The sequence below is a fragment of the Phaeobacter sp. QD34_24 genome (assembly GCF_028890115.1).
GTDB lineage: Bacteria > Pseudomonadota > Alphaproteobacteria > Rhodobacterales > Rhodobacteraceae > Phycobacter.
The window spans coordinates 1-111,633 of sequence record NZ_JARCJD010000005.1 but is presented as its reverse complement, the minus strand read 5'-3'; the positions used below and the strand labels follow the sequence as shown (position 1 = coordinate 111,633).

Below are 111,633 nucleotides of genomic sequence, written 5' to 3'. Positions count from 1 at the left end.
TGCCCCTGGCCGCGTATTCAGGCCGCGATGATGGATGAGGACACGCTGACCGTCGGTTACCGCGAATGGCGCGGAGAGCCGCGCGGCAAGCACCGCAAATCCGCCGAGGCCGAGCAGTTGGGCGATTGCATCGATTGCATGGCCTGCGTCAACGTCTGCCCCGTGGGGATCGACATCCGCGACGGGCAGCAGCTGGAATGCATCACCTGCGCCCTGTGTATCGATGCCTGCGATGACATGATGGCCAAGATCGGCAAGCCGCGCGGGCTGATCGATTACATGGCCCTGTCGGACGAGGCGGGCGAACGTGCGGGGCAACCGCCGCGCAGCGTCTGGAAACACATCCTGCGGCCGCGCACCATCATGTATACCGCGCTGTGGTCGGTGGTCGGCATTGCGCTGGTCTTTGCGCTGTTCATCCGCCCCGACATCGACCTGACGGTGGCGCCGGTGCGCAACCCGACCTTTGTCACCCTGTCGGACGGGTCGGTCCGCAATACCTATGATGTGCGTCTGCGCAACAAACACGGTGAGCCGCGCCAATTCCAGCTGTCGATCAAGGGCGAGCCGGAAATGCGCATCCAGCTGGAAGGCACACCCTATGCCTCGGTCGAGGTGCCTGCGGATACCGCCTTCCTGCAGCGGGTCTATATCGTTACGCCGAAAGGCGCGCCGTCCTCCCTAGCCGAATCCACCCCGGTCCGGATCTGGGTCGAAGACCTGGGCAACGGCGAGCGCGCCTATAAGGACACCACCTTCAACGGGAAAGGAAACTGAACCATGGCCCCGGATAAACCCCAGCGTGAGTTCACAGGCCGCCATGCGTTGATGGTCTTCGTCGGCGCCTTTGCGGTGATCATCAGCGTCAATATCGCGCTGGCGGTGAATGCGGTAAAAACCTTTCCGGGGCTGGAGGTGAAGAACTCCTATGTTGCCAGCCAGGAGTTCGACATTCGCCGGGCCGCGCAAGAGGCCCTGGGCTGGTCGGTCTATGCCTCTGCCCAAGAGGGGGTGGTGAAGCTCGAGATCACCGACCGGGAGGGCAAGCCCGTGGAGGTCGCCAAGCTGACCGCGACCCTGGGGCGCGCAACCCATGTGAAGGACGATCAGAAACCCGATTTCCAGTTCGACGGGCAAGCCTATGTGGCACCTGCCGATCTGGGGGCGGGTAACTGGAATATCCGCATGGTGGCGCGGGCCAAGAACGGCACCGAGTTCACCCAGCGGGTCCTGCTGCATGTAACCAAGGGGTAAGAGGCGATGACCGCTCAGATGCGCCCTCAGATGGCGGTATGCCCGGGCTGTGTCGCCGCCCCATCCGAGGCTGTGGAACAGGCCCCGACAGAGGCGCGTCTGGCGCTGTCCCTGCCCACGATCCACTGTCAGGCCTGCATTTCGGCGGTGGAACGGGCGCTCAATGCCTATCCCGGAATCCACTCGGCGCGGGTGAACCTGACGCTGAAACGGGCGTTGATCGAGGCCGAGCCGGATCTGCGTGCCGCCGATCTGATCCCGGTACTTGAAGGCCTTGGCTATGAGGCCCATGAGCTGGACCTGACAGCCTTGGCGGCCACCCATAACGACAAGGCGGGGCGGGACCTGTTGATGCGGCTGGCGGTTGCCGGATTTGCCTCGATGAATGTGATGCTCTTGTCGATCTCGGTCTGGTCCGGGGCGTCGGATGCGACGCGGGACATGTTCCACTGGATCTCGGCGGCGATCACCTTCCCGGCGATCATCTTTTCCGCGCAACCGTTCTTCAAGAACGCCTGGAGCGCCTTGAAGGTCGGGCGGCTCAACATGGACGTGCCGATCGTGCTGGCGCTGGTTCTGGCGCTGGTGACCTCCCTGTGGGAGACGTCATTGTCGGGCGAGCACGCCTATTTCGATGCGGCGCTGACGCTGACCTTCTTTCTTCTGGCCGGGCGCTACCTTGATTACCGCACCCGCGCGGTGGCGCGCTCTGCGGCGCAGGAACTGGCCGCGTTGGAAGTCCCCCGCGCCACGCGCCTGCTGGATGGGCAGGAATATGAGGTGCCGGTGGCAGATCTGGCAATTGGCGATCTGATCCTGGTGCGCCCCGGCGGGCGCATGCCGATGGATGGCGAGGTCACCGAGGGGCATTCCGAGCTCGACCGTTCCCTTTTGACCGGTGAGACCCTGCCGGTATTCGCAGCCCCCGGTACGGCGGTGTCTGCAGGTGAGGTGAACCTGACCGGCCCTCTGACCATCCGCGCCACAGCGGTAGGAGAGGAAACCTCGCTGCACCGTATGGCCGATCTGGTGGCCATCGCGGAATCGGGCCGCTCACGTTATACCTCGCTGGCTGACAGCGCCGCGAAGCTTTATGCGCCGGGGGTGCATATCCTGTCGGCACTCGCCTTTGTGGGCTGGTATCTCTACACCTTCGATGTGCGCACCGCGCTCAATATCGCGGCGGCGGTGCTGATCATCACCTGCCCCTGTGCACTGGGCCTGGCTGTGCCGGCGGTGACCACGGCGGCTTCGGGACGGTTGTTCAAGAAGGGCATGTTGATCAAGCATTCCACGGCGCTGGAGCGCCTGGCCGGTGTCGATACCGTGGTCTTTGACAAGACCGGGACGCTGACTGCCGGAACGCCACAGCTGGTCAGCCTGGATGAGATGGCCCGCAGCGATCTGGAGATCGCCCTGGCCCTGGCGACGCCGTCGTCGCACCCCTTGTCGGTCGCGCTGGTGCGTGCCGCCCGCGAGGCGGGGATTTCGCCCGCTGATGTCACAGACCTGCGCGAGGTTCCGGGCTATGGCACCGAAGGTCTGTATCAGGGCCGCCGGGTGCGCCTGGGGCGTGCCGCCTGGGTGGGGGCTGCGCAGGGCAGCCAGACCACGGCTTGGCTCGATACCGGAGAGGGCAGCAAACCGCGTGGCTTCCGCTTTACCGATGCGCTGCGTCCCGGTGCCGCCGAGGCCGTGCGGGCGCTGCAGGCGGCGGGCAAGGAGGTGCTGCTGATTTCGGGCGACACCACCGGCGCGGTGGAGGCCCTGGCGAACCGTCTTGGCATTGAAAAATGGGTGGCCGAAGCCCTGCCCGAGGATAAGGCTGCGCGCATTCAGATGCTGGCTGACCAGGGCAAGAAGGTGCTGATGGTCGGTGACGGTCTGAACGACACCGCAGCCCTGGCGGCGGCGCATGTGTCGATCTCTCCGGCCTCGGCCCTGGATGCGGCTCGCGTCGCCTCGGACATTGTTCTGTTGGGGCAGGATCTGGAGCCCATTGCCGAGGCCTGCGGTGTTGCCGGTCAGGCGATCCGCCGCATTCGCGAGAACTTCCGCCTGGCGACGCTTTACAACGTAATCGCGGTGCCCCTGGCGGTGGCGGGGCTGGCAACCCCCTTGATCGCGGCACTGGCGATGTCTAGCTCTTCCATTACCGTATCGCTGAACGCGCTGCGGCTGAAATCCTGATCCGAAAGGCCCGCCGCATGAGTGTTCTCTCTTACCTGATCCCGATCTCGCTGATCCTGGGCGGGGCGGCGCTTGTGGCCTTCATCTACACGGTACGCTCAAATCAGTATGACGATCCCGAAGGCGATGCCCGCCGGATCCTGAGCGATGAATGGGATGACCACCCGAAACCTTGAAACGGGTCGCAGGTCAGGGACAGGGTCGCCTGTAATTTTGAAGCCTGTTCAAAATAATTCCTGTGACCGGGAATAAAGTCATCTCAGATCCGTAGGTGTTGTGTCTGCAGCTTGGCAGGCTTCAACACCTCGGAGAGATCATGTCACTGAAATCAATCGCCCTGGCCAGCATCGCGCTGGTCGTCACTGCCGTCTCCGCTCATGCTGACGGTCATGTTTCCCAACCCGCCGTGACCGGAAAGTTCAACGGTGAGACCTATCTGATGGATGCGCAGAGCATGACGCTCTACACGTTCGACAAGGACCAAAAGAACGTCTCCAACTGTTACGACGACTGTGCAACCAAATGGCCGCCCCTGTTTGGTGAGGCGGGAATGGAGCTGCCGAAAGGCTATAGCGTGATCGCGCGCAAGGATGGCTCCACGCAGGTGGTCTACAAGGGGCAGCCGCTCTATCTGTGGTTCAAGGACCAGAACCCCGGCGATATGACCGGCGATGGAGTCAAAGGCGTCTGGCATATCGCGCGCCCTTGAGCAAAGGTACCGGGGATGGGCAACGCGCATCCCCGGCTTTTCATGATGACCTCGTCTTTTGACATACAGCTTGAAAACTGCCTGCCCGATCTTTGGCGCTACGCCTGGTCGCTGACGCGGGATCGCGACGCGGCTGATGATCTGGTCCAGGACTGCATTGAGCGGGCGCTGCGCAAGCGCCTGCTGTGGTTTCCGGGGCGGCCTTTGAAGCCATGGCTGACCAAAATCCTTCTCAATATCTACCGGGATCAATGGCGCCGCGAGACACGGTACAGATCGGTCGATCTCGATCAGGTCGGTGATCTGGCCGCAGTCACCGGCAGCCCCGAGGAACGACTGGAAATCAAGGCGATCTGGAAATCCCTTGAGACGGTTCCGCAGGCCCAGAAAGAGGCTTTGCTGGCCGTTGTCGTGGGTGGATTGAGCTATGAAGAAGCCGCCGCCGCACTGGGCATTCCCAGGGGGACGTTGATGTCGCGGATTTCTCGTGCCCGCGCTAAAATCAAAATCGAAATGGATACGTCGCCGAAGACCAAGATCAGGAGCGTGAAATGACTCTGGAAACCTCGATAGAAGAGTTGATCCAGCGTAGCATTGACGGCGAGCTTTCGCAGGACGAGCGGGATCATCTGATGCGGCATTTGATGTCGCACCCTGACGACGCGGCCTTGCACGACAGGTTGCAGCGGCAGACGGCACTGATCGACCAATCGGTTCCTGTGCCCTCGGCTGCTCACCTTTTGGCCTTGCGCAAGCGAAAGGGCGCCGGGCCAGGCCCCATCTTTAGAATTGCCGCTTCCATTGTGATCTTTGCTGTCGGGCTTGGGGCTGGAGCCGTGCTGCCGCTGAAACCCGGCGGTGAGGAAAAAGATCTGACCGCCTTTGCCCTGCAGGCAAAGGCGGCGCATGCGCTATATGTCAGTGAAGTGCTGCATCCGGTTGAAGTGGCAGCCTCTGAAAAGGACCACTTGCAGACCTGGCTTTCAAACCGGCTTGGTGCTGCCATTATCGCGCCTGAGCTTGGCGAGAGCGGCTATTCTCTGATTGGCGGCCGGCTTTTGCCTGCGGGGGATCGTGCATCTGCCCTGTTCATGTATGAGAATGAAAAAGGGGATCGGCTCAGTCTCCTCGCCACCCATGGGGAGACGGTGCAAAGCCAATCCTTCCGCTTTCAGCAAGAGGACGGGTTTCTCATAGTCTACTGGCAGGACGGGCCGTGGCAGTATTCGCTGATCGGTGATGCGCCGCGCGAACCGATGGGCGCGATTGCCCATTCAATTCATGGGCAACTCATTTAGGGTTGGGTTTGTCCTGATCGCGGCACGTCTACAGCGCTCTGTCTTTGACCGGAAACAACAAGCGATACGAATGCCCTGCCACAGGCATGGCAGGGTATTCGTGTCTCAAGTTATTGGCGTAGCGCTTTAGGATGCAGGCCCCAGGGTCTCGCAGCTCACGTTGCGGGCATTGAGCCGCCGACAGGCCAGTTCGGCTCCTTCCTTGGTCATGCCGAGGAAATTGGCTTCGAAGCCCTGTTTGGATTTGGCGACCTTGCGCAGGGTGCCGTTCAGGGTCTCCATTTCCGACAGGGCGGTGCGCAGCAGCACCTTCTCGGCCTTGTAGCGGCTGGTGTAGCGGCCGACGTTGATGCCCCAGTAGCGCCCGCCCGAGGTTGAAAGTCGCGTTACCACAACCGGTTCCGGCTGGGCGGCGCTGCCTGCATCGGTCAGGTGGCTGGGACGGGGCACCGGGCGCAGCCCCTTGAAGACGGTATTGACGGTGGTGACATCGGTTGGCGCCGGGGCGGAAGCGGGCACCACTTTGGCCTCGGCCATGGCCGCCTGAACGCTGGCCTGCAGCACCTCGGGGTCCAGCCGTTGCGGTGCCGTTGCGGCGATGGTGTCTGTGATATCTGTCGCTGCGGTGTCTTCGCTGGTAGTCTGCGCCTCTGCCACAAGAACCGGTGCCTCGAGCACCTGGGGGCGCAGGCGGGGACGCAGGCTGGTCTTCACGCTGCCACTGACGCGGATGGTCTTGCCTGCCGCGCCATCGGGCGCGTTGTCTGCCACAGTGATGTTCTGATTGCCTACATAGGTCGGCACCGCGGGTTTGCGCAGTTTCGCCTGCGATGGCGCCCGGCGAAAGCCGAGGTCCAGGAGTTCAGCCACCTTGGCATTGCGCGAGGTGGAGGACTTGCCGCCAAAGACGGTTGCGATGATCCGCTCGTTGCCGCGCTTGGCCGAGGCGACAAGGTTGAAGCCGGCAGCCCGTGTGTAGCCCGTCTTAATGCCGTCGGCGCCCTTGTAGGCGGCGAGCAGGCGGCGGTTGGTGTTGGGGACCGTGCGCACGCCCGCATCGGCGGACTTGCGGGAGAAGAGATTGTAGTACTCGGGATAGTCGTAAAGGATATGCCGCCCCAGGGTGGTCATGTCACGGGCCGTGGACATATGGCCGCTTTCGGTCAGCCCATGGGCGTTCTTGAAGGTGGTGCGGGACATGCCAAGCGCCTTGGCGGTGCGGGTCATGCGGCGGGCAAAGGCGGCCTCGGAACCGGACAGCGCCTCGCCGATGGCGGTTGCGGCGTCATTCGCGGATTTCACCGCCGCCGCGCGAATGAGATAGCGCAGGGCAATGCGCTGGCCCGATTTCAGCCCCAGCTTTGACGGTTGCTCGGCGGCGGCATTGCTGCTGATGCGGACCTTGGTGTCCAGGGTGATCTCACCGTTTCGCACCGCCTCGAAGGCGATATAGAGCGTCATCATCTTGGTCAGAGAGGCCGGGTGCAGGCGGGTGTCGGCATTGCGCGAATGCAGCACTTCACCGGTGCGCGCATCCATCACCATCGCCGCATAGGGCGCGGCCAAGGCTTTGGGTGGGGCAAGGCCCGCAAGCACAACTGTGAGAACAACACCCAGAACCCAAGCCACCTGGCGGGGCATCACCCCCAGGGCAAAGGTCACAGGATGAAACCTGACCTGTTCGATATCTGCCATTTCTGCCTCATGCCGCCGGTTTTCCGGCTGACGATTTTGCTGCTTTAAGCAAATCGTAGCATGTGTTGCCTTCGGAATAAATAACTTGCTTGGGCCGCATCTCTTGGGCTCAGCGCGCTTTCGCCCATATCTTGTGGTAAGGAGGGGCCGGTGCCGCAAGATAAGTCGTTGGTTAAGAAAGTGTTGACAAAAAAACTCGTAAATTCGGGCGTTTTGGCGGGATTGCGCCGCGGTGGCGGGCGCAAGTGATGCGGCCCTGCCACATGTCGCAGGCTGCTGTTTGGTGATTTGTCCGATGCGGATCAGGGATGCGAGAGCACCACGTCGATCAGGTCCTGAAGCTGGCCCAGATCTGGGATCTCGTGATACCGTGCGTGACCCTCCGGGGCTTCGGCATGTTCGACCTCCCAGACCAACCCATGCGGCACATAGGTGCCCCAGCCGCCCGCCTCGATCATCGGCACCACATCCGAGCGCATGGAATTGCCCACCATCATCGCACGTTCCGCGCCATCGCCGTGGCGCTCAAAGATCTCGGTGTAGATGGCGGGGGTCTTTTCCGAGACGATCTCGACCCCGTCGAACATCTCGCCCAGGCCGGATTGCGCCAGCTTGCGCTCCTGGTCCAGAAGATCGCCCTTGGTCACCAGGATGATCCGGTAGCGATCCGCCAGCTGTTCGACCGCCGTGCGGGCATGGGGTAGCAGTTCGATCGGGTAGGAGAGCATCATCTGCCCGGCCACGATCAGTTCCTTGATGACATGGGCGGGGACCTGCGAGTCGGTGACATCGATCGCGGTTTCGATCATCGACAGGGTGAAGCCCTTGACCCCGTAGCCATAGCGGCCAAGGTTGCGTTTCTCCGCGTCCAGCAGCCGCGCGGCCAGGGCATCCGCGCCCATATCCAGCGGTGTGTGGTCCTGCAGCAATTCGGCAAATCGCTCCTGGGTGACTCGAAAGAACCGCTCGTTGTGCCAGAGCGTATCGTCCGCATCAAAGCCGATTGTTGTCAATTTGCCGCCCATTGCTGCAACACACTCCCTTTTCCTGCGCGCTCAAACCGCTATATATGCGAGAATACCAATCCAAGCACGACCGGAAAACAGACGCCATGCCGCTTCAGCCAGTGATGATGACGGACAACTCGGATGACGATACCGATCTTGGTGTCCTGACCAAGACCCGGCCGAAAACCCAGCGCCCGCCACGTTACAAGGTGCTGCTGCTGAACGATGACTACACGCCGATGGAATTCGTGGTGATGGTGCTGGAGCGGTTCTTTGGCATGACCCATGCGCAGGCCTTCGAGATCATGCTGACCGTGCACAAGAAAGGCCTGGCAGTGGTCGGGGTGTTCAGCCATGAGATCGCCGAGACCAAGGTGGCCCAGGTGATGGATTTCGCCCGTCGGCATCAGCATCCGCTGCAATGCACCATGGAAAAAGAAGACTGAAGAGGTCCCAAGATGTCCCTACGCCTGTCGCTCGCGCTTGAGACGGGCGGCTTTGCGCTGCCCGAAGAGGGGCGCATCGCCGTATTCCATCCGCGCAGGGATCATGACCTGGCAGCGCTGCCCAAGGACAGGCTGCTGCTGATCCAGCCGATGCGGGCCGAATATGATGCCTTTGCCGCCCAAGGGTACGACTGCCGCCCGGATTTGCCTGCGGATATGCGCTTTGCCGCGGCGGTGGTGTTCCTGCCGCGGGCCAAGGTGCAGGCGCGGATGAATGTGGCGCAAGCCGCGACCGCGACGGATGGTCCGGTGCTGGTGGATGGCGCCAAGACGGATGGGATCGATTCGATCTACAAGGCGTTGCGCAAGGCGACCTCTCCTTCTGCGGCCGTTTCCAAGGCGCATGGCAAGGTGTTCTGGTTCGATGGCGAAAAAGACCTCCTGTCGGACTGGCTGCCCGAGGCAGAGACCACGGTCGAGGGCTTCTTGACCCTGCCGGGGGTGTTTTCTGCCGATGGCATCGATCCGGCCTCCCGGCTGCTGGCCGAGGCCCTGCCTGGCAAACCGGGTCGGGCGGTGGCCGATCTGGGTGCGGGCTGGGGGTATCTGTCTCGTCAGATCCTGACCCATGCCGAGGTCGAGGAGCTGCATCTGGTGGAGGCCAATCACGATGCGCTGGCGTGCGCGCGCCGCAACGTCGATGATCCACGCGCGGCGTTTCACTGGGCCGATGTGCAAGCCTGGAAGGCCCCCGGCGCGATGAATGCCGTGGTGATGAACCCGCCCTTTCACAGCGGCCGCAGCGCCGAGCCCGAGCTGGGGCAGGCCTTCATTGTCGCGGCCGCTTCGATGCTGACCGCCTCGGGGAGCCTGTGGATGGTCGCCAACCGGCATCTGCCCTATGAGACAACCCTGTCGCAGCGCTTTGCCCATGTGGAAGAGGTGGCCGGGGACAATCGTTTCAAGGTCCTGCACGCCAGCCGCCCGAAAAAGCTGCGGCGTTAGGGCTTCTATTGCCGGTTTTCAAACGGTGCGCTCCGGTCTAACCTCCGCCCCAGTTTGCGCAACCTTTCCCCAATCTTCGGAGTGTCCGCATGTCCTTCTCGATTTCCGGCAAGACCGCCATCGTGACCGGTGCCTCAAGCGGGATCGGGCTCGCGATTGGCAAGAGGTTTGCCGATGAGGGCGCAAACGTGATGTTTGCCGATACCAGTGAGGCCACCCTGATCGCCGAGCTCGGAGAGCAGGTCGAGGATGGCAATATCCGCTATTTCGCGGGTGATCTGCGTGAACGGCTGACCATCGCCAACCTTCTGTCGGCCACCATCGACGCCTTCGAGGAGGTGGATATCCTGGTCAATGGCGCCCGCCAGGTGGTGCCGAGCGATCCGCTGGACCCCAAGGACGATTCGCTCGAGTTGCTGCTGACGGAAAACCTGCTGCCCGGTCTGCGCCTGTCGCAGCAGGTGGCGCGGCGCATGATCAAGCAGGGCGAAGGGCGCGAGCCGGGCACGCCGCGCGGTGCGATCATCAACCTCTCCTCCATCGCTGCTCGGCGCACGCATCCTGATCTGATGGCCTACTCGGTCGCCTCGGCGGCGCTGGACCAGCTGACCCGCTCCCTGTCGGTCTCCTATGCCCCCCATGGGGTGCGGGTGAATTCGATCGCCTTTGGCTCGGTGATGAGCGCTTCGCTGCGCGATACCCTGAAAGACAACCGCGCTTATCGCCAGGATATTGAAAAACACACGCCGCTGGGCCGGATTGCGGCGCCGACGGAACTGACCGAGACGGCGCAGTATCTGGCGTCTGATGCCTCCGGTTTTATGACCGGGCAGATCCTGACGGTGGACGGCGGGCGCACTCTGCTTGATTCCGTTGCCGCCCCGGTTCACTGACCCCGCGTGCCCCAGAAACAAGACCCAAAGAGACCCGCTTATGACCGCTGAGATGACAGATCAGAAATCCCGTGCCGCCGCCTGGTTCCGCGCCCTGCGTGATGACATCGTCGCCGCCTTCGAAGCGCTGGAAGACAGCCATGACACCGGCCCCTTTGCCGATCAGGCGCCCGGACGGTTCGAGGTGAGCGAGACCTCCCGCACCTCCGAGGACGGATCGGATGCCGGTGGCGGGCTGATGAGCGTGATGCGCGGCGGCCGTGTCTTTGAAAAGGTCGGCGTCAATATCTCCGAGGTCTATGGCACCCTTGGGGAACGGGCGCAAAATGCCATGGCGGCCCGCAAGGGCATTCCCGGCATGAAAGAGGATCCGCGCTTCTGGGCCTCGGGCATTTCGCTGGTGGCGCATATGCAGAACCCCCATGTGCCTGCGGTCCATATGAACACCCGCATGTTCTGGACGCCGCATGCCTGGTGGTTCGGGGGCGGCTCGGACCTGAACCCTTGCATCGAATATGACGAGGACACGGCGCATTTCCATGCCCAGCAGAAACAGCATCTCGATCCGCATGGCGCCGATCTTTATCCGCGCCTGAAGGAATGGGCGGACGAGTATTTCTATATCCCGCACCGCAAACGTGCGCGCGGGGTGGGGGGCATCTTCATGGATGACCGCTGCACCGGCGACTGGGAGGCGGATTTTGCCCTGACCCAGGACATCGGTCGCGCCTTCCTGCCCGCCTATCTGCCCCTGGTGGAAAAACGTCGGGTGCAACCCTTTGATGCGGCAGACAAGGACGCGCAGTTGGTGCATCGCGGTCTCTATGCCGAATACAACCTGGTCTATGACCGGGGGACCAAGTTTGGCCTGGAAACCGGTCACGATGCCAATGCGGTGCTGATGAGCCTGCCGCCAATGGCAAAATGGGTGTGACCGGGCCGCGCTCATCACAGGGCTTTCTCTGCGCACCGCGGTGAGGCTATGCTTGCGGTGTTGAGTGTTTTTATTTGAGGGGGGCTTATGCTCCGGTTTTGGCTTGCCTTGGTTCTTGTCCTGGGGGTGTCCGGCTGCGGGCAACCGCCCGAACCAGAGCAATCAGCGCCGACTCAACGCCCCGATGCTGAACAGCTTTCTGAGCTTGTGACCTTCCCGAGGTTCGGCGATAGCGATCCCCATTCCTGGGAGGGGCGAACGCCCTATTCCTATGCCATCCACGGCATTGATGTCTCTCGCTGGCAGGGGGAGATCGACTGGGCCAAGGCCAAACGGGCAGGGGTGTCCTTTGCCTATCTCAAGGCGACCGAGGGCGGCGATCTGGTTGATCCGATGTTTCGGGAAAACTGGCGTGCGGCGGGCCGGGCCGGGCTTCCACGCGGCGCCTATCACTACTTCTATTTCTGTCGTCCCGCTGAACAGCAAGCGCGTTGGTTCATTCGAAATGTTCCAAAGGATGCCCGCGCGCTTCCACATGTGCTGGATATGGAATGGAACCCCCATTCAAAGACCTGCCGGTTGCGCCCGGATGGGGCCAGGGTGCGGACCGAAGCGCGCAAGTTCCTGAACATCCTCGAAGCCCACTACGGGCGCCGTCCGGTGATCTACACCACAGTGGATTTCTTTGCCGAAACCGGGATCGGACGCTTGAAAGGGGTGGAGTTTTGGCTGCGTTCGGTCGCAGGACATCCACGCAAGACCTACCCTGCCGCCTATTGGCGGCTCTGGCAGTATTCGGGGACGGGGCGGGTGTCGGGTATCGAGGGAGACGTGGATCTCAACGTCTTTCACGACAGTCCCGAAACCTGGCTGCGCTGGTCCGGTCAGCTAAAGCCATGATTGGCGCTCAGGCGCGGCGCCAGCCTGCCTCTGATAGGGCCTGACCATAGCTGCGTGCAATGCGCATCTGCTCTCCCAGCCCCTTGTCCAACAGGAGGGCGTGCATGGATTTCAACTGCCAGCAGGGCACATGCATCACCATGTGATGCTCCAGGTGGTAGTTCACCCAATAGGGCGCCACAAGCAGCCGGGCGATCGGTCCGGCCCGTGTGGTACGCACGTTCTGCAGCGGATTCTCGGACTGTTCCGTGGCGCCATGCTCGGCAATGTTGCGCACTCGCAGCACGAACTGGAACCAGGTCAGATAGGGCAGCAGCCAGAAGGCCAGCCCCCACCACCAGTCTCCGATCAGGCTGAACAGAAGGGTGATGCCAAGAAAGACTGGCAGTGCCCCCCAGAGGCGCGGCGCCTTGAAGCTTTGGGCGAAATCGGAATTGGCCGCCTTGATCGCATCCTCATCCCCGGCCAGTTGCAGCGACATCAGGATTTGCCCGACCAGCTGCTTGATCCCGGTCTGCCCGGTCAGATCACGGGTGAACTTGCGCCGCAGGGAGGCGCGGGAGGTGGGAAACTTGGCCGAGAGCACCAGATCCGGGTCCTTCTCGGTCTGGGTAAAGCGGTGGTGGGTCAGGTGATAGTGCCGATAGGCGGCAAGATCGGCCAGGATCGGCCGCCCGCAGAGCCAGTCTCCGGCGATCTCGTTCAGGCGGCGGGTCTTGAACAGGGCGTTATGCGCGGCCTCATGCATCAGGATCGCCAGCCCCAGCTGGCGCGAGCCGATCACCATGATTGCCAGCACAAAGGTCAAGGGATTGGGCCAGAGCGCAAACAGCGTCAGCGCCAGTGCGATGGTGCCCCAGCAATGCATGAGCAGCCACAGCCCCATCAAGTCTGATCGTTCGGCCAGGGGGCGGATTTCATCCGAAGTGAGATAGGTCTTTCCCGGTGTCATGATCGCAGTCCTCCCGCCCCGAAGTGTTCAGGGCAGGGGCGCTCCGGTCAAGAAGGGCGTGGCGTCAGGACGCGTTACCCGCGCCAGTCAAAGAAGCCTGTTCCGGCCTGCGCCAGCAGTTTCGCAGCCATTTCGCGACCCAGGGCTGGGCCGTCCTCGATGGCGCAGCTCTGGGCATCCTGCAGGGCTTCTGAGCCATCGGGACGCAGCACTTCGCCGCGCAGGCGCAGGGTGCTGCCGTCCAGTTCCGCCAGTCCCGCAATCGGCGTTTCGCAGGAGCCATCCAGCGCCGCCAGGAAGGCGCGTTCCGCCCCCAGGCGCTGGGCGGTTTCCAGGTCGTGGATGGCCGCCAGCATATCGGCCGCGCGGCTGTCCCCTTCGCGCCGTTCAATGCCGATGGCCCCCTGCGCCACGGCGGGCAGCATGTCATCCGTATCGATGCCGGTTGCGGGGACATCGCTCATGCCTAGGCGGTTGAGGCCCGCCATGGCAAGGAAGGTGCAATCGGCCACGCCATCGGCCAGCTTCTTCAGCCGGGTCTGCACGTTGCCGCGGAACTCGACCACCTGCAGGTCGGGACGCCGGTTCAGCAGCTGCGCACGCCGCCGCAGGGAGGAGGTGCCCACCACCGCCCCCGGTGCCAGATCGGCGATGGAAGACAGGCTGGGAGAGACAAAGGCATCGCGCACGTCCTCGCGCGGCAGGTAGCAATCCAGTACCAGCCCTTCGGGCTGCGCCACCGGCATGTCCTTCATCGAGTGAACGGCAATGTCGATGCCGCCACTCAGCATGGCCTCTTCGATTTCCTTGGTGAACAGACCCTTGTTGCCGATCTCCTTCAGCGGGCGATCCGCCGCGATCAGCGCCTGATTGTCGCCGGTCGTCTTGATCACCACGATCTCGAACGCGTCCTGCGGCAGGTCGAATGCGGCGGCCAGACGATCGCGCGTCTCATGCGCCTGGGCCAGCGCCAGGGGCGATCCACGGGTGCCGATCTTCAGGGGCGAGGCGGGGGAGGGCAGGTTCTGTGTCATGTCAGAACCTTTATTCGCGACATTATGCCGTGACAAGCATGAGGCTCACTGCCCTTGACAATTTGCCGCTTTGGCTAGACCTCAGTAAGCCAGAGACAAGCGAGGGATCCCATGGCCGAACAGAAGAAACTGCTGCGCGCATTGGCAGGTGAAAAACAGCATGTGCCGCCGATCTGGATGATGCGCCAGGCCGGTCGCTATCTGCCGGAATATCGCGCAACACGTGCCGAGGCCGGGGATTTCCTGTCGCTGTGCTACAATTCCGAACTGGCGGCCGAGGTCACCCTGCAGCCGATCCGCCGCTACGGGTTCGATGCGGCGATCCTGTTTGCCGATATCCTTCTGGTGCCGCAGGCGCTGGGCGCCGATCTGTGGTTCGTGACCGGCGAAGGCCCGCGCCTGTCCACCATCACCACCGATGCGGATTTTGCCAAGCTGGGACCGGTCAGCGACATTCACGAGACGCTGAACCCGATCTACGAGACCCTGAAGATCCTGAAACGGGAACTCCCGAGCGAGACGGCGCTGATCGGTTTTGCCGGGGCGCCCTGGACCGTGGCGACCTATATGATCGCGGGACGCGGCACCCCGGATCAGGGACCAGCGCACGCGCTGAAGGCGGAAAACCGTCCGTTGTTCGAATCCCTTCTGGCGCGGATCACCGAGGCGACCATCGATTACCTGTCAAAACAGATCGAGGCGGGCGCCGAGGTGGTCAAGATCTTTGACAGCTGGGCGGGATCGCTGAAAGGCGAGGACTTCCAGAACTACGCGCTGGAACCCTGCCGCCAGATCACCGCTGCGCTGAAAGAACGCCACCCGGGCATTCCGGTCATCGGTTTCCCGCGCGAGGCGGGCGAGGGCTATATCGGCTTTGCCAAGGCGACCGGTGTCGATTGCGTTGCAGTGGACAACTCGGTGACGCCCGAGTGGGTTGCGGAACATGTGCAGGTGGATGGCTGCGTGCAGGGCAACCTTGCCTCGCGCCACATGGTGACCGGCGGTCAGGAGCTGATCGACGAGACCCGCCATATCGTCAACGCCTTGCGCGGTGGGCCGCATATCTTCAACCTGGGCCACGGCATCACACCCGATGCAAACCCGGACAACGTGCAGCTGATGATCGACACGGTCCGCGAGGGCTGATCGCGCGTCGCAGCATTTCAGACAGGATGTGAGTGGACAATGGATTACGGCAAACAGGGCGGCCCAAAACTGGGCCGCAACGCGCCCCGGCATAGCGAGCACAATGCCAAGGGAACCGAGAAGAACCCCTATAGCAAGCGTGAGAGCAAGGCCGAGTTGCTGGCCCGGATGAAGAAGGCCGCCGCCCAGAAGGACGGCTGACCCGATGCCCCTGGCGCTATTGCGTCAGGGTGCGGGCGATCAGTTCCTTCATGATCTCGTTGGAGCCGCCGTAGATCTTCTGCACGCGGGCATCGGCGTACATATTGGCGATCGGGTATTCCAGCATGTAGCCGTAGCCGCCATGCAGCTGCAGGCATTCGTCGACCACGTCGCATTGCATCTGCGTCACCCACCATTTCGCCATCGAAGCGGTGGCGGCGTCCAGCTCTCCGCGCAGGTGCTTGGTGACGCAGTCATCCAGGAACACCCGGGCGATATGGGCGATGGTCTTGGCCTCGGCCAGTTTGAAGCGGGTGTTCTGCATCTCGATCAGGGCTTGCCCAAAGGCGCGCCGCTCCGAGGTATAGGCGACGGTGTCCTCCAGCGCCCTCTCGATCACGGCGGCAGCCCCCAGGGCGATCACCAGCCGTTCCTGCGGCAGCGCCTTCATCAGCTGGTAGAACCCCTGTCCCTCGACCCCGCCTAGCAGGTTCTCGGGCGGCACGCGCACATCGTCAAAGAACAGCTCCGATGTGTCCTGGCTCTTGAGGCCCAGTTTTTCCAGGTTGCGGCCACGGGCGAACCCGTCGGCGCCCTCGGTTTCCACCACCAGAAGCGAGATCCCCTTGGCGCCAAGCGCGGGATCGGTCTTGCAGACCACGATGACGAGATCGGCCTGCTGGCCATTGGTGATGAAGGTCTTGGAGCCGCTGAGCACATAGTCGTTGCCGTCCCGCAGGGCATTTGTCTTGATGTTCTGCAGGTCCGACCCGGTGCCGGGTTCGGTCATGGCGATGGCGCAGACCATTTCGCCGCTGGCCATCTTGGGCAGCCAGCGCCGCTTCTGATCCTCGGTGCCGTAGTCGAGGATATAGCCTGCACAGATCTGGCTGTGGACCGAGTTGCCAAAGCCGGAAAACCCGGCGGCGCGGAACTGTTCGGTGGTGATCACCGCCTCGTGGCGGAAATCGCCGCCCATGCCGCCATATTCCTCGGGGACGCTGGCGCAGAGCAGGCCGAACTCCCCGGCCTTGTTCCAGAACTCCCGGTCGATATGGCCCTGTTTCTGCCAGCGTTCCTCGTGCGGGGTCATCTCGGCGGTGAAAAAGCTGCGGCAGCTGTCCTGCAGCATCGTGAGCTCGTCATTCATCCAGGGTGAGACATGCGCTGTCGTTTGGGCTGTCATGGCTTCAGTCCTTCTTGCGGCCCAGTTCGGCCAGGATTTCATCTGCGTGCTGCCCCCGTGCGGGGCTTTCGGGCGCGGTCCAGTCGCCAGTGCCAGAGAATCGCGGTGCCGGGGCGGCCTGCAGCGCGCCATGGGCTTCGACCCAGGTGCCGCGGGCATTCATGGGGTGTGTCAGCGCCTCGCCGGGGCTGAGCACAGGCGCGACGCAGGCATCGGTGCCTTCGAAGATCCCCGCCCAGTGATCGCGGGGCTGGCTGGCGAAGGTCCCGGCCAGGCACCCGGTCAGGGCAGGCCAGAGCGCCTTGTCGAACTGGCGCTGGAATTCGGGATCCTCCGCAAGGCCCATCAGATCCAGGAACTGGGCATAGAACTTCGGCTCAAGACATTGCACCGACATGAAACCGCCATCGGCGCAGGCGTAGGTGCGGCTCCAGTGCGGACCATCCAGCAGGTTCTGGCCCCGCGCATCAGCAAAGTTTCCGGCCTGACGGATGCTCATCAACAGGTTCATCATATGGGCCGATCCGTCATAGATCGCCGCATCGACAACACATCCTTCGCCGCTGGTGCGGGCGCGCAGGATCCCGGCCAACATGCCCGCCACCAGATACATGGCGCCGCCGCCGATATCACCAACCAGCGTGGCAGGCGTCAGCGGCGTATCGCCGGGGTTCGATCCGTACCAGAGCGCGCCGGACAGGGAGATATAGTTCAGATCATGCCCGGCGGCATGAGAGAGGGCGCTGTCCTGGCCCCAGCCAGTCATGCGGCCAAAGACAAGGCTCGGGTTCACGGCATGGCAGGCCTCAGGCCCGATGCCGAGTTTCTCCATCACGCCGGGGCGAAAACCCTCGATCAGACCGTCGGCCGTTTCCACCAGGGCCATGAAGGTCTCGATATCGTCGGGATCCTTCAGGTCCAGCGCGATCGAGCGTTTGCCGCGATCCAGTACCGAACGTTCCGGCATGCCGGGGGTGACACCGCCGCCCTTGCGGTGGATGCAGATCACATCGGCGCCCATATCGGCCAGTGTCATCGCAGCGAATGGGCCGGGGCCAAGACCCTCGACCTCGATAATGCGGGTGCCTTGCAGCATGATGTCGTCTCCCCCCTCTTGATGGCCCGCCCCCTGGGGAGAGCAGGCCCTGTTTCACATCAGGTGCCCGACAGGCCGCCGCCCACGATCAGGGTCTGGCCCGAGACATAGTTGCTTTCGGGAATGCAGAAGAGATAGACGCCGCCCGCGGCCTCTTCCGGCGTGCCTGCGCGGCCCAGGGGGATCATCATCTCCATGCCCTGCACCAGTTTCTTGGGGATGCCGATGCCGATCTTGTTGCCTTCGACCTCGATCGATTTCTTCTCGTCGGTGGCTTCGGTCAGGCGGGTGGAGATCATGCCGAAGGCCACGGCGTTCACGTTCACCTTGAAGCGGCCCCACTCCTTGGCCATGGTCTTGGTCAGGCCGACGACGCCGGATTTCGCGGCCGAGTAGTTGGCCTGACCGGCGTTGCCGCCGGTGCCCGAGATGGACGAGATATTGACCACCTTGCGGAAGACCTCGCGCCCTTCGGCGGCCTCCTGAGCGGCGGCTTGCGAAATGAAGGGGGCGGCAGCGCGCAGGATCTGGAAGGGCGCCTTCAGGTGCACATCAATCATGGCATCGAACTGCTCGTCGCTCATCTTGCCGATGAAGCTGTCCCAAGTGTAGCCCGCGTTGTTGACGATGATGTCGACGCCGCCGAACTTGTCGATCCCGCCTTGGATGAAATCCTCGGCAAAGCCGGCGGCGGTGACCGAGCCCGCAACGGCCAGGGCCTTGCCGCCCATGGCTTCGATTTCGGCGACTACCTCGTTCGCCGGTTCGGCATCCAGATCGTTCAGCACCACATTGGCACCGTCTTCCGCCAGTTTCAGCGCGATGGAGCGGCCGATGCCACGGCCTGCGCCGGTGACATAGGCGGTCTTGCCTGCAAGTTTGCTCATTGAGTCTCGTCCTTTGTCTTTATGGCAGCTCGATCAGCGCGGTTCCGGCCAGTTTGACCTCGCCGTTCTGATCGGCAGCCTCGATTTCCAGCGCCACCAGATTGCCGTCGCGTTTTTCCACCACCTTGCCGGTGCAGGTGATCACCGCATGCACCTGGGTGATCGCCACGAAACGGGTGGTGAATTCCCGCAAGGCCGATTGCGGCACCCATCCCGTCAGCAGGCGGCCCAGATAGGCCATGTTCAGCATGCCATGGGCAAAGACGTCGGGCATCCCAGCGGCTTTGGCGAAATCGATGTCGATATGGATCGGGTTGTGATCGCCCGAAGCCCCGGCAAACAGCGCCAGTGTGGTGCGGGTGATTTCCTTGGTGGTCAGCGGCGGCAGCGGGTCGCCCACCTTGATCTCGGCATATGTTGGCATTGTCATTGCGGATGCCTCACGATCACGGTGCGGGTCATGCTGCCGGCATCCTCGCCCAGCTGGTTGGTGGCCGAGGTCTTCAGATGCACGAACTCCATGGCGCCGCCCTTCTTGGCGTAGATATCGGTGACTTCGCTGACGAGTGTCACGGTGTCCCCGGCGCAGATCGGCGCGCCATAGGTAAAGGCCTGCTCGCCATGCAGGACCCGCGCAAGGTCGATCTTCAGAAGGGTGATGAAGTAGAAGGGATCTTCCCGGTCCAGATCGAGCGAGAACAGATAGGTGGGCGGCGCCAGCAGGCCGCGATAGCCTGCCGCCTGCGCGGCTGCCTCATCCAGATAGACGCGGTCGCTCTGGCCGGTGGCGCGGGCAAAATCCCGCAACCGGCCTTTTTCGACCGTGACCGAATAGGGATCGGTCACGTGGCCGACATATGAGGTATCGATCATCGCCGCCTCACTGCGCCTGATACATGGTGACGACGCAGGCACCGCCCAGACCAAGGTTGTGCTGCAGCGCGGTGCGGGCACCTTCTACCTGCGTGCTGCCTGCGGTGCCGCGCAGCTGACGAGTCAGCTCGTAGCATTGCGCAAGACCAGTGGCGCCCAGCGGGTGCCCTTTGGACAAGAGACCGCCCGAGGGGTTGGTCACATATTTGCCGCCATAGGTGTTGTCGCCATCGGCGATGAACTTCGACGCGCCGCCCTCGGGGCAGAGGCCAAGACCTTCGTAGGTGATCATCTCGTTATGGGCGAAACAGTCGTGCAGCTCGACCACATCCACATCGTCGATGCCGATGCCGGTCTGCTCCTGCACCTGTTTGGAGGCAGCGGCGGTCATGTCATAGCCGACGACCTTCATCATGTCGTGGTCTTCAAAGGTGCTGGCGTAATCGGTGGTCATCGCCTGGCCGATGATGCGCACATTGCCGCTCAGCCCGTGTTTCTTGGCGTAAGCCTCGCTGACCACGACCGCGGCGGCCGCGCCGCAGGTGGGCGGGCAGGCCATCAGGCGGGTCATCACGCCCTCCCAGATCGTGGGGCTTTCCAACACGTCCTCGGGGGTCAGCTCATTGCGGAACAGGGCCAGCGGATTGTTCACCGCGTGGCGGCTGGCCTTGGCGCGGATGCGGGCCAGATCCAGCATGGTGGAGCCGTATTTCTCCATATGCGATTTGCCCGCGCCGCCGAAATAGCGCAGCGCCAGCGGGATCTGGGGATTGCCAACCAGATCGTCGGTTTCCGCATCAAAGGCATCAAAGGGGCTGGGTCGGTCGGTCCAATGCGAGGTGAGCGCGCCGGGTTGCATATGTTCGAACCCCAGCGCCAGCGCCACGTCGACGGCACCCGATTCCACCGCCTGACGCGCCATGAACAGGGCGGTCGACCCGGTTGAGCAATTGTTGTTGACGTTCATCACCGGAATGCCGGTCATGCCCACCTTGTAGAGAGCGGCCTGACCGCAGGTGCTGTCGCCATAGACATAGCCCGCATAGGCCTGTTGCACCGCATCATAGGGCAGACCCGCATCCGCCAGCGCATCGCGCACGGCGGCGGCGCCCATTTCCGTATAGGGGTCATTCTGGCCGGGCTTGGCGAATTTGGTCATGCCCACCCCGGCGACCATCACATGTGCAGTCATTGGTTCTCTCCCCTGCGCGTGTCAAAACTGTGTGCGAGTCGAAATTACACTTGCGGGTTACTTTCAATGCGGGCTGGGCAAACTGTCAAGAACCGTGTAACTGGTGAGTGTAATTACCGGGCGTCAATCGATGGGGCTTTGGGTGTGCGCAGGGGTATGACGGGCATTCGCGATGGGAAACAAGACCTGGGCCAAGACGGCGACAAAGGCGGCAGACAGCCGCAGCGCGCAGCGCGAGATCAAGCGCCGCGCGGTGCTGATGGCCGGGGCACGCCTGTTCAACGATCAGGGCTATGAGCAGACCTCGCTGGAGGATATCGCGGCGGCGCTCAATATCACCAAGCGCACGATCTACTATTATGTGCAAAGCAAGGAGGACATCCTGTTTGGGTGCCATCAGCTGAGCCTGGAGTTCCTGGGCGAGGTGATGGAGCTGAGCCGTGATGACAGCCTGCCGGTGGAGGAGCGGATCTCGCGTCTGATCCGGGGGTACTGCGAATGGGTCTCGACGGATCTGGGCGCCAGCCTTGCCATGGTGCGCCCGCACAGCCTGTCGCCCGAGCGCCGCGAGGCCCTGCACGAGGGCAAGGCCCGCGTGGATTTTCAGCTGCGTACGCTGATCGAACAGGGTATCCGCGAAGGGGTGATCCGCCACTGCGATCCACGGCTTGTGGCCGCAGGGGTCTTTGGGGCGCTCAATTGGATCCCCTTCTGGAACCGCACCGCGCGTCCGGTTCCCCATGAAGAGATCGCCGAACAGTATCTCGCGATGCTTCTCAATGGGCTATTGCCGGTGCCGCGTGAGCCCTCGGATATGTGACATCAAGGGTTGTCACCCAACCGGGTGCGGAATCTGCGAGGGGGCATGCCGGTGCCCTTTGCAAAGACCCTGCTGAAATGGGCCGGATCGCTGAAGCCCAGTTCATAGGCGATCTGGGCCGCGCTGAGAGAGGTGTAAAGCAGCATCCGGCGTGCCTCGCGCAGCATGCGTTCGTTCACCAGATGCGAGGCCGACTGACCGGTGGCCTGATGCACGATGCGATTGAGGTGGGTGGGAGACACGGCCAAATCATCAGCGTAATCCGCCAAAGGACGGCGGCTGCGAAAGTGCTGCTCAACCAGGGTTTCAAAGCGGGTAAACACTGGGCTGCCTTCGGTGTGACGCCCCTTGCCTTCGGCTTCGTGAATGTGGCGGGCCGCCAGGGCTGTCAGGGCGCCTGCCAGGGCGCGCAGCATCTGGGCCCGCGCAAAGCTCTGACCGTGATATTCGCGAAACAGGGTTTCCGCCATGCTGTGCAGCTCTTGCGGTAGGGGCTGCACGCAGGGGTGATCCAGCGGACCATGCACCCCTTCGCCCGCGCGAATGGAGTGATCCAGCAGATCCGATGGTAGGGTCGCGACCCAACCCATGGTGTCGGGGTCAAACTGATACCCATGCACCACGCCGCGCGGGATATTGACGAAACAGGGGGCTGGCAGGTCATTGGGCTTGCCGTCCAGGTCCACCTTGCCGCCGCCGCTGGTCATGAACAGAATTTGATGCAGCCGCGCATGCCGATGCGGGGAAAGCTCCCAGTCGTGTTGTTCCGAGCGGGAGCGAATGGTCTCCACATGGAGCACATCCGCCAGTTCGTCGGTTTCCCCGAACAGGTTGTAGCTGCGGATCTGAAGCGCATCGGTCATGTACGAAATATACAAGAAGTTGCGCAGATGGTCCATTCGCAAAAGCTGCGGTCACCGCCATAGTACCGCTCACTTTCAATCGGAGGCGCGTTAATGACTGTAGAGAAAACCCAAGTCGCGATCATCGGTGGTGGCCCCTCGGGCCTGCTATTGTCGCAGCTTTTGCACCGCAAGGGCATCGATAGCATCGTCTTGGAACGGCAATCTCGCGACTATGTTCTGGGCCGGATCCGGGCCGGGGTGCTGGAGCATGGTTTCGTCAACTTGATGCGCGAAGCGGGCTGTGCCGAACGTATGGATGCCGAAGGTGAAGTGCACGAGGGGTTCTACATCGCCCACCAGGGGCGCACCGATCGTGTTGATCTTGAGAAATACGCGAACGGCGCAACGGTGATGGTCTATGGTCAGACCGAGGTGACCCGTGATCTTTACGCAGCACGCGATGCCATGGGCGGGGTGGTGATCCACAGTGCCGCCAATGTGCAGCCTCATGATCTGAAATCGGATGCCCCCTACCTCACCTACGAAAAGGACGGGGCAGAGCATCGCGTGGACGCCGATTTCATCGTGGGTGCCGACGGGTTCCATGGTGTCAGCCGCAAGTCGATTCCGTCGGATGTGCTGAAGGAATACGAGAAGGTCTACCCCTTCGGCTGGCTGGGGGTGCTGTCGGAAACCAAGCCGGTGTCGCCGGAACTGATCTATGCCCGGCACGAGCGTGGCTTTGCGCTCTGCTCCCTGCGCAGCCAGGTCCTGAGCCGCTATTACATCCAGGTCCCGCTGACGGACAAGCCCGAAGACTGGTCGGATGAGGCCTTCTGGGAAGAGCTGAAACGCCGCCTTCCCGAAGACGTCGCCGCCGGGCTGGAAACCGGTCCTTCGATCGAGAAATCCATCGCTCCCCTGCGCAGTTTCGTGGCCGAGCCGATGCGCTATGGCAACCTGTTCCTGGCTGGCGATGCCGCGCATATCGTGCCGCCCACCGGCGCCAAGGGGCTGAATTCGGCGGCCTCGGATATCTACTATCTTTATCATGGCTTCATGGATCACTATCTGAAGGGCGACAGCGCGGGCCTTGATGGGTATTCCGAAAAGGCGCTGGCACGCGTCTGGAAGGCAGAGCGGTTCAGCTGGTGGATGACCAACCTTTTGCACCTGTTCCCCGGGGCCGAGGCGGTGGATCAGCGCCTGCAATGCACCGATCTAGATTACCTGTTCTCGTCTGACGCGGCGCAGGCTTCTCTGGCGGAAAACTACGTGGGTCTTCCCTACTGATCCAACGGAACTGATCCAACTGACGTCACGTCCGCCCGGCTTTGTCTGCAAGGCCGGGCGTGCTTTTCTGACCTCAAGAGAGGGAGGAAAAGATGACCACGGTTGCCTATGAAAAAGACGGTCGGATCGCGCGGATTACGCTGAACCGGCCGGATGTGATGAACGCCATCGACGATCGCATGCCGCAGGATCTGGCGGCGGCGGTGGCGCGGGCGGATGCGGATCCCGGCGTGCATGTGATGGTCCTGTCCGGCGCGGGCGAGGCCTTCTGTGCGGGCTATGACCTGGCCTATTACGCCGAAGGCAATGGATCGGGTGAGGCGACGCAAGCCATGCCCTGGGATCCGATCAAGGATTATCGCTTCATGTGGGAAAACACCCAGCATTTCATGTCGCTCTGGCGGGCGGTGAAGCCGGTGGTCTGCAAGGTACATGGTTTTGCGGTGGCGGGCGGTTCGGACATCGCGCTATGCGCCGACATGACGATCATGGCCGAGGAGGCCCAGATCGGCTACATGCCCGCCCGTGTCTGGGGCTGTCCGACGACGGCGATGTGGGTCTACCGGCTGGGCGCGGAGCGGGCCAAGCGGATGCTGTTCACCGGTGACAAGATTTCCGGGCGGGAGGCGGCCGACATGGGGTTGGTCCTGAAGGCGGTGCCGCAGGAGCGGTTGGAGGACGCGGTGGAGGAACTGGCGGCGCGCATGGCGACAGTGCCGGTCAACCAGCTTGCGATGCAGAAGATAGTGATCAACCAGGCGATCGAGCAGACCGGCCTGATGCAGACCCAGCGCCTTGCGACGATCTTTGACGGGATCACCCGGCATTCCCCGGAAGGGATCGCCTTCAAGGACCGGTCCGAGGACATGGGTTGGAAACAGACCGTGCGTGAACGGGACGAAGGCACTTACGATTGGACGCTGAGGGAGGAAATCCCCAAGAGCAACCGATAGCGCGGGTGGTTTCCGTGATGCTCTAAGCCTGGGCCTGGGCCTGGGCCTGGGTCGGGGCAGGGGGGGGGACTCCCGCCGACAGGAAGATCATCCCGGATGATCTGCTGCCGTTGGGCCGGGCGCCGTGCCGGACGGCACGGCGCGGACGCGCGATACGGGTAGGATTGCGGCTGCCGATCTCGTCTGTTGTCTTGCAAAAGCGCGCTGCCGGGCCCAAGGCCGCTGCAGTTTCGGCGTCAGCCGGGCTGCAGAGCGGGCGCGGGAGCCGCCCAGCCTGCGGTGAGACGACGGCGGGGGGATTGCGGCGCCTCGGCAAGGTCCATCATCGCAACGGCAAAATCCGCATAGGAAATCCGCGATTGCCCCTCGGCATCGGTGACCAGCGTGTCCGTGCCCAACTGGTACTGCCCCGTGCGGCTGTCCTGCAGCAGCATCGCGGGCGGGCGCAGGCAGGTCCAGCAGGTCTCCTGCTCCGCTTCCAGCAGCGCATCCTGCGCGGCGCAGGCCTCGGCGATGGGGCGGATTTCGGGCGGCAGGAAACCCGGAGCGCTCAGAACCGTGTGGCCGCTGCCATCGGCCAGTTTCAACAGAGCCGCCCCGCCGGTGATCAGGGCGGGGATGCCCGCAGATCGCGCGGCTGCCAGAGCGGTGCGGGTCAGGGGGACCAGATCGCTTTCGCGACCCGCTGCAGGGCGCAGGGCGCTGATCAGGATGTCATGCCCGTCAGCCGCCTGTGCCGCGGCATTGGTCTCTGTCAGCAGATCCAGCGCCACGGTTTTCACCTTGGGGGACAGGGCAGTCAGCCGTCCCGGATTGCGCGCGACGGCCGTGACCTGATGGCCGCGGGCCAAAGCTTCGCGCAGGGTGGCATGGCCCACATCGCCGGTGGCGCCAAAGAGGATGATTTTCATGAGGTAACTCCTTTTATCTCGCCGTCGAGATATAATGCGGGTGTCTCGACATCAAGATATTGGGGCGCTCATGCATGCACAGCGCATGTGCAGCCGGTCAGCCCTTGGCGCGTGTTTCTGTGTTTGGCCGCATCAAGACCGTGCGGTGGTTCAGTTCCTGCCCGCTGCGCCGGTCGGTCAGAACCGGGTCGATCTCCGCGCCGTTCTCGCGCAGCACGAAAGAGATCGGAGCGCTGTCGTCACAGGGCAGGTTGTTGCGGGACCAATCCTGCAGCGCCAGCATGACCGGGGCAAAGGCCTTTCCCGAATCGGTGAGCCTGTATTCATGACGCAGGGGGCGCTCCTGGTAGGGGTGGCGCTTCAACAGGCCCGCAGACTCCAGCCGTTTCAACCGTTCCGCCAGCAGATGCCGGGTGATTCCAAGACGCTGCTGAAACCCGTCGAACCGGCGGGTTCCAAGAAAACATTCCCTTAAAATCAACAGGGTCCAGCGGTCGCCTATCACCGCCATCGCCCGGGCCACCGGGCAGGCGGCATCTTTCATGTCATGCCATTTCATGGGCCCTCCATAGCATGGATTGACATGGTTCCCAAATGGAACTGATAATGAGTTCTTAAATAGAACCTACTATTTTGATGATCAGGAACACGGAATGAACTCCTCCCGTGTCTTCCCGCATCGCACAGCATCAGGAGGGCCAGCCATGGTCAGCGCCACAACGCACATCAAACCCAAGCGCCGCCCGCCTGTCCTTGCGCTGATCCAGCGGATTTCGGGGCTGTTGGGGAGCGTCTCGCCGACGGCCGCCGCCTTTGTGCTGGCGCGGTTGTTCACCACGCCCCGGCGCCACAAGCTGTCGCCTCAGGAAAAGAGCTGGCTGGCCACCTCTGCGGCGCGGCCATTGACCCTGAAATCGGGCGCGCAGATCCCGGTTTATGACTGGCGCCCGGTTGGGCAGTATTGCGGTGCGCGGGGGCAGGCGGTTCTGCCAACGATCCTGTTGGTGCACGGCATGTCGGGGCGGGCAGGGCAATTGGGCGGTTTTGCAGCGCCGCTGGTTGAGGCAGGGTTTCGCGTTGTCGCCTTTGATGCCCCGGGTCACGGTGCGGCTGCCGGGCGGCGCAGCTCCCTGCCGGAAATGCTCTGGGTGACCGAGGAGGTCGCGACCCATCTGGGGCCGCTTGCCGGGATCGTCGCCCATTCCAACGGCGCGGCGGCAACGGTTGCGGCGCTGGCGCGCGGGCTCAAGGTCGACCGGGTTGCCCTGCTTGCGCCGCCAACGGATCTGGAGCTGTACCTCGGGAAGATTGCGCGCCTGCTGGGCTTTGGCGAAAAGGTGGCCAAGGGCGCACAGAAACGGCTGGAGCGGCGCTATGGCGTCCCGTTCGAGGCGCTGCGCGGAACTGATCTTGCGCCTGGCCTGTCGCAACCCGCTCTGATCGTGCATGACAATGGCGACCGGGTGGTGCCTGCCTCCGAAGGGCGCGCCCTGGCCGAGAGCTGGCCCGGTGCCAGGCTGCATGTGACCGCAGGTCTGGGACATGGGCGTATCCTGCGCGACGGCACTGTCATTGCAGCAGTGGTCGATCATCTGATGCCCGCCGCCAACGCCCGACCGGTGGAGTGACGCGGGGCGGAATGCCAGCCAAGCGCTCTGAGCCACTGTCAACTTTCGGCTTCCGGCTTTGCAGAGGTCGAAACGTTCGGTTAGGTCTGGGTGCAGGGCAGCAACGCCACACCCAGGTCATACGGAGGATACCGCCATGCAGATGAGTGATCAGAAGGAAATCGCAGCCCCGCCGGCCGAGGTCTATGCGGCACTATTGACGCCTGAGGTCCTGAAAGCCTGTGTGCCCGGCGCGACCGAGGTCACCGGATCGCCCGAGGAGGGCTTCGAGGCGAGTGTTACCCAGAAGGTCGGGCCGGTGAAGGCCACCTTCAAGGGGCAGGTGACCCTGTCGGACCTGGTGCCAGGTGAAAAGCTGACCATTACCGGCGAAGGCAAGGGCGGGGCGGCAGGGTTTGCCAAGGGCGGCGCCGTGGTGACCCTGGCGCCCTCGGAAACGGGCACGCTCCTGTCCTATGACGTGGAGGCCAAGGTCGGCGGCAAGCTGGCGCAGCTTGGCAGCCGCATCATCGACGGGTTTGCCAAAAAGATGGCGGATCAGTTCTTTGTCAATTTGCAGACCCACCTGGCCCCGGAAGGCGCGGGCGATGAAGAGGCCGCCGCAGAGAAGAAGGGCTGGTTCAAGAAGATCACCGGCGCCTGAACCCAGGCCGACGCAGGGTTTTCCCTGCATGCATGCACAGGCGGTTGCGCGTCTCGCCAGTGGTGGCAAATGCCGCCGCTCTATAGCCTGCGCCCTATCCACAGTGACGGAGATATCATGTCAGCGATCCTGTCTATCCGCGATCTGCGCAAGACCTACGAGGGCGGCTTTGAGGCCTTGAAGGGCGCCTCTCTGGAGATTGAAGAGGGGGAGATCCTGGCCCTTCTGGGACCAAATGGAGCGGGCAAGACGACGCTGATCTCGACCGTTTGCGGCATCACCACGCCGACCTCTGGCAGCGTCACTGTGGGCGGGCATGACATCGCGCAGGAGTTTCGCGCGGCCCGCCGCCTGATCGGTCTGGTGCCGCAGGAGATCAACCTGGAGCCTTTCGAGACCGTCTGGAATTCGGTGCGGTTTTCCCGGGGGCTGTTCGGCAAGCCCCGCAATGACGCGCTGCTGGAGGATATCCTGAAAAAGCTCTCGCTCTGGGATAAGCGCAGGAGCCAGATCAAGGAGCTTTCGGGCGGCATGAAGCGGCGGGTGCTGATCGCCAAGGCGCTGAGCCACGAGCCGCGCATCCTGTTCCTGGACGAGCCCACTGCCGGGGTCGATGTGGAGTTGCGCAAGGACATGTGGGAGGTGGTGCGCGAGCTGAAGGCGGCGGGCGTCACCATCATCCTGACCACCCATTACATCGAAGAGGCCGAAGCCATTGCCGACCGGGTGGGGGTGATCACCAAGGGGCAGATCCTACTGGTGGAAGACAAGGTCGCTCTGATGGCGCGGATGGGACAGAAACAGTTGGAAGTACAGCTGAGCGAGCCGATCGAAGCGATCCCGCAGGCCCTGTCATCCTATGGGCTGGTGCTGGCGCGGGAGGGGCGGTCGCTGATCTACAGCTACGACATCCGCGCCGAACGCACCGGCATCACGGCGCTTTTGAACGATGTTGCGGGCGCGGGTCTTGTGCTGGCGGATGTTGTGACGCGCCAATCCAGCCTTGAAGACATATTCGTGGGTCTTGTCGCGGGAGAACAGGCATGAACTGGATGGCGGTTGCATCGATCTATCGTTCTGAAATGGGGCGTTTCTTTCGCACCCTGTTGCAGAGCTTCCTGTCGCCGGTCCTGTCGACTTCGCTTTACTTCGTGGTCTTTGGTGCCGCCATCGGCAGCCGTATCGACCAGGTGGAGGGGATCGCCTACGGTGCCTTTATCGTGCCGGGGCTGATCATGCTGAGTGTGATGACCCAGAGCATATCGAATGCGTCCTTCGGGATCTATTTCCCCAAGTTCATCGGCACCGTCTACGAACTCTTGTCGGCGCCGGTGAACTTCCTTGAGATCGTGCTGGGATATGTGGGCGCGGCGGCAACCAAGGCCCTGTTCATCGGGTTGGTGATCCTGGGTACGGCCTCGCTGTTTGTGGATCTGAGCATCGCCCATCCCGGCGCGATGGTGCTGTTCCTGGTGCTGACCTGCCTGAGCTTTTCGCTATTGGGGTTCATCATCGGGATCTGGGCAAGAAATTTCGAGCAGTTGCAACTGGTGCCGCTATTGATCGTGACGCCATTGGTGTTTCTGGGCGGATCTTTCTACTCGATCTCGATGCTGCCGCCGATCTGGCAGAAGATCACCCTGTTCAACCCGGTGGTCTATCTGATCTCTGGCTTTCGCTGGTCGTTCTTTGGCACCTCGGATGTGCCCGTCGTGACCAGTCTTCTGGCGATTGGCGGGTTTACCTGCCTGTGCCTGGCGGTGATCTGGTGGATCTTCAAGACGGGCTGGCGCATTCGCTCCTGAGGGCGGTGGCAGGTAACAGGCAAGGGCTCCCGCGCCCGCGTGCGCTTCGGCTGCGCCGAAACGCACTGGCGGCCTTGGGCCCGGCGGCGCGCAGGGGCGCGCCGTGCGCCTGCGGCGCGGACCCTGCATACCGCGAACATATTGCAGGCAGGTGCGTTGCAAAATTGCCGGAGACACCGGGCTTTTTCCGCTCAGTTCGGTTTCCACCGCTTGCGGACCTTGTTTCGGGGCGGGCGGCATTCTACATCGGCGCCATGAAGTTGCGCATACCCTTTCTCAATAAGCCGCCCCTCGTCTCTGTCGTGCGCCTGTCCGGCGCAATCGGCATGGCCGGAAGAGGCAGCCTGAGCGATGCCGCGCTGACCCCGGTGCTGGAACGCGCCTTCAGCAAGGGAAAGCCGAGCGCCGTTGCGCTGGAGATCAACTCACCCGGCGGTTCTCCGGTGCAAAGCTCCCTGATCGGCGCGCGGATCCGCCAGCTGGCGGAGGAAAAGGAGATCCCGGTCATCGCGTTTGTCGAGGATGTCGCGGCCTCGGGCGGCTACTGGCTGGCGGCTTCGGCGGATGAGATCTGGGCGGATGCCAGTTCGGTGATCGGCTCCATCGGGGTGATATCCGCCGGTTTCGGCGCCCATGTGCTGCTGGCCCGTCAGGGAGTGGAGCGGCGTGTCTATACCGCAGGCAAAAGCAAATCCATGCTGGACCCCTTTCGCCCGGAAAATCCCGAGGACGTGGAGCGGCTCAAGCGGTTGCTGAACGATATTCACGACAATTTCATCGACCATGTGACGGCGTGGCGCGGCGATGCGCTGAGCACTGAAACAGAGCTGTTCACCGGCGAGGTCTGGCTGGCCCGGCGCGCGCAGGAACTGGGGCTGATCGACGGGATCGCCCATCTCATGCCCAAGCTGAAAGAGCGCTACGGCGACAAGGTGCGGATCCGCCGTTATGGCATGAAACGCCCCTTCCTGAGCCGGTTTGGCATGCACCTGGCGCAGGACGCTTTGAACAGCATCGAGGAACGCGCCGAGTTTGCGCGGTTTGGCCTCTGACGTGATACTGAAGATTGTTTCCCTTTTCCTGGTGGCGATGGCGGTTCTGGCCATGTTCGGAAAGCTCCGGATGCCTGGACAGAAGCGGCTGAAATCCGCCCGCTGTTCATCCTGTGGGCGATTTAGGATCGGCAAGGGTCCCTGTGCCTGCGGCAAGGGCGGAAAAGGAGGGTCGCAGCGATGATGCCATGGCTGTTGTGCGGGCTGGGACTGGTGATCCTGCTTCTGGCGGGAGACGCTCTTGTGCGCGGTGCGGTGAACCTGTCGCTGCGTCTTGGCGTGCCCGCCCTGATCGTCAGCCTGACCATCGTGGCCTTTGGCACCTCTGCGCCGGAACTTCTGATTGCGATCAATGCGGTGACGGATGGGGCCGACGGTATCGCGCTTGGCAATGTGGTGGGGTCGAATACCGCCAATATCCTGCTGGTTCTTGGCGTTCCTGCGATCCTGTCGCGGCTGCACACCAGCGAATGCGAGACGCGCAAGAACTACATCTATATGCTGGTTGCCTCACTCCTGTTCATCGCGCTGGCCTTTGTCGGGGTCTTTACGGTCTGGTCGGGTTTGATCCTGCTGGCGGCACTGGCCGTGGTTCTGGGCGGCGCCTTCCGCGAGGCCCGTGCTCATAGGCGCAGTGGCGCAGAGGTGGACGAGGATCTGGAGGAGATCGAGGAAGCCGACCCGGACATGCCGTTCTGGCGCATCGGGGTCTATCTTCTGTTGGGGCTGATCGGCCTGCCTCTGGGGGCGGATCTGCTGGTGGACAATGCGACGATCATTGCCCGCATGTATGGTATCGATGAAACGGTGATCGGTCTGACCCTGGTTGCCATTGGCACCTCTCTGCCGGAACTGGCGACCACCGTGATGGCGGCCTTGCGGCGCCAGGCCGATGTGGCGCTGGGCAATGTGATCGGTTCGAACATGTTCAACCTGCTGGCCATCATCGGGGTCGCTACCTTCTTTGGTCCGATCTCGGTCGCACCGGAGTTCCTGCGGTTTGACCTGTGGGTGATGCTGGCGGCCTCGGTGATCATTGTTCCTTTTGTCTTTTTCAAGATGGACATCACCCGCCGTTGGGGGGCCTTGCTGACCGGACTATATGTTGCCTACCTGTGGGTCCTGCTCTAGCTCACCAGGCAGGCAGATAGTCGGGGAGGAAACCATGCGGGCTTTGGTGACAGGAGCAGGCAAGCGTCTGGGGCGGGCGATGGCCATCGAACTGGCCCGGCACGGCTATGATGTCGGCGTCCACTACGCCACATCCCGCAGCGAGGCAGAAGAGACGGCAGCGGCGATCCGGGCGTTGGGGCGGCGGGCGGAATTGCTGCAGGCCGATCTGCTGGATGAGGAAGGCGCCGCAGCCCTGCTGCCTGCCGCGGCCACGGCGCTGGGCGGGCCGGTCACCTGCCTGGTCAACAATGCCTCGATCTTCGAGCATGACAGCATCGAGACCGCGACCCGGGAAAGCTGGGACCGCCATTTCGGCAGCAACCTGCGCGCACCCTTCCTGCTGATCCAGGCCATGGCGGCGCAGGGGATCGCGCAGCCGGTCGATGCGCAGGCGGAACCGCAGGCCTGGGGGCTGGTGGTCAACATGATCGATCAGCGGGTGCGGCGGCTGACGCCCGAGTTCGTGAGCTACACCCTGGCCAAATCGGCGCTTTGGACCCTGACGCAGACGGCGGCACAGGCCCTGGCGCCGGGCATCCGGGTCAATGCCATCGGCCCTGGACCCACCCTGCAGGGCCCGAGGCAAAGCGCCGAGCAGTTTGCCCGCCAGCGCGCCAGCACGGTTCTTCGCCGGGGGGCAAACCTCGAGGACATTACCGCTGCGCTTGGCTATCTTCTGGCCGCTCCGGCGGTCACCGGGCAGTTGATTTGCGTCGATGGCGGTCAACATCTGGCCTGGGAAACTCCGGATGTGGTTGGCACGGAGTAGCCCATCGCGCTGTTCCCTAGGGGAAAGTTGTGCACGTGGAGGGCGTGCTTCACAAACCCGTTACAAAAGTGTCTTTGTTTTCAAAAACTTGTCAGGTGATGAAAAAAATGATGTTTGAAAACAATATCTTAATAAGTTGCTTAATTTTTATGCAACTTTCCAAAATCGCCTGAAAACAAGGGAAATGATGGGATAGCCTGAAGATATCTCCATAGTTATCCACAGGAGTCGTGGATTTGTCCGCTCTTGAACCCGAAGCGCAAACATTGCAGCGACATGCAGAGAATCATATGTGTGACGACATGAGCGATCAGATCTCCGAAACGCCCCGCAGCGGCTATGCCGTGATCCAGGATTATGTGAAGACGCTGGATGCCTCTCCGGGCGTTTACCGGATGCTGGATGCGGAAAGCCGGGTTCTATACGTGGGCAAGGCGCGAAACCTGAAAGCACGGGTTTCGAACTACACACGGCCGGGAAACAGCCCCCGGATCGAGCGGATGATCGCGCTTACCACCTCGATGATGTTTCTGACCACGCGGACGGAAACCGAGGCGCTGCTTCTGGAGCAGAACCTGATCAAGCAGCTCAAGCCCAAGTACAACGTGCTGCTGCGCGATGACAAAAGTTTTCCCAATATCCTGGTCTCCAAGGATCACGCCTTTGCGCAGATCAAGAAACACCGCGGCGCCCGCAAGGAGAAGGGTAGCTATTTCGGCCCCTTCGCCAGCGCGGGGGCGGTGAACCGGACGCTCAATCAGCTGCAAAAGGCGTTCCTGTTGCGCAACTGTTCGGATGCGATGTTTGAAAGCCGCACGCGCCCCTGCCTGCAATACCAGATCAAGCGTTGCTCGGCCCCCTGCACGGGTGAAATCAGCGCCGAGGACTACGCCGCCTCGGTCCGCGATGCGGAACGGTTCCTTTCGGGGCGCTCCACCAAGATCCAGGAGGAACTGGCCGAGCAGATGATGGCGGCCTCCGAGGCGATGGAGTTCGAGCGCGCAGCCGCCCTGCGGGACCGGATCAAGGCGCTGACGCAGGTGCAGTCTTCGCAAGGGATCAACCCGCGCGGCGTGGCCGAGGCAGATATCATCGGCCTTCACATGGAGGGGGGGCAGGCCTGCGTGCAGGTCTTCTTCATCCGGGCCAACCAGAACTGGGGCAACCAGGATTTCTACCCACGCGTGGATGCGGACAATAGCCCGGCCGAGGTGATGGAGGCCTTCCTGGGTCAGTTCTACAGCAACAAGCAGCCGCCGCGTCAGCTGATCCTGTCGGACGACATCGAGAATGGCGATCTGATGCAAGAAGCGCTGAGCGAGAAGGCGGACCACAAGGTTGAAATCCTGGTGCCCCAGCGCGGCGAAAAGACCGAACTCGTGGCAGGTGCCGTGCGCAATGCCCGCGAAAGCCTGGCCCGGCGCATGGCCGAAAGCGCGACCCAGGCCAAACTGTTGAAAGGTCTTGCCGATGCCTTTGGCCTGGATGGCCCGCCGCAGCGGATCGAGGTCTACGACAACTCCCACATTCAGGGCAGCAATGCGGTGGGGGGAATGATTGTGGCAGGCCCCGAAGGTCTAATGAAGAACGCCTATCGCAAGTTCAACATCAGGGGCGATGACCTGACCCCTGGCGATGACTTCGGGATGATGAAAGAGGTGTTGAACCGCCGCTTCTCGCGCCTGCTGAAAGAGGATCCCGACCGCGAAAAGGGCATGTGGCCGGATCTTCTGCTGATCGATGGTGGCGCAGGGCAGGTCTCGGCGGTGGCAGAAATCATGGAAGAACACGGCGTGCAGGACATTCCCATGGTGGGTGTCGCCAAGGGCGTCGACCGCGATCACGGCAAAGAAGAGTTCTACCGCCCCGGCGAGAATGCCTTTGCCCTGCAGCGCAACGATCCGGTGCTCTATTTCATCCAGCGCCTGCGGGACGAGGCGCATAGGTTCGCCATCGGCACCCACCGGGCCAAGCGGGCCAAGGCGATGGGGGCAACGCCGCTTGATGAAATCTCAGGGGTCGGCGCCAGCCGCAAGCGGGCCCTGCTGGCGCATTTCGGCAGCGCCAAGGCGGTGAGCCGTGCCGACCTGTCGGACCTCAAAGCTGTCGAGGGTATCTCAGCCGCCCTGGCCGAGCGGATCTACGATCACTTCCACGGCCAGGGCTAGGGGCCGCGTCAGGGGCGGCCCTGCGGGGTGAGATCCTCAAAGGCCTTGCCGGTCACCTCCTTGTATTCGGCCTCATCCCAGAACCCGATCAGGATGCCGGTTTCGGCCGCCAGTTTCTGTCGTGCCAGCACGGTCTGGGTTGCGGTGATCCGCGTGTGATGGCGCGTCGCCCAATCCAAGAGGGCCGCCTCCATCCGAGCGCGCACCGCGACATGTTCGGGCAGATCCGAGCCGCCGATATCCGTGATCTCCTGCGCGTCTGTCTCAAGATCGAACAGCACCGGGCGGAAGCCTTCGCAGCGGATGTACTTCCAGCGCCCGTCAAAGATCATCGTGGTATGGGCATCTTCCTGAGGCTGCTCCAGCGTGCGGGCCATGTCGGACCAGTGGTAATCGTGTTCGCTGATAACATAACGGCGCGAGAACCCGTCCGTGCCATGCAGGATCGGCGTGAGATCACGCCCTTCAATCACATGGGGTTTGGCGGGGCAGCCGACAGCCTTCATGAAGGTGGGGGCAAGGTCGATCATTTCGACCAGTTCATCCGTGACCAAGCCGCGGGTGCCATCGGCATCCTTGCGGGGGTCGGCGATGATCAGCGGCACCTTCACCGCCATCTCGTGATAGAAATCCTTGTCGCCCATCCAGTGGTCGCCCATGTAATCACCATGGTCCGAAGTGAAGGCGACGATGGTGTTGTCGCTGAGGCCCGTCTCATCCATCCAGGCGAACAGGCGGCCAAGGTTGTCATCCAGCTGCTTGATCAGCCCCATATAGGCCGGGATCACATGTTCGCGCACATGATCACGGGCAAAGCTGCGGCAGACCCGCGCATCGAGATAGGCCTGCATCAGGGGATGATCCGTCTGCCGCTCGGCCTCGGATCGCACGGGATCGACGATGTGCCGCTCGTCATACATGTCGTGATAGGGCGCGGGCACGATATAGGGCCAGTGCGGCTTGATATAGGAGAGGTGACAGACCCAGGGGCGCCCGTCTTCGCTCGCCTTTTCCATGAAGGCCATGGCGCGGTCGGTCATATAGGCGGTTTCCGAGTGTTCCTCGGGCACGTTGGCGGCAAGGCGCGAGTTCTTCAAGAGCCAGGCCGATAGCAGCTCGCCATCGTCATCCAAACCGGAATTGGCAAAATCCTCCCACGGGTTGTCAGAGGAAAATCCATGCGCCACGAGGTAGTCGTCATAGGCGGACCAGTTCTGCCGTGGGCTGTCGGGGTGGAGCCCATCGTCTCGTTCGAAGGGTTCGAACCCGCATTCGGATACGCGCACGCCGATTTCGCTGGCGGGATCGATGCCGAGCCAGGCCATGCCTTCGGCATCGGCGGTCATGTGGGTCTTTCCCACCAGCACCGCGCGGGCGTCCACCTCGCGCAGATGGTCGCCCAAGGTTGGCTCGCCCACGCGCAGTGGCATGCCGTTCCAGGTCGAACCATGGCTGCGCACATATCGCCCGGTATAGGCCGACATCCGCGACGGCCCGCAGACAGGGGATTGCACATAAGCGTTTGTGAAGCGCACGCCGCGCGCCGCCAGCGCATCGATATGGGGCGTGTGCAGATGCGGATGGCCATAGCAACTGAGGTAGTCGAACCGCAGCTGGTCAGCCATGATCCAAAGCACGTTGGGGCGGTCTGTCATTCCACGGTGTCCTCTTTCAGGAATTCTTCGATGGGGATTCGCAGGAACTCTTCCATCCGGTCAAGATAGCCGACAAAGGCCGCGATTTCCTCTTCCGAGAAGACCCCGTGCAGGGCGGCACGGCGACGGGCCATCACCGGGGCTGCGCGCTCATAGGCGGCGCGCCCGGCCTCGGCGATCTCCACGATGGTTTGCCGCCCGTCCTGCACATCGCGGCGCATGGTGACGAACCCCTTGCGGCGCATCTCGGGCAGGGCGCGGCTCAGGAGGGAATGATCGGCGCGCTGGATCGTCGCCAGATCGCGGATCGTCATCGGGCCGACCTCGTGCAGATCCCAAAGGGTGCGCCATTCCACGATCGACAGCCCGCCGCCTTTCTGCAGGAACTTCTGCCCCTGGCTGCGCGAGGCGGCATAGACCGCCGGGAGCCGCGAGAAGAGGTTGTAATCCTCCCGTGCCTGACGTGCGCGAATCCCCGCGATGTCCCTTTCGGTGGGCTTGCTCATCATGTTCCTCCCATTGCCCTGATAAAGCCCGAAAAAATAATTCGTGACAAGTCATATAATTTCTGCAAGCCTGAAAACATGACCCCCGGAACAGGGGGCATCCGCCTTTGGAGGAGGGCGGGCACCTTAGGGAGGAACTCATGATCAAACAGACGCTTCTTGCAGGCGTGCTGGCGCTGGCGCCCATGGCGGCCGCGGCCCAGGCCACGCTGACCGCCGAGACCACGACGCCGGGTTCAACGCCGCATTACATCGATTCGACGCTTGCGGCGGTGCTCGACAGTGCCGGTGTTGCCACGATGCAGATCACCGAAGGCGCCACGCTGACCAATTCGGTGCAGGCGGTGGCCGAGGGGCGGCTGGACATGGCGCCCGCGCCGTTGATCCTGCCCTTCCTGCTGGCGCGCGGTATCGGTCCCTACAGCGGCATCGGGCCTGAAAAGGGCGCCGAACTGGCGGCCAATATCCGGGTGATCTTCTTCAACGCAGGCTCGGCGCAGATGCTGGGCTATTACAACAGCAATCCAGTCGAAGATATTCGTGACCTTGCCGGAAAGCGGATCTGGAACGGTCCGCCGCGCGGTGCAGCGCTGACCTCAGGAAGGGCGATGATCCAGCTTTTGTCCGGCATCAAGGACGGCGAAGGCTACGAGGGGATCCAGACGCCCTGGCCCGATACGGTGTCCACCATCACCGGAGGTGGCGCCGATGCCTGGACGATCCCCGAAGGTCTGCCCTCGGGGCGTCAGATCGCCATCGCGGCTGCGGGCGGGATCACCATCCACGACGTGCCGTCCGACCTGTTGGCGAGCAAGCTGGGTCAGCAGATCCTGGCGGCACCGGGCCATGCGCTCTATTCGGTCCCGGTCGAGGAATTCCGCGCGGCCTATGGAGGCAATGACATCACCATCGTCACGGACGATGACAGTTTCGACAGTTTCGCCACCGCCTTTGGCCAGATCGTGCCAGCCGGGCTGGATGAAGACCTCGTCTATGCGGTGACCAAGGCCTATCTGGAGGGTGAGGAGCGTTTCCTGAAAGGCTCTCCACGCGGGCCTTACACGCGGCTCAGCTTTGGTGACATCGATGGTGTCAGCCAGGGTGCCTGCGGCGCGGTGCAGATCAAGATGCACCCCGGTGCAATCCGCGCCTTTGAGGATGCCGGTCACATGATTGCCGACTGCCTGCGCCCCTGATCGGACATTTCCGCAGGGCCGCAGCTGCGGCCTTGCCCATTTCTAGGCTCCGGTGACATGACAGATATCGCTCCTTCCCGGCCCATCGGTCAGCGCATCGCCGTGGGGCTTGCGCTTGTTCTCGTGCTTGTCGGCATGGTCAACACCATGCCGGAAATCCCCGGTCTGCAGGATTGGGCGCGCGAGATCACCGGGCGCCCCTTCTTCCGCGTCTCCGGCTTCCCGCCCGAATTCTTCTACCCGCCGGTCTTCCTGTTGATGATGGTCATCGTGGCACTGGATGCCAGCGTCTACAGGGCGTGGAAGGGGAGCAAGCCGCATCTGGCCTGGCTGGGGCTGCTCTTGGATGCGGGGCTGATCCTTGCGGCCTTTCTGGCGGCCTTGGGGTTCCTGGTGGAGATCGACTCGGTCTGCCTCATAGACCAGATCACCGGCGAACGGGCCCGCCTAATCAAGGAGGCTGCCGAACGGTCGGTCGGGGTCATCCCGGGGATCTCGTTCGAGGCCGAGGTGCCCGCCTGTCAGGCGCGCTTCGGGATCTGGATCATCCCGCTTTTGTTCACCATCATCACGCTGTTCTTCCTCTATAACGTGCGGGTCTGGGGGCTGCCGCTGGTGGCGGTGGCCAGCGTCGTGGTGATATACACCGTGGGCACGGCGCTGATCTGGATGTTTGACCTCAGCGGCAACAACTTCCTTCTGACCAAGCTGGGCGCCGATGGCGGCGACGTCAGCGCAGCGGCGATCCAGAAGGCCGCCAATGTCTTCATCACCCCGGATGGCATCATGGGGCGGTTCATGGACATCGTGGTCAACCAGGTCTTCCCTTACGTGATCCTCGGCGCGTTGTTTGGCACCTCGGCCGGTGGCACCTCGCTGATCAAGCTGGCGGTGCGGATGACGCGGCACTTACGCGGTGGGCCAGCCCATGCCGCCATCGTATCGTCTGCCATGTTCGGCACTATCACCGGCGGGCCTGTGACCAACGTGCTATCGACAGGGCGGCTGACCATCCCAATGATGCGGCGCAACGGGTTTTCACCACAGTTTGCGGGCGGGGTGGAGGCGGCGGCCTCCTCTGGCGGGCAGATCATGCCGCCTGTCATGGGGGTGGCGGCCTTTGTGCTGGTGGCCCTGACGGCGGTTCCCTACACCAAGGTGATCACGGCGGCCTTCCTCCCGGCCATGGCGTTCTTCTTCTCGATCTTTCTCGCGGTGATGTTCCAGGCCCGGCGCGACCGGGTGGAGGCCATGCGCGAAATCCCCGAAGATCTCGTGATGCACCGCCAGGACTGGCTGAACCTCGTGATCATCTTTCTGCCGATCCTGACCATCCTGTTCCTGCTTCTGGGCAACAAGGATGCGGTTGGATCGGGCCTGTTCGCCGGTCTGATGCCCGGCTTTGCGACCCAGATCGTGGTCAATGCCACGGGCGATGCGGTCTCTGCCGGGTGGTGGGCCGTTGCGGTGCTGCTGCCGCTCTTGTTCCTGGATCCCGAAACCCGCGCGCGGCCCGCGAAGATCCTCATGTCGCTGGCCGATGGCGGCATCCTTCTGTCGCGCCTGTTCCTGCTCCTGTTTGCGGTCTCGATCATCTCGGCCTTTCTCAACGAAAGCGGACTGACCGGAGAGCTGACCCGTGCCGTCACCTCCTGGCTGGAGCAGGCGCGGGTCCTGCGTCTCTTTGGCTTCGAGATCCCGATCGTCGGCGGCGTCTACCTGATGCTGGCGCTCACCTGCGCCATGGTCTGCGCTATCATCCTGGGGATGGGGATGCCCACGGTACCGGCCTATGTGAATGTGGCTCTCTTGCTGGGGCCGCTTCTGGCCAATCTGGGGGTGAGTTTCTTCACCGCGCATATGTTCGTTTTCTACTTCGCGGTTGCCTCGGCCATCACGCCGCCGGTGGCGATTGCCGCCTTTGCCGCCGCCTCGATCACCCGGACCGAGCCGATGCGCACCGGCATTGCCGCCGTCCGGGTGGGGATCGTGATGTTCACCATTCCCTTCGTCTTTGCCTGGTATCCCGAATTGTTGCTGATCGAAGAGGCGGTGACCATCACCGATGACATGGGCCGCCGAACCCTGATCGTGGGCTACAGCGGCGAAGTCGAACTTATGCCGCTGGCCATGCTGGGCCTGCGTCTGGTGCTGGCGCTGTATCTCATGGCCTCGGCCCTGGCGCGGTTCGACCAGGGGCGGCTTGCCCGCTGGGAAGTGGCGCTGCGCCTGCTGGCCGCCGTTCTGGTGCTGTGGAAGACTGCCCTTGTGCTGTGGTTTGGCGTTGCGCTGGCGCTGGCGCTGATTGGTGCGCATGTGCTCCTTGTCCGGTCTCAACGCAAACCTGCGCCAGCCTAGGGGCAAGCGGCATGATCCAGCTGCGCACCACGCGGGTCCTGCAATCGCGGAAAAGGGGAATTTTGCATTGCCCCGCTTTCCACTTGTGAAACAGCGGGATAATGTGCGGCCATGATATGGACCTTGCCGAATATCCTGACTGTCGTGCGGCTGCTTGCTGCACCCGGTCTCGCCATCATGTTCCTCTATTTCAATCGCCCTCTGGCGGACTGGTTTGCGCTGCTCCTATTCGTTGGCGCGGCGGTGACAGACTGGTTCGACGGCTACCTTGCGCGGGCCTGGAAACAGGAAACCAAGATGGGGGCCATGCTGGATCCGATCGCCGACAAGGCCATGGTTGTGATCGCCCTGATGATCCTGGTGGGCTACGCGGCAGAGCACTGGGCGCCCTGGCTGGTGCTGCCCGCAACGGTGATCCTGTTCCGCGAGGTGTTCGTGTCGGGTCTGCGCGAATACCTTGGCGATACCGCGGGCACGCTGAAGGTCACGCAGCTGGCCAAGTGGAAGACCACGGCGCAGATGACCGCCATTGCCGCGCTGTTCTGCCAGGGGGTTTTTGAACACTATCTGGTGATGTCCTCCTTCGGGATGGATGATGCGCTGATCGAAGGGGTGCTCTCGGGCGCGGTGGAGGATACGGTCGGGTTGAACTGGAAATACGATGGCATGGTCTGGACCGGGCGGATCGGCTTGTGGCTGTTGTGGATTGCCGCGGCGCTGACCCTGATCACCGGCGTGGATTATCTGAAAAAAGCCCTGCCGCACCTGAAGGAGACCCGCTGATGGACATTCTGTATTTCGCCTGGGTGCGTGAGCGGATCGGTCTGCCGCGCGAGAGCATTGAGAGCTCTGCCGCGACCGTTGCCGATCTGGTCGAGGAGCTGCGCGCGCGTGAGCAGCGCTATGAGGCGGCCTTTGCTGATCTGTCGGCCCTGCGGGTGGCGCTGGATCAGGAGTTGTCGGATTTCGATGCCTCCCTTGAGGGTGTGCGTGAAGTTGCCTTCTTCCCGCCTATGACCGGGGGCTGAGGCGATGCAGATCCGGGTTCAGCAGGCGCCGTTCGATCTGGGGGCAGAGACCGAAGCCTTTGCCGATGCGGTTGATGGGGCAGGGGCCGTGGTGACCTTCACCGGCGTCGTGCGCGAGGCGGACACTGGCGAGATGACCGCGATGGAGATCGAGCATTACCCCGGCATGACCCAGAAGGCGCTGGAAAAGATCGCCTCCGAGGCGATGACCCGCTGGGATCTGGCCGATGCCCTGGTGATCCACCGTCACGGGCGGCTGGAACCCGGCGATCGGATCATGATGGTCGCCACCGCGTCGCGCCATCGCAAGGATGCCTTTGAGGCCGCCGAATATCTGATGGATTACCTGAAGTCCCGCGCCCCCTTCTGGAAGAAGGAAATCCTGTCGGGGGGAGAGGCCGAATGGGTGGCCGCCAAGGACGCGGATGAAGATGCGTTGAAGCGCTGGTAATTCTCTGTCGGCATTGCCTTTTTCCCTATTACTGAGAGCCTGACGCTGACTCTTTTCAGTTTCGAAAGGACTGCGCTACATTAACTCAAAGGTAAGTATGCTTATAAAATGATTGACCGAGGCGCTATCGATAGGTAAGCATGCTTACCAAATGGCGCGCCATGGAGGAAAACGCATGCAATATCATCTGAATGGATTTCGTCCCGGCGACCCGGCCGTATCGGAAAAGGTAGGTCGCCCCGGGGCAGGGGAGCTGCCCGCGGAACTGGATGTCCTGATCGTGGGCACGGGGCCCACGGGGCTGGTCCTGGCCAGCCAGTTGGCGGTGTTCCCCGATATCCGTACCGGTATTGTCGAGCAGAAATCCAGTCCCATCGAGATCGGTCAGGCGGATGGGATTGCCTGCCGCTCGATGGAGATGTTCGAGGCCTTCGGCTTCAGCGAAAAGATCCTGAAGGAGTCCTACTGGGTCAATGAAACCACCTTCTGGCGCCCGGATGCAGAGGACCCGGCCAAGATCACCCGCAGCGGTCGCATCCAGGACACAGAGGACGGGCTGTCGGAGTTTCCCCATGTGATCCTGAACCAGGCGCGGGTGCATGATTTCTTCCTGGAAACAATGCGCAATGCGCCCACCGCGCTGGAACCCTGGTACAATCACCGGATCAAGGACCTAACGGTGGAGCAGGGCGCGGACTACCCTGTGACCGTGACCCTGGAGCGCACCGATGAGGGCCACGAGGGCGAAACCCACGTGCTGCGTGCCAAATATGTGGTGGGCTGCGATGGTGCACGCAGCCGCGTGCGCGAGGCGATCGGGCGCAAGCTGACCGGGGATTCCGCCAATCAGGCCTGGGGCGTGATGGATGTGCTTGCGGTCACCGACTTCCCCGATATCCGTATGAAGGCCACCGTGCATTCGGCGGAAGAAGGCAACCTTCTGGTGATCCCGCGCGAGGGCGGCTACATGGTCCGGCTCTATATTGAACTGGACAAGCTGAAGGCAGATGAGCGGGTCGCCAACCGCAATATCACGCTCGATAAACTGGTCGCGGCGGCGCAGCGGATCCTGCACCCCTACACGTTGGAGGTGAAGGAAACCGCCTGGTGGTCTGTCTACGAGATCGGCCAGCGGCTGTGTGACAAGTTCGATGACGTCCCGGTCGAGAATATCGACCATCAATTGCCGCATGTGTTCATCGCCGGAGACGCCTGTCACACCCACAGCCCCAAGGCGGGGCAGGGCATGAATGTCTCCATGCGCGATGGCTTCAATCTGGGCTGGAAGCTGGCTGCCGTGCTGCGCGGGCAGATGGTGCCGGACATCCTGCACAGCTACTCTGCCGAGCGACAGGGCGTGGCCAAGATGCTGATCGATTTCGACCGCGAGTTCGCCCGCATGTTCAGCGCCAAGCCGAAATCCGACGACAATGAGGATGGCGTAGATCCGGAGGAGTTCCAGAAGTATTTTGTGCAGCATGGGCGTTTCACCGCAGGCACGGCCATCCAATACGCGCCCTCGGTTCTGACCGGAGCCGACAGCCATCAGGCGCTGGCGACCGGCTTCCCGCTGGGCATGCGCTTCCATTCGGCGCCGGTCATCCGGCTGTCTGATGCGCGCCCCATCCATCTGGGCCATGTGGTGCGGGCCGACGGGCGCTGGCGGCTGTTTGCCTTTGCGGGCGTGGAGGACCGGGGCGGCGAAGGGGGCGATATTCATGCCCTGTGCCAGTTCCTGGAAACCGATGCCGCATCGCCGCTACGCCGCTACACGCCCGAGGGCGCCGATATCGACTCGGTGCTCGATGTTCGGGCTGTGCTGCAGCAGGACTTCCGCAGCCTGACGCCGGGCGACATGCCGGAGCTCTTGCGCCCGCTCAAAGGTCAGTATGGCTTGCGCGATTATGAAAAGGTCTTTTGCCCGGATCTGAAATCGGGACAGGACATCTTCGACATGCGCGGCATCGACCGCAAGCGCGGTTGCATGGTGCTGGTGCGCCCGGACCAGCATGTGGCCCAGGTGCTGCCGCTGGATGCCCATGCGGCGCTCTGCCAGTTCTTTGACGCCTTCATGATCTCAGTGGTCTGAGGTCAGGGATCCGTCAGGTCGCAAAGTGACAAGCGACCTGGCTGGCCCCGCAGGGTTTTAAGACCGGTTGCTCCTGTCGGCAGATCTCCTGCGCCATGGGGCAGCGCTCCACGAAGGCGCAGCCCTTGGGCGGGTTGATGGGGCTGGGCGGATCACCGGACAGTTTCAAGGGGCGCACATAGCCCTTTGATTTTCGCCGCGCCAGTGATGGCGCCGCTGCCAGCAGGGCCTGCGTGTAGGGGTGTTTCGGTGTGTTGAACAGATCCTCGCGACTGGCCTGCTCGACGATCTGGCCCAGATACATCACCGCCACATCGTCGCAAAGGTGCCGCACCACGCCAAGGTCGTGGCTGATGAAGAGGTAGGAGAGGCCCAGCTCTCGTTTCAGCCGCGCAAGCAAGTTCAGGATCTGCGCCTGAATGGCCACATCCAGCGCGCTGACTGGCTCGTCACAGACCAAAAGCTTGGGATTGGTGGTCAGCGCGCGCGCGATGGAGATCCTTTGTCGCTGCCCGCCCGAGAATTGATGCGGAAACAGGTTCAGCTGATCGGGGCGCAGGCCCACCAGATCAAACAGCTCCTTCACGCGCTGAAGGCGGCTGGCGGCGTCGCCGATTCCCATCAGGTCCATCGGCTCGCGCACAATGTCCACCACCCGTGCGCGGGGATTGAGCGAGGAATAGGGATCCTGAAAGATCAGCTGGATATCCCGCCGCCGCGCCCGCATCGCCTCATCATCCAGCGGCAGAAGGTCTTCGCCTTCGAACAGGATCTCACCACCCGCAGCAGGAACCAGCCGGATCGTTGCCATGGCCGCGGTGGTCTTTCCCGACCCGCTTTCGCCGACAATGCCCAGGGCGCGGCCCTTCTCCAGCGTGAAGGAGACGCCGCGTACCGCCTCAAGGAAGGGCTGTGGTGCAAAGAGCGAGGGTTTGGGCAGGGCAAAGCGGACCTTCAGGTCGCGTACATCCAGAAGCGCGCTCATATCCGGCCCTCCTCAACCGCGTGACAGGCCGCCGGGTGGTGTCCATGGGCGATCAATCGCGGCTGTTCGCTGTCACAGCGTGCCAAGCGATGGCTGCAGCGGTCGGCAAAGGCACAGCCCGCGCCGAGCAGATGCAAGGGCGGTACGACGCCGGGGATCTCCGCCAGCGTATCCGGCAGATCCCCCTTTCCAAGGGCGGGAATGCAGGAAATCAGCCCGCGGGCATAGGGGTGTTGCGGATGGTCCAGCACATCGTCGGCGCGGGCTTCCTCGATCACGCGGCCCGCGTACATCACCGCCACCCGGTCCGCCATTTCACTGATGGCGCCCATGTCATGGGTGATCAGGATGATGGCAGAGCCGAAATCGCGCTGGATCTCATACAAGAGGTCAAAGATCTGCGCCTGCACCGTCACATCCAGTGCCGTGGTGGGTTCATCCGCGATCAGCACCTTGGGGCGGCAGCTGACAGCCATGGCGATCATCACCCGCTGGCGCATCCCACCCGACAGCTGGTGCGGATAGTCCCGCGCACGGACATCGGGTGAGGGGATGCCAACGCGATCCAGCAGGGCAATGGCATCGCGGAAGGCCTGATCGCGGCTGACATTCTGGTGCAGCATGATGGCTTCGGCGATCTGGTCGCCGACGGTGAACACCGGGTTGAGCGAGGTCATCGGCTCCTGGAAGATCATCGCCATCTCTGCGCCGCGCAATTCGCGCATGCGCGCCTCGCTGGCCTGGGTCAGATCCTCGCCATTCAACCGGATGGAGCCACCGGCCATGCGGCCAGGCGGAGAGGGGATCAGCCCCATGACGGACAGGGCGGTGATGGATTTGCCGCAGCCGCTTTCGCCGACCACGCCAAGCGTTTCACCCTCGCTGACATGCATCGAAATGCCATCCAGCGCGGTCACCTCGCCATAGCGGGTGTTGAAGGTGACCCGCAGGTCTTCGATCTGCAAGAGATGGGTCATCGTTCCCTCAGTTTCGGGTTGAAGGCATCGTTCAGCCCGTCTCCGATCAGGCTGACGGCAAAGACGGTGAAGAAGATGGCAAGGCCTGGAAAGGTCACCGGCCACCAGGCATCGAGGATGTATTCGCGGTTGGCGCCGATCATCAGACCCCAGCTCATCACGTTGGGATCGCCAAGACCAAGGAAGCTGAGGCCTGCCTCGAACAGGATGGCGACGCCGACGGTCAGCGTGGCCGATACGATCAGCGGGGGCAGCGCGTTGGGCAGGATCACTGTCCAGATGATGCGCTTGTCGCGGGCGCCGATGGCGCGGGCGGCGGTCACGTACTCAAGGTTCTTGATCTTCAGGAATTCGGCCCGCGTCAGGCGCGCGGTCTGCGGCCAGCTGACCACGCCGATGGCAAAGGCGATGGTGAACAGGCTTGGCGACAAGAGCGTCACCAGCACCATGGCAAACAGAAGCGCAGGCAGCACCTGGAAGAATTCGGTCACCCGCATCAACAGGTTGTCGACCCAGCCGCCGTAATAGCCGGCAAGCGCCCCCATGGCGATGCCGATCCCCATGGTGATCGCGGCGGCGACCGCGCCCACGGCCAGCGTCGGGCCTCCACCGGTCAGCATGCCCGCGATGATATCGCGCCCCAGGTAATCGGTGCCAAGCGGGAACTCCGGCGTCACGCCCGGTGGTTCATGCGGGGCCCAGACGATCTCGAACGGGTCGCCGGTATAGAAGAAGGTGCCGTAGAGCGTCGCCAGGATGATCACGGTCAGCAGCACCACCCCGACCAGGGCCGGGATATTGCGGCGGAACATGCGCCAGGCTTCCAGCGCGGGGCTTTCGGCCTTGTATGTGGTGCGGGTTTCGTCTGACATCAGCCTTTCCCCCGTAGTCGCGGATCGGCGAGCCGGTAGCTCATGTCGGTCAGGATATTGGCGATCACCACCATGGCGCTGGCAAAGAACAGCACGCCCATGATGGTGGGATAGTCCCGTCGCAGGATGGAATCGAAGGCAAGCCGTCCCATGCCGGGCCAGTTGAACACCGTTTCCACCAGCAGCGCGCCGGAAATCAGGTTGCCGAATTGCAGCCCCGCCACGGTCAGGATCGGCAGCGCCGCATTGCGCAGCGCGTGTTTGAACAGGATCGTGCGCTGCGAGGCGCCCTTGGCCTTGGCGGTGCGGATGTAGTCGGAGCCTAAGACCTCCAGCATCGAGGCGCGTGACAGGCGGGCGTATTGCGCAAGATAGATGATCGCCAAGGTGAAGGCAGGAAGTGCCAGGTGATGCAGGATATCCAGCATCTGAACAAACAGGTTGGCATCGCGCAGCTTCACCGATTGCATGCCCTCCACCGGAAAGATCGGCAGCACGCTGGCAAAGAGGATGATCAGCATGATCCCCGTCCAGAACACCGGCACCGCATAGCCGATGGTGGCAAAGACCGAGACGAACGCGCTCATCACCCCATTGGGCTTGCGCGCGGCAAGGACCCCCAGGAAGACGCCGATCAGGATCGACAGCACCTGCGCGGTAACCACCAGCAGGATGGTGGGCAGGATGCGCTGGGCGATCAATGTGGCGACAGGCTGATTGAAGAAGAAGCTTTCGCCCAGGTTCCCGGTCAGCACATTGCCCACATAGATGCCAAGCTGCACCACCAGGGGCTTGTTGAGCCCGTATTCCTCGCGGATGCTTTCCAGCATTTCCTCGGTGGCGCCGCCCATTTCCCCGGCGATGACCACGGCTGGGTCTCCCGGCGCCAGCCGGATCAGCAGGAAGTTCAGCACCACGACGCCCAGCATCAGGAGCAGCCCGTAGCCAATCCGGCGCAATAGAAAAGAAGCCGTCATAAAGTCGTCCAGGTCAAAAGGGATGCGGCGGGCGCCATGGGTGCGGCGCCCGTCGTGCTTAGTGTCGTGGAGGGAGGATCACTCGCCCCAGGAGACCATGTCCATCGGATGCATGGTGCCCCAGATGCCGGTGGGCACGTTCTGCAGCTTTGCGTCATAGGCCGTGTGATAGGGCAGCGCGTTGATCCAGTAGACGGGCAGGTCTGTCGCCACGATCTGCTGGAATTCCGAGTAAAGCGCTTTGCGTTTTTCCGGATCGCTTTCGATGGCTGCGGCATTCAACAGCGAGTCCACCTTGTCATTGGCGTATTGCTGGGTGTTGGACCAGATCACCCCCTGGCGGATGTTGTCGCTAAGATAGGTACGGTGCACGCCGATGACCGGATCGCCCCAGTTGAAGACGACATCCATGGAGAGTTCGAAGTCATGTCCGCCAACGCGGCCCGCCCAGGTCGGGAAATCGGGTGCGGCGCGCACGGTCACATCGATACCGATCTTCTTCAGCTGCGATTTCATGTACTCCGCAATCGACTGCTGCTGCTCCTTGGGGCCGGGGATGTAGTCGATGGTCAGCTCCATGCCATCGGCAAAGCCCGCTTCGGCCATCAGGGCCTTCGCCTTGTCCAGATCGGTGTCATAGGCGGGGATGCTGGCATCAAAGAAGGGCGAGCCTTCGATGATCGGCCCGCGCTGCGGCGCGGAAACGCCCCGGTGCAGCGCCTTGGTGATGAAATCGCGATCCACCGCATAGGCAATGGCCTGGCGCACGCGCACATCGCTGAGTTTCGGAGAAGCGGTGTTGAACGCCAGCCAGTTGATCGGCCCAACGGCGGCATAGCCTTCGGCGGTGACAGTCAGGTGCTCTGCCTTTCAAGACGGCGGATCTCCTGGCTGCCGGCCATAAAGGGATACATGTCCGCCTCGCCATTCTCCATTGCGATCAACAGGGCAGACGGGTCCTTGATGATGCGGACGATGATCTCATCCAGCTTGGGGCGTCCCTCAAGGAAGAAATTCGGGTTCTTCTTCAGCACGATGGCCTCACCCGGCTTGAACTCTTCCAGCATGAAGGGGCCAGAGCCCACGGGCTTGGCGTTCATCGGGTGGGATTTGATGTCCTGCCCATCGTCGAAGACATGTTTCGGCAGAACCGGCGCCAGCGCGGGCGACAGGGCCAACAGCAAGGCCGGGTGCGGGTTGCTGAGGTTGATCACCACCGTCTGGGCATCGGGGGTGTCGATGCTTTCGACCGGTGCGAACATGGATTTGAAGGGATGGTTCGCCTTGGTGGTCAGGATCGAATAGGCCACGTCTTCCGAGGTGACCGGCTTGCCGTCGTGGAAGGTGGCATTCTCCACCAGGTTCAGCGTCACCTTGAGCCCGTCTTCGGAGATCTCCCAGCTTTTTGCCAGGTACGGCTGCGGCTCCCAGTTTTCGTCATAGCGCAGCGGCGAGGCAAAGATCTGTGTCGAGGGAACGGCGGTTGCGATCCCCGATTGCACGGCTCCGTTCAGATGGCGCGGCACCTGGGTGGAGGCGATCACAAGCGTGCCCCCATCTGCAAAGGCGGGCAGGGCGGTAGAGCACAATGCGGCGAATGCCGCCGCGCCAAAGAGGCGTGACATGAGTTTCATCTGGATCTCCCTGATCGTATTTTTGCTATTGCAATCAGGCTAGTCCTGCCATCTCCCCGCAGAAAACAGTCTTTTAAAGGGGTGAAAGAGCTATTTTTTAGGGGAAGGGTGGCGCGGGGTTTTCGTGCTGTTCCGGTTTGGCAAATAAAATCTCATCAAAATCACCGCGCTCGGCCACTTCGCGGCAGGAGTTCAAGACCGATTTCACAATCGCAGACCGCTGCGAGGCGGCGGTGTAAGCCACTCCATATTGTGGAGAATCCAGATCGCCCCTGATCGTGCGCGCCACGTATCCGCTTTGACCGACCCGGTCGTTCGGGCTGCAGATGTTCATCAGGCCATAGCCGAAATTGGCAGCAACCAGACCGCGCAGCACCGATGAGCTTTTGGTGGTATGCGCGATGTTCGGGCGCAATCCGCGTGCTTCGAACAAGCTGCAAAAATAGGCACGGGTTCCGGGCAGGTCCAGCAGGATCATCGGCAATTCCGCCAGATCCTGCAGATCGACCTCCTGATGTTGCGCCAGCGGAGAGATATCCGGGATCAATGCAATCGGAGTTGCGCGAAACATCGGGATAAAAGGCTGCGCGTCGGGCGTGTTGCGCCGGTATGTCAGGGCCACGTCGATGGCGCCAGAACTCAGCAACTCTGCAATCGACTGCATGTCGCCTTCCTTCAACTCGATCCGGATCGCGGGGTAGTCCTGAGAGATCCGTTTCAGGATCGGCGGCAAGACATAGGGTGCCGTTGGGGCATAACATCCCATCCGCAGGGTGCCGGACAGATCGCCCGTCAGCGCCATCAGGTCCGATTCAAAGATGCGCGATTGTTCAAGAAACGCCTGGATGCGCTCTCCGACCGCGAGGCCGCTGCTGGTGGGCACGATCCCGCGCGCAGGCAGCCGCCGCAGCAGTTCCGCACCGGTGGTCTGCTCGATCATGTCGATGGCGGCGGTGATCGAGGATTGCGAGATATTCATCTCCACCGCGGCCCGCGCAATGGAACCGGTCCTGAGCGCGGCGTCGAAATAGCGTAGTTGTTTCAGCGTGAATCGCATGTGTCTTCCCGCATTCAATAATGGATAGCTTGACAGTAATTACATTTTTCCACGGGTCAAAGCTTGGCTATCCCAAAAGGGCAGATGGGAGTAATTCATGTCAGATATTACTGTTTTCAAAGCCAAAAAGATCATCACCCTTGACCCAAACCGCCCGGTTGCCACGCATGTCGCGGTCAAGGAGGGCAGGGTTCTGGCCGTGGGCGATGCCTCTTGTGCGCAGCAATGGGGCACCGTGCACCAAGATGACCGTCTGCAGGATGCGGTGCTTCTGCCCGGTTTTGTCGAAGGGCACGCCCATATGATGGCCGGTTCGATGTGGAACTACGCCTATGCGGGATACCATGATCGCATCGATCCCGAAGGTCGGCTGTGGCAGGGCATGACGGACATCGGCGCGGTGGTTTCCGGTCTTTCCGATTACGCCGCAACCCTGGATCCGGAGGCCCCGCTGATCGCCTGGGGTTTCGACCCGATCTTCCTGCCCAGCGAGCGTTTGAACCGCCATCATCTGGATGCAGTCAGTGCTGAGCGACCCATCGCGGTGATCTATTCGAACTTTCACCTGATGTGCGTGAACTCCAAGGCCTTGGAACTGGCAGGCTACGGGCGGGAAACCAATGCCGAAGGCGTGCTGAAAGCCGCGGATGGCCTGCCCTCCGGAGAGTTGCAGGAAATGGCCGCCATGTTCCCGGTGATGCGTCGTCTTGGTATCGATTTTCGCAGCCTTTCCCAGCAGGCTCAGTCGATCCGCACCTATGGGGAAGTGGCCAAACGGGCCGGGGTCACTACGATAACGGATCTTTTCTCCACCATGGAAGACAGTGATCTTGAGGTGATGCTGGAGGTGACGGGAGATGAGACCTTCCCGCTGCGCATCGTGCCGGCGCTGGGTACCATGGGGGCCGCCCCCGACCAGATCGCGGAACGCGCCAAGGCTTTGCGCGCCCGCTCCACCGACAAGCTGCGCCTGGGGGCGGTGAAGCTGATGACCGACGGCTCGATCCAGGGCTGGACCGCGCGGGTGAAATGGCCGGGCTACGTGGGCGGGCAGCCCAACGGCATCTGGAACACCGCCCCGGACCAGATCTATGCGCTGTGCGAGGTGATGCAGCGAGAAGGCGTGCAGATGCATATCCACGTGAACGGGGACGAGGCCTCGGAGGTGTCAATCGCCGCCATCGAAGCCGCGCTGCGCCGGGCTCCGGGGCAGGGGCACCGCCATGTGTTGCAGCACTGCCAGATGATGGGGCGCGATCAGTTCGAGCGCTGCGCCGAACTGGGCATATGCACCAATATCTTTGCCAATCACATCTGGTATTTCGGCGATCAGCACGCCGCTGCCACGATAGGAGAGGACCGTGCCACGCGCATGGATGCCTGCCGCGCGGCGCTGGACGCTGGTGTTCACATGACGATCCATTCGGATGCCCCGGTGACCCCGCTGGCGCCCCTGTTCACCGCCTGGTGCGCGGTCAACCGCCAGACCATGAGCGGCCGTACCCTGGGAGAGGCACAGCGGATCACGGTTGCAGAGGCGCTCCACGCCATCACCCTGGGTGCTGCCTATACGCTGAAGCTTGATCACGAGATCGGCAGTATCGAGACCGGCAAGAAGGCCGATTTCGCAATTCTGGGCGACGACCCAACAGCGGTGGACCCCGAGGCGCTGAAGGATGTGCCGGTGCTTGGCACGGTCTTTGGTGGCCAGGTGCACCTGCTGTGATCTGGCACAATGGATAACCGCCTGCCGATGACCGTGATCGGGGGCTACCTTGGCGCGGGCAAGACCACCCTGATCAACCGGCTATTGGCCGAGCCGCATGGGGCGCGGCTGATGGTGCTGGTCAATGATTTTGGCGCGATCAATATCGATGCCGAACTGCTGCACAGTGCCGATGAGGACACGCTGACGCTTACCAATGGCTGTGTCTGCTGCACCATGGGCGGGGATCTGTTCATGGCCATTGCCGATGTGCTGGATCGCAGCCCACGCCCGGATCATCTGATCATCGAGGCCAGCGGTATCGCCGATCCTGCAAAAATCGCCAATGCTGCCGTAGCCGAACCGGAGCTGCGCTATGGCGGCATTGTGACCGTGGTGGATGCCACCAGCTATGCGGCCCTGTCCGGAGATCCCTTGATCGGAACCCAGATCCGCGATCAGGTGGCCTGTGCTGATCTCCTGGTGCTGAGCAAGACAGATCAGATCCCGGATGCCCTGGCGCTGAACCTGATGGCAAACAGTCGCAGCGCGCAGGTGTTGGCAAGCGATGCCGAGCAGGTCGCGGCCTTGCTGCTGTCGATACCTGAAACGCCGACCTCGCCTCAGTCTCCCGTCCGTGCGCATCCGGCTTACATGCATTGGCACATGAGCGGCCCCGCCAGCCTGACCCGCGCCGCTTTGGCAGAGGCGCTGGAGCGGCGCCCCGAAGGGCTGTTCAGGGTCAAGGGTTTTGTCGCTGATCCTGACGGTCAGGGCTGGCTGGTTCAGGTCGTCGGCCAGAATGTCAGCATCACGCGGGAGGCTGAGGTGCAGGGCACGCATCTGGTCGGGATCGGCGTTGCGGGGCAGGTCACGGCGCAGGCCTGCGCCGATTGGTGGGCGGCAGCCTGCGGGGTTGAGGTCGATCAAGGCGTGTCGTGATCCAACCGGGTACTGCTGCTGCAGCCCTTCGGGGTGGGAAGAGATGCAGCGGGGGAGGATGCCGTGATCTTTCAGGACCGACGCGACGCAGGCCAGGCATTGGCCGCGACCCTTGCCACCAAGGATTACGACGCCCCCTTGGTTCTGGCCTTGCCGCGCGGTGGCGTGCCGGTGGCGATTGAAGTGGCCCGCACCCTGAAGGCGCCGATGGATCTGGTCATGGTGCGCAAGATCGGCGCGCCCGGGCAGCCGGAATTGGCCGTAGCCGCCGTGGTCAACGGCGATGATCCGCAGATTGTCGTGAACGCGGCGATTGCCCGCTCTTTCCACCTGTCGCAGTCCGATATCGAGGAGATGTCCAATCCCCGGCTCGAGGAAATCCGCCGCCGCCGGGAGCTCTACCTGAAGGGACGCAGGCAGGTTTCGCCCGAGGGGCGCACGGCAATCGTGATCGATGATGGGATTGCAACCGGGGCAACGGTGCGCGCCTCACTCCGGGCGGTGCGTGCCCGAAAGCCTGCAAGGTTGGTGCTGGCTGTGCCCGTGGCCCCGCCTGATGTGGCGCAGGATTTGGCGGCAGAGGTGGATGAGCTGATCTGCCTGCACAGGCCGCAGCCCTTTGGCGCCATTGGTCGCTTTTACGCCGATTTCGCGCAAACTTCGGATGCTGAGGTCATCGCCCTTCTGGACGAGGCAGAGAGCTTGGCGAAGCAGGGGCAAGTGTGACACCCTGAAGCGCATTCAGAGACACCGATTGGGAATTATCCATGTCTGACACGGCCTTGTCGCCCGACGCGCTTCGACGGATCTGCGATCCGGCCGAACTCGGGTTTGAAACCACCGCTGACCTTGAACCGCTCGAAGGGCAGCTGGGTCAGACACGCGGCATGGAGGCAATCCGGCTTTCGGCGCAGATGCAGCACCGCCGCTTCAACCTCTATGTGCAGGGGCCACGGGGCAGCGGGCGTAAATCCGCCGTGCTGCGGGTGCTGGAGGAAGAGGCGGCTAGCCGCCCGGTGCCCAAGGACTGGGTCTATGTGCAGAACTTCGACGATGCGGATCAGCCCAATGCGATTTGCCTGCCCCGGGGGCAGGGACCCTTGCTGCGCAGTGCCATGGTGCGGTTGCTGGAGGAACTGGCGAACCATATTCCGGCGCTTCTGGTGTCGGAGGATTACCAGAACAAGCGCATGGCGCTGGAGCAGGAGTTCAACGCGCGCCGGGAGCAGGCCTTTGACACCCTGCGCCAGAAGGCCGAGGCGCAGAATGTTGCGATCCTGAGCACGCCGATGGGGTTTTCGCTGGCGGCCAAGCGCGATGATGAGATCCTGAAACCCGAGGTGATCGAGAAACTGCCCGAAGAGGAACGCGCCCAGATCCGCGTGGCGGTCTCGGACATCCAGGCAGAGCTTGAGGATTTTCTGCTGGATCAGCCCGAGCATGAGCGCCAGCAGCGCGATGCGCTGACCCATCTCAATGCGGATATGGCGCGCATTGCCGTCGATGCCGCCGTGGATCGGGCCTGTCGCGGATTTGTCGAGATTGACGAGCTTGGCCCCTATTTCCGGGCGCTGCGCGACGATCTGGTCTCTCATGCCGATCTGTTCCTGTCGTTGGAACTGGGGCGCTCGAAGGATCCGTTTCCAGCCGGGCTGGCGGCGCTGCGGGAAGATCCGCGCTTTCACCGCTACCATGTGAATGTGGTGGTCACCCATGATCCCAAGGGCAAAACCGCACCGGTGGTGGAGGAAAGCCTGCCGACGCTTGCCAATCTGACCGGCCAGATCGACTATATGGCGACGCAGGGCGTGCTGGTGACCGATTTCACCCAGGTAAAGCCGGGCGCGCTGCACCGGGCCAATGGCGGTTTTCTGGTGCTGGATGCGCGGCGCGTTCTGGGCGAACCCCTGGCCTGGGACGCACTGAAACGCTGTCTTGAGACTGAGGCGGTGCATGTGATCACGGCGGGAGAGCGGCTGGGGCTGATCTCGACCACCACGATGAAGCCCGAACCGATCCCGCTGGATGTGCGGGTGGTGCTGGTCGGGGATCGGATGCTGCACATGCTGCTGACCGAGTTCGATCCCGATTTCGAGAAGTTTTTCCGCGTCACCGCCGAATTCGGTCCGGACATGCTACGCGACGGAGACAGTGTTGCGCTTTTCGCCCGGCGTGTTGCCGGCCTGGTGCGCGACGAGGGGCTGCGCCCGGTGACGGCGGATGGCGTTGCAGCACTGGTCGATGCGGCGGCGCGTCTGGCGGCGGATCAGGAAAAGCTGAGCCTCAGGATCGAGACGCTTTGGGACATCCTGCGCGAGGGCAATCACCACGCCCGCCAGGAAAAGGCCCCCGCGATCACGGCAGAGCATGTCACAGGCGCGATCGAGGCGGCCGAGGAACGGCGTGGGCTGATCCGGGATCGCGTGCACGAGATGATCGAGCGCGGCACCATCCTGATCTCCACCCATGGCAGCGAGATCGGCCAGATCAACGGGCTGACGGTCTCGGCCCTTGGCGATGAAAGCTTTGGCGCGCCGGTGCGGATCACCGCGCGGGTCCGGGTTGGCGGGGGGCGCGTGGTGGATATCGAGCGCGAAGCCAAGATGGGCGGGCCGATCCATTCCAAGGCGGTGCTGATCCTGTCGGGCTACCTGGCTGCACGCTACGTGCCGCAAACGCCCCTGTCCCTTTGGGCCAGCCTGGTGTTCGAGCAAAGCTACGGCGGCGTCGAAGGCGACAGCGCGTCGCTGGCGGAACTCTGTGCGCTGATGTCGGCCCTGGCCGAGGTGCCGATCTCCCAGTCCTATGCGGTGACGGGATCGGTGAACCAGATGGGCGATGTGCAGGCCATCGGCGGCGTCAACGAGAAGATCGAAGGCTTCTTCGCGGTCTGCAAGGCCCAGGGACTGACGGGGCGGCAGGGCGTCGTGATCCCGCGCGCCAATGTGGCCAACCTGATGCTGAAGCCCGAGGTGGTCGAGGCGGTGCGCGCGGGACAATTCCAGATCCACGCGGTGTCCCATGTGGATGAGGCGATCGAACAGCTGACCGGCCTGCCTGCCGGTCTGCGCGACCTGCACGGAGAGTTCGAAGACGGCTCGATCAATGGCAATATCGAGGTCAAGCTGCTGGAGTTTGCCCAGACCCGCGCGGCGATGGGCGGGTCTGACACCTCTGCGGCATCGGAGGACAGCGACTAGGGCTTTAGGTTTCCGGCTTGTCGGCCAGATCCCAGAACAGCCCCGCCATCAGCCCAAGCGCATCCCGGCAAACCGGTTTCAGGACGTGTTCGTTCGGCGCATGCTGTGAGCAGCCGCGATAGGAATGCGGGATCCAGACGGTGGGCAGACCGAGGATATCGGCAAAACAGTCGTTGGGCAGCGATCCGGCCAGGTTGGGCAGGATATGCGGGGCTTTCCCGGCGGTACGGGTCAGCGAACCTGCCACGAATTTCACCCAAGGATGGTTCGGATCCAGCCGCGTGGCCTTGAAGGGGCCGCCCGGGTCCGGGACGATCTCGATCTCCTGGAACCCGTGACGGTCCAGGTGTCTGCGCAGGGCCGGGATGATGTCCTCGGGATCGGTGCCGACCACATAGCGCAGCTGGCAGGTGGCCTTTGCATGGCCTGAAATCGCGTTGACCGGCGCCTCGGGCACGCCGCTCTGCATCGCCAGAACCGCAAAGGAGTTCCAGCCAAAGGCGCGCTCGGCCGGGGTCAGGCTTTCTTCGCCCCAGTTTACGTCCACTTGCGGGCCATTTTCGCTTTCGATTGGCAGGCCATCCAGGGCGGCGCGCACCGTATCCGTCAGGCTGTCGGGGCGCCATTCGGGGATCTGGATCTGGCCGCGCCGGTCGCAGATGGTGGCCAGCGCATGGGCCAGGATCATCGCGGGATCCGCCAGGAGACCGCCCCAGTTGCCGGAGTGATGGGCGCCGTCGCGCAGGTTCAGCACCAGGTCGAAATTCACCCCGCCGCGCGAGCCCATGAACAGGGTTGGTGTGTCGGGCTGCAGGCGCGGCCCGTCCGAGGCGATCAGCACATCCGCCGCCAGCCGGTCTTTCTGGGCGCGAAAGAATTCAGCCAGCCCGGCGGATCCGGTTTCCTCGGACATCTCGATCACGATGCGCACGTTGAAACCCAGGTGTCCGCGTTCGGCCAGAACCGCCTCCAACGCGGCGATATTGATCAGATGCTGCCCCTTGTTGTCGGCGCTGCCGCGACCGTAAAGGCGATCGCCCTCCTGGGTCAGCTCAAAAGGTGCCAGCCCCGCGCGCCACTGATCGACCTGACCGCGCACCACATCGCCGTGCCCATAGGTCAGGATGGTGGTCAGGGCAGGATCCTCGATCCGCTCTCCCACCAGCAGGGGGCCGCCGCCTTGAACCGGGTTCTCAAAGATCTCGCAGGTGAACCCGGCCGCCTGCAACCTGGGACGGATCGCCTCTTCCAGATAGCGCATAAGTTCTGGGCCGCTGCCCGGTTTCTGGCTTTCGGTGGGATAGGCGACCCAGTCGGATAGATCTTTTTGGAAACCGCCGTCCGAGAAATAGCCATCGACGCGGCTGATCGCACCGGTTCGCGTTGGGGAGGAAGAGGGGGGCATCTGGTCTCCGCTGCTAATAGGTAAGGGGGTAAAAAGGCACTGATGAAGGACCTAAACCGTCTGCGCGCCGTGTCATTTCCAGTCCAGTTCGGCGCCGGTCAAGGCGACCAGCAGGGTGTCCTCGGGCATCTGCCCCAGGCCTTCGAACATCTTGATATAATTCAGGCTGGAGTGGATCTCGGCAATCTTGTCATCCAGAATCTTGAAGACCATCTGGCCATCGAATTCGAACGGGGGCCGCTGCGGATGCTCGTTCACGGAGATCGTAAAGCAGGTCAGTATCCAGTCTCCCATTTCCTCCATCACCGTAAATGTCAAATCCGGCTTGCACTGAAACAGCGCCTTCAAGGCGGAGACGATATCCGTTGATCTGAAATCCTTGCCTGCCAGGCTCGAGACCGGACCACTCGCTATGGTCTTGGCGGCGAACATCTCGCCCAGCATCTTGTCGTTATCCTTGCTCCATACTTCTTCAACCCAAAAGCGCACCAAATCCGTCTTGCTTGTCACGTAGTCTTACCTGTTGAAACACACTCTTTGGCGACCTTATGACGTGTTGCTTCCATCCGTCGAGTGGAGAGTTCTCGATCGGGGCAACTGTGCCCGAAATGTCAAAATGGAAGCTTTTTGCTGCCCTTCGGTTATTCTGGGCAGCCAGGTGGCAAGCTGCTAGGCTTTTTGAGCCACAGGGTTTTTCGCTGATCTGGATTGGCATCGGAGGGAGAAGCGGCAGCGCCGGGTGTTGCTGGTGCCGTAAATGCGTCGTCTTTGGGAGGGATGGGATGCAAGAGGCTGATGTGATCGTTGTCGGGGCCGGGCTGGCCGGTCTGGTAGCCGCGGCCGAACTGGCGGATCGTGGCAAGAGGGTCGTGATCGTCGATCAGGAACCCGAAGGGTTTCTGGGCGGGCAGGCGTTCTGGTCCCTGGGGGGGCTATTGATGATCGACAGTCCCGAACAGCGGCGCATGGGGATCCGTGACAGTCGCGAGTTGGCCTATTCCGACTGGATGGGCAGTGCGGGTTTTGACCGCGACGAGGATCACTGGCCGCGCAAATGGGCGGAAAGCTACATCGACTTTGCCGCCGGAGAGATGCGCCCCTGGCTGCATGCCATGGGCATGCGCTGGTTTCCCATCGTGGGCTGGGCCGAACGCGGTGGCTCCTTTGCCTCGGGGCATGGCAATTCGGTGCCGCGCTTTCATCTGACATGGGGCGTTGGCCCGGGTACGCAAGAACCGTTCGAACGGCGTGTACGGGAGCATGAGAAGACGGGCCGGATCACCCTGAAATTCCGCCATCGTTGCTCGCATATCCTGATGGAAAACGGAGCCTGCAAGGGCATCAGCGGAGAAATCCTGGCCGCGGATGGCAGCGCCCGTGGTCAGAAGACCAACCGGGAGGTGATCGGCGATTTTGAACTGCAGGCCGCCAGTGTGGTGGTTTCCTCGGGCGGGATTGGCGGCAACCTGGATCTGGTGCGCAAGGCCTGGCCGACTGAACGGCTTGGCTCCGCCCCCAAGGAGATGATCGCCGGCGTGCCCGCCCATGTGGACGGTCGCATGGTTTCGATCACGCAAGCGGCCGGCGGCCATGTGATCAATGCCGACCGCATGTGGCACTATACCGAAGGCGTGAAGAACTGGGACCCGATCTGGCCCAATCATGGCATTCGCATTCTGCCGGGGCCATCGTCGATGTGGTTCGACGCAAACGGCAACCGCTTTGCCCCGCCTGCGATGCCCGGCTTTGACAGCCTGGGCACCCTGAAGGCCATTCTGGCAACCGGCCATGATTATTCCTGGTTCATCACCACCCAGAAGATCATCAAGAAGGAATTTGCCCTGTCAGGGTCGGAACAGAACCCGGATCTGGCTTCGAAAAGCTGGAAACAGGTGCTGAAACAGCGACTACTGAACAAGAAGGCCACGCCCAATGTGGAGGCCTTCAAGGACAAGGGCGAGAATTTCGTGGTGGCCGAGCGGCTGGACGATCTGGTGGCCAAGATGAACGCTTTGCAGGGCGATGACCTGTTGGATGTGGAAAAGATCCGGGCCGAGATCACCGCCCGTGATGCGCAGATCGACAATCCCTTCTCCAAGGATGCGCAGATGATGGCCATTCACGCCGCGCGCAACTATCGGGGCGACAAGCTGATGCGTACGGCGAAACCGCACCGGATCCTGGATCCCGAAAACGGCCCTCTGATCGGGGTCAAGCTGAACATCATCACCCGCAAGACCCTTGGCGGGTTGCAGACCGATCTGAACGGTCAGTTGATCGATGCCGAGGGGCAGACCATTCCGGGCCTGTTTGCCGCCGGGGAAGTTGCAGGCTTTGGTGGCGGTGGCTATCACGGCTACAATGCGCTGGAGGGAACCTTCCTTGGTGGCTGCATTTTCTCGGGCCGCCAGGTGGGGCGCAGCGATACAATTGCCTGATCCCTGCGCCAGCGGGACACGCTTCAGTCGCGAAGGTAGTTCGCCAGGTAACATCCAAGGACCGTGAGCGTTTCCTCGGCGAAGACATCGGCCCTGTAGCTGTCCTTCTGAGCCGCGGTCAAATCCTCCATGGTGACGGCGATCTGCAGGACCGTGTGGGCCACCACCTTGGGGTCGCCGCCCCGGAACCCGTCGGCGCCGCGTTTCCAGCATGTCTGTTAGGTATTCCCGCTCGCTGTCTTCGGCAGCAACGGTGGGCCGCAGCGAGACGAAATGCATCAGCAGCGGCGGGTAGAAGGGATTGTGTTGGATATGATCCCGCTGGGTCGTGATGATATGGCGCAGGCGGTCTCTCCAGCCGGGCCAGGTTTCGGTATCCTCAAGGGTTTCCAGGGCCCGATCGCGCAACTCCTGGGCGCTTTGCAGGTAGAGTTCGCGCAGCACATGGGTGACATCGGTAAAGTAGCGATAGATCGAACTGACCGGGATTCCGGCGTGATGGGCAATCAGGGTGGTGGTGATTGCATTCAGGGGCAGTTCGGTCAGCAGCTGTGCGGTGGTCGCCAGGATAAGATGAATGCGCTGCACCGCACGGGCCTGCTTCGGGGTCTCGCGTGTCTTGAGCCGTCCGAAGACGGGGGTGTTCTCTTCCTGAACGGTCATCGTCAAAGCCTCAAATCACGCAGCAGCGTCTCTGCGGAAAACCCCTGCGCAGGACCCGGTCCGGCTTCTGCTGCCTTGATCATATCATATAGGGCGGCATTGACCGGCGCGCTACAGCCCGAGCTTTGGGCCAGTTTCAGGATCTCGCCGGTGATGGTGTCGATCTCCGTCGCGCGCCCCGCCGCCAGATCGACGGCCATGGATGTCATCGAATTGCGATCAAGTTTCTGAATCTTCAGCAGGGTGGTGTTGAACAGCGCGTTTGGCAACAAGAGCAGGCGGTGCACCAGATGCGGCGATATCGGTCCGACCCTGCGCCAGCGCACACCGGCGGCGGCATAGACCGCCAGCGCCTCGCGCAAGGCGGCCGAGTAGATTCGACGGTAGCCTCGGTCGCATAGCATCGCGTGCAGCGGCAGCCCGCTCAGGGCGTTGATCGGGTTGATCAGGTTCAGTAATAGCTTGCCGTATTGATGGGGGAGCAGGTCGTCCTGCACGGCGATGGGCGCGCCTGTCGCCGCCAGGGTGCGGGCCAGGCTCTCGGTGATGGCGCAGCGCTCCACAGTGACTTGACCGGGGCTTGAACGGTGCAGGTGGCGGTTCGACCTCCAGACCACATTGAAGGGCACCATCCCGGGGATGATCCTGTGGTTTGGCAGGCTATGGCGCAGATGTTGCGTGGCCGACACCCCGTTGAGCAGGGTGATGATCGGCGTGCCCTCCGGCGCATGGTCGCGGATTTCTTCGATCGCCTGGTCCAATCCGGTCGACTTCATGGTCAGCACGATCACATCGGAAGTGCTCAGCGCCTCGGGGCTGTTCGCCAGATCCAGCAGCGACAGTTGCGTTTCCAGGGGGTCCCCCCCCGTCAGGGAGAGTGACCCGGTTCCCATCCGGTTCCAGGTTTCCTTGCGCCCGCAGCACGAAGGGCAGGCGCCCAGTGTGCGCCAAGAAAGCACCCGATGGCGCCGGCGCCCAATATGGAAATGCTTTGCGGGGATGCGTTCAACCGCCTGTGCTCCGGATTGGCCCACGCCATGCATGGGGTAGGTCTCTGGGAGCCATCGCAGCGGGGGTGGCCAGGACGACGCCGCAGCATCTCGTGAATACGGTTCTACAGCCAATCCTGCCGAAGACAAAGGGTAAAGCGATCACGGTTTTACGATGGTTTATCGCCTTGATTTTGAAAACGACCCACCTTTTCAGCGCAGCGATGCAATGTTTTCCATCAGCGTATCGCGCGCATCGGTGATGTGGCGGCGGGTCAATTCTGCCGCCTCGGCGGCATTGCCGGTGTTGCAGGCCTCCCAGATGGCAAGATGCTCTTCATGGGCGCGCCGCATGCCGTTTGACAGGACCAGTTGAGCGCGCAGATACCGATCCACCCGGTCCATGGCGTTCTCGATCGCGTCAAGATGGTAGCTAAGGCCGCTTGCCTTGTAGAGTTCCGAGTGGAAATCCCGGTTCAACCGGCCCCAGGTCATCGGCTCGTCCGATTCCGAGAAGGCTTCCAGGCAGGCTTTGGCCCGCTGCAGCGTCTCGTGCGACATTTGCGGGACCGCGCGGCGAATGACCTCCGGTTCGATCAGGGCACGGAAATCGAAGATCTCATGGGCTTCTTCAGCCGACAGGCCTGCCACCACCGCGCCCTTGTAGCGCTGTGTCTTGACCAGCCCCTGTTCCTCAAGCCGGGAAATCGCCTCGCGCACCGGGATGCGGCTGGTATTGAACATGCCGGCGATTTCATCTTGGCGCAGGGGCTCCCCCTCTTTCAGATCTCCCTCGATGATCGCCTTGCGCAGGGCTTCAAAGACGATCGATGACGCTGAGGCGGTTTTCGAGATGTCGACGGGATTGAGCTTCATGCGGTTGGGATCCTCCTCATCGCCTTGATAGGATCTTTTTGCCGATCTGCAAAGCTTTGGCGGCAGCAACCGGCAAAACCGCAGCGTCGGCACCGCTGGGGCCGGGCGGCAGACAGGGGCGGCACCTGCTGGCAGAGCCTGTGTCACAACCCGGTTCGGAGCCGAAAGGCCGGGGGTGAGATCGGTGGAGGGGAGAGGCTACTGGCTGGCGGCTGTGAAGCTACCGTTCAGAGTGCTGACAGAGCTTTGCGGCGCCGTTGCCGCGCGGCTGGCCATGCGTTCCAGATTGACGATGGTCGACAGCATGATCCGGTCATGGCTCCAATCCGCGGGGCGTTGCAGCAACAGCGCAGTGGCCATAACGGCAATCATCATCACGCCCGAAACCATCCCCCATGCCAGGGTGCTGCCGCGTTGTGGCAACGGCATGGTGACAGTGCGCAGGCGCCGTTCCAGTGCCGAGGATCCGGGGCGGGTCTCGCGGCGATCCACCAAGGCAACAGCAGGGCTGCGGCGGGCAAACAGTACCGGATCGCTGGCGGCCTGCGAACAGGCGCGGATCAGGCATTCGCAATAGCCGCGCAGATCGAAACCGGCCCGGGCCATCAGAGCCTGGTCGCAGGCAAATTCCCGCAACAGGCGGACTTCGCGGCGCCAGACATAGAAGGCGGGGTTCCAGAACAGGAGCGGGCGCAGGACCTCCAGCAGAAATTCGCACTCAATGTCACGCTGGCGGAAATGCTGCAGTTCATGGGCGATTGTCAGGGGCAGGTCCTGTGGTGTGTTGAGCAGCGATGTGGGCAGAACCACATAGCGGTTCCAGATCCCGCGGGTGGAATAGGCCACGCGGGCCTGATCCGACCACATGAGATGTACGCGCCCGATGCGTTTCCAGGCATAGCTTTGCTGCAAGCCGCGTCTGAGCCGCAGGATCGACAGCATCAGCTGCGCCAGGAAGAACAGTGCCCCTGCGCCAAGCCCTGCCAGGACCAGCCGCGCCCAGAGCGTTTGCTGGCTTGTCATGCTGCGCACCAGGTCCTCGCGCAGGCCCAGCAGGTCTTCAAAGCGGGTGGCACTCATGCCGACGTTGCCCTGCAGATATTGCGCCACCAGAAGATCCGACAGGTTCGGCGGGTGGAACAGGACCAGGCTGGTCAGGGCCAGCAGGAGGACCGGCGACAGGGCCAAGAGAAGGGTGACCGTATTCAGCAACCGCAGTTGCGGGCCGTAGGTCGCCCCCAGGCGACTGCGCGACAGGATCTTGCGGGTGGCATACCACAGCACCGTTCCCGCGATCAGCAACATGTTCAGATCGATATAGGCATTCAGCAGAGCATCAGGTTGCATTGTCCCCCAGCCTTTCCTCCAGAAGCGCCCGCATTTCTTCGAGCATTTCGTCGGTGACCTCCTCATCGTCAACCAGGCGGGCGACAAGCGCCGCAGGCGCGCCATTGAAGAGTTTGCTCGAAAGGTTTTTCAGCGAGGTTTTCTGGTACTCTGCCTTGGGAACGGCAGGGCGATAGACGAGGGAACGGTCGGCGCGCTCGCTGGTCAGGAAGCCCTTTTGCTCCATAATCTTCAGGACCGTGGCAACGGAGGTATAGGCGCGCTCCTGCGCCTTGTTCAGCTCGGCAAGAATATCGCGCACCGTGCCGCCACCGGTTTCCCAGACAACGGTCATGAACTCCAGCTCCACCTCGGTCAGAAGTGATTTGTCCTGTTTCTTGCGCATGCCTGCCGTGGTCCAGATCCGTCTTGGTCGTTTGGCTATGCTAGGGAAAGCGGGGCCTGTTGAAAACTATTTTTTTAGTGGAGCGGCCGCGCGGTTTCAAATTGTGCGCTTCCGCGCGCTTTTTTTCTGCAAGGGGCGCGGCGATGGTCCGACTTCGGCGTCGCCTGTGCCGCAGTGGGGTGTTTTGTGCTGAGAAGGCCTTGAGGGGCAGGTCTGCCCTCAAGGCCGATCTTCATTGTGTGTTCTGTGGCGCGTCAAGGACAAGCCGCCTTTGGCGGGGCCTGCGGCCTCCTTGACCCGCTAGGGTCAGACTTTCCAGAAACAGAACAGGCCCCAGGCGATGGACAGGCCAAGCGGGGTCCAGAGCGGCATGCCCACAAGGCCGAGCCAGGCGAGGAAGATATAGGCGGTGCCCAAGAGGCTGATGAACAGCCGGTCGCCACGCGTGGTGGTGAGGCCCAGCACGCCCTTGCGCATGGCGCCGCCGGGGTGGCGGATTTCCAGAACGATCAGCACCGCGATGGCGGAGAAGATACCGATGAAGACCAGGGCCGTCGGCCAGGTCCAGGCCATCCAGGATAGCATGTCAAACCCTCCCCATCGCAAAGCCTTTTGCGATGTAGTTGCGGACGAACCAGATCACGATGGCGCCCGGAATGATTGTAAGTGTACCGGCTGCCGCCAGAAGGCCCAGCTCGTAGCCGGCGCTGGACGCGGTCTTGGTCATGGTGGCGGCGATGGGTTTTGCGGCCACCGCCGTGAGGGTCTTGGCCAGCAGCAGCTCGACCCAAGAGAACATGAAGCAGAAGAAGGCCGCGACACCGACCCCCGCCTTGATCGCTGGGATGAAGATCACCACGAAGAACCGCGGGAAGGAGTAGCCATCCACGTAAGCCGTCTCATCCAGTTCTTTAGGGACGCCGCCCATGAAGCCTTCGAGGATCCAGACCGCCAGCGGGATATTGAACAGGCAGTGCGCCAGGGCGACGGCGAGGTGCGTGTCGAACAGCCCGACAGCGGAATAGAGCTGGAAGAAGGGCAGGGCGAAAACCGCCGCAGGCGCCATCCGGTTGGTCAAGAGCCAGAAGAACAGCTGCTTGTCGCCCAGAAAGCGGTAGCGGCTGAAGGCATAGGCGGCGGGCAGGGCCACCGCGACCGAGATCACCGTGTTGATCGACACATAAAGGATCGAGTTGATATAGCCCCAGTACCAGGTCGGATCGGTGAAGATCGTCCGGTAATTCTCCAGCGTGAAGGTCTGGGGAAACAGGGAGAACCCCGCGAGGATCTCATTGGTTGTCTTAAAGCTCATCGCCACCAGCCAGTAGATCGGCAGCATGAGAAACAGGATATAGACGATGGGAACGATGGATCTTTTCTGCACGTTTCCCTCCCTTAGTTCAGGTCATCCTTGGTCATCAGCGTGTAAAACAGCCAGCTGACGAGCAGGGTGATGGCAAAATAGATGAGCGACATGGCGGCGGCGGGACCAAGGTCGAACTGACCAAGCGCGATTTTCACAAGGTCGATTGACAGAAGCGTGGTGGAGTTGCCGGGGCCGCCTCCGGTCAGGACGAAGGGCTCGGTGTAGATGTTGAAACTGTCCATGAACCGCAGAAGGATCGCGATGGTCAGAACGGTCTTCATCTTGGGCAGCTGGATGAAGCGGAACACCGCCCAGTTGGAGGCCCCATCGATCTTGGCCGCCTGGTAATAGGCGTCGGGGATCGACACGAGGCCCGCATAGCTGAGCAGTACCACAAGCGAGGTCCAGTGCCAGACATCCATGGTGACGATGGTGACCCAGGCTGCAACAGGATCCTGTGTCATGTCGTAGTTGATACCCAGGACATGGTTCAGCGCATACCCAAGAAGGCCGATATCGGGCAGGGTGAAGATGTTCCACATGGCGCCGACCACGTTCCAGGGGATCAGCATCGGCAGCGCCATCAGCACAAGGCAGACCGGCACCCAGAATCCCTTGCGTGGCATCGACAGGGCAATGGCGATGCCCAGCGGCACCTCGATCACCAGGATCAGGAAGGTGAACAGGAACTGGCGGCCAAGCGCGTCATGGAACCGCTCCGAGCGCAGGATCTGCTGGAACCAGTCCAGCCCCTGCCAGAAGAAGACGTTGTCGCCGAATGTCTCCTGCACCGAATAGTTGACCACCGTCATCATCGGGATCAGCGCGTTGAAGGCGACAAGCGCCAGCACCGGCAGGACGAACAGCCAGGCTTTCTGGTTTTCGGTCTTCATGCCGCGGCCTCCTCTGGGGTGGTGGCGAGCCAGCCATCGACATAAAGCCGGGTCTGGTCGCGTCGGAACTCAAGATGAACGGAGGCGCCTTTTTCCGGTGCGCCCCCTTCGATGATGGCGTTGATGCGTTCACCGCCTGCCGTGCATTCCACAACCGTGTGGCGGCCGACGTCAGAGACCTTGGTCACCGTTGCGGGCAGGCCGCTGGTGGCAAGAGAAACGAATTCGGGGCGGATGCCGATCTCTGTCTTGCCTTGCGGGGTGCCTTGTATCGGGCCTTCCAGGGCAATCGCCTGATCGGCAAAACGCGCCTGTCCCTCCACCAGGGAGCAGGGCAGGATGTTCATTCCTGGCGAGCCGATGAAGTGACCGACGAAGGTATGCGCGGGGCGTTCGAACAGCTCTACGGGCGTGCCGACCTGCACGACTTCGCCCAGCTGCATCACCACCACCTGATCGGCAAAGGTCAGCGCCTCTGTCTGGTCGTGGGTGACGTAGATCATCGTTGCCTTCACGCGCTGGTGCAGCTCTTTCAGCTTGGAACGCAGCTTCCATTTCAGATGCGGGTCGATCACCGTTAGCGGCTCGTCGAACATCACCACATTGACGTCCTCACGCACCAATCCGCGCCCCATCGAGATCTTCTGTTTCGTGTCTGGGCTGAGGCCCGCGGCGCGGGTGTTCAGCATCTCGGTCAGCTCCAGCATCTCGGCAATGGCGGTGACGCGGGTCCTGACCGTGGCTTCGTCCCTGCCGCGATTGCGCAGGGGGAAGGCCAGGTTGTCGTAGACCGTCATGGTGTCGTAGATCACCGGGAACTGGAACACCTGCGCGATGTTGCGCTGATCGGGCGGCAGGGTGGTGACGTCACGATCATCGAACAGGATCTTGCCGTCCGAGGGCACCAGAAGCCCGGAGATGATGTTGAGCAGGGTGGATTTGCCGCAACCCGACGGTCCCAAGAGCGCGTAGGCGCCGCCGTCGGACCAATCAAGGTCGATCTCCTTCAGCGCGTAATCGGACTCAGGGCCCGGGTTCGGCAGATAGCTATGACGCAGCTTTGAAAGTGTAATCTTGGCCATGTTTCGCCTCACGCCACGCGGGAGCCGTCGGGGGCAAAGACATAGGCCGCCGAAGGATCCATATAGAAATCATGCATTTCGCCAACCTCATAGGGGTGAACACCCGCCGAAAGGCTGACCCAGCTGTCGTTTGAGCCGGGCAGTCCCAGGTCGAAATGCGCGCTGCTTTCAGAGCCTGAGAGCTCGGTCACCTGGACGCGGCCCGCGATGCGCACCGCGGGGCCTGCGCCTGCGAAGGGTAGCACGTGGTGGGGGCGGATTGCGATGGTGTAGGTCCCATCGCGCAGATCCGCAGCCGCACCATCCAGCAGCCAGGACACATCCCGCGTCAGCCGCGCCGTGTTGCCCTCTTTCTGGATCTCGGCGGTGTTGATGGGCGGGTCCGAGAATACGCGGGCCGCCTCCACATTGGCCGGATTGCGGTAGATATCTGCCGTTGCGCCGAACTGGGTCACGCGCCCATCGCGCATCAGCGCCGTCTTGCCGCCCAGCAGAAGCGCCTCTTCCGGTTCCGAGGTGGCATAGACCACGACCGCGCCGCGCCCGGCAAACAGGTCGGGCAGTTGGTCACGCAGCTCTTCGCGCAACTTGTAGTCGAGGTTGGCCAGGGGTTCGTCGAGGAAGACCGCACGGCTTTCCTTGGCGATGGCGCGAGCCAGGGCGCAGCGCTGCTGTTGCCCGCCCGACAGTTCATGCGGGCGGCGGTGCAGCATGGGGCGCAGCTGCAGGATATCGGCAGCCTCTTCCACGCGGCCCTCAATCTCGGACTTCGCCATGCCTGCAACCTTCAGCGGGGAGGCAATATTGTCGAAGACCGTCATGTGCGGGTAGTTGATGAAAAACTGGTGCACCAGGCTGATGTTGCGTTTCTGCGTGCTGAGGCGGGTCACGTCCTGCCCGTCCATCCAGACAGAGCCGCTGGCCATCGGATCCAGCCCGGCCATCAACTTGATGAGCGAGGTCTTTCCCGACCCGGTGGCGCCCAGAAGGACGTTGAAGTGACCGCTGTCCAGCACCAGGGAAGTCTCCTTGATGTGCTCGACCGCGCCGACGCGCTTGGTCACGTTTTTGAGTTCAAGTGCCATCTTGATAAGGCTTTCCGGCATTGTGGGCCGCAGACCACCAGATGCGGTGAGGTCGGCAGCATCCCCTGCACGACGGCAAGGGGGAGGTGTCGTATGTTGGGATAAAGACCCCGGAGCATCGCGGGGGAGGCTCCGGGGCGGGGTGCCGGGTCCGGCACGCGGTGTCGCGTTCAAGACCCGGCGGGGAGAGGCGCCTTACTGCTTGGCCCAGCGGGCGACCAGCGCGTCATAGTTGACGGTCTGGCCCATGGGCTTTTCGTTCTCCAGCTTCGGCTTGGCACCGCCGTTGGCGAACCACCACTCGGCGGGCTTTTCCTCGTTCAGACGCGGGCCGCAGCCGCCGTAGATGTTCGCTTGCTCATCCGCACGCTGCATCCGGGCCATGGTGATATCCATCTCCTCGGCCAGGCGATCCATGGCTTCCTGCGGGGTGAAGGCGCCGGAGTTCACGTCACCGATCTGCTGCCACCAGATCTGGGCGAGCTTCGGATAATCCGGCACGTTCACGCCGGTGGGCGACCAGGCCACGCGGTCGGGCGAGCGGTAGAATTCCACCAGGCCACCCAGTTTCGGCGCACGCTCGGTAAAGCTTGCGTGGTTGACAGAACTGTCGCGGATGAAGGTCAGACCAACGTGCGACTTCTTCACGTCCACGGTCTTGGAGACCACGAACTGCGCATAGAGCCATGCAGCCTGTGCGCGGTCCAGCGGCGTGGACTTGAGGAAGGTCCAGGAGCCAACGTCCTGATAACCGACCTTCTGGCCTTCTTCCCAATAGGGGCCATGCGGCGAGGGGGCCATGCGCCACAGCGGCGTACCGCTGTCATCCACGGTGTTGTTGCCTTCGGACTTGGGCTTCACCATGTCGGCGGTAAAGGCGGTGTACCAGAAGATCTGCTGGGCCACGTTGCCTTGCGCCAGCGCGGGCAGGGACTGGTAGAAGTCATAAGACGCCGCACCCGGAGGCGCATAGTTGCGCAGCCATTCATCCCACTTGCGGATCGCATAGACCGCAGCAGGACCGTTGGCCGCACCGCCCCGGGTGACGCTTGCGCCCTGCGGGTTACAGGTGCCCGCTTCCATGCGGATGCCCCATTCGTCGATCGGGATCCCGTTCGGTTCCCCCCTGGAGCCGGCACCGGCCATCGACAACCAGGCATCGGTCATCCGCCAGCCAAGGTCGGGTGCGCGTTTGCCGTAGTCCATGTGGCCGTAGATATCGACGCCATCGATGTTCTTCACGTCTTCGGAAAAGAACTCGGCGATGTCCTCATAGGCGGACCAGTTGACCGGAACCCCCAGGTCGTAACCGTATTTCGCCTTGAAGGCGGCCTGCAGGTCTTCGCGGTCGAACCAGTCCTTGCGGAACCAGTAGAGGTTGGCGAACTGCTGATCGGGCAGCTGGTAGAGGTCGCCGTCCGGGCCGGTGGTGAACTGGGTGCCCATGAAGTCATCCAGGTCCAGGCCGGGGTTGGTGACGCCCGCAAAATCGCCTGCCATCATGTCCGTCAGGTTGTAGGCCAGTTGCAGACGCGAATGGGTGCCGATCAGGTCGGAATCATTGACATAGGCGTCATAGAGGTTCCGCTTGGTTTGCATCTGGGTCTGAACCGCCTGCACCACCTCGCCTTCGCCAAGGATCTGGTGATTGACCTTGATCCCGGTGATCTCCTCGAACGCCTTGGTCAGCACTTCGGATTCATAGCTGTGCGTGGGAATGCCCTCGGACAGCACGTTGATCTCCATGCCCTTGTAAGGCTCAGCCGCCTGAATGAACCACTGCATCTCTGACAGTTGCTCGTCCTTGCTGAGCGCCGAGGGTTGGAATTCTTCATCGATCCACTTCTTGGCAGCGGCCTCATCGGCATAGGCTGCCTGTCCCGCAACCACGGCGCAAACCGCTGCTGCGGACAAAAGATACTTGCGCATCTTTCTCCTCCCTAAAGTCGTTATGGTCAGCTGTGCGTTAAATGCACCTGACTGCATCAGAGGTTTCACAGGGCGCGGCATTTTGTCAAACTAAAAAATTAGTAATTATGTAAGTACATGACATAATTGTGATTATTCTTGATTTTGGTGTCGCGTTTTTATGCCGCGTTTGCATCATCCCTGTGCCGCATCGCGGCAAGTCGCGCCTCCAATGTCTCTGCCACCCGGGGCGGTGCGTGGAGGTTTTTTTTTCGTCGCGGGTCGCTGTCTTTGCCGCTATGGAGTGGACCATGACAGATACAGAGACATTCGAGATCTTCCTGACCGTGGCGCCTGGGCTGGAGCAGATGCTGCTGGCAGAGGTGCGCGACTTGCAATTCGCCGATCCCAAGGCGGTGCCCGGCGGCGTCATCGTGACCGGTGGTTGGACGGATGTCTGGCGCGCCAACCTGTGCTTGCGCGGCGCGGCGCGGGTGCTGGCGCGGATCGGTGAATTCCGGGCTTTTCACCTGGCGCAGCTGGACAAGCGCGCCCGCAAATTCCCCTGGTCCGATGTCCTGCGTGCCGATGTGCCCGTGCGGGTCGAGGTGGCAACCAACAAGAAATCCAAGATCTACCATGCAGGGGCCGCCGCCCAGCGGATCGAGCGCGCTCTGGCCGAGGAGCTGGGTGTCACCATCGTGCCCCCCAACGCGACTGAGGCGCAAAGCAGCGCCAGCGTGACCCTGAAATGCCGGATCGAGGACAATCTCTGTGTCTTCAGCGTCGACACCTCGGGCGAGGGGCTGCACAAGCGGGGCCACAAGTCGGCCGTCGGCAAGGCGCCGATGCGCGAAACCCTGGCGGCCTTGTTCCTGCGGCAGTGCGGTTTTGACGGGTCTGAAACCGTGGTGGACCCCATGTGCGGTTCGGGCACCTTCGTGATCGAAGCGGCCGAGATGGCGCTGGGGCTGATGCCGGGGCGCAGTCGCAGCTTTGCCTTTGAACAATTGGCCACATTCGACGCCAAAGCCTGGGAGGAGATGCGCGCTGCAAGCTCCACGGGGCAAACCGAAGTGACCTTTTACGGATCTGACCGGAATGCGGGCGCGGTAGAGATGGCCACGGCAAATGCCGCGCGCGCCGGTGTCGAGGGCTGCACAGCCTATTCGCAACAGGCGGTCAGCGATCTGCAACCGCCCGAGGGCGCGCCGGGACTGGTGATCGTCAATCCGCCCTATGGGGCGCGGATCGGCAACAAGAAGCTGTTGTTTGCGCTTTATGGCGCTCTAGGGAAGACCTTGAAGGAGCGGTTCTCGGGCTGGCGTGTCGGCATCGCGACCAGCGACGCGGCCCTGGCAAAGGCGACAGAGCTGCCGTTTCTGCCCAATGGGGCGCCGGTCGCCCATGGCGGGCTGAAGATCCGGCTCTACCGCACCGATCCTCTGCCCTGAGGGCGGGCGCGTGATACTGGCCCGCGCCTGCTTTTGATCGTGGTAAAGGGGGTGGGATTGTTGCAATCATGGCTGAGACGCCATCCTGACCCAATGGCTCAGGGGACAATAATATTGGAGCCTCGCCATGAGCACATTCGACGAAGACCTGTTTCTTAAAGGGCTTGAACAGCGCCGCGCCACGCTGGGCGCCGAATATGTGGATGCAAACCTCGCCGCTGCCGATGAGTTCACGCGCCCCTTTCAGGAGGCGATGACCGCCTGGTGCTGGGGATTTGGCTGGGGGGACGATGTGATCGACGCCAAGACACGGTCGATGATGAACCTGTCGATGATCGGTGCGCTGGGCAAGATGCATGAATGGGAGGTGCACTGCAAAGGTGCGCTGACCAATGGCGTGAACCAGGAGGAGCTGCGCGCCATCATTCATGTGATCGGCATCTACTGCGGCGTACCCCAGGCCCTGGAGTGTTTCCGTGTGGCCCGTAAAGTCCTGGCAGAGGCCGGGGCGGCAGAATGAAGCGGATGCCCTGTCCCGTGATCTTGGGGTGCTCAGGATTGTCTTGGCTTGGCCGCGGCCTTAGGCAGCTTAGCCTTGTGCTGCCCGTTTGCCTGCTGATGGGGGGCGGGCCCGTGTGGGCCCAGGATCGCGCGGCTGTCGAGCGCCAGTTTCAAACCTGGCTGAACCGGGACATTTGGCCCGAGGCCCAGAGGGCAGGGGTCTCGCCGCGCACCTTTGAGGCGGCCTTTGATGGGGTGCAGCTGAACTGGAAGCTGCCGGATCTTGTGCCCCCCGGCAGCGCGCCCAAGCCACCGAAGAAACAACGACAGGCCGAATTCGGAAGCCCGGGGAAATACTTCAACCGTGGGTCGGTCGATGGGGCGACCTCGGTCGGAAAGCAGATGGCGCGCCGCCACAAATCTGTGTTGGACCGGGTCGCGCGGCAAACCGGGGTGCCGTGGCGGATCATCCTGGCGATCTGGGGCCGCGAAAGCGCCTATGGCCGCGTCGCCATTCCCCATGATGCCTTTGAGGTTCTGGGCACCAAGGCCTTCATGAGCACGCGTGCCGGTTATTTCCGAGAGGAGCTGATCGCAGCGCTGCAGATCGCCGAGGCGGGGCACGCCCCGGCGCGCGCCATGAAAAGCAGCTGGGCCGGGGCGCTGGGGCAGCCGCAGTTCATGCCATCGAACTACCTGAAATATGCCCGTGACGACGATGGCGACGGCCATGCCGATATCTGGTCGTCCGAGGCGGATACCATCGCCTCGATCGGGGCCTACCTGCAGCGCCACGGCTGGCAGACGGGTCGGGATTGGGGGTTCGAAGTGCATGTGCCCGATGCGGTCTCCTGCACCCTGGAAGGCCCCGATCAGGGGCGCTCGATTGCCGAATGGGCCGAACTGGGGATCACCCGCGTCTCTGGCCGCCCCTTCCCCAAGCATGAACTGCAAGGGGAGGGGTATCTCCTGTTTCCTGCCGGGCGCCACGGACCTGCCTTTGTGATGACGCCGAATTTCTACGTTTTGAAAGACTACAACATGAGCGATCTCTACGCCCTGTTCGTGGGCCATGTGGGGGACCGCATCCAGTTCGGAGTGGGTGACTTCTCTGCATCCTGGGGCGCGGTTGGCGGGCTGCTGCGCTCGGATGTGGCCGCCATGCAGCGGGTGCTGGAGAGCCAAGGCCATGATGTTGGCGGCGCCGATGGGCTGGCCGGTTTCAAGACGCGCCGCTCCATCGGGCGTTGGCAAGAGGCCAGAGGAGACGCCGCGACCTGTTTTCCCGATCCGACGATCAAGGCGGCTCTTGTTCGGTAGTCACCTGTCTTTGGCGAGAATCCCGGGTCCATCTAACGCACGATGTCGCCACGAGAATTTCTGAGGTGTGCGATTTTTTTTGTGGAAAACCCGATCCAGCCGATTTTCCCGCTTGACCGCACCCGCGCCATTCCTTAAATCGCCTCCACACAGCGAGTGGCGGAGTAGCTCAGCTGGTTAGAGCAGCGGAATCATAATCCGCGTGTCGGGGGTTCAAGTCCCTCCTCCGCTACCAAATCTCCCTAAGAAGAATGACTTGAGCCTATATGGGAAGACCGCTTGGGAGCGGTGTGCGTCGTTCTGCTTGTTCGATGCCATGAGTTCACGCTGGGCGGTGCTCGCTCCGGTGGCGGATGTACCCCGCCGATGCGTTCGGCGAAGTTGGGGGCTCCTTGTCCAAGCTCAGGATGCGACCTGGCCTGGCTCAACCGTTGATGCCAAAGATTCGGTCGCAGCCCTTACCGGACAAGATCTGGACCTGTACTGACCACGAACCGAAGCATGTTCCCAAAGGGCCTCATCCAAGAACCGCAGAACGGCAGTCTGAACGACTGCCCCAGAATACCCCGTGGGCGGGATCAGCTCTCTTAGGTAATAACTCTTGACGACTGCGGACCTGTTACTCAAGTCCTGAGCCTAACGATCTGAGGCGCGCTCCAGTTGTGCCTTTGGCATCATCATGTGTACGCCCTTCTCACGATTGACCGTCTGGGTAATACGCAGATCGCCAGCCAGACTGCACAGCATATAGGCTTCCTCCCGGCTGATGCCGAGACGAGCGCATGCCACTTTGATCATTTGGCGAAGGGCTATTTCAGTGCAGACATCCAAGGAAGGATGCATCCCCATGGTGATGTAGTGCGTAGGTGTCTCGGCCTGGGGGTAATCCAAAGCGATGTCCCGGCGCAGGGTCAGCCGAAAACGGCCCTGCAAGGCGGTTTCGATAGCCGTAATGCAGACCTCACCATCGCCTTGGGCCGCGTGACCGTCGCCGCAAGAGAACAGCGCGCCCTCTGTGTAGACCGGCAGATACAGGGTGCTGCCCGCCGTCAGTTCCTTGTTGTCGATGTTGCCGCCGTGGCTGCGGGGCTCGATTGTGGAAATACGCCCCCACTTCGGTGGCGGTGCAACGCCCATAACGCCGAAGAAAGGGTTGAGCGGTAACTCCTTGCCCCAAGGCAGATGTGCGACCTGACGGTTGGCATCGAGCGGCAGAATGGTCTTTACGCGGTTTGGAAACTCCAGCGGGAGGGTTCCCGCTAGGGGGCGGATCATGTTGTAGCCCCAATCCTGCCGCAGCTGAATATCTAGGACATCAACCTGAAGCACATCGCCGGGCATCGCTCCATCTACGGCCACAGGGCCGGTCAGAATATGCCCTGGCATTCCCGGCAGCCCGGCGGCGTGGATGTCGAGCAGCTCGCTCGGCACGTGAAAACTGCCACCCGGTAGCATGTCCGGTCCGCCAGAGACCGTATTAATCACGACTTCCGCGCCACTGTTTATCGTCATGGCGGGCGGGTATTGTGCGTCGAAGAACCCCCAGTGGCAGGTGTCCGGGGAGGCGTTGAGTTCATGAACCATATCTGGGTCGTCCTTCCTGACTCTGTTCGAGGCGCAAGTTACTTGCCGTTATCGAGATCGATCAGCTCAGTTTCCCAGCTGCTGTCGGATGGGTCCATTTCATCGCGTAGCGCATCGAAGCGCGTTGTCAGGTGGTCCCGCATAGCCGTGCGTGCGAGGTCGGGGTCACCCGCCGCAATCGCTTCGATAATGGTGATGTGTTCGCAGTTGGACACTTCCAGCGACGGTTCGCTTCGGGCCCTGGCCCGGATCCGGATCCAGTCGGGATTTTCACGGATCTTGTCCAGCAGCGCAAAGGCTGTCAGCAAGGGACGGTTGCGGGCGCATTGCGCGATCAGGCGGTGAAACGCGCCATCCCAAAGTTCTATCGCTTCGGGGCCGTTCGATTCAAACTGGCGCTGCGCAAGCCTGCGCAATCGGGCAAGCTCATCCGGGCGCATCCGGCGCGCGCAGAGGGCGGTGAGTTCGGGTTCGATGCACAAACGCGCCTCCATCACCTGAAGCGCATTCGTTTCTCTGGCGATCTTGGCCGCCAGGTCTGCCGTCGGGTCTGCGGGCTGCCCCGCAAATGTGCCTTTGCCCTGTTTGCGCCAGACAAGCCCCTGCTCTTCAAGGCTGTCGAGGGCCAGGCGAACGGACCTGCGGCTGACATCGAAGTTTTCGGAGAGAACCCGCTCGGTCGGCAGTTTTCCATCAGCGGGAAGGCTGCCTGATTTGATCAGCTCAAGAACCTTCTTTTTGATGGGTTCGATGGATGCGGAACGAAATGAAGACGACATGTTTGGGTTATTACTCGTGAGGGACCTGTTATCACGCGCAAAAACGCCATAAGTGTGGATGCCGCGCGCCATGAGGGATACGCGCTGCAGGCACTACTTGTCTACCGCCAGAGATCGGCTGGCTCGCCCTTCCGCGATGCGTTTTGCCTCGGTGGCTGCGATGTCAGCATCTATTCCCTCGCGCGTGGGATGCCCGGAGAAATTGGCGCGTCCGGGCATGCCTTTGGCAAAATGCACATAGCGTTCCTGCGCGACTTCCCAAAGACGGGCCAACTCTTCCAGGGGGGTGCTGTGGTCGTCAGTACGGATGTCCAGCCAAGCGTGATCTTCGCCCCGGTGAATGACCAGACCCGCCGCCTGGCGGCCGCGTTTGTCTCCTCCGGCGGCCTCGCCAGCTTGCATGGCGGTGATGAGCCGCGCGGCAAAGGGCAGGGTGGCGGACTTCTCATAGGCCTCGGAGGTGGCTTCGATCACCTGCGGCCCTGTCAACATGTTTCCTGCCACGGAGTGATCCGCGGCCATCAGATGACCAGCCCAGTCCACGCAGTCGCGGCCTGTGTGCGCAGCAAAACGACCTTGCGCATCCATCATATGGGCCTGACGAATGGCTTGCCCCTGGTCGCGGGCTGCAAAATCCGCAATCACATCTTCGGCGTTTTCACCGGCCGTCAAGCGCGCGCGCCCTTCGGTGCCCCAAACAGGGTTGCAGAAGGCCTGGGACGCGACCGCCGCAGTTCGGCTGACATAGGGAACGGCCGCACCGCAGGCAAAGAAACGGGAGGCTACGATGACACCAATCGCTCCATCCTCGGGGTTCCGGGCAATTAGGGACCAGGTCATCGGCCCACCGCGTAGGCTTGCATCAGGCGGGGGGGCGCCGCAGCCCGCAGCATCCCATCAGGACTTGGCAGTTCTGAGGACTGAGCGGGCAAAGCGCAAAGGGGCATCGCCAAACCGGGCGGTGGCATGGGCCGCGAGCCAGGAGGCCAGGCTTCTGAGCGGCTCTTCGACCAAGGGGCGGCGCGATTGGCTGAAAGCGCGGGCCATAGGCCACGTCCATGTCGACCATCTTGTCAAAGCCGATATCGGCACGTCCCGAAACCTGCCATAGCCCGGTGATGCCGGGGCGGGCCTTCAGGCGTTCGATTGCGGCTGCCGGATAGGCGGCAACTTCGGACGGAAGTGCAGGGCGCGGCCCTACGAGGGACATGTCCCCGATCAACACGTTGAAGATCTGCGGCAGCTCGTCGATGGAAAAACGGCGCAAGATGCGACCCAAGCGGGTCACGCGAGGATCTTCGTGTGACTTGAAGCAGATGCCCTGCCGATCCGATATCGCGCGCAGGGCCTCAAGCCTTGCTTCAGCGTCGATGTGCATGGTTCTGAACTTGAGGATCGTAAACGGGATGCCGTTCTGCCCGATGCGCGTTTGCCGGAACAGGATCGGCCCCTTGCTGTCGAGGCGGACACAGGCCGCCGCCACCGCAAAGAACGGCGCGAGCATCAGAATGAGGATGCTGCTGAGAACGATATCTATCGCTCGCTTGGACTCGAACCTTGAACGCGCCGATTGCATGGCGTGGTGCACTGCGCGGGTCAGGAAAGCGAGGTTTCCGACAAGGTATCGTTTGGCGAGGCGGCGCGGGTCTGCGCCGCCTTTCGGCGCTGTCATGAATTTGTTTTTCGACCAACAGTCAGGTGCAAGCGGTACCTTGTCTTCCGGCTGAAACGCGCTGCTTGAGACAGCCCTGTCGTGCGGTTGGGCGAATTTGAGATACGGATAGCTGTTGCAAGAGTAGGGCGAAAACGGGGCTGCTCCTGTTCCTGAGTTCTGCAGCGCCGTTCCAGAAGACGGTCCCACTATTGGCTTTAGGGGCCATGGCTGGTGGGTTTAGTACGTGACCTGTCCGGTAGCTGCGACGAAGATGTTATGCCGGATACGGCGCGCCGCGTTCTGTCCAACCTGCCGGAAGGGTCTTATTCTTCCCTGCTCCGCCGACAGTACCAGCTGGCAATCAACTGGCACGAGTTCGCCACCCCAGCCCTTTCCCATTGAGGCGACGCCACTGGCGATTGGAGGTCTTCCAAAGCGCATCCGGCGCCGGAGATGAAGCGGTGTTCGGGCGGCTGTCACGTCAGAGATCGAGTTCGAGCATGTCGGTGCCCCTGGCCGGAACGGAGCAACAAATCAGTGTCTCGCCTGTCTGTGGGGTGATGGATGGAAGGGTTTTGTATGTGACGCTTCCTCCTTTCAGTCGGGTGCTGCACATGCCGCAGGTACCTGTGCGGCAACTAAAGTCCGGTGTCAGGCCGTGGCTTTCGGCCAGCTCCAGCAAAGATCCGTCCTCTGGCTGCCATGGCATCTCGAACCCGGATTTGGCAAAGCGCACGACCGCCTGCTCCGCCGGAGGTGCCGCAGCCGGGGGCGCGGAGGACGCATCCTTGCGGACCAGCGATGCGGGTCCAAAAGCCTCAGCAAAGATACGTCTGTCCGGGACACCCAGCGCCAGCAGGTTGTCATAGATCGACTGCATGAACCCGTCCGGCCCGCAGAGGTAGAACTCATAGTCGTCCAGCGGCAGGGCCTGGCGCAGGATGTCCACGTCGATGCGGCCCGTGTTCGGGACCGGTCCGGTCGCAGCGCCCTGATCCGGTGCTTGTGAAATCAGGGGCAGGTAGCGGATCTGCCCGCCTGAGGATTGCGCCAGATTATCAAGCTCCCGTGCGAAGGCCTGAACTTCCAAGCTGCGGGCGGAGTGCAGCAGCGTGACAGGGCGACGATGTCGGGTGCGCAGGCCTTCGCGCACGGCGTGGCGGGCCATTGCCACCATCGGTGTGATCCCGACGCCGCCGGCGATCAGGACGGCAGGGCGTTTGCCCTTGGCATCCATCGTGAACCCGCCACGCGGCGCCTTTGCCTCCAGCCGGTCTCCGATTGCAGTTCCCTCGTGCAAATGGCGAGAGACGCGGCCCCGCTCTTCCTTCTTCACGGAGATCCGGTAATGCGGCTCTCCGGGCGCGGAGGAAACAGTGTAGGTGCGGACCAATGGGTTCCCCTCGCCGGGCGGCGTCACCCGCAGGGGCAGGAATTGCCCGGCCGCAAACGGCAAAAGCGGCAGATCATCCGCCGGTTCGAGATAGAAGGACCGGATGACCGAGCTTTCGTCTTCGATGCGGGCAACCCTGAAGCTGCGCCAGGCGTCGCGCAGGTTTTCCGCCTGTTCGCGCGCCTGTGCCTCGGCCCAGGTGTCGGTCATCAGCGTATTCGGTGAAAAGGCCCCCCGTTCGGCGCGGAAGGGCAGCGCATTCTCGATCCATTGACCTTGCCGGAAGGTAAAGCGCCAGCCGCGTTCCGCGCCCTGGAAGGATGCGACGACCGGATCCTCCGCCTCCAGCAGTTTCACGGTTCCGGTCAGTTGTAACAGGGTGCCGGTCTCGAAATCCGGGAACAGGAGCCCCGCGCGCGGGTTCAGCAGGAAATTACCCAGCGTGTTGTAGTGGTTGTTGCCCGGAAACTCCGGGATCGTCAGCGTGTTACCGTCGACATGAATAAACCCGGGTCGACCGCCGCGATGGGATACGTCCACTCCCTCTCTGTCCGGGTTGTCTCCTGTCGGAATGTGGCTGGACACAAAGAAGGTGTCGGCTGCCTCGATCATCGCGCGGGCACGGCCATGCAGGTTGTGGACCGGTTCCGTCTGTTGCGGCAGTCGGGCCGCTGCTGTGAATTCGCGCAGCTGGATATACTGCGGGCAATTTCCAAAGGACTGATCCACGCGCAGGGTGAACCCTTCCATGGAAAGCGATACAATACGGCCATTGACCCGGTTCCGGCGGCGGCTGTGCAACTCGATCCCAAGGAGGCCAAGCGGGGCATCAGCCCGCAGCGCGGCATGGACGGGGTCGCTGCCGCCATCGGACAGGGCGATCCTCAGATGCTCGGGATCCGGGGAGCCGATGAAGCCGGGCTCACCAGTCAGCAACGTGGCCCAGGGCCAGCCTTCGGCATCAACGGCGCCAGCCGCGATGAAGGGGAGCTGGGCATAAAACTCGCGATGCTGTTCCGGCATGAAAGGGCGGATAACCCGGCGACCGAAGGCTTCCATCGCCGCACGTTTTCCTGTGCGGCGCTGCATTTCCTGTTCGCCTTCGTGGAACGGTGAAGACACGTCTGTGGCAAAAGAAGACATCGGATCCTCCGGGGTATCTGTTTGTTGTGACTAGGGCTGTGTCCGCTGGATCAGGCCGCGAGGCCGACTGCAGTGGCTGGCATCGGCTTGAAGCCTTTCAGAGCCTCGATATTGGTCAGCAGGCGGCGCAGGTTCGGATAGGGCTCCAGCGAAATGCCGCCCTCGGGCGCATGGGCCGTATAGGAGTAAATGGCGACATCCGCGATGGTGGGCGCATCCCCGACGAGGAATTCGCGGTCCGCCATATGCGCGTCCAGTTTCGCGAAGACCTTTGCCGCTGTTGCCTTGCAGAACTCCGCATCCAGCGGCGCGTTGAAGACATTGATCAGGCGCGCTGCGGCCGGGCCGAAGGCGATCTCTCCGGCGGCGAGTGTCAGGAACATCTGAACTTCAGCTTCCAGGACCGGATCCGTCGGCAGATAGGCAGGCGCATATTTGCGGGCCAGGTAAACAAGGATCGCGTTGGAGTCCGCAATCACGGTGCTGCCATCCTGGATCACCGGAACCTGGCCGGCAGGGTTCAGGGACAGGAAGGGTTCCGCCTTGTGGGCGCCTGCAGCGAGATCGACGGTGATCACCTCATGGGCAATCCCTGCGAGGCTGGCGAAAAGCTCCACCCGGTGCGAATGGCCGGACAGGGGGAAGCCGTGAATGCGGATCGATTGGGTCATGGTATGGGTCCTTTGATTGGTGCTGTCTGGTGTAGACACCGAGGATATAGACCGCCCCCTGAGTGGAGATAATTGACTAATTTCGGGAATTACTATGTACAATTTGTAGATTATTGATTTCCCAACGGAGGCCCCATTGGACACATTGGATTGCATGCGCGCCTTTGCAGCTGTTGCGGCGCAGCGCTCTTTCACTGGTGGAGCGCAACAGATTGGCATCAGCACAAAGCTGGCCAGCAAATACATCGCCCGTCTGGAAGAGCACCTTGGCGCACAGCTCTTGCATCGCACCACGCGCAGAGTCGCGTTGACAGACATCGGGCGCGCCTATCTGGAGCGATGCGTCCCCCTCTTGGATCAGTTCGAGGAGCTGGGAGACCTCGTGCAGCAAAAGCAGACCGAGCTTGCCGGTCCGATCCGCATCACCGCCCCGACCGGTTTTGGCAGCCGCGAGCTGGTCGAGGCGCTGCAACCGTTTCACGCGGCACACCCCAAGGTTCAGGTGGAACTCCTTTTGTCCGATCATCACGTCCCGCTCCTGGAAGAGGGGATCGATCTCGCTGTGCGTTTTGGCCAACTCAGAGATTCTTCTCTGGTTGCCAGGAAGCTCTGCAACATGCGGCTGGTCGTTATCGCGTCACCTGACTACCTGGCAAGGCACGGGGAGCCGGCGGAGCCCGAAGCACTCGCGACGCATAACTGCCTTCTGCAAATGACTGCGGCCCAACCGGAATTCTGGACGTTCTCCCAAGTGGGACGCAAAAAAAACGTCAGTGTCAGTGGTAGCTTCCGCGCAAATTCACCGCGTGCGATTGTGCATATGGCCGTGGGCGGGCTGGGTATCGGTCGCTGCCCCCATTACGCCGCGCGTCCCTTTCTGGAAGCCGGAGAGTTGACGGTTCTGTTCGAGAAACAGGAGCCGACACCCCTGCCGCTCTATGCCGTCTACCCGCCCAACCGTCACCTGACCGCGCGCATTCGGGCGTTGATCGATCATCTGGCCGTGGTTTTTGGAGATGCCGCAGGCCGCTGAAACATCAGACCGTCCAATAGCCTGCTCAAGGTGGATGTGTCGCGATCTGATACCGCGCCTTTGGCCCCATTCACCTCAGCAAAGGAGATAATGCCAGCATTGGACTTGGGCGAAAAGGCTCCGTCGCAATGCTGTGTTTGAAATCCCGTTCTGCTTGGCCGACTTCGGCAGACCCGGCAGAAAGTGCCAAAGAGTATAGTTTAATTATCTTCCTGTGGTGATTGCACGAGGCCGTATAGCAGCAGCGCTTCTGTTAGTGTTTCCTTAATGATTTTCGCGGCATGGAGATACCCTGAACTTCTGTTCATTTCCTGTGTACGAGGTCATCGTGTTTTTCAAGAATAAGAACGCAGAAAAACTGCAAGAGTTGAAGGAAAATCAAGGGCTTCTGGATGTCATAGAGCGCACCCAGGCCGTCATTGAATTCCAGCCCGACGGTACAATTCTCAAAGCGAACAAGAACTTCCTGGGCGCGCTCGGTTATCGCCTGGAGGAGATCGTCGGACAGCATCACTCGATGTTCGTTGCGTCCGACTATGCAAAAACTCCGGAGTACAAAACCTTCTGGGCCAACCTGGCCGAAGGCAAGTTTTTCACCGACCAGTTTCCAAGAGTTGCCAAGGATGGCTCCACGATCTGGATCCAGGCGACATATGCGCCGGTGTTCGATGACGACGGCAAGACCACAAGCGTCATCAAGATTGCGACCGACATCACCGATCGGCGAAGGGGTGTAGACAATATCGCCAAGGGGCTTTCGGCTCTGAGCAAAGGCGATTTGTGTCACCGTGTCCCGGACGCGACCCTGCCGGATTTGCACGTATTGGTGGAGGCATTCAATTCGGCAATCGACAAGCTCGATGGTGTTGTATCGACCGTGAAGTCGGTCGCTTCCACGGTTGTCGGAACCTCGCGGGAGATCAACCAGTCGTCGGGTGAGTTGTCCAGCCGGACGGAAACGCAAGCTGCGACCCTAGAGCAAACCGCCGCCGCGATCGAGGAGCTGACCGCCACTGTGCGCTCGGCTGCGGACTCGGCGCGGGAAGTCGAACGGATCGTCAATGAGGCGGAGGCTGCTGCAAAAGACAGCAGCAAGGTCGTGGAGAGTGCCATCAATGCGATGGATCAGATCGAAAAGTCGTCGGAAAACATTTCCAAGATCATTTCGGTCATTGATGACATATCCTTCCAAACCAATCTGCTTGCCCTGAACGCAGGTGTCGAAGCCGCCCGGGCAGGCGATGCGGGTCGCGGTTTCGCGGTCGTCGCCTCCGAAGTTCGGACATTGGCGCAACGCTCGTCCGACGCGGCATCCGAAATCAAGGGGCTGATCAACGAAAGCTCGTCTCATGTTGCCAAAGGGGTCAACCTTGTCGGGCGTGCAGGGGAAGAGCTGCAAAACATCATCAAGGGTGTTGCCAACATTACGAACCATGTTCGGCACATCGCCCAGGGGGCAGAGGAGCAATCGACGGCCCTGTCCGAAATCAACACCGGCATAGGCCAGCTTGACCAGGTCACCCAGCACAATGCGGCCATGGTTGAAGAAACAACGGCAGCCAGTCAAACGCTGGAGAATGATGCACAGACACTCTCGCACCAGGTCTCCATCTTCAGCACAAGCGATATCATGGGAGAGAACATCGTGAAGATGAAGCCGTCCGGTTCTCCACGTTCATTCGCCGGTCATCAGAACAAAATGACCGGGACCAGGGGCGCTCGGCCCGCGTCGGGCTGGGACGATTTTTAGCCACCAGTCCGGTATTCTCTGCCAATGGGCCGACAGTGGTCTGGCTGTAGCGTGCAACATCCTTTGTGCCGGGTGCCGCCGGGCTATAAACCGGCGGCACCTGGCAGTTCCGAGTTCAACGCGGTTTGAATGGAATCTGCTGGCGATCAGGCACCATGTCTGATCTTGGCGCTGCCTTGGGTGTCGCACTGGGTGTTCCCGGTCAAACCTGCTTCCGCAAGGCCCGGAAACGCTCTGACATCCTCAGATCCACCCGGGTGATTGCACTTTCAAAACGCAGGTGACGCGAAGCCTGGTTCTGTGACTGGAAGGATTGGACACGGCGCTGGGGCCGGGATAGTTTGCTATTGGAAAATCCGATATCCGGGGACTATCTCGTGGCATTTACGATACGACAGCTGCAGTATTTTGTCGCTGTGGCGGAATATGGGTCGGTAAGTCGCGCCGCGCACTCCCTGGCGATTTCACAATCGGCCGTGACAGAAGCGGTGAAATTCCTGGAAGGCGACCTGGGTGTAAAGCTTTTCGAACGCCATGCCCGCGGGTTGAACATCACCCACAAGGGACATCAGTTCCTGCGCCATGCCACCTCTATCCTGTCCGAAGTGTCCGCCGCCCGCCGCGCGTTGACGGTACGGGATCAGGTGATCTCGGGCTCCTTGCACCTAGGGGTGACCTCCCTGATGGCGGGCTATGTCCTGTCCGATCTTCTGGCCAAGTTCCGCCGCGCCAATCCGCAGGTCGAGGTCACCGCGATCGAGGACAACGGCGAATACCTGGAGCACCTGCTGATCGGCGGTGAACTGGACGCAGCAGTCATGGTCATTTCAAACCTGCATGACAAACTGGCGCTTCAGGTCGAGATTCTCGACGTTTCGCCCTATCGGCTTTGGCTGCCCATCGGGCACCGGCTGCTCAGGCAGGACAGTATCGAGGTCGACGATCTGAGCGGCGAACAGCTGATCATGCTGGATATCGATGAGATGGGAGAAGCCGCGGTGAAGCTGCTTTCGGCCCTGGGTAAGAAGCCGAAGATCGCCTTTCGCACCCGTTCGGTCGAGGCGGTCCGCAGCCTAGTCGCAACGGGGGCGGGAATCGCCCTGCTGCCGGATCTGGTCTATCGTCCCTGGTCGCTGGAAGGCGATCGGATCGAGGCGCGCGATGTGTCGGGTGCCCTGCCTGCCGTTCAGGTCGGCATGGCCTGGCGCAAAGGGTCCCCGCTGAGTGCAGCGACCAAGGATTTCATCGCGATTGCTCAAGGACATCAATAGCTTGTTGCCTTGCCGTGATGAGGTATCGGAAAAACTGATTTCGCGTTTCTGATTATTGAATTTGCGAATTCAGAATCTTGCGATCATGCTTCCCGCAATGACAGAGCCACCAATGGCCGATCATTGTTCACTTCCAGGGAGAACTCGCATGACCAGTTTTTTGAAATCCTGCACTGCCCTCGTGGCAACTGCAGTTGTCGCCAGCCAGTCCTTGGCTGCCGATATGATCACCGAAATCGGCCCCGGCGAGGGGCAGGTCAATATCGTGGCCTGGCCCGGCTACATCGAGCGCGGCGAAACCGTCGCCGATTTCGACTGGGTGACCAAGTTCGAACAGGCCACCAGCTGCAAGGTCAACGTCAAGACGGCAAACACCAGCGACGAAATGGTGGCCCTGATGAACGAGGGCGGCTTTGACCTGGTGACCGCATCCGGCGACGCCTCGCTGCGCATGATCGCGGGCAAGCGGGTGCAGCCGGTCAATATCGACCTCATTCCCAGCTGGCCCTCGGTGGATGAGCGCCTGAAGGAAGCCCCCTGGCACTACGTCGGTGGTGTCCACTACGGCACGCCCTACATGTGGGGTCCCAACGTGCTGATGTATTCGACCGAGGCCTTTGCCGAAGCCCCCACCAGCTGGTCGGTTGTCTTCGAGGAAACCACCCTGGCGGATGGCAAGTCCAACCAGGGTCGCGTGCAGGCCTATGACGGGCCGATCCATATCGCCGATGCGGCCAACTACCTGATGTATCACAAGCCCGAACTGGGCATTACCTCGCCCTACGAGCTTAACCAAGAGCAGTATGATGCGGCGCTGGATCTCTTGCGCGTGCAGCGCGGGCTGGTGTCGCGCTACTGGCACGATGCCTTCATCCAGATTGATGACTTCAAGAACGAAGGCATCGTGGCCTCCGGTTCCTGGCCGTTCCAGGTGAACCTCCTGCAGGGGGATGGGGCCAAGGTCGCCTCGACCATTCCGCAGGAAGGCGCAACCGGCTGGGCGGACACCACGATGATGCATGCAGAGGCCGAGAACCCCAACTGTGCCTACATGTGGATGGAGCACACCCTGTCCTCCAACCTGCAGTCCGACCTGTCGGTCTGGTTTGGCGCCAACCCGGCGGTTCCGGCGGCCTGTACCGACGGGCGCGGGATGCAGACTGCGGAAGGTTGCACCAAGAACGGCATGGATGAGTTCGAGCGCATCAAGTTCTGGCAGACCCCGGTCTCCAAATGTGAAAGCCAGGGCACTTGCGTTCCCTACTACCGCTGGGTCTCCGACTACATCGGCGTGATCGGCGGCCGCTAAGACATGACATCGCCTGCCGCCCCGGTGGCGGCAGGCCAACCTACTGGAATTCCCATGACATCAGCTGTTCAATTCACTGGCGTTTCGCGCCATTTCGGATCCGTTCGCGCGGTCGATGCGGTTGACATCGACATTGCCGAGGGCGAGTTCTTTGCCATGCTTGGCCCCTCCGGATCGGGGAAGACGACCTGCCTGCGCCTGATCGCGGGATTTGAGCAGCCGACCGGGGGCGATATCGCGATCTTCGGGCAATCCGCCAAGGGCGTGCCCCCCTACAAGCGCCACGTGAACACGGTGTTTCAGGATTATGCCCTGTTTCCGCATCTCAATGTGCGGGACAATGTGGCCTATGGTCTGATGATCGCGGGCAGGCCCAAGGCCGAACGCCACCGCGCGGCCGAAGAGGCGCTGGAGCTGGTTGCCCTTCCAGGATACGGCACCCGCAAACCATCCGAGCTGTCGGGCGGACAGCGCCAGCGCGTCGCCCTGGCGCGCGCCCTGATCAACCAGCCGAAGGTCCTGTTGCTGGATGAGCCGCTGGGCGCGCTTGACCTCAAGCTGCGCGAGCAGATGCAGGAAGAACTGAAGGCCCTGCAACGCAAGCTGGGGATCACCTTCGTCTTTGTCACCCACGACCAGGGCGAGGCCCTGTCGATGGCGGACCGGGTTGCCGTTTTCAACGAGGGCAAGATCGTGCAGGTCGGCCGTCCCGAGGACATCTACTATCGCCCCGAAGTGCCCTTCGTTGCGGATTTCGTTGGCTCCTCCAATGTTCTGCCGCCCGAGGTGACGGAAAAACTGACCGGCAAGCGCTGCCACGCCGCCCTGCGCCCCGAGGCGTTGCGGATTTCAGAAAGCGGCCATGTCGCAACCGTGCGGGCGACCAGCTTTATCGGCACCGCCACCCGTGTGTCGCTGGTGATGGACGATACCCCGATGGTCGCGCTCATCCCCAAGGGGCAGGAGATCCCGGCGGTGGGCGCGCAGGTCAACCTGTCCTGGCAGGATGAAGATCTGCACCTGATGGAGGCCCGCTCATGAGCGATCTGAGCCTGCATACGGGCCGCAGCGGGCCGCTCACAAGGCTGTCGGACTGGCTGTGGCGCAATCCGCGCATGCTGATCCTGCTGCTGCTGACGCCGCCGGCGCTCTGGCTCGGGATCATCTATCTTGGCTCGCTCTTTGCGCTCTTGGCGCAAAGTTTCTTTTCGATCGACGAGTTCTCGGGTCTGATCGTCTATGAATTCACCCTGAAGACCTATGGCGAGCTGTTCACGCCTGCCAATTTCGACATCATCGTTCGCACGGTGGTGATGGCGGCAGCCGTCACCGTTGCTGCAGCGCTGATCAGCTTTCCCATCGCCTATTACGCCGCGCGCTATGCCAAGGGGAAATGGAAGGCGGTGTTCTACCTGGGCGTCATGCTGCCCCTGTGGTCGAGCTACCTGGTCAAGGTCTATTCCTGGAAGCTGATCCTGGCCAAGGAAGGCATCCTGAACTGGCTGTTCGAGATCCTGCACATGAAATGGCTGCTGGAGGCCTACCTGGCGATCCCCGTGATCGGCGGCAATTCCCTGTCCGTGAGCTGGACCGGCACCTTTCTGGTGTTCCTCTATGTCTGGCTGCCCTTCATGGTGCTGCCGATCCAGGCCTCGCTTGAACGGGTCCCGACCTCGATGCTCGAAGCCTCGGGCGATCTGGGCGCAAACCCCGGCCAGAGCTTTCGCTATGTTCTGTTGCCGCTGGCGCTGCCGGGGGTGATCGCGGGGTCGATCTTCACCTTCTCGCTGACACTGGGCGACTACATCATTCCGCAGATCGTCGGTTCTTCGCGGCGTTTCATCGGCCAGGCGGTCTACTCCTATCAGGGAACCGCCGGGAACATCCCGCTGGCCGCCGCCTTTGCCGTGGTGCCGATCGTCATCATGGGCGTCTACCTCTGGGTCGCCAAACGCAAAGGAGCCTTCGATGCACTCTGATCGCGCTTCGCTGGGTCTCAAGATCGCTGCCGGTGCGGGGCTTGCCTTCATGCACCTGCCCCTGCTGCTGATCTTCATCTATGCCTTCACCACCGAAGACAAATCCTATCAGTGGCCGCCCCCAGGGCTGACGCTGAAGTGGTTCTCGGTCACATGGAGCAGGCCCGACGTCTGGGAGGCTCTGTCTCTGTCGGTCCGTGTCGCGGCGATTTCCACGGCCATCGCGCTGGTCCTGGGTACCCTTTGCGCCGCTGCCGTCAGCCGCACCAAGTTCTTCGGCCGCGAGGCCGTGTCGCTGATGGTGATCCTGCCGATCGCCCTGCCGGGGATCATCACCGGGATCTCGCTGCGCTCGGCCTTCAACCTTGCCGATATCCCGTTCAGCTTCTGGACCATCGTTCTGGGGCACGCGACCTTCTGTGTCGTGGTGGTCTACAACAACGCGGTGGCCCGCTTCCGGCGGACCTCCGGCTCGCTCATCGAGGCTTCGATGGATCTGGGCGCGGACAGCTTCCAGACCTTCCGCCACGTGATCCTGCCGAACATCGCAACGGCGCTTTTGGCGGGCGGGATGCTGGCCTTCGCGCTCAGCTTTGACGAGGTGATCGTCACCACCTTCACCGCCGGGCAGCAGCAGACCCTGCCGATCTGGATGCTCGAGGAACTGGTGCGCCCGCGTCAGCGCCCGGTGACCAATGTGGTCGCAATGGTGGTGGTGCTGGTCACCTTCCTGCCGATCCTCGGCGCCTATTACCTCACCCGCGGCACGGACACCGTCGCCGGACAGGGCAAATAAATACAGGGAGACACATCATGGAAACCAACATGCTGATTGGTGGCGCCTTCGAGGCAGGCACCGAGATCGAAGAAAAGGTACTGAACCCGCGCACCGGTGAGATCATCCTCCAGATGCCCGAAGCCAACGCCGAGCAGATCGAACGCGCCGTGGGTAGCGCCCGCCGGGCCTTTGCGACCTGGTCGCGCACCACGCCCGGTGAACGCTCTGCATTGCTGCTGGCGATTGCCGATGCGGTTGAAAAGAACCTCGAGGAACTGGCCCGGCTTGAATCCCTGAACTGCGGCAAGCCGATCAACGAGGTCCGCAACGAAGAGGTGCCGGGCGTGGCCGACTGTTTCCGCTATTTCGCGGGCGCGGTGCGCAACATGCATGGTCCCACGGCGGGCGAATACCTGGAAGGGCACACCTCGATGATCCGCCGCGACCCGATCGGGGTCGTGGCCTCCATTGCGCCCTGGAACTATCCGCTGATGATGATGGCGTGGAAACTGGCGCCTGCCCTTGCCGGGGGCAACACGGTGGTGATGAAGCCTTCCGAACAGACCCCGCTCACAGCGCTGAAACTGGCCAAGATCATGGCCGACATCCTGCCCGAAGGTGTGGTCAACGTGATCGTCGGGCAGGGTGCCAGCGTCGGCAATGCGCTGATCAATCATCCGGGCGTCGACATGATCTCGATCACCGGGGATATCGCCACCGGTAAGAAGGTCCTTCAGGCTGCGGCGAACACGGTCAAACGCACCCACCTGGAACTGGGCGGCAAGGCACCCGTCATCGTCTATGACGATGCGGACCTGGATCGCGTGGTGGAGGGGCTCCGGGCCTTTGGATATTACAACGCCGGGCAGGATTGTACCGCCGCCTGCCGGATCTATGCCGGCGCCAAGATTTATGATCGCCTGGTGGCGGATCTGTCCAGCGCTGCGGCTTCGATCGCCTATGACAATGCCGATGACACCACCAATGAGATCCCGCCGCTGATCAGCCAGCGACAGTGCGACAGGGTGGCCAGTTTTGTGCACCGTGCCGCCGAGCAGAAACATATGGAGATCACCACCGGCGGCGCCGTGCACGATGGCCCGGGCTTCTACTACAAGCCCACCGTCATCGCGGGTGCCCTGCAAGGCGACGAGATCGTCCAGCGCGAGGTCTTTGGGCCCGTGGTCTCGATCACCCGCTTCGGCGAGGATGATGATGTGATTTCCTGGGCGAATGACAGCCAGTATGGTCTGGCCTCATCGGTCTGGACCGGCGACATCGGCCGCGCCATGGAGACATCCGCACGGCTCCAGTATGGCTGCACCTGGATCAACACCCACTTCATGCTGACCACGGAAATGCCGCATGGCGGGTTGAAACAGTCCGGCTATGGCAAGGACATGTCGATGTATGCGCTCGAAGATTACACGGCGGTGCGTCATATCATGATCGCACACTAAGACACAGTTGGCGCGCTTTGCCGGATGAAGGGCAGGGCGCGCCAGGTGACCCTGTCACAGGTCGCTGAAGCCCGGATGAGACATCTCCAACTGATAGCGAACCGGGTTCTCTCCATCGGGGGCATGGAGCGAAAATGCCGGGGATCTGTTCGTGAAATCGTGCATATGCACCGTCACGCTGTCCTCATCCAATAGCACGACACCATAGGCGGGCGCTTCAAGGGTGCCGGGAATGCGGCTCTGCCCCGGGGTCAGATCCAGCGCCACCTGATGGTTGAGCCCGCGCATGCAGGAAAAGCTGATCCCCCGCCAGTTGCCGAAGATTGCGCGATGGATATGGCCGAAAAACAGGTGCCGGATGCGGTCCTTGTGCGGGGCGATGACATCGTGGAAGGCCCCTGCGTCCAGCATCATGATCCGGTCCATCGACGAGATCCCGACCGGAAATGGCGGGTGATGCATGAACAGAAATACCGGCGCATCAGTGCTTGAAAGCTCTGCCGCCAACCACTCCAGGCGCGCAGCACAGTAGCCACCGGCGTGGGTGCCGGGGCTTTTGGTATCAAGACAAATGGCCCGGCCAAAGGGCGTGTCGAAGGCAAATTGGACAAAGCCGTGCCAATCACGCGGCGCATTCGGAAAGTGATCCGCAAAGGCCTGCGTGTCATCGTGGTTGCCGACCATCAGGTGCAAGGGCATCGTCAACTGGCTGATTTCAGAACGAAAACTCGAATAGGCGTCGGCGTCGCCCCAATGGGTCATGTCGCCGGTCAGGACAACAAAGGCGGCATCGCCGTGTTCGCGGTTGATGCTGTCCACCGCCAGGGCCAGCCGCCGGGCCGGGTCTGTCCCAAAAAGCGTCCTGCCCCCGCCGATCACATGGGTGTCGGTCAGATGGATGAATTTCATTCTGCCGCCTCGGTCGGTTTGGCCCAGTCTTCCCAACCCGTTCCTGCGGTCATCACCGGCCCGTCCCAGGCAAAGGGGATCTGGTGGATCGTCGTGTCCTGCCCATCGATCAGAACCACGCAATAGGCCGGGGCCATCGGCGCGCCTTGCAGCAATTCGGTTTCATTGAGATCCGGGATCGACTGGTTGCCGGTCGAGGGCACGCTGGCGAATTGCACCCCGGCAAAACATCCGTGGATGGGCGCATGGACATGGCCAAAATGGATGTAGTCGATCCGTGCGGCATGGGCTTCGATCAAGGCCTTGAAAGGGGGGCGATCCTCGGGCACCAGAGCGATCCTGTCTTCGGCGGGCAGGCCCACGGGCATCGGGTTGTGATGCAGGAAGATCCGCGCGCGGGTGCAGCCCTCCAGTTCGCCTTGCAGCCAGTCGCGACGCGCAGCGCAGAAATGGCCTGCATGGGTGCGCTCTTTGACGCTGTCGAGATAGATAAACCGCACGCCATCGATGGTTTCGCCATGATTGATATAGCCATTGCCATCCACGGGGTGATCCGGGAAGACGGTGCGAAAGGCCGCGCGGTTGTCGTGATTGCCGATCATCAGCCGCACCGGAATGGGCAGATCGCGGATGGAAGTCTTCAGCGCCTCATAGGCGGCGGGTTCTCCTCAATGGGCCAGATCGCCAGTGATCACGATACGGGCGGCATCGGGATGGTTGGTGACCACGTCCTTCAAGGCTTGCGAGAACCGCATATGGGGATCGAGCCCGCCCATCTCCTCTCCGGGGATGGTCAGGTGAATGTCGGAAATATGGATGATTTTCATGTATCTATCTGCCCGAAAAAAGGAACGGCCGCGCAAGGTCCCTCGCGCGGCCGAAAGTTGGAATTAGCCGTTGGGCAGAAGGTCGGCGACTTCCTCGACCAGTTCCTGCTGCAACTCCTTCATGTCGGTGGCGTCGCCGGTGACGATGCGCTCGATCCCGTCATAGATCACCTGGGTGATCGCCAGACCGTTGTCGCCCGGGTAAGCGAGCCAGTCGCGCAGCAACGGCAGCTGGTCCACGGCGGTCTGCTTGTTGGGGTTCTGCTGGTAGAAATCGGCCAGGATCACCTCGTTTGCGGCCTTGTTCGGCGGCATGTAGCCGGTGGTCTTCGCGACTTCGGCAGCACCTTCACCCGAGGTGATGAACTTGAGCCAGGTCCAGGCGGCCTCCTGCACCTTGGGATCATCCGAGGTGGAGGTCAGCAGCGCCGCGTTACCGCCCGCGGGCAGGCCTTTCGGGGTTTCCCCCATGCCGGGGAAGGGGCCGGTCACCAGTTCGAAATCGCCCTGGCTGCGCTCGACCGCGCCCAGTGCCGAGGTGGACCAGAACATCATGCCGATCTCACCGGCCGAGAAGGAGGAGAGAGCCGATTTCCACTCCAGGTTCTGCATGTCGCATTTGGTGAAGATCTCCTGCATCTGCTCCATGGCAGCCAGGGCTTCGGGGCTGTCCAGGGTCACATGGCCGTTTTCGACGATGGCCTTGTCCTGGCTCCACATCAGGGCCTGCATGAACCAGTTGCCGGTGATGTTCCAACCCCAGAAGATCGGGTTGTCGATGCCGTTGGCCTTCATGGTTTCACAGGCGCCGATCACCTCATCCCAGGTGGTGGGCAGCTCTTCGATGCCGCCGGCCTTCAGGATATCCATGTTGTAATAGCCCACCGGCAGCGAGACGGAGAAGGGCAGACCGTGCACATCGCCGCCAAAGGTCGAGAGGCTCAGCATGGCGTCGTGGTAGCCGTCCTTGGCGAAATCGGCTTCCTTGGCGATGAAGGGTTCCAGCGACTTGGCGATGCCCTTTTCCACCAGGATCTGCTGGCGGTTCAAACCCTGCATGGTCACATCGGGCAGGTTGCCGGAGACGGCTTCGCGCAGGATGGTGTTGGTGCCGTCCTCATAGCTTTCGTAAGTTGCGCGGAATTTCACGTCGATGTTCGGATGCGCTGCCTTGAAGGCGGGCATCATCGCCTCATAGGTCACGTCAAACAGGTGGCTATAGGGGTAGGCGAATTCGATGGTCACGGTGTCTTCGGCGAACACGGCGGTGGCGGACAGCGCCAGAGCCATTGCGGGAACAGTCAGTTTCATGGTTTAGATCCTTTTACTTGCCGGTCTTGGAGCAGTTGGTTTGCAGACTTGATGCTCCGGGGTTTGTCCCTGTTGGGACATCGGGAGTGGGGCCGCCCTGAAGGCGGGCGGTCCCGGTTCATTTCATGCCACTGAGGGTGATCCCCTCGATGAAGCGTTTCTGTGCGATAAGGAAGGCGACGATCAGCGGCGTGACGATCACGGTGGCCGTGGCCATCATCGGCCCAAAGAAGGATCCGTCGCCGTCGCCCTTGAATTCACGCAAGCCCAGGGGCGGCGTGAACAGGTCGCGATTGCCGGTCACCACGATGCGCGGCCAGAAGTAATCGTTCCAATGGGCCACGATGGAGAAGATCGCGAAAGCCAGCAGGGCGGGAATGGCCGTGGGCAGCATCACCCGCCAGACGATGGCGAATTCCCCCATCCCGTCCATGCGCGCCGCATCGATCAGATCATCCGGTACCGTCATGAAGAACTGGCGCATCAGGAAGATGCCGAAAACGCTGATCGTCCAAGGCACCACGAGGGCGGCATAGGTATTGGTCAGCCCCAGCTTGGCCAGCATGATATATAGCGGCAGCGCAATGGCGTGGACCGGGATCAACAGGCAGAACAGCACCAGCCCAAAGACCGCCTCGCGCCCCCAGAATTTCAGCTTGGCCAGTGCATAGGCAGCAGGCAGGGCTACCACCACCTGGATCAGGAAGATCGAGGCGGTGACGATCACCCCGTTCATAAGGTAGCGCAGCAATGGCGCCTCGGTGAAGGCCTTGGTGTAGTTGAACACCACGGGCCGCATGGAGCACTCGGCCGTGGCCTCGGCCAGAAGGGCATCCCGGATCTGGCTGTCGCTTTGCCCCGGAAACCGATCTGCGGCGGCGGCAATGTCGTCGCGGTTCGGATCGCGCAGCTTGACGCAGCGCTCATCCACCATCAGCTCTTGCCGCCCGAAAAAGCCCCCTTCGCCGCGGTCGATCTCTCCCGGCGATTTGAAGGAGTAGCTGACCATCATGTAAAAGGGCGCAATGACGACGATCACGCCAAGGATCAGGATCAGATGTTTCCACCAGTCGCGGGTCATTTGTAGTGCACCTTTCGCTCTACCAGCCAGCGCTGGATCAGGGTGAGGAACATGACGAAGACGAGAAACAGCATGGTGATGGCCGAGCCGATGCCGATAAGGTTTTGCTGCACGCCCTTCTCGAAGATGGCGAACATCATCACATAGGTGGATTTATTCGGCCCGCCGCCCTGGGGCCAGAAGGCTTCGATGGTGTCAAAGACCTGGAAGGCGCGGATGCAGCTGATGGTGACGACAAAGACCGTGGTCGGCCCCAGCGCGGGCCATGTGACCAGGCGGAAACGCTCCCAGGCGGATTTTGCGCCATCCATTTCGGCTGCGTGATAGAGCTCGCGGTGAACCCCTGTGAGGCCGGCAAGATACAGCACCATGTTGAAGCCGAACCCCTGCCAGATTCCGATGAAGCAGATCACCCAGATTGCGTATCTCTTGTCGCCCAGCCAGACCGGGAAGCGGTCCGCGCAGCTCTCGGCCATGAAGGGCCAGAGTGCCTCCAGGAAGGTGCCGCAGCCCATCGCCAGCGTCTGGTTGATCATCCCGATCGAAGGATGCAGCATGAACTCCCAGGCAATGGCCATGGCCAGCAGCGTTGCCATCACAGGCAGGAAATAGATCGTCTTGTAGATCTCGCGGAAGCGGCCCAGCGAATTGATCAGCAGTGCCGCGCCGAGGCCAAGCCCGACCGAGATCGGAACCACGGTGACAACATAGGTCAGAGTGGCAACGAACATCTTTTCATAGGTCGAACGGGTGAACAGTTTTTCGTAGTTCCTGGCGCCGACCCAATCAAAGCCACTGTTGCCCAGCGAATAGTTGGTCAGGGACAGCAGCCCGGCAATCAGCACCGGCGCCAGAAGGATCACCACCATCAGGATCAGGGCAGGCGCGGTCAAAGCCCAGGCCGCGCGGCGTTCCTTGCTGGCGTGATCCGTAACCGGTCTTTGCGCCCGGTCTGCGAGAGTGGTCTCGATGGCGGTCATGTCAGGCCACCTCGGAGGCGGCGGCATTCAGCTGCCGCAGCCCGCGCAGTCGCGCGCCATCGGCATCAAACACCAGCGCTTTGCCTGTGTTGAAATTCAGGGCAACCGAGGTCCCAAGGGCAAGGGCAGCGCGTTGATCCGGCGTGGCGCGCAGGGTGACGCGATCTTGGCTGGCGGTCAGGGCCACCTGAACGAAGACCTCCGAACCCAGGTTCTCCGTGTGCACCACCTGGCCATGAAGCGGCGCATCCTCGCCGCCCAATCTCAGCGCCTCGGGACGCAGGCCAAGGGAGGCAACACCGCGCGCAGCCTTCGGGATTACGATGTCCAGGGGGCGATCCATCAGGTTCAGACGGCCGCCCTCGGAGATCTCGAGCGGCAGGATGTTGATCTTGGGGGAGCCGATGAACTCGGCCACCTCGATATGATCGGGATCCTCATAGACCACTTCGGGGGCAGCACATTGCAGGATGCGCCCGCCCATCATCACGGCGATCCGGTCGGACATGGTCATCGCCTCGACCTGATCGTGGGTCACGTAGATGAAGGTGGCCTGAAGCCTGCGATGCAGCTGGGCAATCTCGGCCCGGGTCTGCACCCGCAGCTTGGCATCAAGGTTTGATAGTGGCTCATCCAGTAGGAAGGCGGCAGGTTCCCGCACCAAGGCGCGCCCAAGGGCAACGCGCTGACGCTGCCCGCCCGAAAGCTGCCCGGGCTTGCGATCCAGCAGGTGTCCGATCTCCAGCATCCGGGCGGCGTGATCGACGTCCCGCCCGATGTCCTGCGCCATGGCGCGGGCACCCGGCATGACGCGGCCAATCAGGGGAAGCCGCTGCATCCCGCTCATGCGGCGCATCTTCAGCGGCACGGCGATGTTCTCGCCGACGCTCAGATGCGGATAGAGCGCGTAGGATTGAAACACCATCGACAGGTTGCGGTCCGCGGCCCGTTGACCCGCCACCGATTGGCCCGCGATGCTGATCTCGCCCGCGCTTTGCTCTTCCAGCCCGGCGATGATCCGCAATAAAGTGGACTTGCCGCAGCCCGATGGGCCCACCAGCGAGACGAATTCACCATCGGCAATGTCCAGCGACACCCCCTTGAGCACTTCGGTATCCCCAAAGCGTTTGGTCACTTGATCGATGCTCAACCCGGCCATCTGATTCCTCCATCTGACGGCAATGGTGTACGCAGGGCAGCTCTCACTAATGTGACGTCATATTAGTGAGACTAATGACCGCTATGGCTGCCCCTGAACGAAGGAGCCGCCATGCCTGCCAGTCACCATCAGTTCGTTGCCTTTGCCTATGTGGTCCGCGAGGGGAGTTTCTCGGCCGCAGCCCTAAGGCTGGGGGTGACGCAGTCGGCGGTGACGCAGCATGTGGCAAAGCTGGAAAAACAGGTCGGATCGCAATTGCTGCTGCGCAGCCGCGACGGCCTCGCCCTGACCCGCACAGGCCAGGATTTCTACGACCTTGCCGACCGGCTGGTGGCGCTGGACACCGAAATCAACGAGCGGCTTGAGGGGTTCGAGGCCATGGCGCGTGGTCACATCAAGATCATCGCCAACGCGCCGATGCCTGCGCTGAGGGCGATCAGCCTGTTCCGGCAGAGCTACCCGGATGTAGAGATCGAATTCGCGCTCTATTCCTGGACCACGGCAACGCGGCTGTTGCGGGAACGGCGGGCGGATGTCGGGGTGATCACGGATCCGCCAAAGGCAGACGATTGGGATCGGGTGTCGGTGCAAAAGGCCTGCTATGTTGCCTATGTCCTGCCGTCCTCGCCGCTTGCCAATCGGGAGGTTCTGCATTTCAGGGATCTGGCGCAGGAAACCATCATCCTGCCGGAAAGCGGTTCGCTGACCGAGCGTGTCGTGCGCGAGGCTCTGGTCAGGCACGGGGTACAGTTTCAACGCAGCATCAAGATGACCACCTTCCCGCTGATGTGCGAGGCCGTGTTGCAGGGTGCAGGCATCGCCATCTTTCTTGGCAACAGCGGGTTGATTTCCCGCGGTCTGGTTGAAGTGCCAATCGCGGAACTCTCTGAGGCGCATGAAACGGCGGTCGTCGCACCCAAGGACCGGGCGCGTCTGCGGCTGGTCAGGGCCTTCATCGACATCGCGTCCTATTCGGACTTTAGATAGCCACCGGGATCAGAATGGGCAGCGCCTCGCGGTTCTGCACTCTGCCATGCGGGCGGCAGCCAGAGCCGTGTTTTCGGCCATCGCTGACACGGGGACGAGATCGACAGGGGCCTGTTGGCCCCCGCCAGGGCCCGCTTAGAAGAAACCAAGCTTGTTGGGGTTGTAGCTGACTAGGATGTTTTTGGTCTGCTGGTAGTGGTCCAGCATCATCTTGTGTGTCTCGCGCCCGATGCCCGACTGTTTGTAGCCGCCAAAAGCCGCATGGGCGGGATAGGCATGATAGTTGTTCACCCAGACGCGGCCCGCTTCAATCGCGCGACCGAAGCGATAACAGGTATTGGCGTCGCGCGACCAGACACCCGCACCCAGCCCGTACATCGTGTCATTGGCGATCTGCAGCGCCTCTTCTTCGTCCTTGAAGGTGGTCACTGAAACGACGGGTCCGAAGATCTCTTCCTGGAACACCCGCATCTTGTTGTGGCCTTTCAGGATGGTGGGCTGGATGTAGTTTCCTCCGGCCAGCTCACCGTCGAACTGCGCGGCCGCCCCACCGGCCAGAACTTCGGCCCCTTCTTCGACGCCAATGCGTAGGTAGGACAGGATCTTTTCCTGTTGTTCAACGCTGGCCTGCGCCCCAACCATCGTGTCAGGATTGCGCGGGTCGCCGTGTTTGATGGCTTTGACGCGTTCAATGCAGCGGGCGATGAAGTCCTCGTAGATGTCCTCCTGGATCAGCGCTCGTGACGGGCAGGTGCAGACCTCGCCCTGGTTGAAGGCAAACAGAACAAAGCCTTCGACCGCCTTGTCCAGAAAGGCATCATCCTTTGCCATCACGTCCGAGAAGAAGATATTCGGGCTTTTGCCCCCCAGTTCCAGGGTGACGGGGATCAGGTTGGTCGTGGCCGCCTGCATGATCTTGCGCCCCGTCTCGGTGGAGCCGGTGAAGGCGATCTTGGCAATCCGCGACGATTGCGCCAAAGCCGCACCGACTTCCCCGCCATAGCCGTTGACGATGTTCAGGACACCGGCAGGCAGGTACTCGGCCATGATTTCAGCAAGGATCATGATCGCCGCCGGGGTTTGTTCCGCCGGTTTCAGCACGATGCAATTGCCCGCCGCCAGGGCAGGGGCCAGTTTCCACGCGGCCATGAGGATCGAGAAGTTCCAGGGGATAATCTGACCGACCACACCCAAGGGTTCATGGAAATGATAGGCGACGGTATCGGCGTCGATCTCGCTCATATTGCCTTCCTGACTGCGTAGCACACCTGCGAAATAGCGGAAGTGGTCGGCAGACAGCGGGATATCGGCCGCCAGGGTCTCTCGGATCGGCTTCCCATTGTCCCAGGTTTCCGCCTGTGCCAACCGCTCGAGGTTGGCCTCGATCGCATCGGCGATCTTCAGCAGGATGTTGGAGCGTTCGGCGGCCGATGTCCGGCCCCAGCTGTCCTTGGCCGCATGGGCCGCATCAAGCGCCAGTTCCACGTCGGCCTGGTCTGAGCGCGCGCATTCGGTGATCGCTTCACCGGTGATCGGGGTGACATTGGTGAAGTACCGGCCGTTCACTGGCGGCGTGAATGCTCCGCCGATAAAGTTGTCATAGCGGGGCTTGAAGGGCGAGACATAGGTGCCTGCCTCGGTATGGGTCATGTCATTCATTGTGTTTCTCCTCCATGTGTCCGGACCTCCTCCGGAACTGCGATGGAAGATGCGCGGGCCACCCCGTGCTGTCTGCAGGTCGACAGATTGAACAGCGAGAGTCTGTCTCAGCGCTGAGACACCTTGGATCAGCCTTGATCCAATCCCAGCCGCTTCATGCGGCGATAGAGCGTGGCGCGGCCAATCCCGAGGTGCCGCGCGGCCTCGGAGACATTGCCACCGCTGCGGGTCAGGGCCCGGATGACCGCCGCCCGCTCCGCCTTTTCAAAGCCGGTCGGCCCATCCCGGCGCCCCAGCACGTCATTTGCGGGGCGTGGCGCAAGATCGCCCACCGGGGCGAAACGGAAGACCCGGCGTGCTTCGCGGGTGGCTCCGATGATCAGATCGTGCTCGTCGATGGCCAAAAGGGTGGAGGCTTCTGCATTGTCGCTTTCCGCGACCACGATACGCGCCTTGTCAAAGGCGGCGCGGAAGTTCGCCTCCTCGATGGCGCGGGCCGTCTGGGCAACCTGGGCACCGATCAGGCGGTTGAAGGCTTCTGTATGATCCGCCCGTGCCGACGACACATCCAACGCCGCCATGATCCGCCCGTCGGCACCGTAGATGGGCGCATCGATACAGCTCATTGCGGTGTTGCGGGCAAAGAAATGCTCATCCCGGTGAATAATGACCCGTCTCTGTTCGGCCAGACAGGTGCCGATCCCGTTGGTGCCTTCATTCTGTTCGCTCCAGTCGGCGCCGATACTGAGGCCCCATTCCTGAAAGACAGCAGTGTCGGCTTCGGAAATCCGCTGATCCAGAACCACCCCATCGTCGTCGGTCAGCAGCACGGCGCATCCGGACTGGCCGATGAGGGAAAACAGGCAATCCATCCGAGGGGCAGCAACGGTCATGAATTTCTCGAAAGCATCCAGCCGTTCGCGCAGGTGCGTGCCCTCCACCCGTTTCGGGCTGCGGTGCTCGCCGGGGTCGAGCCCATGCTTTTCCGCCGAACGCCGCCAGCTTGCCGCGAGCCGCGACCGGGCAGCCGCAGAGGGAGAGTTCGCAACTTCCAGAACTTTTTCGATATGTGCGACAGATGGGGTCATAGCTAGCGGCAGAGAGTTTCGACAAGGCTAGGTGAAGACAAGGGCCAAGGCAAACGCTGCAGGATGCGTCTGTCTCAGAGCTGAGACAGTTGGCGGGTCTTTTCGCAATCGCTTCGGGCCATGGGCGGCCGTGTCCACTGTGCCAGGCAGGAGAAAAAGGGCTGCCGTCAAGCAGGAGTGCAGCTGTTCCGGGGGCTTGAAAGGAAATCAGGCGCATCCCCGGGGACGGCAGGGGGCCGTTACCGGGAATACGCCTGATCCATAAGCTGACCGGCTGCCGATGCAGCAGGTGCGTTAGCCGCCGAAATCGTCCAGCATGATGTCTTCGCGATCCACGCCGAGGTCGAGCAGCATATTGATCACCGAAGAGTTCATGATGGGCGGGCCGCACATGTAGAATTCGCAATCTTCCGGCGCCGGGTGGTTCTTCAGGTATTCGTCATAAAGAACATTGTGGATGAAGCCCGTGTAGCCGCCCCAATCATCCTCGGGCAGGGCATCCGACAGCGCCACATGCCAGGTGAAGTTGGGGAATTCCTTGGCCAGTTCGTCGAAGTCCTCGACGAAGAACATCTCTTTCTTCGACCGCGCACCGTACCAGAAGGTGATCTTGCGATCCTTATTCTTCAGCCGTTTGAGCTGGTCGAAGATATGGCTGCGCATCGGTGCCATGCCGGCGCCGCCGCCGATGAACACCATTTCCTTGTCGGTTTCGCGGGCGAAAAATTCGCCGAACGGGCCGGAGATGGTCACCTTGTCCCCTGGTTTCAGGTTGAAGATGAAGGAGGACATCTGGCCCGGAGGAATGTCCGTCGACCCCGGAGGCGGCGAGGCCACACGGACGTTGAGCATGATCATGCCCTTTTCATCCGGATAGTTGGCCATCGAATAGGCGCGCTCGATGGGTTCGGTCACCGTGGATTCATACTGCCACAGGTTAAACTTGTCCCAGTCTTCGCGGTATTCTTCCTCGATGTCGAAATCGGTGTATTTCAACTGATGCGCGGGGGCTTCGATCTGGATGTAGCCACCGGCGCGGAAGTTCACGTCCTCGCCTTCGGGCAGGTCCAGGACCAGGGCCTTGATGAAGGTGGCGACGTTTTCGTTGGAACGCACGGTGCATTCCCATTTCTTGACGCCGAAGACCTCTTCCGGGACCTCGACCTCCATGTCCTGCTTGACCGCCACCTGGCAGGACAGGCGGTCGCCACAGGCGGCCTCACGTTTGGTGATGTGGCTTTCCTCGGTCGGCAGGATCGATCCGCCACCGGAATGGATGCGCACACGGCACTGCGCACAGGTGCCGCCTCCACCACAGGCCGAGGGGACAAAGAGCTTCTGCTCGGCCAGTGTCTGCAGCAGTTTGCCGCCCGCAGGCACGGAAATGGTCTTCTCACCGTTGATGGTGATATTGACGTTGCCGCTGGACACCAGCCGCGAGCGGGCGGCCAGGATAACCACCACAAGGGCGAGCACGATCAGGGTGAAGAGGATGATGCCAAGGCCAAAGGTTGCCATTGCGTTGATCCTTTACAGTTTCACGCCAGAGAAGGACATGAAGGCCATCGCCATCAATCCTGCGGTGATAAAGGTGATCCCCAGGCCCTGCAGGCCATCGGGAATGTCGGAATACTTCAGCTTTTCACGCACACCGGCCATGGCGGTAATCGCCAGCGCCCAGCCGAAACCGGAGGAGACGCCATAGGTCAGCGATTCCGAGAAATCGTAGCCGCGTTCGACCATGAACAGCGAACCGCCAAGGATGGCGCAGTTCACCGTGATCAGCGGCAGGAACACGCCCAGGGCGTTGTAAAGCGGCGGGAAGTACTTATCGAGCACCATCTCGAGGATCTGCACCAGGGCCGCGATCACGCCGATATAGGAGATCAGGCCAAGGAAGGTGAGATCGATCTCGGGAAACCCGGCCCAGGCCAGCGCGCCGGGGGCCAGCAGGTAGGTCAGGATCAGGTTGTTGGCGGGCACGGTGATGGATTGGACGATCATCACCGAGATGCCCAGACCAATGGCGGTCGAGATCTTCTTGGAAACGGCGATGAAGGTACACATGCCGAGAAAGAACGACAGGGCAAGGTTTTCAACAAAGATCGCCTTGACTGCGAGGGAGATGAGATCTTCCATCAGTGTGCCTCAACCGACTGGATTTTATATTCGCGGGCTTCGACCTGTTCGGATTTCCATGTGCGGAACGCCCAGATGATCAGGCCGATGATGAAGAAGGCCGAAGGCGGCAGCAGCAGCAGGCCATTGGGCACATACCAGCCGCCGTTATTGACTGTTTCCAGGATGGTGATGCCGAACAGGCTGCCGGAGCCGAACAGCTCGCGGATCACGCCGACCAGCATCAGGATCAGCCCATAGCCCAGCCCGTTGCCGATGCCATCGATGAAACTGTCGATCGGCGGGTTCTTCATGGCAAAGGCCTCGGCCCGGCCCATCACGATACAGTTGGTGATGATCAGGCCGACAAAAACAGAGAGCGTCTTGGAAATCTCAAAGGCGAAGGCCTTCAGCATCTGGTCCACCAGGATCACCAGCGAGGCGATGATGACCATCTGCACGATGATCCGGATCGAGCCGGGGATCTGGTTGCGGATCATCGAGATGAACATCGACGAAAACGCCGTCACCAGCGTCACCGCGATCGCCATCACAAAGGCCACCTGCAGCGACGAGGTCACCGCCAGGGCCGAACAGATGCCCAGCACCTGCAGGGTGATCGGGTTGTTGTCGACCAGCGGGTCGATCAGCATGTCTCTGCGTTTATGTGCCATTACAGGTTCCCCGCCTTGAGGTTCTCGAGGAACGGCTTGTAGCCGCTCTCGCCCATCCAGAAATTCACCAGGTTATGGACACCGCCGGTGGTCAGCGTCGCCCCGGCCAGCGCATCGATATGGTATTCGGCCCCGGCGGCAGGTGCTGTCTTGCTGACGCTGATCTGCAATGCGCCGCTGTCATCGGCCAGTTTCTTGCCCTTCCACAGCGCCTTCCAGCGGGGATTGTCCACCTCGGCGCCCAGGCCCGGTGTTTCCGCGTGCTCGTAGAACTGCAGGCCGAAGATGTCGTTGCCGTTCTCTTCCAGCGCGATAAAGCCGTACAGCGTCGACCACAGGCCATAGCCGTGCAGCGGCAGGATCACCTTGTCGATCGCGCCTGCCTCGTCGCGCAGCAGGTAGACGGTGACAAACCGCGCCTGGCGGCCAATGCCGGCCGGGTCGTCGCTCAGCGCAACCGAGGTTGCCGGATCGTCGGCAGCAGCGCGATCGTCAAAGCTGGCAGGATCGAAGGCGTCGGTGAAGGCACCGCTTTCCAGTTCCAGAACCTGTGCCTCGAAGGCGCCGAAGGCCTCGACCACATCCTGGCTCGGATCATAGATGCCCGCCACCTGCAGGATGTTGATCTGCTTGTCCTTCAGCGCGTTGACGGCCTGCATCGGGCGCAGCGCCACCGCAGCGGCGGAGACCACGATCGAGGCCACCAGGCAAACCGATACCGCAACGAAGATCGTCTTGGGCACCGAGTCCGTCGGCAGCGCCAGGAAGCGGCGGATGAAGCCTTGCGGCGGGGTCGGAGTGTTGTTTTCCTCAGCCATGACGTTTGGCCCTACGTTTGATGTTGGCCTGGACGACGAAGTAGTCGATCAGCGGCGCAAAGACGTTTCCGAACAAGATCGCGAGCATCATGCCTTCGGGGAAGGCCGGGTTGATCACCCGGATCATCACCACCATGAAGCCGATCAGCGCGCCGTAGATATAGCGCCCTACATTCGTATGCGCGCCCGAGACGGGCTCGGTCACCATGAAGACAAGCCCGAAGGCATAGCCACCCAGCACAAGGTGCCAGTACCAGGGCATGGCGAACATCGGGTTACTGTCGGAGCCGATCCAGTTCAGCAGCAGCGAGAAGCCGATCATGCCGGCAAGACAGCCCACCACCATGCGATAGTTGGCGATCTTGGTTGCCAGCAGGAAGACCAGGCCGATCAGGCAGGCCAGGGTCGAGGTCTCGCCAAAGGATCCGGGGATGAAGCCATAGAAGCTGTCCCACCAGCTCATGCCGTTGGCGGCAAGGGCCTGGAAGCCTTGCGAGGCCGATACCGCCAGCGCGGTGGCGCCGGTAAAGCCGTCCACAGGCACCCAGACACTGTCGCCCGACAGCTGTGCGGGGTAGGCGAAATAGAGGAACGCGCGCCCGGTCAGGGCCGGATTGAGAAAGTTCTTGCCGGTGCCGCCAAAGACTTCCTTGCCGATCACCACGCCGAAGATGATGCCAAGCGCCACCTGCCACAGCGGTGTCGTGGCGGGCACGATCAGCGCATATAGCATCGAGGAGACCAGGAAGCCTTCGTTGACCTCATGCTTGCGCACGGTGGCAAAGATCACCTCGAAGATGCCGCCCGCAACCAGGGTCACGATGTAGATCGGCAGGAAGTAGAGCAACCCATGCGCCATATTGGCCAGCGGGTTGGCGGCATTGAAGCCGATGCCCAGCATGTCGATGATGGCGGCGCGCCAGCCCGAGGCACCAAATTCGGCAATCGCCAGGTTGGTCTGGTAGCCGGTGTTATAAAGCCCCATCAGGATACAGGGGATCGTGGCGATCACCACATAGGTCATGATCCGCTTCATATCCACGTAGGACCGTGCATGCGGCGCGACCGTGGTCACCGTCTTGGGGGTGTAAAGGAAGCTCTCCACCATCTCGTAGATGGGGAAGTACTTTTCGTACTTGCCGCCCTTCTCAAAGTGCGGCTCGATCCGATCGAAGAAATTACGCAGGCCCACTGTTTACCCCTCTTTCTCGATCTTGGTCAGGCAGTCGCGCAAGGCCAGCCCGTATTCATACTTGGCCGGACAGGCGAACCCGACCAGGCCAAGATCCTCTTCGTCCAACTCCAGCGCACCCAGCAGCTGGGCCTGATCGGTATCCTTCACCAGCAGCGCGCGCAGCAGCTGCGTGGGGAGGAAATCCTGCGGCATCAGGGCTTCGAAGGTGCCGATCGGCACCATGGCCCGGCGCCCGCCATTGAGGTTGCTCGTCAGCGGGAACTTGCGCCGTGCCAAGGCCGAGCCCAGCACCGGCTGAACCGCGTATTTGGCAAACATCGGGCGGATCCAGCCCATCGGGATCTGCTTGCGGTCTTCCTCGATCAGGGTGATCTGGCGCGCGTAGCGACCCAGATAGCCGCTTTCGCCTTCACCGGCGCGCCCGCTCAGCACGGAACCAGAGATCATCCGCACCGGCAGATCGGTCGGCAGATCATTCCGGGCAACATCGGCCATCGACGCACCTGCAATGGTGCGCACCATGCGCGGATCCGCGCAGACCGGACCGGCCAGCGAAATGATGCAGGAGGCGTCGAGTTTTCCGGTCAGAAGCAGGCGACCGATCACGATCACGTCCTGATAGCCGATGGTCCAGACCGGCGTGTCGGCCTTGAGGGGCTGAAGGAAATGGATATGGGTGCCAGCGAGGCCGGCGGGATGGGGCCCGGAGAAGGCAGCCGCCTCGACACCGGGCAGGTCGGCGCCCGGAATGTTAGCGCCGTCGCCCTGGCAGAGATAGGTCTTGCCCTGCGAGAGCGAGGCCACAGCAGCCAGACCAGCGGTAAAGGCCTCGGCGTCTTCGGCGATGATCAGGGCCGGATCGGCGGCCAGTGGCTCGGTGTCCATCGCGGTGACAAAAATCGCCGCAGGCCGGGTGGCAGGATCGGGTACCTTTGAATAGGGGCGGGTGCGGAAGGAGGTCCACAGCCCGGCAGCGCAGAGCCGCTCGGCCAGGCCTTCGGGGGTTGTGGCATCGCCCACCGCCGAAAAATCTACGGGCGCGGCGGCGCTGTCATCGACGTCGATCTCGATGCTGACCAGCTTGCGGCGGGCGCCACGGTTGATGGCCTTGACCCGCCCGGCGACGGGCGAGACGATCTGCACCTGCGGCAAGTTCTTGTCGATCAGCACTGGAGTACCGGCCCCCACCACATCGCCTTCAGCAACCAGGACGCGCGGTTTCAGGCCGATATAGTCGTCGCCCAGAATGCCACAGGTCTGCGATTTCGGAGCAACTTCGATTTCTGATCTTGGTGCGCCCGAGATGGGGACATCCAAACCTTTTCTTAGCGGGAAACGCTGCAACGTTCTTCACCTCTGCCGAAAATTTCTTGGCTTATGCGACAAGCAGGCCTTGGGTGAAAGTGGAAATATGGCTCCTGGGAAACTTTATCTTTCGCGGCCTTTTATCTGTTGAACTGCCCAGCAAACTCGTTGAAAAGCTGTCCCGATAAACCGCCTTGGCCGCCTCGACCCAAAAGGGAGTGTCTCCTTGTCTGATCTGACCGCGTTGTCCCGCCGTTCTTTCATCCTGATGTCGATGGCGCTTGCCGCCTGTAAGCCTGGTGAAAACATTATAAAAATCACAGGCTTGACGATGGGGACTACATATAATGTGGTGGCTGTCGACGCGACCAACTCGGTCAGCGAAGCAGAGGCGAAACAGCAGATCGAATCGGCCCTGGCGCTGGTGAATCGGCAGATGTCGAACTGGGACGCCACGTCTGAGATTTCCCGCTTCAATGCAAATACCGGCACCGAGGCGGTTTCGGTCTCGGCTGATCTGGCCAAGGTGATGCAGGCCGCCGAATCGGTTCACATCGCAAGTGAAGGCCGTTTCGACACCACCATGGGGCCGCTGATCGAGCTCTGGGGCTTTGGTGCCAACACGGGTGTCGGCATGCCGGGCGATGCAGAAATCGCAGAGGCCAAGGCGCGTTCGGGCCATGCGGCGACGCTGAATGTGGGCGCATCGAGCCTGCAGAAGAAACAGTCCGATACGCAGGTATACCTGTCGGCCATCGGCAAGGGCTATGGCGCAGATGCGGTTGGCCGCGCGCTCGAATCCCTCGGCCTGAGCAACTACATGGTTGAAATCGGCGGCGATCTTTATGCCTCGGGCAAGAACGCGGACGGCCTGCCCTGGCAGATCGGCATCGAAAAGCCCGCGGCCCTGTCGGGTGGTGTGCTGGAGCTGATCGGTGTGTCCGGTCTTGGTGTTGCCTCGTCGGGCGACTACCGCAACTACTTCGAAAAGGACGGGCAGCGCTATTCGCACCTGATCGACCCCGCCACGGGTCGCCCGATCACCCACAAGACTGCCTCGGCGACGGTGCTGGCGGAGAATGCCATGCTGGCGGATGCCTGGGCCACGGCCCTGTTGATCCTGGGCCGTGAACGGGGCCTTGAAATTGCCGAGGAGCACGACCTCGCGGTTCTCTTCGTGGACCGGGACGAAGATGCCTCCGACCTGCGGTTCAAGACCGCCGCAAGCGGTCGCTTCACCGCGCTGACAAGCTAAGTTCTGACGGAGCAAGCCGCCATGACCACGTTCCTCTTCACGTTTGGATTGTTGCTGCTGATCATGCTGGGCATGGCCCTTGGCGTGATCCTGATGAACAAGACGATCAAGGGAAGCTGTGGCGGCTTGAATGCGATCAGCGGTGCCGACAAATGCCTTGTCTGCAGCAAGGATATCGACCCCGACAGCCCGCTGCGCGACCGGCTGCAATGTCCGCGCAAGCGTCAGATCATGGAACAGGCGCAGCGCATGGAAAAAAGCGCCTAACCTCCCGTCGACAGCGGAACAAATCCAAGAACCAGCAGCCCGGCTGCGGCCAACAGGCCGAAAAGCCACAGCTGCCAGCGCGGCCCTTCCATTTTCCAAACCCGCCGATATTGGTAGCCGGACAGGCAGGCCAGCACGAAGATCACCGTGGCGATCAGCGGGGACAGGGTAATCAGGGGCACTGCGATCTCCACTTTACTAGACGCTGCGTTATGCTGCAGGCTGTCATGAATGACAACCGCAGCTTAAAGGAGCCGCCCCATGCCCACCTCCTATCAGGCACCGATGCGCAAGGATAAGGACAAGAAAGGCGGTCATAGCCAGACGCCCTCTTCCAACCTGCAGCCTGCGATGGCGACCGTGGCCGATATCCTGAACGGGAAGGGCAACGAGGTGTTCTCGATCAGCCCTGACGAGACATTGCATCGAGCGGTGGAGCTGTTGCGGGACAAGCGTATCGGCGCCTTGCTGGCCACCGACGAAACGGGGGCATTGTGCGGGGTGCTGTCCGAGCGCGATATCGTTCGCAAGCTCGCCGATGCGCCGGGCCGCACCCTGCCGCAGCTGGTTCGGGACGTGATGACCCGGAAGGTCGAAACCTGCAGCCCGGCGGATCCGCTCCTGTCGGTGCTCAAGCGTATGACGGCGGGCCGGTTCCGCCACATGCCGGTGACAGCGGATGGCAAGCTGACGGGCATGATCACGATTGGCGATGTCGTAAACTTCCGGCTGACCCAGCTGGAGCATGAAGCCCTGCAAATGAAGCAATTGATCGTCGGCTGACGACTGATCGGGATGGTGCTGCCTGCGCCATCCCGGTGATGCTTGAAGCGGGTGCCGCCACTCCAGGACATGCCTCCCTCTGGGGCTGGACTCTTTTGTCGCATCCCATTGTCTGAGCTCTGATCCCCCTCATATCGTGAAGGGTCGTCTTTGGTGCTGTCCCCTCCGGGGCCGCCAAGCTGCGGGACGCTGTCGTCTGGTCTCAGGGCCAAGAAGCGGGTTCCTGCCGAGCCGTTCGGCTTGGCTTGCTGCAATAAGCGATCTTGTGAAAGATGATCACAATGAGACTCAGCAAGGCCGAGTACCTCAGAGGCAGTTTGAGTCAGAATAACAAGTAACAAGGGCAGAACACATGATTGGTCGGAAAGTCCTGCGTTCGGCGCTGGCATTTGCTGTAACCGCTACCGTTTCCACGTCATTCCCCCAGGCCGGTCGGGCCGCTGCCGTGCAATGCCCGGCGCCGCTCACCCAAGGGGTGCCCAAACGGCAGGGCAGGGCGCCGCGTGGCAGTGAGGTGATGCAGGCCCTGCAGGGCCTCCAGGGCAGGCAGCGCGACGATCTGGTGATGGAGCAGGTGCTGTCAGGAAACCTGCCGCCCTTCCTGCGCAAGCTGGTGCCGGTCGATATTGCCGGGGTGCTTGCCAATGGAGAGCGGATGTTGGTGACCATCTGCGTCATGCCGGAATACCTTGCGGTTGGCGACAACCGGGATTTCGTGCGGGTGCCGATGGGCCTGGCTTCGGCGGCGCGGATCGCCAGCGAGCTGGGGTTCCTTTTGCCGACGCCAAAGATGGTCGATGCGATCTATAACCGCGCGCAGATCCGGCTTGCGCCGCGTCCGATGAAGCCGACAGCACAGATGGAATCGACCGACTATCTGATGCGGCACGATCAGATCATCGATGCGCAACGCGCCCAAAGCCCGTCGGTCCTGGCCGCGCTGACATCGGGCCAGAAGAAGGACATTGTGCTGACCAATCGGTTGCGCAGCAAACCGGGGCGCGTGGCCATCTATGGCTGGCATCGGCAGAACGGACGCCCGATCCAGCCGCTCAGCACGGTTCACGGGGCGGAATATGCCGATTACAGCCATGGCGTTCGCCTGGTGAGCCAGACCGCCTTTGTGAATGGGCGGCCGACCAGCCTGGCGGAGATCATGGCGGATCGTGAGCTGGCGGGCATTGTCAGCTCTGAAGGGCCGATCGCCGATGCCACAGGCCTGCTGGCCACCCAGTTCTGATCTCGGCCCTGATCCCGGGTTTCTGAGTTCTGGCTCTGCTTCTGCGGTCAGGGGGGCGTTCAGAGCCGTGGCAGGATCACTCCAGTGATTTGCAGCAGCGGAATCCCAGGTGGTAGTTCTCATGGCTGCTGGCGCTCATCACCCTTGATCCATGCCAATAGGGCGCGCGCCAGCGGCACCAATCCGGGTGGGCGCGGTATTTGTCCCAGATGAACCAGCTGCCTTTCATTTCGGTGACACCCAATGAGGTGCTGCCGGTGCTGGCCATCTCGCGGGGGGTCATCGGCAGGTTCATATGTTCGGCCGCGTTGCCGTGCTGATCGTAGACGCCAAGGGCGCTGACACAGCCCGGAAAGGCGCCGGTGGGATAGGTGTTTGACCCGCAGCTGTTGAAGCCACCGCCCCCGCAAGAGGCGCTTTTGGTACTGTTGGCAGCGCAGATGCCGCTTTGATAGGTCGCCCCATAGGCCCAGTTCTTTGTGCCGCCGTATTTGGCATTATGGGCGCTGCGCATCGCTGCGACCGATCCACGGCCAAAGAAATAGTCCGGCGGCTCCAGCGCGCCGGCACAGGCGCCTTCCCATTCATGGGCGTCGCAGATCCGCTTGCCGACGGCGGCGCAGATCTGTGCCGCCTCGCGGGCACGGGTCCAGACGACCGGATAGGTGCAGGGGATGTTGGGGAATTCGAAGATATCGATGCAGGCCTTGGCATCAGAGGGTTTTTCTACCTTCGGATCATAAAGCGGCGCCATGTATTCATCGCCGCATATCCGCTTGTTCTGCGCATTTCTGTAGGGTCAGGACCCATTGATTTCCGTCCAGCGGCGTGATTCACGGTTCGAAAATCGAGCGGTAACATGTCTGATCTA

The 111,633-nt window shown here is 62.0% G+C and carries 111 protein-coding genes, 1 tRNA gene and 1 pseudogene (1 of these 113 only partly in view); 54 read left to right on the top strand and 59 right to left on the bottom strand.

All coding sequences use genetic code 11. The annotated features are described in order from the left end of the window. The 7 genes from ccoG to PXK07_RS05515 all read left to right on the top strand — a co-directional run. Positions 1-777: the 3' portion of a cytochrome c oxidase accessory protein CcoG gene (gene ccoG / locus PXK07_RS05545; protein ID WP_274847208.1), read on the top strand. The gene continues 654 nt to the left of window position 1, outside the view; 777 of the gene's 1,431 nt are visible here — the last part of the coding sequence; its start codon lies beyond the left edge, outside the window; the stop codon is at positions 775-777. A 3-nt stretch (positions 778-780) separates the two neighbouring features. After that, positions 781-1,254, top strand: coding sequence for a FixH family protein (locus PXK07_RS05540; protein WP_274847207.1), 474 nt, complete (start codon positions 781-783; stop codon positions 1,252-1,254). A 6-nt stretch (positions 1,255-1,260) separates the two neighbouring features. Continuing rightward, complete coding sequence (locus PXK07_RS05535) at positions 1,261-3,444, top strand: heavy metal translocating P-type ATPase (RefSeq protein ID WP_274847206.1); 2,184 nt, start codon at positions 1,261-1,263, stop codon at positions 3,442-3,444. A gap of 17 nt (positions 3,445-3,461) precedes the next feature. Then, positions 3,462-3,620 (top strand): cbb3-type cytochrome oxidase assembly protein CcoS, encoded by a 159-nt coding sequence (gene ccoS / locus PXK07_RS05530; protein WP_065271273.1) that lies wholly within the window; start codon positions 3,462-3,464, stop codon positions 3,618-3,620. A 140-nt stretch (positions 3,621-3,760) separates the two neighbouring features. Beyond that, a complete protein-coding gene (locus PXK07_RS05525) occupies positions 3,761-4,153 on the top strand; it encodes a COG4315 family predicted lipoprotein (RefSeq protein ID WP_274847205.1) in 393 nt (130 codons plus the stop codon). A gap of 15 nt (positions 4,154-4,168) precedes the next feature. After that, the gene (locus tag PXK07_RS05520) at positions 4,169-4,708 is read left to right on the top strand and encodes an RNA polymerase sigma factor (protein ID WP_274847204.1); all 540 of its coding nucleotides are present in this window, start codon (positions 4,169-4,171) and stop codon (positions 4,706-4,708) included. After that, complete coding sequence (locus PXK07_RS05515; RefSeq protein WP_274847203.1) at positions 4,705-5,451, top strand: anti-sigma factor family protein; 747 nt, start codon at positions 4,705-4,707, stop codon at positions 5,449-5,451. The genes PXK07_RS05520 and PXK07_RS05515 overlap by 4 nt, the downstream gene beginning before the upstream one ends. 126 nt (positions 5,452-5,577) lie before the next feature. Here the strand turns inward: PXK07_RS05515 and PXK07_RS05510 are convergent, their stop codons facing one another. Together PXK07_RS05510 and PXK07_RS05505 are read right to left on the bottom strand one after the other, a co-directional pair. Continuing rightward, a complete protein-coding gene (locus tag PXK07_RS05510) occupies positions 5,578-7,146 on the bottom strand; it encodes a D-alanyl-D-alanine carboxypeptidase family protein (protein ID WP_274847202.1) in 1,569 nt (522 codons plus the stop codon). Between the two features lie 302 nt (positions 7,147-7,448). Next, positions 7,449-8,171, bottom strand: coding sequence for an HAD family hydrolase (locus PXK07_RS05505; protein WP_274847201.1), 723 nt, complete (start codon positions 8,169-8,171; stop codon positions 7,449-7,451). Between the two features lie 86 nt (positions 8,172-8,257). Between PXK07_RS05505 and clpS the strand changes: the two genes are divergently transcribed. The 5 genes from clpS (at position 8,258) to PXK07_RS05480 (ending at position 12,331) form a co-directional block, all read left to right on the top strand. Next, complete coding sequence (gene clpS / locus PXK07_RS05500) at positions 8,258-8,599, top strand: ATP-dependent Clp protease adapter ClpS (RefSeq protein ID WP_274847200.1); 342 nt, start codon at positions 8,258-8,260, stop codon at positions 8,597-8,599. 12 nt (positions 8,600-8,611) lie between these two features. After that, positions 8,612-9,604 (top strand): class I SAM-dependent methyltransferase, encoded by a 993-nt coding sequence (locus PXK07_RS05495; protein ID WP_274847199.1) that lies wholly within the window; start codon positions 8,612-8,614, stop codon positions 9,602-9,604. A gap of 89 nt (positions 9,605-9,693) precedes the next feature. Next, complete coding sequence (locus PXK07_RS05490; protein WP_274847198.1) at positions 9,694-10,497, top strand: SDR family NAD(P)-dependent oxidoreductase; 804 nt, start codon at positions 9,694-9,696, stop codon at positions 10,495-10,497. A 40-nt stretch (positions 10,498-10,537) separates the two neighbouring features. After that, positions 10,538-11,431 carry an oxygen-dependent coproporphyrinogen oxidase gene (hemF, locus tag PXK07_RS05485; protein ID WP_274847197.1) on the top strand — a complete coding sequence of 298 codons (894 nt, stop codon included), beginning with the start codon at positions 10,538-10,540 and terminating at the stop codon, positions 11,429-11,431. Between the two features lie 87 nt (positions 11,432-11,518). Then, positions 11,519-12,331 carry a glycoside hydrolase family 25 protein gene (locus tag PXK07_RS05480; RefSeq protein WP_274847196.1) on the top strand — a complete coding sequence of 271 codons (813 nt, stop codon included), beginning with the start codon at positions 11,519-11,521 and terminating at the stop codon, positions 12,329-12,331. A gap of 7 nt (positions 12,332-12,338) precedes the next feature. Here the strand turns inward: PXK07_RS05480 and PXK07_RS05475 are convergent, their stop codons facing one another. Continuing rightward, positions 12,339-13,283, bottom strand: a complete 945-nt coding sequence (locus PXK07_RS05475) for a fatty acid desaturase family protein (protein WP_274847195.1) — start codon at positions 13,281-13,283, stop codon at positions 12,339-12,341. Positions 13,284-13,357: 74 nt separating this feature from the next. Further along, positions 13,358-14,317 (bottom strand): hydroxymethylbilane synthase, encoded by a 960-nt coding sequence (gene hemC, locus PXK07_RS05470; RefSeq protein ID WP_274847194.1) that lies wholly within the window; start codon positions 14,315-14,317, stop codon positions 13,358-13,360. A gap of 111 nt (positions 14,318-14,428) precedes the next feature. Here hemC and hemE point away from each other — a divergent pair, with 111 nt between their 5' ends. After that, complete coding sequence (hemE, locus tag PXK07_RS05465; RefSeq protein ID WP_274847193.1) at positions 14,429-15,463, top strand: uroporphyrinogen decarboxylase; 1,035 nt, start codon at positions 14,429-14,431, stop codon at positions 15,461-15,463. Positions 15,464-15,502: 39 nt separating this feature from the next. Beyond that, positions 15,503-15,664 (top strand): hypothetical protein, encoded by a 162-nt coding sequence (locus PXK07_RS05460; protein ID WP_274847192.1) that lies wholly within the window; start codon positions 15,503-15,505, stop codon positions 15,662-15,664. Positions 15,665-15,680: 16 nt separating this feature from the next. On the opposite strand, the gene PXK07_RS05455 is transcribed toward PXK07_RS05460, so the two are convergent. From PXK07_RS05455 to PXK07_RS05430, 6 genes are read right to left on the bottom strand one after another with little or no spacing between them, the layout of a single operon-like run. Next, complete coding sequence (locus tag PXK07_RS05455) at positions 15,681-16,850, bottom strand: acyl-CoA dehydrogenase family protein (RefSeq protein WP_274847191.1); 1,170 nt, start codon at positions 16,848-16,850, stop codon at positions 15,681-15,683. 4 nt (positions 16,851-16,854) lie between these two features. Continuing rightward, positions 16,855-17,946: a CaiB/BaiF CoA transferase family protein gene (locus PXK07_RS05450; RefSeq protein WP_274847190.1), complete on the bottom strand. Its 1,092-nt coding sequence runs from the start codon at positions 17,944-17,946 to the stop codon at positions 16,855-16,857. A gap of 59 nt (positions 17,947-18,005) precedes the next feature. After that, positions 18,006-18,833: an SDR family NAD(P)-dependent oxidoreductase gene (locus tag PXK07_RS05445; protein ID WP_274847189.1), complete on the bottom strand. Its 828-nt coding sequence runs from the start codon at positions 18,831-18,833 to the stop codon at positions 18,006-18,008. A 19-nt stretch (positions 18,834-18,852) separates the two neighbouring features. Continuing rightward, positions 18,853-19,263 carry a MaoC family dehydratase gene (locus PXK07_RS05440; RefSeq protein WP_274847188.1) on the bottom strand — a complete coding sequence of 137 codons (411 nt, stop codon included), beginning with the start codon at positions 19,261-19,263 and terminating at the stop codon, positions 18,853-18,855. Further along, on the bottom strand, positions 19,260-19,706 hold the full coding sequence (locus tag PXK07_RS05435; protein ID WP_274847187.1) for a MaoC family dehydratase N-terminal domain-containing protein: 447 nt from the start codon (positions 19,704-19,706) through the stop codon (positions 19,260-19,262). Before PXK07_RS05435 ends, PXK07_RS05440 begins: the two co-directional genes overlap by 4 nt. A 7-nt stretch (positions 19,707-19,713) precedes the next feature. Beyond that, complete coding sequence (locus tag PXK07_RS05430; RefSeq protein ID WP_274847186.1) at positions 19,714-20,898, bottom strand: lipid-transfer protein; 1,185 nt, start codon at positions 20,896-20,898, stop codon at positions 19,714-19,716. A 172-nt stretch (positions 20,899-21,070) separates the two neighbouring features. Between PXK07_RS05430 and PXK07_RS05425 the strand changes: the two genes are divergently transcribed. Continuing rightward, complete coding sequence (locus PXK07_RS05425; RefSeq protein ID WP_274847185.1) at positions 21,071-21,718, top strand: TetR/AcrR family transcriptional regulator; 648 nt, start codon at positions 21,071-21,073, stop codon at positions 21,716-21,718. 2 nt (positions 21,719-21,720) lie between these two features. Here PXK07_RS05425 and PXK07_RS05420 read toward each other — a convergent pair whose 3' ends face one another. Further along, on the bottom strand, positions 21,721-22,581 hold the full coding sequence (locus PXK07_RS05420; RefSeq protein ID WP_274847184.1) for a helix-turn-helix domain-containing protein: 861 nt from the start codon (positions 22,579-22,581) through the stop codon (positions 21,721-21,723). Between the two features lie 93 nt (positions 22,582-22,674). Here PXK07_RS05420 and pobA point away from each other — a divergent pair, with 93 nt between their 5' ends. Further along, positions 22,675-23,856 carry a 4-hydroxybenzoate 3-monooxygenase gene (pobA, locus tag PXK07_RS05415; RefSeq protein ID WP_274847183.1) on the top strand — a complete coding sequence of 394 codons (1,182 nt, stop codon included), beginning with the start codon at positions 22,675-22,677 and terminating at the stop codon, positions 23,854-23,856. A 92-nt stretch (positions 23,857-23,948) separates the two neighbouring features. Beyond that, on the top strand, positions 23,949-24,809 hold the full coding sequence (locus PXK07_RS05410) for a crotonase/enoyl-CoA hydratase family protein (RefSeq protein ID WP_274847182.1): 861 nt from the start codon (positions 23,949-23,951) through the stop codon (positions 24,807-24,809). A gap of 236 nt (positions 24,810-25,045) precedes the next feature. Here PXK07_RS05410 and PXK07_RS05405 read toward each other — a convergent pair whose 3' ends face one another. Next, positions 25,046-25,720 carry an NAD(P)-dependent oxidoreductase gene (locus tag PXK07_RS05405; protein WP_274847181.1) on the bottom strand — a complete coding sequence of 225 codons (675 nt, stop codon included), beginning with the start codon at positions 25,718-25,720 and terminating at the stop codon, positions 25,046-25,048. Between the two features lie 97 nt (positions 25,721-25,817). Continuing rightward, the gene (locus tag PXK07_RS05400; RefSeq protein ID WP_274847180.1) at positions 25,818-26,279 is read right to left on the bottom strand and encodes a winged helix-turn-helix transcriptional regulator; all 462 of its coding nucleotides are present in this window, start codon (positions 26,277-26,279) and stop codon (positions 25,818-25,820) included. Positions 26,280-26,424: 145 nt separating this feature from the next. Between PXK07_RS05400 and PXK07_RS05395 the strand changes: the two genes are divergently transcribed. From PXK07_RS05395 to uvrC, 9 genes are all read left to right on the top strand, one after another. Then, positions 26,425-27,348, top strand: coding sequence for an alpha/beta hydrolase (locus PXK07_RS05395; RefSeq protein ID WP_274847179.1), 924 nt, complete (start codon positions 26,425-26,427; stop codon positions 27,346-27,348). Positions 27,349-27,484: 136 nt separating this feature from the next. Next, complete coding sequence (locus PXK07_RS05390; protein WP_274847178.1) at positions 27,485-27,991, top strand: CoxG family protein; 507 nt, start codon at positions 27,485-27,487, stop codon at positions 27,989-27,991. A 117-nt stretch (positions 27,992-28,108) separates the two neighbouring features. Beyond that, positions 28,109-29,038: an ABC transporter ATP-binding protein gene (locus PXK07_RS05385; protein WP_274847177.1), complete on the top strand. Its 930-nt coding sequence runs from the start codon at positions 28,109-28,111 to the stop codon at positions 29,036-29,038. Further along, positions 29,035-29,796 carry an ABC transporter permease gene (locus PXK07_RS05380; protein WP_274847176.1) on the top strand — a complete coding sequence of 254 codons (762 nt, stop codon included), beginning with the start codon at positions 29,035-29,037 and terminating at the stop codon, positions 29,794-29,796. The genes PXK07_RS05385 and PXK07_RS05380 overlap by 4 nt, the downstream gene beginning before the upstream one ends. Positions 29,797-30,050: 254 nt before the next feature. Next, complete coding sequence (locus PXK07_RS05375) at positions 30,051-30,848, top strand: S49 family peptidase (protein WP_274847175.1); 798 nt, start codon at positions 30,051-30,053, stop codon at positions 30,846-30,848. A gap of 1 nt (position 30,849) precedes the next feature. Further along, a complete protein-coding gene (locus tag PXK07_RS05370) occupies positions 30,850-31,032 on the top strand; it encodes a hypothetical protein (protein ID WP_274847174.1) in 183 nt (60 codons plus the stop codon). Then, on the top strand, positions 31,029-31,979 hold the full coding sequence (locus PXK07_RS05365) for a calcium/sodium antiporter (RefSeq protein WP_274847173.1): 951 nt from the start codon (positions 31,029-31,031) through the stop codon (positions 31,977-31,979). The genes PXK07_RS05370 and PXK07_RS05365 overlap by 4 nt, the downstream gene beginning before the upstream one ends. A 34-nt stretch (positions 31,980-32,013) precedes the next feature. Beyond that, on the top strand, positions 32,014-32,790 hold the full coding sequence (locus PXK07_RS05360; protein WP_274847172.1) for an SDR family oxidoreductase: 777 nt from the start codon (positions 32,014-32,016) through the stop codon (positions 32,788-32,790). Positions 32,791-33,080: 290 nt separating this feature from the next. Continuing rightward, positions 33,081-34,958, top strand: a complete 1,878-nt coding sequence (uvrC, locus tag PXK07_RS05355) for an excinuclease ABC subunit UvrC (protein WP_274847170.1) — start codon at positions 33,081-33,083, stop codon at positions 34,956-34,958. A gap of 8 nt (positions 34,959-34,966) precedes the next feature. Here uvrC and PXK07_RS05350 read toward each other — a convergent pair whose 3' ends face one another. Both PXK07_RS05350 and PXK07_RS05345 read right to left on the bottom strand, forming a co-directional pair. Then, entirely contained in the window at positions 34,967-36,613 is a 1,647-nt protein-coding gene (locus PXK07_RS05350; protein ID WP_274847169.1) for a sulfatase-like hydrolase/transferase, read from the bottom strand. Further along, positions 36,610-37,119 (bottom strand): MarR family winged helix-turn-helix transcriptional regulator, encoded by a 510-nt coding sequence (locus PXK07_RS05345; protein ID WP_274847168.1) that lies wholly within the window; start codon positions 37,117-37,119, stop codon positions 36,610-36,612. Before PXK07_RS05345 ends, PXK07_RS05350 begins: the two co-directional genes overlap by 4 nt. Before the next feature lie 140 nt (positions 37,120-37,259). Between PXK07_RS05345 and PXK07_RS05340 the strand changes: the two genes are divergently transcribed. The 6 genes from PXK07_RS05340 to PXK07_RS05315 all read left to right on the top strand — a co-directional run bounded on the left by PXK07_RS05340 (position 37,260) and on the right by PXK07_RS05315 (position 44,241). Next, complete coding sequence (locus tag PXK07_RS05340; RefSeq protein ID WP_274847167.1) at positions 37,260-38,315, top strand: TAXI family TRAP transporter solute-binding subunit; 1,056 nt, start codon at positions 37,260-37,262, stop codon at positions 38,313-38,315. A gap of 57 nt (positions 38,316-38,372) precedes the next feature. Beyond that, complete coding sequence (locus tag PXK07_RS05335) at positions 38,373-40,673, top strand: TRAP transporter permease (protein WP_274847166.1); 2,301 nt, start codon at positions 38,373-38,375, stop codon at positions 40,671-40,673. 111 nt (positions 40,674-40,784) lie between these two features. Then, on the top strand, positions 40,785-41,456 hold the full coding sequence (gene pgsA, locus PXK07_RS05330) for a CDP-diacylglycerol--glycerol-3-phosphate 3-phosphatidyltransferase (protein WP_274847165.1): 672 nt from the start codon (positions 40,785-40,787) through the stop codon (positions 41,454-41,456). Next, positions 41,453-41,701, top strand: a complete 249-nt coding sequence (moaD, locus tag PXK07_RS05325; RefSeq protein ID WP_274847322.1) for a molybdopterin converting factor subunit 1 — start codon at positions 41,453-41,455, stop codon at positions 41,699-41,701. Before pgsA ends, moaD begins: the two co-directional genes overlap by 4 nt. Before the next feature lie 4 nt (positions 41,702-41,705). After that, positions 41,706-42,152: a molybdenum cofactor biosynthesis protein MoaE gene (locus tag PXK07_RS05320; RefSeq protein ID WP_274847164.1), complete on the top strand. Its 447-nt coding sequence runs from the start codon at positions 41,706-41,708 to the stop codon at positions 42,150-42,152. A gap of 175 nt (positions 42,153-42,327) precedes the next feature. Further along, the gene (locus PXK07_RS05315) at positions 42,328-44,241 is read left to right on the top strand and encodes an FAD-binding monooxygenase (protein WP_274847162.1); all 1,914 of its coding nucleotides are present in this window, start codon (positions 42,328-42,330) and stop codon (positions 44,239-44,241) included. Positions 44,242-44,254: 13 nt separating this feature from the next. Here the strand turns inward: PXK07_RS05315 and PXK07_RS05310 are convergent, their stop codons facing one another. The 7 genes from PXK07_RS05310 to PXK07_RS05280 form a co-directional block, all read right to left on the bottom strand. Then, entirely contained in the window at positions 44,255-45,226 is a 972-nt protein-coding gene (locus PXK07_RS05310; protein ID WP_274847159.1) for an ABC transporter ATP-binding protein, read from the bottom strand. After that, positions 45,223-46,203, bottom strand: a complete 981-nt coding sequence (locus tag PXK07_RS05305) for an ABC transporter ATP-binding protein (protein ID WP_274847158.1) — start codon at positions 46,201-46,203, stop codon at positions 45,223-45,225. Before PXK07_RS05305 ends, PXK07_RS05310 begins: the two co-directional genes overlap by 4 nt. After that, positions 46,200-47,075 (bottom strand): ABC transporter permease, encoded by an 876-nt coding sequence (locus tag PXK07_RS05300; RefSeq protein ID WP_274847157.1) that lies wholly within the window; start codon positions 47,073-47,075, stop codon positions 46,200-46,202. Before PXK07_RS05300 ends, PXK07_RS05305 begins: the two co-directional genes overlap by 4 nt. Continuing rightward, complete coding sequence (locus tag PXK07_RS05295; protein WP_274847156.1) at positions 47,075-48,052, bottom strand: ABC transporter permease; 978 nt, start codon at positions 48,050-48,052, stop codon at positions 47,075-47,077. The genes PXK07_RS05300 and PXK07_RS05295 overlap by 1 nt, the downstream gene beginning before the upstream one ends. 78 nt (positions 48,053-48,130) lie before the next feature. Then, on the bottom strand, positions 48,131-48,820 hold the full coding sequence (locus PXK07_RS05290) for an ABC transporter substrate-binding protein (protein ID WP_274847154.1): 690 nt from the start codon (positions 48,818-48,820) through the stop codon (positions 48,131-48,133). Positions 48,821-48,906: 86 nt separating this feature from the next. Next, on the bottom strand, positions 48,907-49,686 hold the full coding sequence (locus tag PXK07_RS05285) for an ABC transporter substrate-binding protein (RefSeq protein WP_274847153.1): 780 nt from the start codon (positions 49,684-49,686) through the stop codon (positions 48,907-48,909). Positions 49,687-49,783: 97 nt separating this feature from the next. Beyond that, on the bottom strand, positions 49,784-50,743 hold the full coding sequence (locus PXK07_RS05280; protein ID WP_274847152.1) for a LysR substrate-binding domain-containing protein: 960 nt from the start codon (positions 50,741-50,743) through the stop codon (positions 49,784-49,786). A gap of 97 nt (positions 50,744-50,840) precedes the next feature. Here PXK07_RS05280 and PXK07_RS05275 point away from each other — a divergent pair, with 97 nt between their 5' ends. The 4 genes from PXK07_RS05275 to PXK07_RS05260 all read left to right on the top strand — a co-directional run bounded on the left by PXK07_RS05275 (position 50,841) and on the right by PXK07_RS05260 (position 56,590). Continuing rightward, complete coding sequence (locus PXK07_RS05275; protein ID WP_274847151.1) at positions 50,841-52,469, top strand: amidohydrolase; 1,629 nt, start codon at positions 50,841-50,843, stop codon at positions 52,467-52,469. A gap of 9 nt (positions 52,470-52,478) precedes the next feature. Then, positions 52,479-53,390 (top strand): CobW family GTP-binding protein, encoded by a 912-nt coding sequence (locus PXK07_RS05270; RefSeq protein ID WP_274847150.1) that lies wholly within the window; start codon positions 52,479-52,481, stop codon positions 53,388-53,390. A gap of 63 nt (positions 53,391-53,453) precedes the next feature. After that, positions 53,454-54,116 carry a phosphoribosyltransferase gene (locus PXK07_RS05265; RefSeq protein ID WP_274847149.1) on the top strand — a complete coding sequence of 221 codons (663 nt, stop codon included), beginning with the start codon at positions 53,454-53,456 and terminating at the stop codon, positions 54,114-54,116. A 41-nt stretch (positions 54,117-54,157) separates the two neighbouring features. After that, the gene (locus PXK07_RS05260) at positions 54,158-56,590 is read left to right on the top strand and encodes a Lon protease family protein (RefSeq protein WP_274847148.1); all 2,433 of its coding nucleotides are present in this window, start codon (positions 54,158-54,160) and stop codon (positions 56,588-56,590) included. 4 nt (positions 56,591-56,594) lie between these two features. Here the strand turns inward: PXK07_RS05260 and PXK07_RS05255 are convergent, their stop codons facing one another. Then, positions 56,595-57,995 carry a M20 family metallopeptidase gene (locus PXK07_RS05255; RefSeq protein WP_274847147.1) on the bottom strand — a complete coding sequence of 467 codons (1,401 nt, stop codon included), beginning with the start codon at positions 57,993-57,995 and terminating at the stop codon, positions 56,595-56,597. A 72-nt stretch (positions 57,996-58,067) separates the two neighbouring features. Beyond that, positions 58,068-58,439, bottom strand: coding sequence for a nuclear transport factor 2 family protein (locus PXK07_RS05250; protein WP_274847146.1), 372 nt, complete (start codon positions 58,437-58,439; stop codon positions 58,068-58,070). A 338-nt stretch (positions 58,440-58,777) separates the two neighbouring features. Here PXK07_RS05250 and PXK07_RS05245 point away from each other — a divergent pair, with 338 nt between their 5' ends. Beyond that, the gene (locus PXK07_RS05245) at positions 58,778-60,433 is read left to right on the top strand and encodes an FAD-binding dehydrogenase (protein WP_274847145.1); all 1,656 of its coding nucleotides are present in this window, start codon (positions 58,778-58,780) and stop codon (positions 60,431-60,433) included. A gap of 23 nt (positions 60,434-60,456) precedes the next feature. On the opposite strand, the gene PXK07_RS05240 is transcribed toward PXK07_RS05245, so the two are convergent. The 12 genes and pseudogenes from PXK07_RS05240 to PXK07_RS05185 all read right to left on the bottom strand — a co-directional run bounded on the left by PXK07_RS05240 (position 60,457) and on the right by PXK07_RS05185 (position 71,048). Then, positions 60,457-60,597 (bottom strand): hypothetical protein, encoded by a 141-nt coding sequence (locus tag PXK07_RS05240; RefSeq protein ID WP_274847144.1) that lies wholly within the window; start codon positions 60,595-60,597, stop codon positions 60,457-60,459. Between the two features lie 343 nt (positions 60,598-60,940). Beyond that, positions 60,941-61,096, bottom strand: a pseudogene (locus tag PXK07_RS05235) (hypothetical protein); the annotation flags it as partial. 2 nt (positions 61,097-61,098) lie between these two features. Next, positions 61,099-61,989 carry a 2-dehydropantoate 2-reductase gene (locus PXK07_RS05230; protein WP_274847143.1) on the bottom strand — a complete coding sequence of 297 codons (891 nt, stop codon included), beginning with the start codon at positions 61,987-61,989 and terminating at the stop codon, positions 61,099-61,101. A gap of 309 nt (positions 61,990-62,298) precedes the next feature. After that, positions 62,299-62,961 (bottom strand): GntR family transcriptional regulator, encoded by a 663-nt coding sequence (locus PXK07_RS05225; protein WP_274847142.1) that lies wholly within the window; start codon positions 62,959-62,961, stop codon positions 62,299-62,301. Between the two features lie 198 nt (positions 62,962-63,159). Next, entirely contained in the window at positions 63,160-64,308 is a 1,149-nt protein-coding gene (locus tag PXK07_RS05220) for a M56 family metallopeptidase (RefSeq protein ID WP_274847141.1), read from the bottom strand. Beyond that, complete coding sequence (locus PXK07_RS05215) at positions 64,298-64,693, bottom strand: BlaI/MecI/CopY family transcriptional regulator (protein WP_274847140.1); 396 nt, start codon at positions 64,691-64,693, stop codon at positions 64,298-64,300. The genes PXK07_RS05220 and PXK07_RS05215 overlap by 11 nt, the downstream gene beginning before the upstream one ends. A 306-nt stretch (positions 64,694-64,999) precedes the next feature. After that, positions 65,000-65,278, bottom strand: coding sequence for a DUF2160 domain-containing protein (locus PXK07_RS05210; RefSeq protein WP_274847139.1), 279 nt, complete (start codon positions 65,276-65,278; stop codon positions 65,000-65,002). 1 nt (position 65,279) lies between these two features. Then, on the bottom strand, positions 65,280-66,077 hold the full coding sequence (locus tag PXK07_RS05205; protein WP_274847138.1) for a carbohydrate ABC transporter permease: 798 nt from the start codon (positions 66,075-66,077) through the stop codon (positions 65,280-65,282). A gap of 11 nt (positions 66,078-66,088) precedes the next feature. Then, the gene (locus tag PXK07_RS05200; protein ID WP_274847137.1) at positions 66,089-66,952 is read right to left on the bottom strand and encodes a carbohydrate ABC transporter permease; all 864 of its coding nucleotides are present in this window, start codon (positions 66,950-66,952) and stop codon (positions 66,089-66,091) included. Further along, on the bottom strand, positions 66,949-68,034 hold the full coding sequence (locus PXK07_RS05195; RefSeq protein WP_274847136.1) for an ABC transporter ATP-binding protein: 1,086 nt from the start codon (positions 68,032-68,034) through the stop codon (positions 66,949-66,951). Before PXK07_RS05195 ends, PXK07_RS05200 begins: the two co-directional genes overlap by 4 nt. Before the next feature lie 8 nt (positions 68,035-68,042). Continuing rightward, positions 68,043-69,119, bottom strand: coding sequence for an ABC transporter ATP-binding protein (locus PXK07_RS05190; protein WP_274847135.1), 1,077 nt, complete (start codon positions 69,117-69,119; stop codon positions 68,043-68,045). A 195-nt stretch (positions 69,120-69,314) separates the two neighbouring features. Further along, on the bottom strand, positions 69,315-71,048 hold the full coding sequence (locus PXK07_RS05185) for an ABC transporter substrate-binding protein (RefSeq protein WP_274847134.1): 1,734 nt from the start codon (positions 71,046-71,048) through the stop codon (positions 69,315-69,317). Between the two features lie 290 nt (positions 71,049-71,338). On the opposite strand from PXK07_RS05185, the gene PXK07_RS05180 reads away from it, so the two are divergent. The 4 genes from PXK07_RS05180 to PXK07_RS05165 all read left to right on the top strand — a co-directional run bounded on the left by PXK07_RS05180 (position 71,339) and on the right by PXK07_RS05165 (position 74,537). Further along, the gene (locus tag PXK07_RS05180) at positions 71,339-72,481 is read left to right on the top strand and encodes a THUMP domain-containing class I SAM-dependent RNA methyltransferase (protein ID WP_274847133.1); all 1,143 of its coding nucleotides are present in this window, start codon (positions 71,339-71,341) and stop codon (positions 72,479-72,481) included. A 127-nt stretch (positions 72,482-72,608) separates the two neighbouring features. Further along, a complete protein-coding gene (locus tag PXK07_RS05175; RefSeq protein ID WP_274847132.1) occupies positions 72,609-73,001 on the top strand; it encodes a carboxymuconolactone decarboxylase family protein in 393 nt (130 codons plus the stop codon). A gap of 98 nt (positions 73,002-73,099) precedes the next feature. After that, on the top strand, positions 73,100-74,302 hold the full coding sequence (locus PXK07_RS05170; RefSeq protein WP_274847321.1) for a lytic murein transglycosylase: 1,203 nt from the start codon (positions 73,100-73,102) through the stop codon (positions 74,300-74,302). 158 nt (positions 74,303-74,460) lie between these two features. Beyond that, positions 74,461-74,537, top strand: a tRNA-Met gene (locus tag PXK07_RS05165). 401 nt (positions 74,538-74,938) lie between these two features. Here PXK07_RS05165 and PXK07_RS05160 read toward each other — a convergent pair. The 6 genes from PXK07_RS05160 to PXK07_RS05135 all read right to left on the bottom strand — a co-directional run bounded on the left by PXK07_RS05160 (position 74,939) and on the right by PXK07_RS05135 (position 81,526). Further along, positions 74,939-75,886: an acetamidase/formamidase family protein gene (locus tag PXK07_RS05160; protein WP_274847131.1), complete on the bottom strand. Its 948-nt coding sequence runs from the start codon at positions 75,884-75,886 to the stop codon at positions 74,939-74,941. A gap of 38 nt (positions 75,887-75,924) precedes the next feature. Beyond that, positions 75,925-76,737: a FadR/GntR family transcriptional regulator gene (locus tag PXK07_RS05155; RefSeq protein ID WP_274847130.1), complete on the bottom strand. Its 813-nt coding sequence runs from the start codon at positions 76,735-76,737 to the stop codon at positions 75,925-75,927. Between the two features lie 21 nt (positions 76,738-76,758). Next, positions 76,759-77,505: a DUF1028 domain-containing protein gene (locus tag PXK07_RS05150; RefSeq protein ID WP_274847129.1), complete on the bottom strand. Its 747-nt coding sequence runs from the start codon at positions 77,503-77,505 to the stop codon at positions 76,759-76,761. A gap of 22 nt (positions 77,506-77,527) precedes the next feature. Continuing rightward, positions 77,528-78,337, bottom strand: a complete 810-nt coding sequence (locus tag PXK07_RS05145) for a sugar transferase (RefSeq protein WP_342456559.1) — start codon at positions 78,335-78,337, stop codon at positions 77,528-77,530. A 463-nt stretch (positions 78,338-78,800) separates the two neighbouring features. Next, a complete protein-coding gene (locus PXK07_RS05140) occupies positions 78,801-80,855 on the bottom strand; it encodes an FAD-binding oxidoreductase (protein WP_274847128.1) in 2,055 nt (684 codons plus the stop codon). A 50-nt stretch (positions 80,856-80,905) separates the two neighbouring features. Further along, positions 80,906-81,526: a glutathione S-transferase family protein gene (locus PXK07_RS05135; protein ID WP_274847127.1), complete on the bottom strand. Its 621-nt coding sequence runs from the start codon at positions 81,524-81,526 to the stop codon at positions 80,906-80,908. 154 nt (positions 81,527-81,680) lie between these two features. On the opposite strand from PXK07_RS05135, the gene PXK07_RS05130 reads away from it, so the two are divergent. The 8 genes from PXK07_RS05130 to PXK07_RS05095 all read left to right on the top strand — a co-directional run bounded on the left by PXK07_RS05130 (position 81,681) and on the right by PXK07_RS05095 (position 91,106). Further along, positions 81,681-82,559 carry a LysR family transcriptional regulator gene (locus PXK07_RS05130; protein ID WP_274847126.1) on the top strand — a complete coding sequence of 293 codons (879 nt, stop codon included), beginning with the start codon at positions 81,681-81,683 and terminating at the stop codon, positions 82,557-82,559. 328 nt (positions 82,560-82,887) lie between these two features. Then, positions 82,888-84,309 (top strand): methyl-accepting chemotaxis protein, encoded by a 1,422-nt coding sequence (locus PXK07_RS05125; RefSeq protein ID WP_274847125.1) that lies wholly within the window; start codon positions 82,888-82,890, stop codon positions 84,307-84,309. A gap of 377 nt (positions 84,310-84,686) precedes the next feature. Further along, on the top strand, positions 84,687-85,580 hold the full coding sequence (locus tag PXK07_RS05120; protein ID WP_274847124.1) for a LysR family transcriptional regulator: 894 nt from the start codon (positions 84,687-84,689) through the stop codon (positions 85,578-85,580). Positions 85,581-85,728: 148 nt separating this feature from the next. Further along, positions 85,729-86,889, top strand: a complete 1,161-nt coding sequence (locus PXK07_RS05115) for an ABC transporter substrate-binding protein (RefSeq protein WP_274847123.1) — start codon at positions 85,729-85,731, stop codon at positions 86,887-86,889. A 54-nt stretch (positions 86,890-86,943) separates the two neighbouring features. Further along, on the top strand, positions 86,944-87,930 hold the full coding sequence (locus PXK07_RS05110; RefSeq protein WP_274847122.1) for an ABC transporter ATP-binding protein: 987 nt from the start codon (positions 86,944-86,946) through the stop codon (positions 87,928-87,930). Further along, the gene (locus PXK07_RS05105; protein WP_274847121.1) at positions 87,927-88,868 is read left to right on the top strand and encodes an ABC transporter permease; all 942 of its coding nucleotides are present in this window, start codon (positions 87,927-87,929) and stop codon (positions 88,866-88,868) included. Before PXK07_RS05110 ends, PXK07_RS05105 begins: the two co-directional genes overlap by 4 nt. Then, positions 88,858-89,664, top strand: a complete 807-nt coding sequence (locus PXK07_RS05100) for an ABC transporter permease (protein WP_274837367.1) — start codon at positions 88,858-88,860, stop codon at positions 89,662-89,664. Before PXK07_RS05105 ends, PXK07_RS05100 begins: the two co-directional genes overlap by 11 nt. Positions 89,665-89,681: 17 nt before the next feature. After that, positions 89,682-91,106: a gamma-aminobutyraldehyde dehydrogenase gene (locus tag PXK07_RS05095; protein WP_274847120.1), complete on the top strand. Its 1,425-nt coding sequence runs from the start codon at positions 89,682-89,684 to the stop codon at positions 91,104-91,106. A gap of 54 nt (positions 91,107-91,160) precedes the next feature. Here PXK07_RS05095 and PXK07_RS05090 read toward each other — a convergent pair whose 3' ends face one another. The 7 genes from PXK07_RS05090 to PXK07_RS05060 form a co-directional block, all read right to left on the bottom strand. Continuing rightward, entirely contained in the window at positions 91,161-92,015 is an 855-nt protein-coding gene (locus PXK07_RS05090; RefSeq protein WP_274847119.1) for a phosphodiesterase, read from the bottom strand. Then, positions 92,012-92,638: a metallophosphoesterase gene (locus PXK07_RS05085; RefSeq protein WP_274847320.1), complete on the bottom strand. Its 627-nt coding sequence runs from the start codon at positions 92,636-92,638 to the stop codon at positions 92,012-92,014. The genes PXK07_RS05090 and PXK07_RS05085 overlap by 4 nt, the downstream gene beginning before the upstream one ends. Before the next feature lie 45 nt (positions 92,639-92,683). Continuing rightward, a complete protein-coding gene (locus PXK07_RS05080; protein ID WP_274847118.1) occupies positions 92,684-92,842 on the bottom strand; it encodes a hypothetical protein in 159 nt (52 codons plus the stop codon). Positions 92,843-92,905: 63 nt separating this feature from the next. Beyond that, positions 92,906-94,153: an ABC transporter substrate-binding protein gene (locus PXK07_RS05075; RefSeq protein WP_274847117.1), complete on the bottom strand. Its 1,248-nt coding sequence runs from the start codon at positions 94,151-94,153 to the stop codon at positions 92,906-92,908. A gap of 118 nt (positions 94,154-94,271) precedes the next feature. Then, entirely contained in the window at positions 94,272-95,234 is a 963-nt protein-coding gene (locus tag PXK07_RS05070) for a carbohydrate ABC transporter permease (RefSeq protein WP_274847116.1), read from the bottom strand. Beyond that, complete coding sequence (locus PXK07_RS05065; RefSeq protein WP_274847115.1) at positions 95,231-96,214, bottom strand: carbohydrate ABC transporter permease; 984 nt, start codon at positions 96,212-96,214, stop codon at positions 95,231-95,233. The genes PXK07_RS05070 and PXK07_RS05065 overlap by 4 nt, the downstream gene beginning before the upstream one ends. Before the next feature lies 1 nt (position 96,215). Next, positions 96,216-97,373, bottom strand: a complete 1,158-nt coding sequence (locus PXK07_RS05060; protein WP_274847114.1) for an ABC transporter ATP-binding protein — start codon at positions 97,371-97,373, stop codon at positions 96,216-96,218. Between the two features lie 111 nt (positions 97,374-97,484). Between PXK07_RS05060 and PXK07_RS05055 the strand changes: the two genes are divergently transcribed. Next, positions 97,485-98,360, top strand: a complete 876-nt coding sequence (locus tag PXK07_RS05055; RefSeq protein WP_274847113.1) for a LysR family transcriptional regulator — start codon at positions 97,485-97,487, stop codon at positions 98,358-98,360. 135 nt (positions 98,361-98,495) lie between these two features. Here the strand turns inward: PXK07_RS05055 and adh are convergent, their stop codons facing one another. From adh to PXK07_RS05015, 8 genes are all read right to left on the bottom strand, one after another. Next, entirely contained in the window at positions 98,496-100,019 is a 1,524-nt protein-coding gene (gene adh / locus PXK07_RS05050) for an aldehyde dehydrogenase (RefSeq protein WP_274847112.1), read from the bottom strand. A 128-nt stretch (positions 100,020-100,147) separates the two neighbouring features. Further along, on the bottom strand, positions 100,148-101,107 hold the full coding sequence (locus PXK07_RS05045; protein WP_274847111.1) for a helix-turn-helix domain-containing protein: 960 nt from the start codon (positions 101,105-101,107) through the stop codon (positions 100,148-100,150). A 294-nt stretch (positions 101,108-101,401) separates the two neighbouring features. Beyond that, positions 101,402-102,625, bottom strand: coding sequence for an NADH:ubiquinone reductase (Na(+)-transporting) subunit F (gene nqrF / locus PXK07_RS05040; RefSeq protein ID WP_274847110.1), 1,224 nt, complete (start codon positions 102,623-102,625; stop codon positions 101,402-101,404). A 12-nt stretch (positions 102,626-102,637) separates the two neighbouring features. Next, positions 102,638-103,246, bottom strand: a complete 609-nt coding sequence (nqrE, locus tag PXK07_RS05035) for an NADH:ubiquinone reductase (Na(+)-transporting) subunit E (RefSeq protein ID WP_274847109.1) — start codon at positions 103,244-103,246, stop codon at positions 102,638-102,640. Further along, the gene (locus tag PXK07_RS05030; protein WP_274847108.1) at positions 103,246-103,899 is read right to left on the bottom strand and encodes an NADH:ubiquinone reductase (Na(+)-transporting) subunit D; all 654 of its coding nucleotides are present in this window, start codon (positions 103,897-103,899) and stop codon (positions 103,246-103,248) included. Before PXK07_RS05030 ends, nqrE begins: the two co-directional genes overlap by 1 nt. Further along, on the bottom strand, positions 103,899-104,717 hold the full coding sequence (locus PXK07_RS05025) for a Na(+)-translocating NADH-quinone reductase subunit C (protein WP_274847107.1): 819 nt from the start codon (positions 104,715-104,717) through the stop codon (positions 103,899-103,901). Before PXK07_RS05025 ends, PXK07_RS05030 begins: the two co-directional genes overlap by 1 nt. Beyond that, the gene (locus tag PXK07_RS05020) at positions 104,710-105,909 is read right to left on the bottom strand and encodes an NADH:ubiquinone reductase (Na(+)-transporting) subunit B (RefSeq protein WP_274847106.1); all 1,200 of its coding nucleotides are present in this window, start codon (positions 105,907-105,909) and stop codon (positions 104,710-104,712) included. The genes PXK07_RS05025 and PXK07_RS05020 overlap by 8 nt, the downstream gene beginning before the upstream one ends. Positions 105,910-105,912: 3 nt before the next feature. Next, the gene (locus PXK07_RS05015; protein ID WP_274847105.1) at positions 105,913-107,256 is read right to left on the bottom strand and encodes a Na(+)-translocating NADH-quinone reductase subunit A; all 1,344 of its coding nucleotides are present in this window, start codon (positions 107,254-107,256) and stop codon (positions 105,913-105,915) included. A gap of 292 nt (positions 107,257-107,548) precedes the next feature. Here PXK07_RS05015 and PXK07_RS05010 point away from each other — a divergent pair, with 292 nt between their 5' ends. Together PXK07_RS05010 and nqrM are read left to right on the top strand one after the other, a co-directional pair. After that, entirely contained in the window at positions 107,549-108,472 is a 924-nt protein-coding gene (locus PXK07_RS05010) for an FAD:protein FMN transferase (RefSeq protein WP_274847104.1), read from the top strand. Between the two features lie 21 nt (positions 108,473-108,493). Beyond that, positions 108,494-108,739 carry a (Na+)-NQR maturation NqrM gene (gene nqrM / locus PXK07_RS05005; RefSeq protein WP_274847103.1) on the top strand — a complete coding sequence of 82 codons (246 nt, stop codon included), beginning with the start codon at positions 108,494-108,496 and terminating at the stop codon, positions 108,737-108,739. Here the strand turns inward: nqrM and PXK07_RS05000 are convergent. Continuing rightward, positions 108,736-108,921, bottom strand: coding sequence for a hypothetical protein (locus PXK07_RS05000; RefSeq protein WP_274847102.1), 186 nt, complete (start codon positions 108,919-108,921; stop codon positions 108,736-108,738). The two genes, nqrM and PXK07_RS05000, sit on opposite strands and share 4 nt — an antisense overlap. Positions 108,922-109,000: 79 nt before the next feature. On the opposite strand from PXK07_RS05000, the gene PXK07_RS04995 reads away from it, so the two are divergent. After that, positions 109,001-109,522 carry a CBS domain-containing protein gene (locus PXK07_RS04995; protein ID WP_274847101.1) on the top strand — a complete coding sequence of 174 codons (522 nt, stop codon included), beginning with the start codon at positions 109,001-109,003 and terminating at the stop codon, positions 109,520-109,522. A gap of 352 nt (positions 109,523-109,874) precedes the next feature. After that, a complete protein-coding gene (locus tag PXK07_RS04990; RefSeq protein WP_274847100.1) occupies positions 109,875-110,762 on the top strand; it encodes a hypothetical protein in 888 nt (295 codons plus the stop codon). A gap of 76 nt (positions 110,763-110,838) precedes the next feature. On the opposite strand, the gene PXK07_RS04985 is transcribed toward PXK07_RS04990, so the two are convergent. Further along, complete coding sequence (locus PXK07_RS04985; RefSeq protein ID WP_274847099.1) at positions 110,839-111,516, bottom strand: SUMF1/EgtB/PvdO family nonheme iron enzyme; 678 nt, start codon at positions 111,514-111,516, stop codon at positions 110,839-110,841. Positions 111,517-111,633 lie beyond the last annotated feature (117 nt).

Bases quoted from the DNA above. Each gene is read 5' to 3' on its own strand.
- PXK07_RS05540 (WP_274847207.1), top strand. From the start codon at position 781: ATGGCCCCGGATAAACCCCAGCGTGAGTTCACAGGCCGCCATGCGTTG.
- PXK07_RS05535 (WP_274847206.1), top strand. From the start codon at position 1,261: ATGACCGCTCAGATGCGCCCTCAGATGGCGGTATGCCCGGGCTGTGTC.
- ccoS (WP_065271273.1), top strand. From the start codon at position 3,462: ATGAGTGTTCTCTCTTACCTGATCCCGATCTCGCTGATCCTGGGCGGG.
- PXK07_RS05525 (WP_274847205.1), top strand. From the start codon at position 3,761: ATGTCACTGAAATCAATCGCCCTGGCCAGCATCGCGCTGGTCGTCACT.
- PXK07_RS05520 (WP_274847204.1), top strand. From the start codon at position 4,169: ATGGGCAACGCGCATCCCCGGCTTTTCATGATGACCTCGTCTTTTGAC.
- PXK07_RS05515 (WP_274847203.1), top strand. From the start codon at position 4,705: ATGACTCTGGAAACCTCGATAGAAGAGTTGATCCAGCGTAGCATTGAC.
- PXK07_RS05510 (WP_274847202.1), bottom strand. From the start codon at position 7,146: ATGGCAGATATCGAACAGGTCAGGTTTCATCCTGTGACCTTTGCCCTG.
- PXK07_RS05505 (WP_274847201.1), bottom strand. From the start codon at position 8,171: ATGGGCGGCAAATTGACAACAATCGGCTTTGATGCGGACGATACGCTC.
- clpS (WP_274847200.1), top strand. From the start codon at position 8,258: ATGCCGCTTCAGCCAGTGATGATGACGGACAACTCGGATGACGATACC.
- PXK07_RS05495 (WP_274847199.1), top strand. From the start codon at position 8,612: ATGTCCCTACGCCTGTCGCTCGCGCTTGAGACGGGCGGCTTTGCGCTG.
- PXK07_RS05490 (WP_274847198.1), top strand. From the start codon at position 9,694: ATGTCCTTCTCGATTTCCGGCAAGACCGCCATCGTGACCGGTGCCTCA.
- hemF (WP_274847197.1), top strand. From the start codon at position 10,538: ATGACCGCTGAGATGACAGATCAGAAATCCCGTGCCGCCGCCTGGTTC.
- PXK07_RS05480 (WP_274847196.1), top strand. From the start codon at position 11,519: ATGCTCCGGTTTTGGCTTGCCTTGGTTCTTGTCCTGGGGGTGTCCGGC.
- PXK07_RS05475 (WP_274847195.1), bottom strand. From the start codon at position 13,283: ATGACACCGGGAAAGACCTATCTCACTTCGGATGAAATCCGCCCCCTG.
- hemC (WP_274847194.1), bottom strand. From the start codon at position 14,317: ATGACACAGAACCTGCCCTCCCCCGCCTCGCCCCTGAAGATCGGCACC.
- hemE (WP_274847193.1), top strand. From the start codon at position 14,429: ATGGCCGAACAGAAGAAACTGCTGCGCGCATTGGCAGGTGAAAAACAG.
- PXK07_RS05460 (WP_274847192.1), top strand. From the start codon at position 15,503: ATGGATTACGGCAAACAGGGCGGCCCAAAACTGGGCCGCAACGCGCCC.
- PXK07_RS05455 (WP_274847191.1), bottom strand. From the start codon at position 16,850: ATGACAGCCCAAACGACAGCGCATGTCTCACCCTGGATGAATGACGAG.
- PXK07_RS05450 (WP_274847190.1), bottom strand. From the start codon at position 17,946: ATGCTGCAAGGCACCCGCATTATCGAGGTCGAGGGTCTTGGCCCCGGC.
- PXK07_RS05445 (WP_274847189.1), bottom strand. From the start codon at position 18,833: ATGAGCAAACTTGCAGGCAAGACCGCCTATGTCACCGGCGCAGGCCGT.
- PXK07_RS05440 (WP_274847188.1), bottom strand. From the start codon at position 19,263: ATGACAATGCCAACATATGCCGAGATCAAGGTGGGCGACCCGCTGCCG.
- PXK07_RS05435 (WP_274847187.1), bottom strand. From the start codon at position 19,706: ATGATCGATACCTCATATGTCGGCCACGTGACCGATCCCTATTCGGTC.
- PXK07_RS05430 (WP_274847186.1), bottom strand. From the start codon at position 20,898: ATGACTGCACATGTGATGGTCGCCGGGGTGGGCATGACCAAATTCGCC.
- PXK07_RS05425 (WP_274847185.1), top strand. From the start codon at position 21,071: ATGGGAAACAAGACCTGGGCCAAGACGGCGACAAAGGCGGCAGACAGC.
- PXK07_RS05420 (WP_274847184.1), bottom strand. From the start codon at position 22,581: ATGACCGATGCGCTTCAGATCCGCAGCTACAACCTGTTCGGGGAAACC.
- pobA (WP_274847183.1), top strand. From the start codon at position 22,675: ATGACTGTAGAGAAAACCCAAGTCGCGATCATCGGTGGTGGCCCCTCG.
- PXK07_RS05410 (WP_274847182.1), top strand. From the start codon at position 23,949: ATGACCACGGTTGCCTATGAAAAAGACGGTCGGATCGCGCGGATTACG.
- PXK07_RS05405 (WP_274847181.1), bottom strand. From the start codon at position 25,720: ATGAAAATCATCCTCTTTGGCGCCACCGGCGATGTGGGCCATGCCACC.
- PXK07_RS05400 (WP_274847180.1), bottom strand. From the start codon at position 26,279: ATGAAATGGCATGACATGAAAGATGCCGCCTGCCCGGTGGCCCGGGCG.
- PXK07_RS05395 (WP_274847179.1), top strand. From the start codon at position 26,425: ATGGTCAGCGCCACAACGCACATCAAACCCAAGCGCCGCCCGCCTGTC.
- PXK07_RS05390 (WP_274847178.1), top strand. From the start codon at position 27,485: ATGCAGATGAGTGATCAGAAGGAAATCGCAGCCCCGCCGGCCGAGGTC.
- PXK07_RS05385 (WP_274847177.1), top strand. From the start codon at position 28,109: ATGTCAGCGATCCTGTCTATCCGCGATCTGCGCAAGACCTACGAGGGC.
- PXK07_RS05380 (WP_274847176.1), top strand. From the start codon at position 29,035: ATGAACTGGATGGCGGTTGCATCGATCTATCGTTCTGAAATGGGGCGT.
- PXK07_RS05375 (WP_274847175.1), top strand. From the start codon at position 30,051: ATGAAGTTGCGCATACCCTTTCTCAATAAGCCGCCCCTCGTCTCTGTC.
- PXK07_RS05365 (WP_274847173.1), top strand. From the start codon at position 31,029: ATGATGCCATGGCTGTTGTGCGGGCTGGGACTGGTGATCCTGCTTCTG.
- PXK07_RS05360 (WP_274847172.1), top strand. From the start codon at position 32,014: ATGCGGGCTTTGGTGACAGGAGCAGGCAAGCGTCTGGGGCGGGCGATG.
- uvrC (WP_274847170.1), top strand. From the start codon at position 33,081: ATGTGTGACGACATGAGCGATCAGATCTCCGAAACGCCCCGCAGCGGC.
- PXK07_RS05350 (WP_274847169.1), bottom strand. From the start codon at position 36,613: ATGACAGACCGCCCCAACGTGCTTTGGATCATGGCTGACCAGCTGCGG.
- PXK07_RS05345 (WP_274847168.1), bottom strand. From the start codon at position 37,119: ATGAGCAAGCCCACCGAAAGGGACATCGCGGGGATTCGCGCACGTCAG.
- PXK07_RS05340 (WP_274847167.1), top strand. From the start codon at position 37,260: ATGATCAAACAGACGCTTCTTGCAGGCGTGCTGGCGCTGGCGCCCATG.
- PXK07_RS05335 (WP_274847166.1), top strand. From the start codon at position 38,373: ATGACAGATATCGCTCCTTCCCGGCCCATCGGTCAGCGCATCGCCGTG.
- pgsA (WP_274847165.1), top strand. From the start codon at position 40,785: ATGATATGGACCTTGCCGAATATCCTGACTGTCGTGCGGCTGCTTGCT.
- PXK07_RS05320 (WP_274847164.1), top strand. From the start codon at position 41,706: ATGCAGATCCGGGTTCAGCAGGCGCCGTTCGATCTGGGGGCAGAGACC.
- PXK07_RS05315 (WP_274847162.1), top strand. From the start codon at position 42,328: ATGCAATATCATCTGAATGGATTTCGTCCCGGCGACCCGGCCGTATCG.
- PXK07_RS05310 (WP_274847159.1), bottom strand. From the start codon at position 45,226: ATGAGCGCGCTTCTGGATGTACGCGACCTGAAGGTCCGCTTTGCCCTG.
- PXK07_RS05305 (WP_274847158.1), bottom strand. From the start codon at position 46,203: ATGACCCATCTCTTGCAGATCGAAGACCTGCGGGTCACCTTCAACACC.
- PXK07_RS05300 (WP_274847157.1), bottom strand. From the start codon at position 47,075: ATGTCAGACGAAACCCGCACCACATACAAGGCCGAAAGCCCCGCGCTG.
- PXK07_RS05295 (WP_274847156.1), bottom strand. From the start codon at position 48,052: ATGACGGCTTCTTTTCTATTGCGCCGGATTGGCTACGGGCTGCTCCTG.
- PXK07_RS05285 (WP_274847153.1), bottom strand. From the start codon at position 49,686: ATGAAACTCATGTCACGCCTCTTTGGCGCGGCGGCATTCGCCGCATTG.
- PXK07_RS05280 (WP_274847152.1), bottom strand. From the start codon at position 50,743: ATGCGATTCACGCTGAAACAACTACGCTATTTCGACGCCGCGCTCAGG.
- PXK07_RS05275 (WP_274847151.1), top strand. From the start codon at position 50,841: ATGTCAGATATTACTGTTTTCAAAGCCAAAAAGATCATCACCCTTGAC.
- PXK07_RS05270 (WP_274847150.1), top strand. From the start codon at position 52,479: ATGGATAACCGCCTGCCGATGACCGTGATCGGGGGCTACCTTGGCGCG.
- PXK07_RS05260 (WP_274847148.1), top strand. From the start codon at position 54,158: ATGTCTGACACGGCCTTGTCGCCCGACGCGCTTCGACGGATCTGCGAT.
- PXK07_RS05255 (WP_274847147.1), bottom strand. From the start codon at position 57,995: ATGCCCCCCTCTTCCTCCCCAACGCGAACCGGTGCGATCAGCCGCGTC.
- PXK07_RS05250 (WP_274847146.1), bottom strand. From the start codon at position 58,439: ATGCTGGGCGAGATGTTCGCCGCCAAGACCATAGCGAGTGGTCCGGTC.
- PXK07_RS05245 (WP_274847145.1), top strand. From the start codon at position 58,778: ATGCAAGAGGCTGATGTGATCGTTGTCGGGGCCGGGCTGGCCGGTCTG.
- PXK07_RS05230 (WP_274847143.1), bottom strand. From the start codon at position 61,989: ATGGGAACCGGGTCACTCTCCCTGACGGGGGGGGACCCCCTGGAAACG.
- PXK07_RS05225 (WP_274847142.1), bottom strand. From the start codon at position 62,961: ATGAAGCTCAATCCCGTCGACATCTCGAAAACCGCCTCAGCGTCATCG.
- PXK07_RS05220 (WP_274847141.1), bottom strand. From the start codon at position 64,308: ATGCAACCTGATGCTCTGCTGAATGCCTATATCGATCTGAACATGTTG.
- PXK07_RS05215 (WP_274847140.1), bottom strand. From the start codon at position 64,693: ATGCGCAAGAAACAGGACAAATCACTTCTGACCGAGGTGGAGCTGGAG.
- PXK07_RS05210 (WP_274847139.1), bottom strand. From the start codon at position 65,278: ATGCTATCCTGGATGGCCTGGACCTGGCCGACGGCCCTGGTCTTCATC.
- PXK07_RS05200 (WP_274847137.1), bottom strand. From the start codon at position 66,952: ATGAAGACCGAAAACCAGAAAGCCTGGCTGTTCGTCCTGCCGGTGCTG.
- PXK07_RS05195 (WP_274847136.1), bottom strand. From the start codon at position 68,034: ATGGCCAAGATTACACTTTCAAAGCTGCGTCATAGCTATCTGCCGAAC.
- PXK07_RS05190 (WP_274847135.1), bottom strand. From the start codon at position 69,119: ATGGCACTTGAACTCAAAAACGTGACCAAGCGCGTCGGCGCGGTCGAG.
- PXK07_RS05185 (WP_274847134.1), bottom strand. From the start codon at position 71,048: ATGCGCAAGTATCTTTTGTCCGCAGCAGCGGTTTGCGCCGTGGTTGCG.
- PXK07_RS05180 (WP_274847133.1), top strand. From the start codon at position 71,339: ATGACAGATACAGAGACATTCGAGATCTTCCTGACCGTGGCGCCTGGG.
- PXK07_RS05175 (WP_274847132.1), top strand. From the start codon at position 72,609: ATGAGCACATTCGACGAAGACCTGTTTCTTAAAGGGCTTGAACAGCGC.
- PXK07_RS05170 (WP_274847321.1), top strand. From the start codon at position 73,100: ATGGGGGGCGGGCCCGTGTGGGCCCAGGATCGCGCGGCTGTCGAGCGC.
- PXK07_RS05160 (WP_274847131.1), bottom strand. From the start codon at position 75,886: ATGGTTCATGAACTCAACGCCTCCCCGGACACCTGCCACTGGGGGTTC.
- PXK07_RS05155 (WP_274847130.1), bottom strand. From the start codon at position 76,737: ATGGCGCGCGGCATCCACACTTATGGCGTTTTTGCGCGTGATAACAGG.
- PXK07_RS05150 (WP_274847129.1), bottom strand. From the start codon at position 77,505: ATGACCTGGTCCCTAATTGCCCGGAACCCCGAGGATGGAGCGATTGGT.
- PXK07_RS05145 (WP_342456559.1), bottom strand. From the start codon at position 78,337: ATGACAGCGCCGAAAGGCGGCGCAGACCCGCGCCGCCTCGCCAAACGA.
- PXK07_RS05140 (WP_274847128.1), bottom strand. From the start codon at position 80,855: ATGTCTTCTTTTGCCACAGACGTGTCTTCACCGTTCCACGAAGGCGAA.
- PXK07_RS05135 (WP_274847127.1), bottom strand. From the start codon at position 81,526: ATGACCCAATCGATCCGCATTCACGGCTTCCCCCTGTCCGGCCATTCG.
- PXK07_RS05130 (WP_274847126.1), top strand. From the start codon at position 81,681: ATGCGCGCCTTTGCAGCTGTTGCGGCGCAGCGCTCTTTCACTGGTGGA.
- PXK07_RS05115 (WP_274847123.1), top strand. From the start codon at position 85,729: ATGACCAGTTTTTTGAAATCCTGCACTGCCCTCGTGGCAACTGCAGTT.
- PXK07_RS05110 (WP_274847122.1), top strand. From the start codon at position 86,944: ATGACATCAGCTGTTCAATTCACTGGCGTTTCGCGCCATTTCGGATCC.
- PXK07_RS05105 (WP_274847121.1), top strand. From the start codon at position 87,927: ATGAGCGATCTGAGCCTGCATACGGGCCGCAGCGGGCCGCTCACAAGG.
- PXK07_RS05100 (WP_274837367.1), top strand. From the start codon at position 88,858: ATGCACTCTGATCGCGCTTCGCTGGGTCTCAAGATCGCTGCCGGTGCG.
- PXK07_RS05095 (WP_274847120.1), top strand. From the start codon at position 89,682: ATGGAAACCAACATGCTGATTGGTGGCGCCTTCGAGGCAGGCACCGAG.
- PXK07_RS05090 (WP_274847119.1), bottom strand. From the start codon at position 92,015: ATGAAATTCATCCATCTGACCGACACCCATGTGATCGGCGGGGGCAGG.
- PXK07_RS05080 (WP_274847118.1), bottom strand. From the start codon at position 92,842: ATGAAAATCATCCATATTTCCGACATTCACCTGACCATCCCCGGAGAG.
- PXK07_RS05075 (WP_274847117.1), bottom strand. From the start codon at position 94,153: ATGAAACTGACTGTTCCCGCAATGGCTCTGGCGCTGTCCGCCACCGCC.
- PXK07_RS05070 (WP_274847116.1), bottom strand. From the start codon at position 95,234: ATGACCCGCGACTGGTGGAAACATCTGATCCTGATCCTTGGCGTGATC.
- PXK07_RS05065 (WP_274847115.1), bottom strand. From the start codon at position 96,214: ATGACCGCCATCGAGACCACTCTCGCAGACCGGGCGCAAAGACCGGTT.
- PXK07_RS05060 (WP_274847114.1), bottom strand. From the start codon at position 97,373: ATGGCCGGGTTGAGCATCGATCAAGTGACCAAACGCTTTGGGGATACC.
- PXK07_RS05055 (WP_274847113.1), top strand. From the start codon at position 97,485: ATGCCTGCCAGTCACCATCAGTTCGTTGCCTTTGCCTATGTGGTCCGC.
- adh (WP_274847112.1), bottom strand. From the start codon at position 100,019: ATGAATGACATGACCCATACCGAGGCAGGCACCTATGTCTCGCCCTTC.
- PXK07_RS05045 (WP_274847111.1), bottom strand. From the start codon at position 101,107: ATGACCCCATCTGTCGCACATATCGAAAAAGTTCTGGAAGTTGCGAAC.
- nqrF (WP_274847110.1), bottom strand. From the start codon at position 102,625: ATGGCAACCTTTGGCCTTGGCATCATCCTCTTCACCCTGATCGTGCTC.
- nqrE (WP_274847109.1), bottom strand. From the start codon at position 103,246: ATGGAAGATCTCATCTCCCTCGCAGTCAAGGCGATCTTTGTTGAAAAC.
- PXK07_RS05030 (WP_274847108.1), bottom strand. From the start codon at position 103,899: ATGGCACATAAACGCAGAGACATGCTGATCGACCCGCTGGTCGACAAC.
- PXK07_RS05025 (WP_274847107.1), bottom strand. From the start codon at position 104,717: ATGGCTGAGGAAAACAACACTCCGACCCCGCCGCAAGGCTTCATCCGC.
- PXK07_RS05010 (WP_274847104.1), top strand. From the start codon at position 107,549: ATGGGGACTACATATAATGTGGTGGCTGTCGACGCGACCAACTCGGTC.
- nqrM (WP_274847103.1), top strand. From the start codon at position 108,494: ATGACCACGTTCCTCTTCACGTTTGGATTGTTGCTGCTGATCATGCTG.
- PXK07_RS04995 (WP_274847101.1), top strand. From the start codon at position 109,001: ATGCCCACCTCCTATCAGGCACCGATGCGCAAGGATAAGGACAAGAAA.
- PXK07_RS04990 (WP_274847100.1), top strand. From the start codon at position 109,875: ATGATTGGTCGGAAAGTCCTGCGTTCGGCGCTGGCATTTGCTGTAACC.
- PXK07_RS04985 (WP_274847099.1), bottom strand. From the start codon at position 111,516: ATGGCGCCGCTTTATGATCCGAAGGTAGAAAAACCCTCTGATGCCAAG.